General features: G+C 49.9%; 96 protein-coding genes, 2 rRNA genes, 1 pseudogene and 1 other annotated feature. Of the genes and pseudogenes, 94 read left to right on the top strand and 5 right to left on the bottom strand.

The features are described 5' to 3' along the window. The first annotated feature begins 3 nt into the window (after window positions 1-3). From rrf to LQ229_RS16245, 3 genes and pseudogenes are all read left to right on the top strand, one after another. A 5S ribosomal RNA gene (rrf, locus tag LQ229_RS16260) occupies window positions 4-120 on the top strand. A gap of 1,387 nt (window positions 121-1,507) precedes the next feature. Continuing rightward, window positions 1,508-1,723, top strand: a complete 216-nt coding sequence (locus tag LQ229_RS16255) for a hypothetical protein (RefSeq protein ID WP_230192278.1) — start codon at window positions 1,508-1,510, stop codon at window positions 1,721-1,723. Further along, window positions 1,681-2,366, top strand: a pseudogene (locus tag LQ229_RS16245) (TraX family protein). The gene LQ229_RS16255 and the pseudogene LQ229_RS16245 overlap by 43 nt, the downstream one beginning before the upstream one ends. Window positions 2,367-2,437: 71 nt before the next feature. Here the strand turns inward: LQ229_RS16245 and LQ229_RS16240 are convergent. Further along, entirely contained in the window at window positions 2,438-3,001 is a 564-nt protein-coding gene (locus LQ229_RS16240; RefSeq protein ID WP_216539488.1) for a sugar O-acetyltransferase, read from the bottom strand. A 223-nt stretch (window positions 3,002-3,224) separates the two neighbouring features. Between LQ229_RS16240 and LQ229_RS16235 the strand changes: the two genes are divergently transcribed. The 10 genes from LQ229_RS16235 to pssA all read left to right on the top strand — a co-directional run bounded on the left by LQ229_RS16235 (window position 3,225) and on the right by pssA (window position 13,605). Then, window positions 3,225-3,749, top strand: coding sequence for a PadR family transcriptional regulator (locus tag LQ229_RS16235; RefSeq protein WP_230192275.1), 525 nt, complete (start codon window positions 3,225-3,227; stop codon window positions 3,747-3,749). Between the two features lie 21 nt (window positions 3,750-3,770). Then, the gene (locus LQ229_RS16230; RefSeq protein ID WP_230192274.1) at window positions 3,771-4,490 is read left to right on the top strand and encodes an ABC transporter ATP-binding protein; all 720 of its coding nucleotides are present in this window, start codon (window positions 3,771-3,773) and stop codon (window positions 4,488-4,490) included. Next, a complete protein-coding gene (locus LQ229_RS16225; protein ID WP_230192273.1) occupies window positions 4,487-5,233 on the top strand; it encodes an ABC transporter permease in 747 nt (248 codons plus the stop codon). The genes LQ229_RS16230 and LQ229_RS16225 overlap by 4 nt, the downstream gene beginning before the upstream one ends. Window positions 5,234-5,456: 223 nt before the next feature. Then, window positions 5,457-5,918 carry a CtsR family transcriptional regulator gene (locus LQ229_RS16220; RefSeq protein ID WP_216539493.1) on the top strand — a complete coding sequence of 154 codons (462 nt, stop codon included), beginning with the start codon at window positions 5,457-5,459 and terminating at the stop codon, window positions 5,916-5,918. Window positions 5,919-5,985: 67 nt separating this feature from the next. Beyond that, window positions 5,986-6,510 (top strand): UvrB/UvrC motif-containing protein, encoded by a 525-nt coding sequence (locus LQ229_RS16215; protein ID WP_216539494.1) that lies wholly within the window; start codon window positions 5,986-5,988, stop codon window positions 6,508-6,510. Between the two features lie 30 nt (window positions 6,511-6,540). Then, window positions 6,541-7,602 (top strand): protein arginine kinase, encoded by a 1,062-nt coding sequence (locus tag LQ229_RS16210; RefSeq protein ID WP_216539495.1) that lies wholly within the window; start codon window positions 6,541-6,543, stop codon window positions 7,600-7,602. A 40-nt stretch (window positions 7,603-7,642) separates the two neighbouring features. After that, a complete protein-coding gene (gene clpC / locus LQ229_RS16205) occupies window positions 7,643-10,102 on the top strand; it encodes an ATP-dependent protease ATP-binding subunit ClpC (RefSeq protein WP_216539496.1) in 2,460 nt (819 codons plus the stop codon). Between the two features lie 247 nt (window positions 10,103-10,349). After that, complete coding sequence (gene radA / locus LQ229_RS16200; protein WP_216539497.1) at window positions 10,350-11,717, top strand: DNA repair protein RadA; 1,368 nt, start codon at window positions 10,350-10,352, stop codon at window positions 11,715-11,717. Between the two features lie 16 nt (window positions 11,718-11,733). Next, window positions 11,734-12,810 carry a DNA integrity scanning diadenylate cyclase DisA gene (disA, locus tag LQ229_RS16195; RefSeq protein ID WP_216539498.1) on the top strand — a complete coding sequence of 359 codons (1,077 nt, stop codon included), beginning with the start codon at window positions 11,734-11,736 and terminating at the stop codon, window positions 12,808-12,810. Between the two features lie 54 nt (window positions 12,811-12,864). Continuing rightward, entirely contained in the window at window positions 12,865-13,605 is a 741-nt protein-coding gene (gene pssA / locus LQ229_RS16190) for a CDP-diacylglycerol--serine O-phosphatidyltransferase (protein ID WP_216539499.1), read from the top strand. Between the two features lie 101 nt (window positions 13,606-13,706). Here pssA and LQ229_RS16185 read toward each other — a convergent pair whose 3' ends face one another. After that, window positions 13,707-14,102 carry a DUF1573 domain-containing protein gene (locus LQ229_RS16185; protein WP_216539500.1) on the bottom strand — a complete coding sequence of 132 codons (396 nt, stop codon included), beginning with the start codon at window positions 14,100-14,102 and terminating at the stop codon, window positions 13,707-13,709. Between the two features lie 159 nt (window positions 14,103-14,261). Between LQ229_RS16185 and LQ229_RS16180 the strand changes: the two genes are divergently transcribed. The 69 genes from LQ229_RS16180 to LQ229_RS15840 all read left to right on the top strand — a co-directional run bounded on the left by LQ229_RS16180 (window position 14,262) and on the right by LQ229_RS15840 (window position 69,595). After that, window positions 14,262-15,350 (top strand): PIN/TRAM domain-containing protein, encoded by a 1,089-nt coding sequence (locus LQ229_RS16180; RefSeq protein ID WP_216539502.1) that lies wholly within the window; start codon window positions 14,262-14,264, stop codon window positions 15,348-15,350. A 70-nt stretch (window positions 15,351-15,420) separates the two neighbouring features. Beyond that, window positions 15,421-16,116, top strand: coding sequence for a 2-C-methyl-D-erythritol 4-phosphate cytidylyltransferase (gene ispD / locus LQ229_RS16175; RefSeq protein WP_230192272.1), 696 nt, complete (start codon window positions 15,421-15,423; stop codon window positions 16,114-16,116). After that, on the top strand, window positions 16,113-16,595 hold the full coding sequence (gene ispF / locus LQ229_RS16170; RefSeq protein ID WP_230192271.1) for a 2-C-methyl-D-erythritol 2,4-cyclodiphosphate synthase: 483 nt from the start codon (window positions 16,113-16,115) through the stop codon (window positions 16,593-16,595). The genes ispD and ispF overlap by 4 nt, the downstream gene beginning before the upstream one ends. Window positions 16,596-16,629: 34 nt before the next feature. Next, window positions 16,630-18,090 carry a glutamate--tRNA ligase gene (gene gltX, locus LQ229_RS16165; RefSeq protein WP_216539505.1) on the top strand — a complete coding sequence of 487 codons (1,461 nt, stop codon included), beginning with the start codon at window positions 16,630-16,632 and terminating at the stop codon, window positions 18,088-18,090. Between the two features lie 423 nt (window positions 18,091-18,513). Continuing rightward, a complete protein-coding gene (gene cysE / locus LQ229_RS16160; RefSeq protein WP_230192270.1) occupies window positions 18,514-19,170 on the top strand; it encodes a serine O-acetyltransferase in 657 nt (218 codons plus the stop codon). Window positions 19,171-19,245: 75 nt separating this feature from the next. After that, on the top strand, window positions 19,246-20,652 hold the full coding sequence (gene cysS / locus LQ229_RS16155; protein ID WP_230192269.1) for a cysteine--tRNA ligase: 1,407 nt from the start codon (window positions 19,246-19,248) through the stop codon (window positions 20,650-20,652). 27 nt (window positions 20,653-20,679) lie between these two features. Continuing rightward, window positions 20,680-21,165 (top strand): ribonuclease III domain-containing protein, encoded by a 486-nt coding sequence (locus LQ229_RS16150; RefSeq protein ID WP_216539508.1) that lies wholly within the window; start codon window positions 20,680-20,682, stop codon window positions 21,163-21,165. After that, a complete protein-coding gene (gene rlmB / locus LQ229_RS16145; RefSeq protein ID WP_216539509.1) occupies window positions 21,165-21,911 on the top strand; it encodes a 23S rRNA (guanosine(2251)-2'-O)-methyltransferase RlmB in 747 nt (248 codons plus the stop codon). Before LQ229_RS16150 ends, rlmB begins: the two co-directional genes overlap by 1 nt. Before the next feature lie 4 nt (window positions 21,912-21,915). Beyond that, window positions 21,916-22,440 carry an NYN domain-containing protein gene (locus LQ229_RS16140; RefSeq protein WP_216539510.1) on the top strand — a complete coding sequence of 175 codons (525 nt, stop codon included), beginning with the start codon at window positions 21,916-21,918 and terminating at the stop codon, window positions 22,438-22,440. A 173-nt stretch (window positions 22,441-22,613) separates the two neighbouring features. Beyond that, on the top strand, window positions 22,614-23,264 hold the full coding sequence (gene sigH / locus LQ229_RS16135; protein ID WP_216539511.1) for an RNA polymerase sporulation sigma factor SigH: 651 nt from the start codon (window positions 22,614-22,616) through the stop codon (window positions 23,262-23,264). Window positions 23,265-23,706: 442 nt separating this feature from the next. Next, window positions 23,707-23,856 (top strand): 50S ribosomal protein L33, encoded by a 150-nt coding sequence (gene rpmG / locus LQ229_RS16130; protein WP_216539512.1) that lies wholly within the window; start codon window positions 23,707-23,709, stop codon window positions 23,854-23,856. Window positions 23,857-23,873: 17 nt separating this feature from the next. Then, the gene (gene secE, locus LQ229_RS16125) at window positions 23,874-24,083 is read left to right on the top strand and encodes a preprotein translocase subunit SecE (RefSeq protein ID WP_216539513.1); all 210 of its coding nucleotides are present in this window, start codon (window positions 23,874-23,876) and stop codon (window positions 24,081-24,083) included. A gap of 39 nt (window positions 24,084-24,122) precedes the next feature. Further along, on the top strand, window positions 24,123-24,656 hold the full coding sequence (nusG, locus tag LQ229_RS16120; protein ID WP_216539514.1) for a transcription termination/antitermination protein NusG: 534 nt from the start codon (window positions 24,123-24,125) through the stop codon (window positions 24,654-24,656). Between the two features lie 75 nt (window positions 24,657-24,731). Next, window positions 24,732-25,157, top strand: a complete 426-nt coding sequence (gene rplK, locus LQ229_RS16115; protein ID WP_216539515.1) for a 50S ribosomal protein L11 — start codon at window positions 24,732-24,734, stop codon at window positions 25,155-25,157. 164 nt (window positions 25,158-25,321) lie between these two features. Continuing rightward, a complete protein-coding gene (gene rplA / locus LQ229_RS16110) occupies window positions 25,322-26,014 on the top strand; it encodes a 50S ribosomal protein L1 (protein WP_216539516.1) in 693 nt (230 codons plus the stop codon). Between the two features lie 118 nt (window positions 26,015-26,132). After that, window positions 26,133-26,293 (top strand) — a sequence feature (ribosomal protein L10 leader region). A gap of 97 nt (window positions 26,294-26,390) precedes the next feature. Further along, a complete protein-coding gene (gene rplJ / locus LQ229_RS16105; protein ID WP_216539517.1) occupies window positions 26,391-26,894 on the top strand; it encodes a 50S ribosomal protein L10 in 504 nt (167 codons plus the stop codon). 72 nt (window positions 26,895-26,966) lie between these two features. Next, entirely contained in the window at window positions 26,967-27,332 is a 366-nt protein-coding gene (rplL, locus tag LQ229_RS16100) for a 50S ribosomal protein L7/L12 (RefSeq protein ID WP_216539518.1), read from the top strand. A gap of 817 nt (window positions 27,333-28,149) precedes the next feature. Beyond that, complete coding sequence (locus LQ229_RS16095; protein ID WP_230192279.1) at window positions 28,150-28,749, top strand: class I SAM-dependent methyltransferase; 600 nt, start codon at window positions 28,150-28,152, stop codon at window positions 28,747-28,749. Between the two features lie 38 nt (window positions 28,750-28,787). Next, entirely contained in the window at window positions 28,788-29,246 is a 459-nt protein-coding gene (locus LQ229_RS16090) for a GNAT family N-acetyltransferase (RefSeq protein WP_230192268.1), read from the top strand. A gap of 362 nt (window positions 29,247-29,608) precedes the next feature. Next, entirely contained in the window at window positions 29,609-30,769 is a 1,161-nt protein-coding gene (locus LQ229_RS16085) for a betaine/proline/choline family ABC transporter ATP-binding protein (RefSeq protein ID WP_216539522.1), read from the top strand. Further along, window positions 30,756-31,436, top strand: coding sequence for an ABC transporter permease (locus LQ229_RS16080; protein WP_230192267.1), 681 nt, complete (start codon window positions 30,756-30,758; stop codon window positions 31,434-31,436). Before LQ229_RS16085 ends, LQ229_RS16080 begins: the two co-directional genes overlap by 14 nt. Window positions 31,437-31,484: 48 nt before the next feature. Beyond that, on the top strand, window positions 31,485-32,387 hold the full coding sequence (locus LQ229_RS16075; protein ID WP_230192266.1) for a glycine betaine ABC transporter substrate-binding protein: 903 nt from the start codon (window positions 31,485-31,487) through the stop codon (window positions 32,385-32,387). Window positions 32,388-32,427: 40 nt separating this feature from the next. Next, entirely contained in the window at window positions 32,428-33,102 is a 675-nt protein-coding gene (locus LQ229_RS16070; protein ID WP_230192265.1) for an ABC transporter permease, read from the top strand. 477 nt (window positions 33,103-33,579) lie between these two features. Continuing rightward, complete coding sequence (gene rpoB, locus LQ229_RS16065) at window positions 33,580-37,125, top strand: DNA-directed RNA polymerase subunit beta (RefSeq protein ID WP_216539525.1); 3,546 nt, start codon at window positions 33,580-33,582, stop codon at window positions 37,123-37,125. Window positions 37,126-37,203: 78 nt separating this feature from the next. Continuing rightward, window positions 37,204-40,839: a DNA-directed RNA polymerase subunit beta' gene (rpoC, locus tag LQ229_RS16060; protein WP_230192264.1), complete on the top strand. Its 3,636-nt coding sequence runs from the start codon at window positions 37,204-37,206 to the stop codon at window positions 40,837-40,839. Between the two features lie 150 nt (window positions 40,840-40,989). After that, window positions 40,990-41,241: a ribosomal L7Ae/L30e/S12e/Gadd45 family protein gene (locus LQ229_RS16055; RefSeq protein ID WP_216539527.1), complete on the top strand. Its 252-nt coding sequence runs from the start codon at window positions 40,990-40,992 to the stop codon at window positions 41,239-41,241. 132 nt (window positions 41,242-41,373) lie between these two features. Beyond that, window positions 41,374-41,793, top strand: a complete 420-nt coding sequence (rpsL, locus tag LQ229_RS16050; RefSeq protein ID WP_216539528.1) for a 30S ribosomal protein S12 — start codon at window positions 41,374-41,376, stop codon at window positions 41,791-41,793. A gap of 56 nt (window positions 41,794-41,849) precedes the next feature. Then, complete coding sequence (rpsG, locus tag LQ229_RS16045) at window positions 41,850-42,320, top strand: 30S ribosomal protein S7 (RefSeq protein ID WP_216539529.1); 471 nt, start codon at window positions 41,850-41,852, stop codon at window positions 42,318-42,320. A gap of 70 nt (window positions 42,321-42,390) precedes the next feature. Next, window positions 42,391-44,463, top strand: a complete 2,073-nt coding sequence (gene fusA / locus LQ229_RS16040) for an elongation factor G (RefSeq protein ID WP_216539530.1) — start codon at window positions 42,391-42,393, stop codon at window positions 44,461-44,463. A 91-nt stretch (window positions 44,464-44,554) separates the two neighbouring features. Then, window positions 44,555-45,748: an elongation factor Tu gene (gene tuf, locus LQ229_RS16035; RefSeq protein ID WP_216539531.1), complete on the top strand. Its 1,194-nt coding sequence runs from the start codon at window positions 44,555-44,557 to the stop codon at window positions 45,746-45,748. 1,695 nt (window positions 45,749-47,443) lie between these two features. Then, the gene (locus LQ229_RS16030; RefSeq protein ID WP_230192263.1) at window positions 47,444-48,859 is read left to right on the top strand and encodes a PQQ-dependent sugar dehydrogenase; all 1,416 of its coding nucleotides are present in this window, start codon (window positions 47,444-47,446) and stop codon (window positions 48,857-48,859) included. Between the two features lie 190 nt (window positions 48,860-49,049). After that, entirely contained in the window at window positions 49,050-50,387 is a 1,338-nt protein-coding gene (locus LQ229_RS16025; RefSeq protein ID WP_216539532.1) for a globin-coupled sensor protein, read from the top strand. Window positions 50,388-50,665: 278 nt separating this feature from the next. Continuing rightward, a complete protein-coding gene (gene rpsJ / locus LQ229_RS16020; RefSeq protein ID WP_005544556.1) occupies window positions 50,666-50,974 on the top strand; it encodes a 30S ribosomal protein S10 in 309 nt (102 codons plus the stop codon). Between the two features lie 41 nt (window positions 50,975-51,015). Further along, on the top strand, window positions 51,016-51,639 hold the full coding sequence (gene rplC, locus LQ229_RS16015) for a 50S ribosomal protein L3 (protein WP_216539533.1): 624 nt from the start codon (window positions 51,016-51,018) through the stop codon (window positions 51,637-51,639). A 26-nt stretch (window positions 51,640-51,665) separates the two neighbouring features. Further along, a complete protein-coding gene (gene rplD / locus LQ229_RS16010; protein ID WP_216539534.1) occupies window positions 51,666-52,289 on the top strand; it encodes a 50S ribosomal protein L4 in 624 nt (207 codons plus the stop codon). Continuing rightward, the gene (gene rplW, locus LQ229_RS16005) at window positions 52,289-52,579 is read left to right on the top strand and encodes a 50S ribosomal protein L23 (RefSeq protein ID WP_216539535.1); all 291 of its coding nucleotides are present in this window, start codon (window positions 52,289-52,291) and stop codon (window positions 52,577-52,579) included. Before rplD ends, rplW begins: the two co-directional genes overlap by 1 nt. A gap of 32 nt (window positions 52,580-52,611) precedes the next feature. Then, a complete protein-coding gene (gene rplB, locus LQ229_RS16000; RefSeq protein ID WP_216539536.1) occupies window positions 52,612-53,442 on the top strand; it encodes a 50S ribosomal protein L2 in 831 nt (276 codons plus the stop codon). A gap of 99 nt (window positions 53,443-53,541) precedes the next feature. Next, window positions 53,542-53,823: a 30S ribosomal protein S19 gene (gene rpsS, locus LQ229_RS15995; RefSeq protein WP_216539537.1), complete on the top strand. Its 282-nt coding sequence runs from the start codon at window positions 53,542-53,544 to the stop codon at window positions 53,821-53,823. 32 nt (window positions 53,824-53,855) lie between these two features. After that, window positions 53,856-54,188, top strand: coding sequence for a 50S ribosomal protein L22 (gene rplV / locus LQ229_RS15990; protein WP_216539538.1), 333 nt, complete (start codon window positions 53,856-53,858; stop codon window positions 54,186-54,188). A 13-nt stretch (window positions 54,189-54,201) separates the two neighbouring features. Further along, entirely contained in the window at window positions 54,202-54,867 is a 666-nt protein-coding gene (rpsC, locus tag LQ229_RS15985) for a 30S ribosomal protein S3 (protein ID WP_230192262.1), read from the top strand. A 2-nt stretch (window positions 54,868-54,869) separates the two neighbouring features. Continuing rightward, on the top strand, window positions 54,870-55,304 hold the full coding sequence (gene rplP, locus LQ229_RS15980; RefSeq protein ID WP_230192261.1) for a 50S ribosomal protein L16: 435 nt from the start codon (window positions 54,870-54,872) through the stop codon (window positions 55,302-55,304). After that, a complete protein-coding gene (gene rpmC, locus LQ229_RS15975; RefSeq protein ID WP_018759704.1) occupies window positions 55,294-55,494 on the top strand; it encodes a 50S ribosomal protein L29 in 201 nt (66 codons plus the stop codon). The genes rplP and rpmC overlap by 11 nt, the downstream gene beginning before the upstream one ends. Window positions 55,495-55,594: 100 nt before the next feature. Continuing rightward, window positions 55,595-55,858, top strand: coding sequence for a 30S ribosomal protein S17 (gene rpsQ / locus LQ229_RS15970; RefSeq protein ID WP_216539541.1), 264 nt, complete (start codon window positions 55,595-55,597; stop codon window positions 55,856-55,858). 35 nt (window positions 55,859-55,893) lie between these two features. Continuing rightward, the gene (rplN, locus tag LQ229_RS15965; RefSeq protein ID WP_216539542.1) at window positions 55,894-56,262 is read left to right on the top strand and encodes a 50S ribosomal protein L14; all 369 of its coding nucleotides are present in this window, start codon (window positions 55,894-55,896) and stop codon (window positions 56,260-56,262) included. A 50-nt stretch (window positions 56,263-56,312) separates the two neighbouring features. Further along, window positions 56,313-56,666 carry a 50S ribosomal protein L24 gene (gene rplX, locus LQ229_RS15960; RefSeq protein ID WP_216539543.1) on the top strand — a complete coding sequence of 118 codons (354 nt, stop codon included), beginning with the start codon at window positions 56,313-56,315 and terminating at the stop codon, window positions 56,664-56,666. 31 nt (window positions 56,667-56,697) lie between these two features. Next, a complete protein-coding gene (gene rplE / locus LQ229_RS15955) occupies window positions 56,698-57,240 on the top strand; it encodes a 50S ribosomal protein L5 (protein WP_216539544.1) in 543 nt (180 codons plus the stop codon). 50 nt (window positions 57,241-57,290) lie between these two features. Beyond that, the gene (locus LQ229_RS15950; protein WP_010348808.1) at window positions 57,291-57,476 is read left to right on the top strand and encodes a type Z 30S ribosomal protein S14; all 186 of its coding nucleotides are present in this window, start codon (window positions 57,291-57,293) and stop codon (window positions 57,474-57,476) included. 32 nt (window positions 57,477-57,508) lie between these two features. Next, window positions 57,509-57,907: a 30S ribosomal protein S8 gene (gene rpsH / locus LQ229_RS15945; protein WP_216539545.1), complete on the top strand. Its 399-nt coding sequence runs from the start codon at window positions 57,509-57,511 to the stop codon at window positions 57,905-57,907. Window positions 57,908-57,937: 30 nt separating this feature from the next. Then, a complete protein-coding gene (gene rplF, locus LQ229_RS15940) occupies window positions 57,938-58,480 on the top strand; it encodes a 50S ribosomal protein L6 (RefSeq protein WP_216539546.1) in 543 nt (180 codons plus the stop codon). 40 nt (window positions 58,481-58,520) lie between these two features. Next, window positions 58,521-58,889 (top strand): 50S ribosomal protein L18, encoded by a 369-nt coding sequence (gene rplR, locus LQ229_RS15935; protein WP_216539547.1) that lies wholly within the window; start codon window positions 58,521-58,523, stop codon window positions 58,887-58,889. Window positions 58,890-58,915: 26 nt separating this feature from the next. After that, complete coding sequence (gene rpsE / locus LQ229_RS15930) at window positions 58,916-59,413, top strand: 30S ribosomal protein S5 (RefSeq protein ID WP_216539548.1); 498 nt, start codon at window positions 58,916-58,918, stop codon at window positions 59,411-59,413. A 13-nt stretch (window positions 59,414-59,426) separates the two neighbouring features. Continuing rightward, window positions 59,427-59,612 (top strand): 50S ribosomal protein L30, encoded by a 186-nt coding sequence (gene rpmD / locus LQ229_RS15925; protein WP_216539549.1) that lies wholly within the window; start codon window positions 59,427-59,429, stop codon window positions 59,610-59,612. 58 nt (window positions 59,613-59,670) lie between these two features. Continuing rightward, entirely contained in the window at window positions 59,671-60,111 is a 441-nt protein-coding gene (gene rplO, locus LQ229_RS15920) for a 50S ribosomal protein L15 (protein WP_216539550.1), read from the top strand. Beyond that, window positions 60,111-61,412: a preprotein translocase subunit SecY gene (gene secY / locus LQ229_RS15915; protein ID WP_216539551.1), complete on the top strand. Its 1,302-nt coding sequence runs from the start codon at window positions 60,111-60,113 to the stop codon at window positions 61,410-61,412. Before rplO ends, secY begins: the two co-directional genes overlap by 1 nt. Before the next feature lie 86 nt (window positions 61,413-61,498). Then, window positions 61,499-62,143, top strand: a complete 645-nt coding sequence (locus LQ229_RS15910) for an adenylate kinase (protein WP_216539552.1) — start codon at window positions 61,499-61,501, stop codon at window positions 62,141-62,143. 3 nt (window positions 62,144-62,146) lie between these two features. Further along, on the top strand, window positions 62,147-62,899 hold the full coding sequence (gene map / locus LQ229_RS15905; protein WP_216539553.1) for a type I methionyl aminopeptidase: 753 nt from the start codon (window positions 62,147-62,149) through the stop codon (window positions 62,897-62,899). Window positions 62,900-62,902: 3 nt separating this feature from the next. Continuing rightward, complete coding sequence (locus LQ229_RS15900) at window positions 62,903-63,217, top strand: KOW domain-containing RNA-binding protein (RefSeq protein WP_216539554.1); 315 nt, start codon at window positions 62,903-62,905, stop codon at window positions 63,215-63,217. Window positions 63,218-63,219: 2 nt separating this feature from the next. Then, entirely contained in the window at window positions 63,220-63,435 is a 216-nt protein-coding gene (infA, locus tag LQ229_RS15895; RefSeq protein ID WP_216539555.1) for a translation initiation factor IF-1, read from the top strand. 95 nt (window positions 63,436-63,530) lie between these two features. Beyond that, window positions 63,531-63,644 carry a 50S ribosomal protein L36 gene (gene rpmJ, locus LQ229_RS15890; protein ID WP_003333770.1) on the top strand — a complete coding sequence of 38 codons (114 nt, stop codon included), beginning with the start codon at window positions 63,531-63,533 and terminating at the stop codon, window positions 63,642-63,644. 20 nt (window positions 63,645-63,664) lie between these two features. Continuing rightward, entirely contained in the window at window positions 63,665-64,033 is a 369-nt protein-coding gene (rpsM, locus tag LQ229_RS15885; protein WP_216539556.1) for a 30S ribosomal protein S13, read from the top strand. Window positions 64,034-64,051: 18 nt separating this feature from the next. Next, on the top strand, window positions 64,052-64,447 hold the full coding sequence (gene rpsK, locus LQ229_RS15880; protein WP_216539557.1) for a 30S ribosomal protein S11: 396 nt from the start codon (window positions 64,052-64,054) through the stop codon (window positions 64,445-64,447). Window positions 64,448-64,571: 124 nt separating this feature from the next. Then, window positions 64,572-65,516, top strand: coding sequence for a DNA-directed RNA polymerase subunit alpha (locus tag LQ229_RS15875; protein WP_216539558.1), 945 nt, complete (start codon window positions 64,572-64,574; stop codon window positions 65,514-65,516). Between the two features lie 30 nt (window positions 65,517-65,546). Further along, window positions 65,547-65,912 (top strand): 50S ribosomal protein L17, encoded by a 366-nt coding sequence (gene rplQ, locus LQ229_RS15870; RefSeq protein ID WP_216539559.1) that lies wholly within the window; start codon window positions 65,547-65,549, stop codon window positions 65,910-65,912. A gap of 113 nt (window positions 65,913-66,025) precedes the next feature. Next, window positions 66,026-66,811: a tRNA pseudouridine(38-40) synthase TruA gene (gene truA / locus LQ229_RS15865; protein WP_216539560.1), complete on the top strand. Its 786-nt coding sequence runs from the start codon at window positions 66,026-66,028 to the stop codon at window positions 66,809-66,811. Between the two features lie 195 nt (window positions 66,812-67,006). Further along, complete coding sequence (rplM, locus tag LQ229_RS15860) at window positions 67,007-67,444, top strand: 50S ribosomal protein L13 (RefSeq protein WP_216539561.1); 438 nt, start codon at window positions 67,007-67,009, stop codon at window positions 67,442-67,444. A gap of 20 nt (window positions 67,445-67,464) precedes the next feature. Then, window positions 67,465-67,857 (top strand): 30S ribosomal protein S9, encoded by a 393-nt coding sequence (gene rpsI / locus LQ229_RS15855; protein WP_216539562.1) that lies wholly within the window; start codon window positions 67,465-67,467, stop codon window positions 67,855-67,857. Window positions 67,858-68,011: 154 nt separating this feature from the next. After that, entirely contained in the window at window positions 68,012-68,542 is a 531-nt protein-coding gene (locus tag LQ229_RS15850; protein WP_230192260.1) for an RNA polymerase sigma factor, read from the top strand. Beyond that, window positions 68,532-68,870 (top strand): hypothetical protein, encoded by a 339-nt coding sequence (locus tag LQ229_RS15845; protein ID WP_216539564.1) that lies wholly within the window; start codon window positions 68,532-68,534, stop codon window positions 68,868-68,870. The genes LQ229_RS15850 and LQ229_RS15845 overlap by 11 nt, the downstream gene beginning before the upstream one ends. Then, window positions 68,858-69,595, top strand: coding sequence for a hypothetical protein (locus LQ229_RS15840; protein ID WP_230192259.1), 738 nt, complete (start codon window positions 68,858-68,860; stop codon window positions 69,593-69,595). The genes LQ229_RS15845 and LQ229_RS15840 overlap by 13 nt, the downstream gene beginning before the upstream one ends. A 113-nt stretch (window positions 69,596-69,708) precedes the next feature. Here LQ229_RS15840 and LQ229_RS27145 read toward each other — a convergent pair whose 3' ends face one another. Beyond that, a complete protein-coding gene (locus LQ229_RS27145) occupies window positions 69,709-69,840 on the bottom strand; it encodes a hypothetical protein (RefSeq protein ID WP_290370041.1) in 132 nt (43 codons plus the stop codon). Window positions 69,841-70,412: 572 nt separating this feature from the next. Between LQ229_RS27145 and LQ229_RS15835 the strand changes: the two genes are divergently transcribed. The 4 genes from LQ229_RS15835 to LQ229_RS15820 all read left to right on the top strand — a co-directional run bounded on the left by LQ229_RS15835 (window position 70,413) and on the right by LQ229_RS15820 (window position 74,321). Next, window positions 70,413-71,105: a phosphoadenylyl-sulfate reductase gene (locus LQ229_RS15835; RefSeq protein WP_230192258.1), complete on the top strand. Its 693-nt coding sequence runs from the start codon at window positions 70,413-70,415 to the stop codon at window positions 71,103-71,105. Window positions 71,106-71,128: 23 nt separating this feature from the next. Continuing rightward, window positions 71,129-72,298 (top strand): sulfate adenylyltransferase, encoded by a 1,170-nt coding sequence (gene sat, locus LQ229_RS15830; RefSeq protein WP_216539567.1) that lies wholly within the window; start codon window positions 71,129-71,131, stop codon window positions 72,296-72,298. 66 nt (window positions 72,299-72,364) lie between these two features. Next, window positions 72,365-73,126, top strand: coding sequence for an N-acetylmuramoyl-L-alanine amidase CwlD (gene cwlD / locus LQ229_RS15825; protein ID WP_216539568.1), 762 nt, complete (start codon window positions 72,365-72,367; stop codon window positions 73,124-73,126). A gap of 58 nt (window positions 73,127-73,184) precedes the next feature. Further along, window positions 73,185-74,321: an Mrp/NBP35 family ATP-binding protein gene (locus LQ229_RS15820; RefSeq protein ID WP_216539569.1), complete on the top strand. Its 1,137-nt coding sequence runs from the start codon at window positions 73,185-73,187 to the stop codon at window positions 74,319-74,321. Between the two features lie 32 nt (window positions 74,322-74,353). Here LQ229_RS15820 and gerD read toward each other — a convergent pair whose 3' ends face one another. Together gerD and pdaB are read right to left on the bottom strand one after the other, a co-directional pair. Further along, entirely contained in the window at window positions 74,354-75,103 is a 750-nt protein-coding gene (gerD, locus tag LQ229_RS15815; protein ID WP_230192257.1) for a spore germination lipoprotein GerD, read from the bottom strand. 244 nt (window positions 75,104-75,347) lie between these two features. Beyond that, window positions 75,348-76,151 (bottom strand): polysaccharide deacetylase family sporulation protein PdaB, encoded by an 804-nt coding sequence (gene pdaB, locus LQ229_RS15810; protein ID WP_230192256.1) that lies wholly within the window; start codon window positions 76,149-76,151, stop codon window positions 75,348-75,350. 263 nt (window positions 76,152-76,414) lie between these two features. On the opposite strand from pdaB, the gene LQ229_RS15805 reads away from it, so the two are divergent. The 8 genes from LQ229_RS15805 to LQ229_RS15770 form a co-directional block, all read left to right on the top strand. Next, window positions 76,415-77,011 carry a stage II sporulation protein M gene (locus LQ229_RS15805; RefSeq protein WP_230192255.1) on the top strand — a complete coding sequence of 199 codons (597 nt, stop codon included), beginning with the start codon at window positions 76,415-76,417 and terminating at the stop codon, window positions 77,009-77,011. A 102-nt stretch (window positions 77,012-77,113) separates the two neighbouring features. Beyond that, window positions 77,114-77,803 carry a FadR/GntR family transcriptional regulator gene (locus tag LQ229_RS15800; RefSeq protein ID WP_216539573.1) on the top strand — a complete coding sequence of 230 codons (690 nt, stop codon included), beginning with the start codon at window positions 77,114-77,116 and terminating at the stop codon, window positions 77,801-77,803. A gap of 246 nt (window positions 77,804-78,049) precedes the next feature. Continuing rightward, complete coding sequence (locus tag LQ229_RS15795) at window positions 78,050-79,366, top strand: sugar ABC transporter substrate-binding protein (RefSeq protein ID WP_230192254.1); 1,317 nt, start codon at window positions 78,050-78,052, stop codon at window positions 79,364-79,366. A gap of 95 nt (window positions 79,367-79,461) precedes the next feature. Then, window positions 79,462-80,382 carry a sugar ABC transporter permease gene (locus tag LQ229_RS15790; RefSeq protein WP_230192253.1) on the top strand — a complete coding sequence of 307 codons (921 nt, stop codon included), beginning with the start codon at window positions 79,462-79,464 and terminating at the stop codon, window positions 80,380-80,382. Continuing rightward, window positions 80,382-81,218, top strand: a complete 837-nt coding sequence (locus LQ229_RS15785; protein ID WP_230192252.1) for a carbohydrate ABC transporter permease — start codon at window positions 80,382-80,384, stop codon at window positions 81,216-81,218. The genes LQ229_RS15790 and LQ229_RS15785 overlap by 1 nt, the downstream gene beginning before the upstream one ends. A 40-nt stretch (window positions 81,219-81,258) precedes the next feature. Beyond that, on the top strand, window positions 81,259-82,446 hold the full coding sequence (locus LQ229_RS15780) for an aminotransferase class I/II-fold pyridoxal phosphate-dependent enzyme (RefSeq protein WP_230192251.1): 1,188 nt from the start codon (window positions 81,259-81,261) through the stop codon (window positions 82,444-82,446). Between the two features lie 196 nt (window positions 82,447-82,642). Further along, on the top strand, window positions 82,643-82,894 hold the full coding sequence (locus LQ229_RS15775; RefSeq protein ID WP_216539578.1) for a hypothetical protein: 252 nt from the start codon (window positions 82,643-82,645) through the stop codon (window positions 82,892-82,894). A 315-nt stretch (window positions 82,895-83,209) separates the two neighbouring features. After that, window positions 83,210-83,335, top strand: a 16S ribosomal RNA gene (locus LQ229_RS15770); the annotation flags it as partial.

The following is an 83,335-nucleotide window of genomic DNA, read 5'->3' as shown; positions in this document are numbered from 1 at the left end:
CCGTTTGGTGGCGATGGCGGAGGGGTTCCACGCGTACCCATCCCGAACACGACCGTTAAGCCCTCCAGCGCCGATGGTACTTGGACCGAAGGGTCCTGGGAGAGTAGGACGTTGCCAAGCGATCAAATACCGTTATCGAGTCAGCTCGATGGCGGTATTTTTTATGAGCATGGGACCGTGTAGTCGAGTCCCGAGGGAGTCGAACGCTAATACCGTTATCGAGTCAACTCGATGACGGTATTTTTTATATGTGTGGGACACGCAGGTCAAGTCTTGCGAGAGTCGAACGAACAATGCAACTGGCGAGAACAACTCTCTGGTGGCATTTTTCATGGGTTCCCCTCATACTTCTTCATTCCCTTCCACCGACCTATTGCTTTCCACGCCCTTCTGTCAAAATCCCCTTGGTTCAGATGTCGCTTTTTCAGTTCGCTTCCGGTCTGGGCTCGCAATCTCCGCTCCAGAATGAATATTCCTACTTTTACTATTACAGAGTAATTTCCCCTAGCCCTGAGTGAAGGGAATTTCGACAAAAGGTGCAAAAAAAGAAACAAGGAAGGAACTGCCTCAGACCGCATTTCATCTATACTGAGTAAACGGGATTTCGACAAAGGGCGCAAAAAGGAGAAACGGGGAAAGGAGTCACTACGGCAGGCCGCCATGTTCCAAATCTGAGCGAAAGGGACTTCGACAGAAGGCGGATAACAGGGGAATGCCAGCGCCAGAGACACTGTAAAAAGTCGGCGGGTAAGGTGCAGTAACCGTAACTCAACCTGACACTCTACCCTGATACTCCACCTGGAATCTCATGCCCGAACGATCTCACCACGAACTGCTTCTCCCGGACTACCTCGCCGCTTATGGCCCCCCCATTTGTCCGCCAGTGTAACTGCGAAAATCCAGTTAATTTCAGCAGAAACGCGACAAGTTAGTCCAGCAACTGCAAAAATCCAGTTAAATTGGCCAACAAGCGTGAAAAGGGGCGATTTGCGGTCTGAGCAACTGGATAATTGCTGTTGCTAATGCAAAATCGGGCTCATTCAGCAATATTAACTGGATAATTGCAGTTGCTACAAGCACGATCGAGGGCACGCGAACGCCTAGCGAGCGAACGACCATGTTGTGCGCAACCTGCAAACCGTTAATGGTGATGCCCGACTGAAGCGCAATAAAATATGTGCATCATATTCAGACGGCAAAAACAGGGAATAGTATCGTTCACCAAGAATAGAGCGCTTACTGTCGTAAATTGTAGCAACGTGTTCTTTTTTAGTACTACTCTTGAAAGTCAAAAACTACGACCCATGCATACATATCCCACACGTGCAACTTTATCCTAAATCCCCATCTTCAATTTATCGTAACAACTTCTTTTTTCGGGCAAGTATTGATAAGATAAAAACGACAACGTTTTTGCATATTCGCCGGCCGGCAGATCAAGTCCAAGATTAACAAAAGCATAACTCGGCCTATAAACATGAATGCATTGGCGATGGGAGGAACAGGGATGATATTTCGTTCACGTTCGAAGGAGCAAGGAAAGGTTACGAAAATAACCGATTTCAAGAAGCAAAAAGAAACTGCTTCCCGCCAGCAGAAATGCAGCTATTGCAAAACGATGGCTAAACGTCTGACCTTTTATGCCGATCACGACGGCAAGGTTGTCGGTTTGTGCCGGGAATGCAGACCGCGAGCGAAACGGCAAGATCTGATGCCTCTTTAAGGAAGGGGATAACAACGACGATGCAGCTTCTAGCTATGGTAACGATGTTAATCGATCATTTGGGAATTGTATTGGCTCCCGATGAAGAGATGTGGAGAGTGATCGGACGGCTTGCGTTTCCGTTATATGCTTATGCCATCGTGCAAGGCTATGCCCGAACCAGCGTTTTTCGCGGTATTTGAAGCGTCTCATCCTCATCGGCTTATTGTCGCAAATTCCGTTTATGCTGGCATTGGGAGGTCATTCGATCAATGTCATCGGAACGTTTATCGTATGTTTGCTCGTATTGAAAGGTCTGGACCGTTTTCCGCAACCTGCGGCTCCCATGCTGCTAATTGCCGCGGCGATCTTGTTGTTGGAGGTCGTGCCGTTCGATTACGGAAGTTATGCGCTGCTCCTTGTTCTTCTCTTTAGATATGCCTCGGCTCAGTGGGCCATAGGGCTGCACGTACTATTGAACTTCGTGTTTTTATTCTATAAAGGTTGGTTCATTCAGTTTTATAGCGTCGTATCGACGATTTTGATCTATTATTTGCCGAAGATGCTCAAGGCGTTGGAACGGGCGAAGATCCCCCGCTGGTTATGGCGCAGCTTCTATCCGGCCCATCTGGCGATTCTGGCTATTGTTCAAGCCTTGACGTAGCGAGGCGCAAGAGAATCGCCCGCCATATAAAAACTGCGACTCGTCTGTGGGTCGCAGTTTTTGCAATAGCATTATGAGTCGAGCTTCTTGATGACCCGGCACGGGTTGCCCGCAGCTACGACGTTGGAAGGGATATCCTTCGTTACGACGCTTCCCGATCCGATCACGACATTGTCGCCGATCGTTACGCCGGGATTAATGATCGAGCCCCCGCCGATCCATACATTATCGCCGATCGTAACCGGCTTGCCGTATTCGAGTCCGGTATTCCGCGTTTCCGCGTCAAGCGGATGGCCCGCGGTGTAAATATGGATGCCCGGCGCCAGAAAAGCGTTCTTTCCGATTCGCACTTCGTTTACATCCAAAATAACGCAATCGAAATTGGCGTAAAAATTGTCCCCGACATGGATATTGTATCCGTAATCGCATCGGAAGTTCGGTTCGATATAAATGGAGTCGCCGGTCGAGCCGAACAGTTCTTTTAAGATCCGGGTACGCTCCTCCGTCTCCGTTTCCACTGTCGAATTAAACAATCTTGTCAATCTTCTGGCTCGCTGTCTTTCTTCGGTCAATTCGGGATCGAAACCGTAATACAGCTCGCCCGCCAGCATTTTCTCCTTTTCCGTTCTCTCCATGGTTTCCTATAGCTCCTTTCTTGTATCGTCGCTTCATAGAACTAACACTTATCTTACTTGAAACTCGCGCTACAATTCAATTCGGATCCGTTCTCCGCTCCGGATGATTCACCCAACATGAAATTGACGATTTACAACGAGAAATAAATGTGCTACATTTAACTCAATGTTATATATTCAACGTTGACTATAAAAGACGAGAGGTGATACTGTGACGCGTCTCATGGTTTTGGGACTCCTCATGAAAGGTCCGATGTCAGGTTACGATATGCAGCAACTATTGCAACTGTCCAAAACCGATGCCTGGGCGGGCGTACTGCCTGGTTCGATTTATCATGCGTTGAAAAAGATGGATAAAGAAGGATTGGTTACAGTCGATTCGGTTGAACAAACCGGGCATCGCACGAAGGCGATCTACCGGATTACGGAGGAGGGGGAGGAGCAGTTTTATCAATTGCTTCAACAATCTTTGGCTTTGCCTTCCGTTATATTTCCTACGACATTCTATACCGCGGTTTCATTCATCGATGCGTTGCCTAAAGACCGAATTATCGCTGCGATCGAGTCGCAGCGGACGGCTCTGCGCAAACAGTACGATGAAATGAAGGCAGGCGAAGAAGAGAAGTCGCAATTCGTGAACTTGACCGAACCGGCGAAAATCATTTTCCGGAACATGTACGATCAATTCGAGATTCAACTGTCCATGCTGGATCAGTTGGAGGCCGCGATTCGCAGCCAACCGGATTAAACAATGAAAGGTGATGATTCAATGAAAGAAAACGATTTGCTCGAAGCGGAACATGTCAGCAAAACATACGGCGGCCGTCCCGTCGTGGACGATGTAGGGCTGCATATCGCAACAGGAGAGATCCTTGGCATCATTGGACCGAACGGCGCCGGCAAATCGACCACAATCGATTTGCTGCTCGGATTGCGCCGGGCGGACAGCGGACGCATCTCGTATTGGCGTAAAGATTATTTGGCGCATGTCGGCGTGCAATTGCAGTCGACCTCATTTTTCCCCGGGCTGAGCTGTTACGACAATTTGCGCTTATTCGCCGCGCTGTACAAAAAACGGCTTAGCCGGCCTGAAACGATGCAACTGTTGCGATTATGCGGACTGGAAGAAGCGGCCCGGACGGAAGCTTCCCGTCTATCGGGCGGGCAGCAGAAACGGCTGGCGATCGCGATAGCCACCGTACACGATCCCCGTCTCGTATTTCTCGACGAGCCGACCTCCGCGCTGGATCCGCGCGCGCGAATCGAAATCCACTCGGTGATCCGCCAGTTGGCCGCCAAAGGAACGTCGATTATATTGACTTCGCACGATATGGAAGAGGTGCACCAGTTGGCGGACCGGGTCATGATGATCGACCGCGGACGCGTTATCGCGGAAGGTACGCCGCATGAACTTTGCGAACGCTTTAACGCGGCACGTTTGGAAGAAGTGTATTTGCAACTCACGGCGAAGGAGGCCGATGTCTCATGATTTCAACCGTTATACGGGCAATGTTCGTCTCATCGCTGAAAGATAAAATATCTCTCTTCTATGCCGTACTTTTTCCTTTGGCGCTGCTGATCGGGCTTGGACTTTATTTCGATACGCCGGAATACCGGTTCCGGCTGTTGACCGGCGTCGTCGTCTTGAGCTCCTTATTCTGGAGCGTCCAAGGCATCGCCTTTCAAGTTCATTGGCAGCGAAACCGGGGCGTTTATAAGCTTTTGAAGCTGACTCCTTTTCCGACCGTTTCCTTTATATTGACGATGGTTTTGGTTCGAACCGCTTTGGGGGTAGCGATCAACGGAATCGTCATGTTGGCCGGCATGATCGGTTTCGGCATTGCGATGCCGTTGGGCGGAATCGTTCCTTTTCTGCTTATCTTAACGCTCGGCATGTTATGTTTTACTGCGATGGGATTTCTGTTATCCAATCTCGCCCGGAACGAAGCGCAAATTAACATGATTTCCAACCTCATTTATATCCCGATGCTGTTCGGTACCGAAACCTTCTACAGCTTGCAGCATGCGCCGCAATGGATTGCGACGGCGGGCAATCTTTTTCCGTTGACCTATATGGTTCAAGGATTAAGGTCGTCGTTTGCGGGATGGAACGGGACCGCGTTCTACATGCTCATTGTCGCTGCCTTTACCGTCGGCTTGCTGGCGCTCGCCGCGCTCACGTTCCGCTGGGACGCGGAACAGTCGATCGCGCAGCGGAAACTTCCGGCATAATCCGGGCTGCTAAATCAAACAGCGAATGAATAAGCCGATTTCTTGACGGAATCGGCTTTTGTATATTTTTCGGCAAAACCGTAAAACTAATAGTAAAAGACTTCTTCCGCCATCGACAATTCAAACCTCTTGGCAAATTGAAAATTTGTGCTATAATATTGTTAAAGTCAAAGAAAGTCAAAGTCAACGATCGATGCAATGAATTATAGTGGGGGATGAATGAATGCGTAATGTCTCTGATATTATAGAACAATATCTGAAGCATATTTTGCATGAAAGTCCTGAAGGCGCGGTGGAAATTCAGCGCAATGAACTGGCCGATAAATTTTCGTGCGTCCCGTCGCAAATCAATTACGTAATTAGCACCCGCTTTACGTTCGAGAAAGGTTATATTGTCGAAAGCAAACGGGGCGGCGGAGGCTATATCCGGATTCAACGAATCGAATTGCCGTCGCATCAGGCGATTCATGGGCATCTCAGCCGCACCATCGGCGACAGCATGGAACAGACGGCGGCCGAAGGGCTCATTTATCAATTGGAAGAAGCCCGCGTCATTACCCGCAGAGAAGCCAACATGCTGCGAGCCGCCGTTTCCAGGGACGTTCTCAAACTTAAATTGCCTTATCGCGATGAAGTTCGCGCCAAATTGCTAAAGGCGATGCTTATCTCTTTGCTGGGCAAATAAGAATAACGCACCCATTTTCCTCACGGCATCGGGGCTGGAAAAACGCGAGTCAAAGGAGGTCCGAAGGATGATCTGTCAAGAATGCGGAAAGAAAAACGCCACATTGCATTTTACGAAAATCGTCAACGGAGAGAAAACGGAATTCCATATTTGCGAATCGTGCGCACGCGAGAAAGGGGAGATGATCCCCGGCACGGCAAACGGTTTTTCCATTCACAGCTTATTGTCCGGGCTGCTCGATTTCGATCCGGCAGGCAAAGGCGCGTCGTTAGCCCAAAAGCCGCAAACGATCCGTTGCGACGAATGCGGCCTAACCTATACGCAATTCAGCAAAATCGGCCGCTTCGGCTGCAGTTCGTGCTACAAGCACTTTGGCGAGCGACTCGAACCGTTGTTCAAGCGGGTGCACGGCAATACGAAGCATATCGGCAAAATTCCGAAACGCCGCGGCGGTACCATTCATTACAAACGCGAGCTGGATGAGCTGAAAAAAGAACTGCAGTATCGCATCATTCATGAGGAATTCGAGCAGGCGGCGCAAATTCGCGACCAAATCCGGGAGATCGAAAGGAAAATGTCCGGGGACGGTTAAAGGGATTCAACGCTTAAGGAGGGATATGCGATGTCAAAACGTCAATTCACCGAGCATGCGCTAAGCGACTGGATGAAAGGAAACGGTCCCGATTCCGAGATTGTCATCAGCAGCAGGATTCGGATCGCCCGCAACCTGGAATCCTTCCCCTTCCCGATGCTCGCGACGAACCAGCAGTCGAAGGAAATTCTAGATACGTTGTCTAATGTATTAAATACGGATGAATTGAAATCGATAGGACATTTTGAGAAAATATTGTTGAACGACTTGGACGAATTGGAAAAAAGCGTGCTGGTGGAAAAGCATTTGATCAGCCCAAGCTTGGCGAATGAATCGCGCAACGGCGCGGTTATCCTAAGCGAAAACGAATCGATCAGCATTATGATTAACGAAGAGGACCATTTGCGCATTCAATGTTTGTATCCGGGATTTCAGATTCGCGAAGCTTGGGAGCTGGCCGGCAAAATCGACGATATATTCGAAGCGCATGTCGATTTTGCGTTTGACGAAGACAGAGGATTTCTTACCAGCTGTCCGACGAATGTGGGCACAGGCATCCGCGCTTCCGTCATGATGCACTTGCCGGCGCTTGTCCTGACGCAGCAAATGAACCGGATCTTGCCGGCCATTACGCAAGTCGGCCTGGCAGTTCGAGGCTTGTATGGCGAAGGCAGCGAAGCTGTCGGCAATTTGTTTCAAATCTCCAATCAAATTACGCTTGGCCAATCGGAATCCGAAATTATCGATAACTTGTACAGCGTAGCGCGGCAAATTATCGAGCACGAGAAAGCGGCACGGCAGAAGCTGATGGCCGAATCCCGCACCCGCCTGACCGACCGGATCCGCAGATCGTACGGGATTCTGTCTTACGCGGAAGTGATGGATTCCAAAGAAGCGATGCAGCGCTTGTCGGACGTAAGGCTCGGGATCGATCTCGGGTTGGTCGACAACGTGTCCGAGCATGTAATGAATGAATTGATTGTCATGACGCAACCGGGATTTTTACAGCAGTTTTTCGATGTGAAATTAAGCGCCGAGGATCGGGACGCGCATCGCGCCAAACTGATCCGAGACAAACTCAATCAACATTAATCCCATCCAAAGCTGGGGGAATTTACGGAGGTGTATCGATATGATGTTTGGCAGATTTACGGAACGGGCGCAAAAAGTGTTGGCATTGGCTCAGGAAGAAGCCGTTCGATTGGGACATAACAATATCGGAACGGAGCATATATTGCTAGGGCTTATTCGCGAAGGCGAAGGAATCGCCGCGAAAGCGCTGATCGCATTGGGGCTTGGGCTCGAAAAAATTCAAGACGAGGTCGAATCGCTGATCGGCCGCGGACAGGAGCAGCCAAGCAACATCGCTTATACGCCGCGCGCGAAGAAAGTCATCGAGCTATCCATGGATGAGGCGCGTAAGCTGGGACATACTTACGTCGGGACCGAACATATATTGCTCGGCTTGATTCGCGAAGGCGAAGGCGTTGCCGCCCGCGTGCTGAACAATTTGGGCGTCAGCTTGAACAAGGCGCGCCAGCAAGTGCTGCAGCTGCTCGGCAGCAGCGAAGCGGTATCGAGCCATCACGGCACGCAAGCGAACGTAAGCACGCCGACGCTCGACAGCTTGGCCCGCGACTTGACGGCGATTGCCAAGGAAGGCAATCTGGACCCGGTCATCGGGCGCAGCAAAGAAATCGAGCGCGTGATTCAAGTGTTGAGCCGCAGAACGAAGAACAATCCTGTTCTGATCGGCGAGCCGGGGGTCGGGAAAACGGCGATCGCCGAAGGGCTCGCCCAGAAAATTATCAATAACGAAATTCCGGAAACGCTGCGCGACAAGCGGGTGATGACGCTCGATATGGGCTCCGTCGTCGCCGGCACGAAATACCGGGGCGAATTCGAAGACCGCTTGAAAAAAATAATGGATGAAATTCGCCAAGCGGGCAACATCGTTCTGTTCATCGACGAGTTGCACACGCTGATCGGCGCGGGAGGCGCGGAAGGCGCCATCGATGCGTCCAACATCTTGAAGCCTGCTCTCGCTCGCGGAGAACTGCAATGCATCGGGGCGACGACGCTGGACGAATACCGCAAATATATCGAGAAAGACGCCGCTCTGGAGCGCCGTTTCCAACCGATTACGGTAGATCAGCCGTCTCCGGAAGAAGCGATTCAAATTTTGCATGGCTTGCGGGACCGTTACGAAGCGCATCACCGCGTCAAAATTACGGACGAAGCGATCGAACAGGCGGTCAAACTGTCAGACCGTTACATTACCGACCGGTTCCTGCCCGATAAAGCGATCGATTTGATCGACGAGGCGAGCTCCAAAGTCCGGTTGAATACGTACACGGTACCGCCGAATTTGAAGCAACTGGAAAGCCGTCTGGAAGATATCCGCAAGGAGAAAGACGCTGCGGTGCAAAGCCAGGAATTCGAAAAAGCGGCCGCCTTGCGCGACACCGAACAGAAAATGCGCGAGGAACTCGATACGACCAAAAATCAATGGAAAGAAAAACAAGGCCGTACGGATTCCGAAGTGACGCCGGAAGATATCGCGCAAATCGTCGCCAGCTGGACGGGGATTCCGGTCAGCAAGCTGGCGGAGGAAGAGACGGAACGATTGCTTAAGATGGAATCGATCCTGCATGAGCGCGTCATCGGCCAGGATGAAGCCGTGAAGGCCGTCAGCCGAGCCATCCGCCGCGCGCGCGCCGGATTGAAAGATCCGAAGCGCCCGATGGGTTCCTTCATCTTCCTCGGACCGACGGGCGTCGGCAAAACCGAGCTTGCCCGCGCGCTGGCCGAGTCGTTGTTCGGCGACGAGAATGCGGTTATCCGGATCGACATGTCCGAATATATGGAGAAGCATTCGACCGCGCGTCTGGTCGGGGCGCCTCCGGGATATGTCGGATATGAGGAAGGCGGCCAATTGACCGAGAAGGTGCGCCGCAAACCGTACTCCGTCGTGCTGCTCGACGAAATCGAGAAGGCGCATCCGGAAGTGTTCAACATTTTGCTGCAAGTGTTGGAAGACGGGCGATTGACCGATTCGAAGGGCCGTGTCGTCGATTTCCGCAACACGTTGATCATCTTGACGTCGAACGTCGGCGCCGAAGCGATCAAGCGGAACACGACGCTCGGATTTACGGCCGTGAACGATGCCGGACGCGATTACAACAATATGAAAGACAAAGTGATGTCCGAACTGAAGAAAACGTTCCGTCCGGAATTCCTGAACCGGATTGACGAAATTATCGTGTTCCATTCGCTTGAGGAAGAGCATATCGCTCAAATCGTTTCGCTCATGTCCGATGAATTGCGCAAACGTCTGAAAGAGCAGGAAGTGGACTTTGAATTGACCGACAAGGCGAAGGCGTTCCTGGCTAAAGAAGGCTACGATCCGGCTTACGGCGCGCGTCCGCTCCGCCGGGCCATTCAGAAGCATATCGAGGACCGCTTGTCCGAAGAACTGCTGCAGGGCACGATCTCGAAAGGAGATTCCTTGACGATCGACGAGCAAGACGGCGAACTGGTTGTGCTTCGGGGCAAAGAAGCCGCGGCCAAAGAAGTTACGGCAAATTCGTAATATAGAACGCAATTGGGCCAACCCGAACATTTCGGGTTGGCTTGTTCGCATCATACGACAAAATCCTTAACATTTTTGTAAAATATTCCGATATACATGTCATTGATACCAATTTGACCGCAGAAAGGCGTATAAAGCTTTCCCCCCATGCCCAGAAATGTTACAATTTTGTTATAGAGGTAGTTCAAAAAGTCCCCTTGGACTTTTGAACATGGATTTAAGCGGCATAGTGATAGGAGAAACGGGTATGGCGAAAGCGAAAACGAAGTTTTACTGTACGGAATGCGGCTATGAAAGCGCGAAATGGCTCGGCAAGTGTCCGGGCTGCATGAGTTGGAATACGATGGTGGAAGAGACCGTTTCCGTCGTCAAAACGAAAGGAATGAACTCGCCGGTTTTTCATACGAAAGAAAAGCCGCTTCCCATCATACATATAGAGAGTGGTCAGGAACCGCGCGTTCAAACGGACATATCGGAACTCAATCGCGTGCTCGGGGGCGGCATCGTCCCGGGTTCGCTTATTTTAGTCGGAGGAGATCCGGGAATCGGCAAATCGACGCTGCTGCTGCAAACGTCGCACTCGCTGGCTCATCGCGGGCTGAAAGTGCTGTACGTTTCGGGCGAGGAATCGGTCCGCCAAACGAAGCTGCGTGCCGACAGGCTGAACGCGTTGTCCGAACATCTATATGTGCTTTGCGAGACGAATATGGAGCAGATTGAGGAAGCGATCGAACAGATCGAGCCGGATTTTCTCGTGATCGACTCGATTCAGACGGTCTACCGGCCGAACGTGGAATCGGCGCCGGGCAGCGTTGCGCAAGTTCGAGAATGTACAGCGCTGTTTATGCGCATAGCTAAGGTAAAGGGAATCGCAACCGTGCTGGTCGGACATGTGACCAAGGAAGGCGCGATCGCGGGCCCCCGCCTTCTGGAGCATATGGTGGATTGCGTCCTTTATTTCGAAGGGGAGCGCCATCATACGTACCGTCTGCTGCGGGCGGTCAAGAACCGCTTCGGATCCACGAACGAAATCGGCATCTTTGAAATGAGCGAAGACGGCTTGATCGAAGTGGCGAATCCGTCGGAATTGTTTCTGTCCGAAAGGCCGCTCGGCGTCGCGGGCTCGACCGTGGTTGCGAGCATGGAGGGGACGCGCCCCGTTCTGGTTGAGCTGCAGGCGCTCGTCGCCGCCACGAACTTCCCTTCCCCGCGCCGCATGTCGACCGGTGTGGACCACCACCGGATGGCGCTCATTATCGCGGTTCTTGAGAAACGGATGGGGATGTTCCTGCAAAATCAAGACGCCTATTTAAATGTGGCGGGAGGGGTTAAATTAGACGAACCGGCAGTCGATTTGGCCATTGCCGTCAGCATCGCGTCCAGCTTTCGCGACGCTCCGACCCAGCCCTTCGACGTCTTCGTCGGCGAGATCGGCTTGACCGGGGAAGTTCGCGCCGTGTCGCGCGTTGAACAGCGGGTGAAAGAGGCGGAAAAGCTCGGATTTAAACGAATCATTTTGCCGGAAAAAAGCTTGCGCGGATGGAAGCCTCCGGCAGGCATAGAAGTTATCGGGGTAAACACTGTTGCGGATGCACTAGCGGCTGCGTTAGGTTAGGGGGCAAATTAGAAAGATGAAGGAAGGAAACCAACAGGAAAATATAAACGATCTGCTTCGTTTGGTGGCGCCTGGCACGCCGTTTCGCGAAGGGCTCGAAAACGTGCTGCGCGCCAAAACCGGCGGTTTGATCGTCGTAGGATATAGTCCGGAGGTGATGGAGGTCGTCGACGGCGGATTTTCCATCAATGCGGATTTTTCGCCGAACTACTTGTATGAGCTGGCTAAGATGGACGGAGCCATCATATTAAGCGAAGATATTAAACGCATTCTTTATGCGAACACGCAGTTGATTCCCGATTCGACGATTACTTCCACGGAAACGGGAATTCGGCATCGTACGGCGGAGCGGGTGGCAAAACAAACGGGCAAGCTGGTTGTCTCGATTTCGCAGCGCCGCAATGTCATTACATTGTATCAAGGACAGCTGCGGTATGCGCTGAAGGAAATCGGCGTGATTTTGACGAAAGCCAATCAAGCCATTCAAACATTGGAACGGTACAAGGCGGTTCTGACGCAATCGCTTACGAATTTGACCGCGATGGAATTCGAAGAACTTGTGACGCTCTACGAAGTCGTTCAAGTTGTGCAACGTTTCGAGATGGTATTACGTATTAAGAAGGAGATCAAACGTTACATCCACGAACTGGGGAACGAGGGGCGTTTGATCAGTATGCAGATGGAAGAGCTGGTGAGCAACACCGAGGAAGACGCCTGGCTCTTGCTCAAGGATTATGCCCGTGAAGAACATGACGACAAAATAAAAGAAATATTCGCAGGATTGAAGCGATGCAGCGATGACGAATTGCTCGATTTGCATCATCTGATTCGGCTGCTCGGCTTTCCGGCGACGAATACGGCTTCGGAGGAACTGGTCGCTCCGCGGGGATACCGCGTGCTGAACAAAATTCCGCGCCTGCCGAACGTCATTATTCAAAACTTGGTCCATCAATTCCGGTATTTGCCGCATATTATGATGGCGACGATCGAGGAGCTGGACGAAGTGGACGGCATCGGCGAAGTGCGCGCGCGCACGATCAAAGAAGGAATGAAGCGAATCCAGGAGCAGGTATTCATTGACAGACAAATTTAAATTGCATACAATCAAATAATGACACTTGGGCATAGTAAATTTAGAGGTGAACATATGATTACGAAAGCTATTCCGAACTTGTTTACCATCGGTAACCTCTGTCTCGGAATCATATCGATCATGCTTGTATTTCACGACAAGTACGATTATGCAGCCATTATGGTCATTATTGCTATGCTTTTAGACGGTTTGGACGGAAGAGTCGCCCGCGCCCTCAATGCGCAGAGCGAATTCGGCAAAGAATTGGATTCCTTATCGGATGTGATTTCATTCGGAGTAGCTCCTGCTTTTATCATGTACGTTGTCGCATTGACCGACTTGAACCCGGTGCTCGCTTGGACGGTTACGGCCATTTTCCCGATTTGCGGCGCTCTCAGACTGGCGCGGTTTAATGTCGCATCCGGCGTGCCGGGCTATTTTATCGGCCTTCCGATACCGGCGGCTGGCGGCGTCTTGTCTACGCTGGCCTTGTTCCGCGAAGATTTGGCCGTGCCTTATTTGGTAATCAGCATGCTTCTGCTGTCGTACTTAATGATAAGCAGAGTGAAATATCCGAATTTCAAAAAAATCGGCATTCCCAAGAAGACGATCTGGATTGCGCCGATTGTTGTCGCGGGTGCGGTGGTGCTCGCGGTACTGTTCCCGGACCAAACTCCAAAGTTAATTCTTGTGCCGCTCGCTCTTTACGCGCTTTACGGGCTAAAAAAAAACGTTGAACAAATTTTGCTCAAGCGGAGAAGAAAGAGGCATCCGGCCCGGGACGAAATGTACCAATCGGACCATTTGGGGAACTAGCGTCTCGTCCAATTTCATATGACGGCAAAATAAAAAGCATTTATTTTCCTACCCTGTGCGGGAGAAATAAATGCTTTTTTTGTTGGTCTCATATTAGCATGTTAAGAAAGATTGAAGTAACCGAGGGTCGAGCATTTGCTCGATTCGTTGGCGACGACATCGTCCATGCTGATCTCAAGCAAATTGCACAAAGCGGACATATAGAACAAATTTTTGCCCAGTTCCGCCGTAACGATTTCCTTGCAATGTTCGCAAAGCTCGCCGCTCAAATGGCTTTTCAAGTCCTGCTTCGCTTGCTCCATATCGACATCTTCGGCGTAGAATTGTTTCTTGGCGTTCAATTCGATACAGCCGCATTCGGTAACCGCCTTAACGACGGACCGGTTGACGGAAGCGTTGGTCTGGCCGTATTTGGATAATACGTCGAGGAGACTGCGGTGACGTAGCAACAATTCTGAGACTTGGTCTTGAAACGACTGGAGAGTCGGAGCGCTCATATTATACACCTCGATTTTCTCGAATTCATGGATTTCGTAAGCACGATTCACGATAGTTTCATTATACTTGCAACGATTACCAGTTTTCAACCAAAAATGTTATCGGCTGATTAGGTTGCGTCAATTTGGTCCATAATTGTAAAGGAGGTGAAATGCGTCATGTTAAAAAAAGGATTTCAAATCCTCGGCATGCTGTTCGGAGCGTGGTTCGGCCATCAAGTATATACCGCGGCGGAGGAGCCGTCATCGCTGCTGTCGCCATGGCTTGGCAAATTAAGTTCTTCGGCGGGCGTATTTGGTTTTATGGGGATGGGCGCTGTTCTGTTTTTGGTCTTATTTGCGCTAAGTGCCGGAGCTATCGTTTCAAGCGTTCAAAAAGGAATCAGCCGCATTTCCGAAGTTCCCTTCGAGGAACTGACGGCTGGAATGGCCGGCTTATTATGCGGTTTGACCGTGGCGGCGTTCATCGATGCGGTTCTTGTGCGGCTCGGCGATGTCGGGGTCGTGATGTCTATGTTTTTGACCTTGTTCTGCGGTTATATGGGATTATGGGTTGGAGTGCATAAAAGAGAGGAATTCGCCTCTTTTCTGGCGCGAAGCAGACGCGCGGCCGAACCTGCACCCGATAAAGCGTGGCTTGAGGAACATAAAATATTGGATACGAGCGTCATCATCGACGGCAGAATCGCCGATATATGCAAAACCGGATTTATTGAAGGAACCATCGTCATACCCGAATTCGTACTGGAGGAATTGCAGCATATCGCCGATTCGTCGGATTTGTTGAAGCGCAACCGCGGCCGGCGCGGGCTGGATATTTTAAACAAAATCCAAAAAGAGCTCGAAGTAAAGGTGCTGATCTACGAAGGGGATTTCGAGGAAATTTCCGAGGTGGACAGCAAACTGGTCAAGCTGGCGAAAGTACTGCAAGGCAAAGTCGTGACGAACGATTACAATTTGAACAAAGTATGCGAACTGCAAGGCGTATCGGTGCTCAACATTAACGATTTGGCCAATGCGGTGAAGCCGGTCGTGCTGCCGGGCGAGGAAATTATCGTACAGGTGATCAAAGACGGCAAGGAGCATGGCCAAGGGGTCGCGTATTTGGATGACGGCACGATGATCGTCGTCGAGGGCGGCCGCGATTATATCGGCACGACGATGGAAGTGCTGGTCACTAGCGTTCTGCAAACTTCCGCCGGCCGGATGATATTCGCCAAACCGAAATTGTTGGAAAAAGCGCAGTAAAAAAGGTATGATGGTGGTTAGTGCGATAAGGCACTCGCACCTATACCATTTTTACTAGGCAGGGATGAGGATGAAGCGCAAGCTGGGGGCTGTTGTCGTAGCGGCGGGAAAAGGCTCGCGAATGGGAACGGAAGAGAGCAAGCAATACTTGCGGCTCGGAAACAAGCCGATTATTATACATACATTGGAAACGTTCGAACGGATGGCGGAAATCGACGAAATCGCGCTAGTCGTCGGCGCGGACGATGTCGAACGCTGCAGGCAATGGATATCCGAGTACGGAATTCGCAAGGTAACAAGCGTCGTCGCCGGCGGGAACGAGCGCCAGCATTCGGTTTATAAAGGGCTGGCGCAGCTCGACGTCGAATACGTGCTGATCCATGACGGGGTGCGTCCGTTCGTTCGCATGGATCATGCGCGCGCTTGCTTCGACGAGGCGGTGCGCAGCGGCGCAGCCGTTCTTGCCGTTCCGGTGAAAGATACGATCAAACAAGTGAACGAATCCGGCGTCATCCAAACGACGCCGGATCGCCGAAGCTTGTGGGCGATTCAAACCCCACAGGCTTTTCGTCATTCCGTTGTGCTTGCGGCGCATGAACAAGCGCGCAAGGACGGTTTTATAGGGACCGACGATTCGATGCTGGTCGAACGGCTTGGCATTCCGGTGACGGTCGTTGAAGGGGATTATACGAACATTAAAATTACGACGCCGGAGGATTTGGATTTTGCGGCATTACTATTGAAGAAAAGGGGAGAGGAACGATGATTCGGGTAGGACAAGGTTATGACGTGCATCAGTTGACGGAAGGAAGGCCATGCATTATCGGAGGGGTGACGATTCCGTTCGAGAAAGGATTGCTCGGCCATTCCGACGCCGACGTGCTGCTGCATGCGATTAGCGACGCGATTCTTGGCGCGCTGGCGTTTGGCGATATCGGACGCCATTTCCCCGATACGGACGAACGGTACAAGGATGCCGACAGCTTGAAGCTGCTGCAGCTTGTTTGGGCGATGGCGAAGGAAGCGGGATACCGCTTGGGCAATCTGGATGCGACGATCATCGCGCAATTGCCGAAGATGGCGCCGTACATACCGCAAATGCGCGAAATCATCGCAGATGCGCTGGAGGCGGACGTATCGCAGATTAATGTCAAGGCGACGACGACCGAATGGCTCGGCTTCACCGGACGCGGCGAAGGAATTGCGGCTCAATCGGTTGTCTGCTTGCTTCAAGATATGGTATGATTTTGTGATGAATCGTTAAGAAGGGAGCACCATCATGACGAAAGAAATCCGCGTACGCTATGCGCCGAGTCCGACCGGCCATTTACATATCGGCAATGCCAGAACCGCGCTGTTCAATTATTTGTTTGCGCGGCGCCATAACGGCAAATTCATTATCCGTATCGAAGATACGGATGTGAAGCGCAATGTGGAGGGCGGCGAAGAGAATCAGCTTACCTATTTGAAATGGCTTGGCATGGATTGGGACGAAAGCGTCGATGTCGGCGGAGAATACGGTCCGTACCGGCAAACGGAACGGCTTGATATATACCGCACCTATTGGCAGGATTTGCTGGACCGCGGTCTGGCGTACCGCTGTTACTGTACGGAAGAGGAACTGGAGCGGGAACGCGAAGAGCAAATCGCCCGCGGCGAAACGCCGCGCTATTCCGGCAAGCACCGCAACTTGTCCGAAGCGGAGCGGGCGCAGTTCGAGGCGGAAGGACGGGTGCCGAGCATTCGTTTCCGCGTGCCGGAAGGCAGAACCTATACGTTCGACGATATGGTCAAAGGGACGATTTCCTTTGCTTCGGAAGATACGGGCGATTTCGTCATCGTGAAGAAGGACGGGATCCCGACGTACAATTTCGCCGTCGTCGTCGACGATTATTTGATGAAGATCAGCCATGTGCTGCGCGGCGAAGATCATATCTCCAATACGCCGCGGCAATTGATGATCTATGAAGCGCTCGGCTGGGAGCCGCCGCAATTCGGGCATATGACGCTCATCGTCAACGAGCATCGCAAAAAGCTGAGCAAACGCGACGAATCGATCATTCAATTTATCGAGCAGTACGACAGTCTCGGCTATTTGCCGGAAGCGATGTTCAACTTCATCGCCTTGCTCGGATGGTCGCCGGAAGGAGAGGAAGAAATTTTCTCGCGCGAGCAATTGATCGGCATATTCGACGCAAACCGGCTGTCGAAAAGCCCCGCGGTTTTCGACACCAACAAGCTGAGTTGGTTGAACAATCATTATATTAAACAAACGGATACGGCGAGAATTGTCGAAATGGCCATTCCGCATTTGCAGCAAGCCGGGCGTTTGCCGGAAACGCTCAGCGCCGACCGGAAGGCGTGGGCCGCATCGCTCGTTGCGTTGTACCAGGAGCAAATGCGCTGCGCGTCCGACATTGTCGATTTGTCCGATTTATTTTTTCAGGAAGAGGTTTCGTTTGACGACGAAGCGAACGCGGTGCTTGCGGAAGAGCAAGTGCCGGCGGTGTTAAACAGCTTCCTGCGCAAGATCGAAGCGGAAGAAGCGCTGACGGCGGATCGGGCCAAAGCGCTCATTAAGGAAGTGCAGACCGAAACGGGCGCCAAAGGCAAGCAATTGTTCATGCCGATTCGCGTGGCGATTACCGGACAAACGCATGGCCGCGATCTAAACGAAACGATCTATTTGCTCGGCCGCGACAAAGTGGCGAAGCGGCTGCGCCGTTTCGCGAAGGCGTAAGCTCGCGGGCGGCGGGAGCGGCAAGGCGGGCGAGCCGCGGCAAACGATTCTTGTCAGAATCGCCGCATTTGGCTATAATAACAAACAAAGCAAGAGGCGTAGAGCAGGAGAAGTACGCCCGGTTGCCGGGTTTCCCAGAGAGGGCGACCGGCTCGCATTGAAGCACTCGCGATCCGGCTGCAAGTCGCTCATTCCCGCACGGCGGAATTGCACCTGTGAGCCCTGTTTCCGAACTGGAGCTTTCGCGCATAAGCGCTGCCGCACAGCTAGGAAACAGCGTATTGTTCGCGTTAAGAACACGAGAGACGAACGTCGCCCGGTATGGCCGGCAATAACGTTCAAGCAGAGTGGGACCGCGTATCACGCCTCTGCAGCATCATGCTGTAGAGGCGTTTTATTTTGGACGGGAAAAGAAGGGATCGTATGTTTCGTAGAATGAAATCGGACATCGAAACGATATTCGAGAATGACCCCGCGGCGCGAAGCGTATTTGAAGTCGTGCTGACGTATTCCGGCTTGCACGCCATTTGGGCGCATCGGATCGCGCATTGGCTTTTCGTGCGGCGCTGGTATACGGTGGCAAGGATGATCTCGCAGCTGAGCCGCTTCTTTACAGGAATTGAAATCCATCCCGGCGCGACGATCGGGAACCGGTTGTTTATCGATCACGGCATGGGCGTGGTCATCGGGGAAACATGCGAAATCGGGGACGATGTCGTCATTTACCAAGGCGTTACGTTGGGGGGAACGGGCAAGGAAAAAGGCAAGCGGCATCCGACGATCGGCAACAATGTCGTCGTCTCGTCGGGAGCGAAAGTGCTCGGCTCGTTCAAGGTGGGCGACAATGCGATTATCGGCGCCAACTCAGTCGTGCTGCGCGAGGTGCCGCCGAACAGTACGGTCGTCGGCATTCCGGGGCGGGTCGTGAAGCAGGACGGCAAACGGATAGACCGGTTGAATCATACGCAGCTGCCCGATCCGGTGATCGATTTATGTTCCAATATGCAGCGGCGGATCGACCAGCTTGAAGAGGAACTGGCGCGCTTGAAGCAAGAGGGAGTCGGGATCGGCAACGATTGAACGCGGACCGTAGCGGGAGACGAGCGGCCCCGGGCAAGATCTAATCGGAAGAACCTCGCAGAAGGGATGAAGGATATGTCTTTAAAAATTTATAACACCGTTACGCGGACGAAAGAGGAGTTCGTTCCGCTTGAACCCGGCAAGGTGAAAATGTACGTATGCGGACCGACCGTATACGACTATATTCATATCGGGAACGCGCGTCCCGTCATCTTTTTTGATGTCGTGCGTCGTTATTTGCAGGCGATCGGATACGACGTCACTTATGTTTCGAATTTTACCGACGTCGACGATAAACTGATTCGGAAAGCGGAACAGACCGGATCGACCGTCCCCGAAGTGGCGGACAAATTCATCGCTGCCTTTTACGAAGACGTGGAAGCGCTGGGTGTGCGCCGGGCGGATCTGAATCCGCGCGTAACCGACAATATCGAGGAAATTATCGCCTTTATTCAAGATTTGGTCGACAAAGGCTACGCCTATGCGAAAGAAGGCGACGTTTTTTTTCGCACCTTGAAATTTGCAGAGTACGGGAAGCTGTCCCATCAAAATTTGGAGGAATTGCAATTCGGCGTACGGATCGAGGTAGACGAGCGCAAAGAAAATCCGGAAGACTTCGTCTTGTGGAAAGCTGCGAAACCGGGAGAAATTTATTGGCCCAGCCCGTGGGGGGACGGCCGTCCCGGATGGCATATCGAATGCTCGGCGATGGCGCGCAAATATTTGGGGGATACTTTGGATATCCATGGCGGCGGCCAGGATCTGCAGTTTCCGCATCACGAATGCGAGGTGGCCCAGTCCGAGGCGCTCACGGGCAAGACGTTTGCAAATTATTGGATGCACAACGGCTACATTAACATTAACAACGAAAAAATGTCGAAATCGCTCGGAAACGGCGTCATCGTGCACGATATGCGGGAACGAATCAAACCGGAAGTCCTCCGCTACTTCATGTTGTCGACGCATTACCGCAATCCGTTGAATTACAGCGACGAGACGATCGGGCAGGCGCGCAACAGTTTGGAGCGCATCGAGAATTGCATCGCCAATGTGCGGCATCGCCTGAAAGCGGCGGTCGAACTGCCTGCGGGAGACGAATCCGAAGCGCTCGGCGCAAAGCTGGAATCGATCCGCAGGGAGTTCCATGCGAAGATGCAGGACGATTTCAACACGGCGGATGCGATTACCGCCTGGTTCGACCTCGTAAGCGAAGCGAATGTCTACATGCAGCATCCGGCCGTGCGCCTGTCGGATTTGGAGGCGATATTGGCATTGTTCGCGGAAATGAACGATGTGCTCGGCCTGGTGAAGGAAGAGGAGCCGGAACTGCTTGACGAACAAATCGAACGGCTGATCGCGGAGCGGGCCGAAGCGCGCAAAGCGAAAAACTGGGCGCGCGCCGACGAAATTCGCGATTTGCTGGCAGCGGAAGGCATCGCGCTGGAGGATACGCCGCAAGGAATGCGTTGGCGCCGGAAATGAAGAGCGGAATGAAAGAAGGATACGGATATGGAGACAGATAAAACGGAGAATGCGGGAATAGATGAGAAGGCGGAAGCGGGTCCGGAATTCGACGATTTCCTGTTTCCGTATCCGCCCGCCAAAGAAGCGAAGCATATGAATCCGATTGTGCTGGCTTATATCGGTGATGCCATTTACGAAGTGGCGATCCGCCAGTACTTAATTTCCCGGCCGAATCATCGGCCGAACCATCTGCACCGCGGCGCGACGCAATTCGTTTCCGCGAAAGCGCAAAGCCGGTTGCTCCTGGTATGGCAGCCTTTGTTGACCGAGGAGGAGAAGGATGTCGTAAGGCAAGGACGCAACGCCAAATCCGGCAGCATCCCGAAGAACGCCAACGTGTCCGAATATCGGCTGGCTACGGCGTTTGAATGTCTGATCGGCTACTTGTACTACACGAAACGCTATGCGAGATTGCGCGAATTGCTCGGCGTCGCCATTGAAGCATGCGTAACCGAAAGAGGGGTTAATTGATGGAACAGGAATATATTGCCGGCAAGCACTCGGTAACGGAGGCGCTTCGTTCCGGCCGCCCGATTCATAAACTGTGGATTGCGGATACCGCGCAGAAGCATTTGGCGCAGCCGATCGCGGCGGAAGCGAAACGTCAGGGCATCGTCGTACAGAACGCCGACAAACGCAAGCTTGACCAGATGGTGCCGGGGGTCCAGCATCAAGGCGTTGTGGCGCAAGTAGCGGCGTACGGTTACGCCGAGGTCGACGACTTGCTCGCGGCGGCCGCGGAACGGGGGGAACCGCCTTTTCTATTGCTGTTGGACGAAATCGAAGATCCTCATAATCTCGGGTCGATTCTGCGAACGGCGGATTGCACCGGCGTGCACGGCGTCATTATTCCGAAGCGCCGCTCCGTCGGCTTAACGGCGACCGTCTCCAAAACGTCGGCCGGCGCCGTCGAATATGTGCCGGTAGCGCGCGTAACGAATTTGGCGCAGACGATCGACCAACTGAAAAAGCAAGGATTGTGGATCGTCGGCACCGACGTTTCCGGAGATCAGGAGTTGTACGGATCGGCGCAGTTCAATATGCCGATCGCTTTGGTGATCGGGAATGAGAACAAAGGCATGGGACGGCTCATTAAGGAAAAATGCGATTTTCTCGTCAAGCTGCCGATGGTCGGACGAATCAACTCGCTTAACGCTTCCGTAGCGGCCGGGATTTTTATGTACGAGGTATTGCGCCAACGCCGCGGCTTACAATAACCGAATGTCCGATGTAAGAGACGTTCTTCTGGTGGACGGATACAACATGATCGGCTCTTGGCCGGAGCTGGTCGAATTGGCGCGGATCAGCTTGCAGGACGCGAGAGACCGTTTGCTGGAACGGTTGGCTGAGTATCAAGCCTTTTCAGGCAGAAGGGTGATCGTTGTGTTCGACGCTTATAAAGTGCCCGGGCTTGGCGCGTCTTACGTACAAAGCAAGGTGGAAATCCATTTCACAAAAGAGAAGGAAACGGCGGACGAATGCATTGAACGCTTCGTTCGCGAACTGTCCCGCCGCCGGAGGCAAATCTATGTGGCTACCTCCGATTCGGTCGAGCAGCATGTCGCTTTCGGCCAAGGGGCGCTTCGCGTATCGGCGCGGGAATTGTCGATTGAAATCGAACAAAGCCGCAAAGAAGTCAAAGGCATGATCGAACGGGACGGCGCCGTTTCGCACAAAAATCCGCTTGCCGGCAAATTAAGCCCCGACATTCGCAATTTGTTCGAAAAATGGCGGCGCGGACAATAAACCAGCCCACTTCGAAACATTGGCAAACGGCGAGCACTTGTATTTTTTTGCAATTATGTTATTCGCAAACGATTTTGGATGCGCCGCGGTTGACGATGCAGGTGACATAATATATACTGAGTCTATATTTGATAGAGTAACGGGAGTACGTGTTGCTGGCCGGAGGGATTGTGGTGAGTGTCGACCTCAAAGATTTGAGAATGTTCGAGTATGACATCAAAACAGACGAAGACATCGTTGAAGCCGTCCGCGAAGGCGACAGTGAAGCATTGGAGTACTTGATCAACAAGTACCGTAATTTTGTGCGCGCAAAAGCTCGTTCCTATTTTTTGATAGGCGCAGACCGGGAAGATATTATTCAAGAAGGTATGATAGGTTTATATAAATCGATTCGCGATTTCAAAGGGGACAAGCTCGCTTCGTTCAAGGCGTTTGCCGAACTGTGCATTACGCGCCAAATTATTACGGCGATCAAGACGGCGACGCGCCAGAAGCATATTCCTCTGAACTCCTACGTTTCGCTGGACAAGCCGATTTATGACGAAGATTCCGACCGTACCTTGCTCGATATCATTTGCGGTTCCCGCGTTTCCGATCCGGAAGAGCTCATCATCAATCAAGAAGAATTCGTCGGGCTTGAAGACAAGATGTCGGAAATATTGAGCGATCTCGAACGCAAAGTATTGATGCTGTATCTAGACGGTCGTTCGTATCAGGAAATTGCGGTCGATTTGAACCGCCATGTGAAATCGATAGACAATGCGCTGCAGCGGGTGAAGCGTAAGCTGGAGCGATATTTGGAAGTGCGAGATTTAGGCATTTAATGCCTTTTTGATATGTATAACGTTGAAAATAATCAGGCTCTTATGCTGCGATAAAGCAATGTAAGGGCCTTTATTAATTAATATAGATAGAACTGACGTTCCCGGAACGTATATTCCTATCATACCGAAAACAGGGCGTTTTGACAAGAGCTTTTTCCCGCTCAGGCGCGGCAAATGTTTATCTTTGGGGATGTTTACCTATAATGGAAATAGAAGAGCGGACCGGTAAAGGCAAAAACAGCGCAGGAAGCGACGCGAAGCATCTTCCCGATGCGGTTTTCATTGACATCAACTGACCCTTATGATAAAGTGTTTTAGGTAGCCCTAAATATGCGTACGATTTTTAGGATCATTATAGACGATTCTTAATGATTTTTTTTCAATTCCATCCAAAGGATTGAAACAAGGTCTACTTAGAGGATGTCTTCGGGAGGTGCACATCATGCGGGTAATTATTACGTTGGCTTGTACGAACTGTAAGCAAAGAAACTATACGACAAGCAAAAACAAGCGAAATCACCCCGACCGCATGGAGATGAAGAAATATTGCAAGTTTTGTAACGAGCAGACTTCTCATCGCGAAACAAGATAGTTTTTGGAGGTGTAGTCGTGTCTTTCATCGGAAATGTAAAGCGTAGCTTTGGATCCTTTTTTTCCTTTATCGCCGAAAGCTGGGCCGAGCTTAAAAAGGTTCGCTGGCCAAATCGTAAAGAGTTGACAAGCTATACAATCGTCGTTGTTTGCACGGTTCTGTTTGTCACGATTTATTTTTGGATTCTCGATATCGGCATTTCTTCTATTGTCGAAGCGATCATTTAAGAAGGGCCCTAGCCAAGATGGGTACCAAGGTGGATTAAGATGGAAAAAAGATGGTATGTCGTTCATACCTATTCCGGGTATGAAAACAAAGTAAAAGCCAATTTGGAAAAACGCGTCGAATCGATGGATATGAAGGATAAGATATTTCGGGTTCTTGTTCCGATGGAAGAAGAAGTGGTGAACAAAGACGGGAAGAAGAAAACCGTCATGCGCAAGGTTTACCCCGGCTATGTCTTGGTCGAAATGATCCAAACCGATGATTCTTGGTATGTTGTACGCAATACGCCGGGTGTTACGGGATTCGTCGGTTCCACAGGATCCGGTTCCAAGCCGACGCCTTTGCTGCCTGAAGAAGTGGATCAAATTCTGAAGCACATGGGTATGGAGGAGCCGAAGCCGAAAATCGAATTCGATTTGAAGGAATCGGTGCGTATCAAAGTGGGTCCATTTGCGAACTTTGTCGGATCGGTCGAGGAAATTTTGATCGATAAGAGCAAACTGAAGGTTCACGTCAACATGTTTGGGCGAGAAACCCCGCTCGAGTTGGATTATACTCAAGTGGAGAAGATTTAATAGATATCTTTGATGGTTTCTTGTGGGAGGGAATCATTCCCGTCTACCACATTATCGGGCAAGGAGGTGTTTTACGTGGCGAAAAAAGTGATTAAAATGGTAAAACTGCAAATTCCTGCAGGGAAAGCGAATCCGGCACCACCGGTAGGTCCGGCTTTGGGTCAAGCGGGTGTCAACATCATGGCATTCTGTAAAGAATTCAACGCCAGAACGGCCGATCAAGCGGGATTGATCATTCCGGTTGAAATTACGGTGTTCGAGGATCGTTCTTTCACGTTTATTACCAAAACTCCTCCGGCTGCAGTATTGCTTCGCGTTGCTGCAAAAATCGAAAAAGGTTCCGGAGAGCCGAATAAGAAAAAAGTTGCAACTGTAAAACGCGCGAAAGTTCGCGAAATTGCAGAGCAAAAAATGGCCGATTTGAACGCTGCATCCGTTGAGGCTGCTATGCGTATGGTCGAAGGCACTGCCCGCAGCATGGGCGTAACGATCGAAGACTAATTGCGTCTTCGTAGCAATGCGACGGCTTAGGCGTCGCATGTTCGCGACTTGCTTCGCAAGCGCGTAAGTCACAGCACTCTCGTGTGCTGCGAATGTTTGCGATTTGCTTCGCAAACGCACCAGTGGGAGGAATTTCCGCTAATACCACGAAGGAGGAATCGTACATGGCGAAACACGGTAAAAAATATGTAGAAGCCGCGAAGCTGATCGACAGCGAAGCGACATATGAGCCATTGGAAGCCATTGAATTGGTGAAAAAGGCATCGACTGCAAAGTTCGACGAAACCGTTGAAGTTGCTGTTCGTTTGGGCGTAGACCCTCGTAAACAAGACCAAGCGGTTCGCGGTGTTGTTGTCCTTCCGCACGGAACGGGCAAAACAAAACGCGTGCTTGTATTTGCAAAAGGTGACAAAGCGAAAGAAGCGGAAGCGGCTGGCGCGGATTTTGTCGGCGATCAAGATATGATCAACAAAATTCAACAAGGCTGGTTCGATTTCGATGTCTGCGTAGCGACACCGGATATGATGAGCGAAGTAGGTAAATTGGGCCGTCTGCTCGGCGGTAAAGGCCTGATGCCGAATCCGAAAGCCGGAACGGTTACTTTCGACGTTGCCAAAGCGGTTCAAGAGATCAAAGCGGGTAAAATCGAATACCGTCTGGACAAAGCGGGTCAAATTCACGCGCCGATCGGCAAAGTGTCTTTTGACGCAGAGAAATTGAACGAGAACTTGAAATCGTTGATCGATGCGTTGAACAGAGCGAAACCGGCGGCAGCCAAAGGCGTATACTTGAAGAACATTTCCGTTTCTTCGACGATGGGCCCTGGCGCACGCGTGAACGCAGCCGTTTACAGATAAGACGCCTGACGCCGCTACTGACGCGAATATGCGGAAGTTGCATGCATGTCGTTGACATGATCGTCAAAGCGTGGTATTCTGTGAAAGTTGCGATATGCGTTGCATTGCAACCGACCTATAAAGTTGAATATGCTTACCGTAGACAGTAGGTGCCTTAGCAGGCTTAATTTCCTACCGAGGTGTTGTGATATAGAATGTATCGGTTATTTACACATCGTTGTAATCCAATACAGTACGTCATGCCTTCGTAGATGCTACGGAGGCTTTTTTGATGCCATAGCATGCGGGCGGGAATTCAACATAGGACAAGGTCGCTCATAAGGGATGTACGTCGTCAGACGTTAGTGTAGACGAATTTTTATAGGAGGTGTACAGTGTGGCAAACGCAAAAGTGATTGAGGCGAAACAACAAGCTGTCCAAGAGATTACGACAAAATTGCAAGAGAGCGCAACGACGGTTGTAGCCGACTACCGCGGATTGAACGTAGCGCAAGTTACGGAACTCCGCAAACAGCTTCGCGAAGCGGGCATCGAGTTTGAAGTATTGAAGAACTCGCTCGTTCGCCGCGCAACGGCGCAAGCGGAATTGACGGAACTTGACGAAGTATTGACTGGACCGACTGCGGTCGCGTTCAGCCGTGAGGATGCGGTAGCTCCTGCGAAAATTTTAAACGAATTTGCGAAGAAAAATGACGCATTGAAAATTAAGGGTGGCGTCGTTGAAGGCCGCGTTGTCGACGTAGCGCAAATTAAAGCGCTGGCTGATCTTCCTTCCAGAGAAGGTCTCCTGTCCATGTTGCTCAGCGTGCTTCAAGCTCCTGTTCGCAACTTCGCGCTTGCGGTTAAAGCCGTCGGCGAAAAGCAAGAAGAAACGGCTTAAGACGAGAGAACGGGTGATCCCGCTCGTATCGTAAAGACGAATCAATACTATTAAAAATATGGAGGTTCAATCATGAGTAAAGAACAAATCTTAGAAGCAATTAAAGGCATGACTGTATTGGAATTGAACGATCTCGTTAAAGCGATCGAAGAAGAATTCGGCGTAACGGCTGCTGCTCCTGTAGCGGTTGTAGCCGGTGGCGGCGGCGGCGCTGAAGCTGCTGAGCAATCGGAATTCGACGTTATCCTGGCAAGCGCAGGCGCGTCCAAAATCAACGTTATCAAAGTCGTTCGCGAAATTACGGGCCTCGGCTTGAAAGAAGCGAAAGACCTCGTAGACAACGCACCGAAGCCGCTTAAAGAAAAAGTAAGCAAAGAAGAAGCGGAAGCAGTGAAAGCGAAACTTGAAGAAGCAGGCGCAACTGTCGAAGTGAAATAATATTGCTTCAACTGCCGAAACCCCTTGAAGATCTTTCAAGGGGTTTCTTTATTCCCGGGAAGGGCCCGGTCACTCAACAATTAACGGTTTTTCAAGGTCTTATTTTTGGAATTACAGTCGATATTTCGAAATTAACGGATTTTCGAACCGTTAACATGTCGCGATCAGCCTGAGAAATTCTTGTTATTGTGAATTTGCGGCAAAATAGAGCCCTCAAAATCCGCTAACTCAGCCAAAACAGCGTTTTTGGACAAAATAAGGCCTCCAAAGTCTGTTAACCTATGCATCATCCCTTTTGGAATGATCGGATTGTAACGCAGTACAATATTCAATGCAAAGCTAATGGCCTAGGGAGAAATAACTGCGATTAGAGTCAATTTCACGATTGGCCACCGTTGATGCAACAGGCTTTATTGCGCATACAGAAGGGCTTGCCTCCCCTATATTTCGAAGGTAATCCATGCGGACCTAGCTCCTTATTGACGCTAACGAAACTGGCATTCCTTATAGGGTACAAAATGAAGACGTTCCCAATTTAACGAAAGTACATATCGTTATTCATAGGAAATCTGCGGTTTTTTCGCCTTTTTTCCCTCATTAACGTGCTTCAGTTTCGTTACAACAAACAACAAGGTGATTTACAGGCTATTAACGTGTATACGTTTCGTTAGCGCTGCGATGGGGCGTCGGCCGCAAGCGGTATTGCGAAATTGACTTCCATTGCATGTTTGAATGATAGGCCCTTCAACGCAAGCTTTGGGAAAGGCCTGGCGGGGGTAAAATAGAATGAACGCAATAGGAAAGCGAGGTGGCATCACTGTCGGAACATTATTATTCCAATCGGCCTGCGGTCGGTCATGACAGAAATACGATCGAAGCGACGCTGCGCGGACATCGGCTCAAGTTCGTAACGGATGCCGGCGTGTTCTCGAAAGCCGGCGTGGATTACGGCAGCAAAGTGCTGATTGAACATATGGACATCAAGCCGGACGCGAACATATTGGATGTCGGATGCGGCTACGGCCCGATCGGTTTAACGGCGGCCAAATTGGCGCCGAACGGACAAGTGACGATGATCGACGTGAACGAACGGGCTGTGCGGCTGGCGCAAGAAAACGCGGCGCTCAACGGCGTCTCCAATGCCGAGGCGTTGCAAAGCGACTTGTTCGCCGGGGTGGCCGGCCGGCGGTTCAACACGATTTTGACGAATCCGCCGATACGCGCGGGAAAAGAGACGGTGCACCGCATCTTCACGGAAAGCTTCGCCCACCTTCAAGACGGGGGCAGCTTATGGGTCGTCATTCAGAAGAAACAGGGAGCCCCCTCGGCAAAGGCGAAGCTGGAATCCGTCTTCGGAAGAGTGGAGGAAGTCGGGAAAGATAAAGGCTACCGCATTTTCAAAGCGGTAAAAGCGTAGATCGGCAATAAGAGAGGCGAACGAAAGGGGAAATTGCGATGGAACTTGCGATTAGGCTGATGAATCAAGAGGAGCAATGGCCGTACGATCTTCTGCTGCTTGCGGATCCTTCCAAACCGCTAGTGGATGAATACGTTCGTCGGGGCCATTGTTTTCTGGCTTATCTTAACGATGAATTGGTCGGGGAATTTGTGCTCATCCGCACCCGTCCCGAAACCGTCGAAATTGTTAACATTGCCGTGAAAGAACGATGGCAAGGGCGCGGAATCGGAACGCGATTGGTGCGGGCGGCCATTGAAGAAGCGCGAAAGCTGCAGGCGAAGACGGTCGAGATCGGGACGGGCAATTCCGGATTTAAACAGCTCAAGTTGTACCAAAAATGCGGCTTTCGGATTTGCGGCGTCGACATTGATTTTTTTATCAGAAATTACGATGAAGAACTTTATGAAGAAGGGATTCAAATTAAAGACATGGTCAGGCTAAGACTGGAGTTATAAGATTGCCGTGTCTTGACGGGAAAGCTCGAGCCGAAGCTTTCCTTCTTCGTTTGCGCTCATTTGGAAGCGCTTCCAAGTTACAAACCCAATTTCCGGAAATATTGCGGTTCCGTTTCCTTGTATTTGGCAGGATCCGGCAGGATACGGGAGGATTTATATAGAACCGACCGCTCAGCCCGGATAATCGCGGATTATCCACAGATATCTCATGTAGCGGGGGGATACCCCTTTTGGTCGGCAATCCAGTTTCCGGTAAAATAATAGTGATAAGGGCATTTCATTTGTAAAAGTTTCCTTATCGCATGGCCGGCCTTGCCGGAAGCCATGCCGAAGCACGCAAATTACGAAAAGGTGGTGAATGCATGATTCAATTGCAGGGGGTAAATAAAGTATATGACGATGGCTTTCAAGCCCTCAAAAACTTGAATCTGGAATTCAAGCGGGGTGAAATCAGTGTATTGATCGGGCCGAGCGGCTGCGGGAAGACGACGACGATGAGGCTTATCAATCGTTTGATACAGCCATCGAATGGCGCCGTAATCGTCGACGGCCAAGATATCTCCGCCGTCGATCCGGTGAAGCTGCGAAGGAACATCGGTTATGTGATCCAAAATATCGGGCTGTTCCCGCATATGACGATCGCGAGGAACGTCTCCGTCGTACCGCGATTGCTCCGCTGGGATAAGCGTAAAATCGACGAACGGGTCGACGAATTGCTGCGGCTTGTCGGGATGGACCCGGATACGTACCGCAACCGGTATCCTTCCGAACTGAGCGGCGGACAGCAGCAGCGCATCGGCGTCATCCGGGCGTTGGCCGCCGATCCGGACATCATCCTCATGGACGAACCGTTCAGCGCTTTGGATCCGATCAGCCGCGAACAATTGCAGGACGAACTGCTTCGGCTGCAGCAGGAATTGAAGAAGACGATCGTATTCGTCACGCATGATATGGACGAAGCGATCAAAATCGCCGACTCGATGATTTTAATGAAAGACGGCGAAGTGATTCAGAAGGGAAGCCCGGAGAGCATATTGCGGCATCCCGCGAACGATTTCGTCAAGAGCTTTATCGGAACGAAACGAATGCGCACAGACAACGATCTGGAAGCTCTCCCTTCGGTCGATGAAGTGATGCTCGACAACCCGGCAACGGCTTATCCGACCCGCGGTTTGGCCGAAGCCGTCAAAATTATGGAACGCAGGCGCGTCGATTCGCTGCTGATCGTCGACCGCAGCAACAGGCTGCTCGGCATCGTGTCGATCTATCAGGTGCTCGATCAGTACGGCGAAGAAGGCAAGACGGTCGCCGACGTGATGCAGCGGGTGAAGCACGTAGTCTCGCCCGGAACTCCGTTGCCGAACGCCTTGAACATGATGAGCGAACACGGCCTGTCGAACTTGGCCGTCGTCGGCGAGGACGACCGTTTCGTCGGGCTCATTACGAGAGGCAGCGTAGTTCGCCACATGGCCGATGTTTATCCTCCGGTAAGGAAGGAGGAGGCTGTTTATGAAGGGGCATAGTTTGGCAACGAACTATATCGGCTTCATTCAAGAAAGATTCCCCGATATTATGGCAAGCGCGGGAGAACATCTCGTCATCTCCGCCGCGGCCGTCATCTGCGGCAGCATTGTCGCGATTCCGCTCGGTATTTATTTGGCGCAAAATGAGCGCAAATGGCTTCATACCGTCACATTCTCGATCGCAAATCTATTTCAAACGATACCGAGTCTAGCGCTTCTGGCGTTATTGCTCCCTCTGCTCGGCATCGGTACGGCGCCGGCGATATTCGCCCTCTTCCTCTATTCGATCATGCCTTTGATGCGCAATACGTATGCGGGATTTCAAGCCGTCGATTCTTCTGTTCTGGAATCCGCCAGAGGAATGGGCTACAGCCGGACGCAGCGGCTGATCCAAATTCAGCTTCCGCTCGCGTTCCCGTATATTATGTCGGGGCTAAGGATTACAACCGTCTATATTATTAGTTGGACCACGATCGCGACGTTAATCGGAGCCGGCGGATTGGGAGATTTGATCTACTCCGGCATCGGCGTCAACAAGAAAGAATTGATCTTCTCGGGAGCGGCTGCCGCGATTTTGATGGCGTTTATCGCCGATTGGATTTTGGGAGCCGTCGAAAAATGGGTGACGCGCAAAGCGAGAACGGGACTGAGCGAGTCGATGCAATAGACGGCAAACGTTTTTGCAGTAAAAAAATCGGTTTCATTAGGAGGAATTATGAATAGAAAAGGAATCATAGGATTGGTTTTCATTATTGTGATGTCGTTGGCTTTGTCTGCTTGCGGCGGCAGCGGCAAGAAAGACAATACGTTGGTGATCGGGGCGCAAAATTATACGGACCCCCTTATTATTGCGAATATGTACAAAGCGTTAATTGAAGATCGGACCGACCTGAAGGTGAAAATCAAGCAGGACTTGGCCTCGAGCCCGATCGTGATCGATGCGTTGAAAATGGACGAAATCCAAATGGCCACCCTGTATACGGGAGAAGTATTCAATAACTATTTTGAAGTGGAGCAAACCAAGGATCGTCAGCAAGTGTTGAAGCTGGCGCAAGAAGGATTCGACGAGCATTACGGCTTTAAGTGGTTCGATCCTTACGGATATGAAAATACGTATGTGTTCGCCGTTCGCGAGGATTTGGCGGCGGAGCATCATCTAAATAAAATTTCCGATGTGGAAGACATGGCCGGCGATATGACGGTCGGAGTGGATACGACTTGGCTCGAACGGGACGATATCGGGTACCGCGCATTCCAGAAAGAATACGGGTTCTCTTTCAAAGAAGCGCTCCCGATGCAAATCGGGCTCGTTTATGAGGCGGCAGCCAACAAAAAAGTGGATATCGTGCTCGCCTATTCCGTCGATCCCGGACTGATCGAGTACAATTTGCAAACGCTCCAAGACGACAAGCAGTTTTTCTACCCGTACGACGCTTCGCCGGTTGTGCGCAAAGATATGCTTGAGCAGCATCCGGATTTGGAAGAAGCGGTCAATTTGCTGGTCGGCAAAATCGACGCCAAAACGATGACGCAATTATGCTACGAAGTAGAAGTGGAAAAACAAAGCGCCCAAAAGGTAGCCGTCGCATTTTTGCAGGAAATCGGGTTGTTGCAATAAAGCGGAGCTGACCCAAATAATGAAATGAGGTGGGGGAAGCATGGAACGTAACTTTATGACGCGAATGGCTGAATATTTGCAGGATCATGCGGGCGATTTGCTGATGTTGACGCTGAATCACATCGTTATGGTCGTCGCCGGCCTGCTGCTGGCGCTCGTTGTCGGCATCCCGCTCGGCATCTTGTGCGCCCGCAATGAGCGAACGGCCAAAATCATTCTCGCGGCGGCGAACACCATTCAAGTGTTCCCCAGTCTGGCGCTGCTGGCGATATTGATGCTCGTGCTCGGACTCGGGTTTAAAACGATCGTCGTCGGCTTGTTCCTATACTCGCTGCTGCCGATCATCCGCAACACTTATGTCGGATTGCAGCAAGTGGACCGGGGCGTTTCCGAAGCGGGCAAAGGTGTCGGCATGAGTCCGCTGCAACTGCTGTTGAAAGTGCAGATGCCGTTGTCGCTGCCGTTCCTTATGGCCGGTCTGCGCGTTGCGGCTGTCATTGCGATCGGTGTCGCAACGCTCGCTCCGTTAATCGGGGGAGACGGCCTGGGGAAGGAAATTTACTACGGCCTCAACCATCGCAATGATATCCAGATTTATGCCGGCGCCATTCCGGCGGCGCTGCTCGCGATCGCAGCCGATATCGTGCTGGGGAAATGGCAGAAGCGAATGGAAGTGGATACGCGCAAAGGCAAAAAACAGCCAATCCGTTCGTAAGAGGTGAACTTTTATTTAAAGAAACATATTTTAAAAACCGATGACTCAATCGGTTTTTTTTGTTGACTTCAAAATTTAGATATGGTATTATTTTAAAATGTCAGTATTAGGATGGTCTTCATGTCTTTAGTTTGCTAAAATGTCAAGACTTTTTTCGATATTGGATGTATAGAAAATTGTCGTTTAACGTATAATGTTATCATTTTGGGCAAATCTACTTGATATGAAGAAACTATTTCCAAAGGACGAAAGGAACAATGAGGATCGCGCTCTTTTTTCGAACACATTCGATAAGGGCTTTTCTTTATTTGTCTTCTGATTCCTGCTGCCGCTTTTCGTTTATGCTCCGACAACGGAAGTTTAACTTTTTTACGGGATTTTCGTCAAGTTAAAATTTTACTTTGTACGGATTATACGGCGGAAGCGGACGAATGTGCAATGAATTTTTAGTGAGTAGACATGAGGGGTGAGTATAAGTTGGCAGGACAACTTGTTCAGTATGGTCGACGCACTCGGAGGAGTTACGCACGCATCAAAGAGGTACTCGATGTTCCGAATCTGATTGAAATCCAACAAAAGTCATATGAATGGTTTTTGGACGAAGGATTGCGTGAAATGTTCCAAGACATTTCGCCGATTCAGGATTTTACAGGAAACTTGGTCTTGGAATTTATCGATTACAGCCTGGGCGAACCGAAATATTCCATCGATGAAACGAAAGAGCGCGATGTCACCTATGCGGCTCCTTTACGAGTCAAAGTACGGCTTATTAACAAAGAAACCGGTGAAGTGAAGGAACAAGAAGTGTTCATGGGAGATTTCCCGCTTATGACGGAAACCGGTACGTTTATTATTAACGGTGCGGAACGGGTTATTGTCAGCCAGTTGGTTCGCTCTCCCAGCGTCTATTTTAGCACTAAAGTTGATAAAAACGGGAAGAAAACATATACCGCGACGGTGATCCCGAACCGCGGCGCTTGGCTGGAACTGGAGACGGACGCGAAAGACATCATCTATGTACGGATCGATCGCACGCGCAAAATTCCGGTTACGGTGCTGCTGCGCGCCTTAGGCTTCGGAACGGACGCGGAAATTTTGGAATTGCTCGGCAATGACGAGTACATTCGCAATACATTGGATAAAGACAACACCGACACGACGGAAAAAGCGCTGATCGAAATTTACGAGCGCCTTCGTCCCGGCGAGCCGCCGACGCTTGAGAATGCGAAGAGCTTGCTTGTGGCGCGTTTCTTCGATCCGAAGCGTTACGATCTGGCGAATGTCGGACGCTACAAAATTAACAAGAAGCTCCACATCAAGAACCGTTTGTTCAACCAACGGCTCGCGGAAACGCTGGTCGATCCGTCCACGGGCGAAATTATCGCCGAGGCGGGACAAATGATCGATCGCCGTTTGTTGGACGAAATTTTGCCTTACTTGGAAAAGAACGTCGGCTTCAAAACGTATCATGTAGCAGGCGGCGTCATGGATGCGAACGATATCCCGCTGCAAAGCGTCAGCGTATTCTCGCCGCATGACGAAACGAAAGTCATCAAAGTCATTTCCAACGGGGTTATCGATAAGACGGTCAAACATATTACGCCTGCAGATATTATTTCTTCAATTAATTATTTTATTAATTTATTGCATGGCGTAGGAAGCACCGACGACATCGACCATTTGGGGAACCGCCGTCTGCGTTCGGTCGGCGAACTGCTGCAAAACCAGTTCCGCATCGGCTTGTCCCGGATGGAGCGCGTCGTGCGCGAGAGAATGTCCATTCAGGATGCGAACGTGATTACGCCGCAGGCGCTGATCAACATCCGTCCGGTAATTGCGTCGATTAAAGAGTTCTTCGGAAGCTCCCAGTTGTCGCAGTTCATGGACCAGACGAACCCGCTGGCGGAATTGACCCATAAGCGCCGCTTGTCCGCGCTCGGTCCCGGCGGTTTGACGCGCGAACGGGCCGGTTTCGAAGTCCGCGACGTGCATCACTCGCACTACGGCCGGATGTGTCCGATCGAGACGCCGGAAGGTCCGAACATCGGATTGATTAACTCGCTGTCTTCGTACGCGCGCATTAACGAGTACGGATTTATCGAGGCGCCGTACCGTTGGGTCGATCCGAAGACGGGCGTCGTTACCGATCAGATCGCATACTTGACGGCGGATGAGGAAGACAACTACGTTATCGCGCAGGCGAACGCGGAGTTGAATCCGGACGGCACGTTTAAAGACGATATGGTTATCGTTCGTTATAACAAGCAATCCGACAACATCCTCGTGATGCCGAGCGATCGCGTCGATTATATGGACGTTTCGCCGAAACAGGTTGTCTCGGTGGCGACGGCGTTAATTCCGTTCCTGGAGAACGACGACTCCAACCGCGCCCTGATGGGATCGAACATGCAGCGGCAAGCCGTTCCGCTCCTCGTCCCGAAAGCTCCGCTCGTCGGAACGGGAATGGAGCATAAGGCGGCGAAAGATTCCGGCGTATGTATCGTAGCGAAGCACGACGGCATTATCGAGCGCGCTTCGGCGAACGAAATATGGCTGCGCCGCGTCGAGACGATCGACGGCAAAGAAGTGAAAGGCGACGTCATTAAATATAAGTTGCACAAATTTATGCGTTCCAATCACGGAACTTGCAACAATCAGCGTCCTCTGGCCCGGAAAGGCGATATCGTCAAAAAAGGGGACATCCTGGCGGACGGACCTTCCACGGAACAAGGCGAATTGGCGCTCGGACGCAACGTCGTCGTCGCCTTTATGACATGGGAAGGCTACAACTACGAGGATGCGATTTTGTTAAGCGAGAAACTGGTGAAAGAAGACGTTTATACGTCGATTCACATTGAAGAATACGAGTCCGAAGCCCGCGACACGAAGCTCGGGCCGGAAGAGATTACCCGCGATATTCCGAACGTCGGGGAAGAAGCGCTCAAGAACTTGGATGAGCGCGGCATTATCCGCGTCGGGGCGGAAATCGGCGCAGGCGATATTCTCGTCGGCAAAGTTACGCCGAAGGGCGTCACCGAGTTGACGGCGGAAGAGCGTTTGCTCCACGCGATCTTCGGGGAGAAGGCGCGCGAAGTTCGCGATACGTCATTGCGCGTGCCGCACGGAACCGACGGAATCGTCGTCGACGTCAAAGTGTTTACGCGCGAGAACGGCGATGAATTGCCTCCGGGCGTGAATCAGCTTGTCCGTGTCTATATTGCGCAGAAGCGTAAAATCTCCGAAGGGGACAAAATGGCGGGACGCCACGGGAACAAAGGGGTTATCGCCCGGATTTTGCCTGAGGAAGATATGCCGTTCTTGCCGGACGGCACGCCGGTCGAAGTCGTATTGAACCCGCTCGGCGTTCCTTCGCGGATGAACATCGGGCAGGTGCTCGAAGTCCACTTGGGCATGGCGGCGAAACATCTCGGCCTTCATATGTCGACGCCGGTATTCGACGGCGCGACCGAATACGACGTATTCGACACGATGGAAGAAGCCGGCATGAACCGCAACGGCAAGACGATTCTATATGACGGTAGAACCGGCGAGCGCTTCGAGCGCGAAGTTACGGTCGGCGTCATGTACATGATCAAATTGGCTCACATGGTTGACGATAAAATCCATGCCCGTTCCACCGGACCGTACTCGCTCGTTACGCAGCAGCCGCTCGGCGGTAAAGCGCAGTTCGGCGGACAGCGTTTCGGGGAGATGGAGGTTTGGGCGCTGGAAGCTTACGGCGCGGCCTACACGCTGCAAGAGATTCTTACGGTCAAATCCGACGACATCGTCGGCCGGGTGAAGACGTACGAATCGATCGTGAAAGGCGAGAACGTGCCGGAGCCTGGCGTTCCGGAGTCGTTCAAAGTATTGATTAAAGAGCTGCAAAGCTTGGGTATGGATGTGAAGATCTTGACCGAAAACGAGGAAGAGATCGAAATGAAAGAAATCGACGATGACGACGATGCGAGCGGCGATAAGCTTAGCTTGAATCTGGAAGGAGCCGAGGTCGGCGTCGAATAGGCGCCGGCTTTCTGCCCGGATATATTTTGCCAATGAGTACATGATTCCAATAAGTACATGATTAAGGAGGGTTGCTCCTTGATGGACGTAAACAATTTCGAATTTATGAAGATCGGATTAGCTTCACCGGACAAAATTCGTTCTTGGTCCCGCGGAGAAGTAAAAAAGCCGGAGACAATCAACTATCGTACCTTAAAACCGGAAAAAGAAGGGCTCTTTTGTGAAAAAATATTCGGCCCGACGAAAGACTGGGAATGTCATTGCGGCAAATATAAACGCGTCCGTTATAAAGGCGTCGTCTGCGACCGCTGCGGCGTTGAAGTAACCCGCGCGAAAGTGCGCCGCGAGCGGATGGGCCATATCGAATTGGCCGCCCCGGTTTCGCATATTTGGTATTTCAAAGGAATTCCAAGCCGCATGGGTTTGGCGCTGGATATGTCGCCGCGCTCGCTCGAAGAGATTATTTACTTCGCTTCCTATGTGGTCACCGATCCGGGCGATACGCCGCTCGAGAAGAAGCAACTGCTGTCCGAGAAGGAATACCGCAGCTACCGCGAGAAATACGGCTACGGATTCCAGGCTGGCATGGGAGCCGAAGCGGTCAAAAAGCTGCTTCAAGATCTCGATATCGATAAAGAACTCGAATTTTTGAAAGAAGAGCTGCGCACGGCGCAAGGACAACGCCGCAACCGTGCGATCAAGCGTCTCGAAGTTATCGAAGCGTTCCGCAATTCGGGCAACGAACCGGAATGGATGATTCTCGACGTGCTGCCGGTCATTCCGCCGGAGCTGCGTCCGATGGTTCAATTGGACGGCGGACGTTTCGCCACGTCCGACTTGAACGATCTGTACCGCCGCGTTATTAACCGCAACAACCGCTTGAAACGTCTCCTCGACCTCGGCGCGCCGGATATTATCGTGCAGAACGAGAAGCGGATGCTGCAAGAAGCGGTGGACGCGCTGATCGACAACGGCCGCCGCGGCCGCCCGGTAACGGGTCCCGGCAACCGGCCTTTGAAATCGCTCAGCCATATGCTCAAAGGGAAGCAAGGCCGTTTCCGTCAAAACTTGCTCGGAAAGCGCGTTGACTACTCGGGTCGTTCCGTTATCGTTGTCGGACCGAGCCTGAAAATGTACCAATGCGGCTTGCCGAAAGAGATGGCATTGGAATTGTTTAAGCCTTTCGTCATGAAAGAGCTTGTCAATAAAGGATTGGCGCATAATATCAAGAGCGCGAAACGCAAAGTGGAACGGGTCAGCCCGGAAGTATGGGACGTGCTCGAAGAAGTCATTAAAGAGCATCCGGTTCTGCTGAACCGCGCTCCTACGCTGCACAGACTCGGGATCCAAGCGTTCGAACCGATTCTTGTGGAAGGACGCGCTATTAAGCTTCATCCGCTCGTATGTACGGCGTACAACGCCGACTTCGACGGCGACCAGATGGCGGTGCACGTGCCGTTGTCCGCCGAAGCGCAAGCGGAAGCGCGCATTCTGATGCTGGCTTCGGGGAACATTCTGAACCCGAAAGACGGCAAACCGGTCGTCACGCCTTCTCAGGATATGGTTCTGGGCAGCTATTACTTGACGATGGACAACAAGGAAGCGGAAGGAACGGGCCTCATCTTCGCCCATCCGAACGAAGCGATCTCCGCTTATCAACGCGGAACCGCCTCGCTGCATGCGCGCGTCGCGATTCCGGTCAAGGCGCTGGGCAAAACGTCCTTCACCGACAAGCAGCAGGGCGCGATGCTGGTTACGACGGTCGGCCGGATTATTTTCAACGAAATATTCCCGGCGTCGTTCCCGTACATCAACGAGCCTACGAAAACGAACTTGCTGCAAGGAACGCCGGAACAATACTTTGTATACGACAAAGGCGTCGATATCCGCGAGTACATGCTGTCGCTTCCGCAAACGGGCGCGGTCGGCAAAGAATATTTGGGACAAATTATCGCCAAATGTTTCGAGACGTACCATACGACGGAAACGTCGGTCATTCTGGACAAAATCAAACAGCTCGGCTTTACGTACTCGACGAAAGCGGGCATTACGATTGCCGTCTCCGATGTTATCGTACCGCAGGAAAAAGCGGATATTTTGCGCGAATCCGAAGAGAAGGTCAAAGTGGTTACCAATCAATACCGCCGCGGTCTGATTACGGACGAAGAGCGGTACGACCGGGTTATCGAAATTTGGGGCCAAACGAAAGACCGGATTACCGACGTATTGATGAAATCGATGGACCGTTACAATTCGATCATGCTCATGGTCGACTCCAAAGCGCGCGGTAACAAATCGCAGATTACGCAGCTTGGAGGCATGCGGGGGCTGATGGCTACGCCGTCGGGCCGAATTTTCGAATTGCCGATCAAATCGAACTTCCGCGAAGGCTTGACCGTCTTGGAGTACTTTATTTCCACGCACGGCGCGCGGAAAGGTTTGGCCGACACCGCGCTTCGTACGGCGGACTCCGGTTACCTGACGCGCCGTCTCGTCGACGTGGCGCAAGACGTCATCATCCGCGAGGAAGATTGCGGTACGGATAAAGGATTTACCGTCAGCAAAATTCAAGACGGCAAAGAGGTTATCGAAGACTTGTTCGACCGGATCGAAGGACGCTATTCGTTCGAAACGGTACGCCATCCGCAAACCGGCGAAATTATCGTGAACCGCAACGAATTGATCGATTCCGACAAAGCCGATCTGCTGCTCAAATCGGGAGCGCTCATGAAGCCCGACGGCGTCGAGCGTCTGCAAATCCGTTCGGTTCTTAGCTGCCGCGCCCGTCACGGCGTCTGCAAAATGTGCTACGGCCGCAATCTGGCGACCGGCAAGCACGTCGAGATCGGGGAAGCGGTCGGCATTATCGCCGCGCAATCGATCGGGGAGCCGGGAACGCAGCTCACGATGCGTACGTTCCATACCGGGGGCGTCGCGGGAGACGATATTACGCAAGGTTTGCCGCGGATTCAGGAGCTGTTCGAAGCGCGGAATCCGAAAGGGCAAGCGGTCATTACCGAAATCGACGGCGTCGTGAAAGAAATTCGCGAGGCGAAAGACCGCCGCGAAATCGAAATTCAGGGCGAAGCCGAAACGAAAGTGTACGCCGTTACGTACGGATCGCGCATTCGCGTATACGAAGGGAAAGAGGTCGAAGCCGGCGACGAGTTGACGGACGGTTCGATCGACCCGAAAGATATGCTGCGCATTAAAGGAATTCGCGGCGTGCAAAACTACATTCTCCAAGAGGTGCAGCGCGTATATCGAAACCAAGGGGTTGAGATTAACGACAAGCACGTCGAGGTTATGATCAAGCAAATGCTGCGCAAAATCCGAATCGTCGATTCGGGAGATACGCCTCTGTTGCCGGGCTCGTTCGTGGATATTCACGAATACGAAGCGGCCAACAAGGATGCGATTCTCTCCGGCAAAGAACCGGCTGTCGCGAAACCGGTATTGCTCGGGATTACGAAAGCGTCGCTTGAAACCGACTCCTTCCTGTCGGCGGCATCGTTCCAGGAAACGACTCGCGTCTTGACCGATGCGGCCATCAAAGGAAAAGTCGACCAATTGCTCGGCTTGAAGGAGAACGTCATTATCGGTAAGCTGATTCCTGCGGGAACGGGCATGAGCCGATATCGCAACGTCAAATTCGTCGAGCCTGAGCCGGAAGAACCGACACAGGAAGAATTGGAAGCCGTATCGATAGAATAGCGGTTATGGCGGAGCGGAATGAGCGGATAAGCCGGCGTGGCTTTCCCTCATTCCGTTTCAGTTTTTTCTTGACATCCGATTTTTGAAATGATAATATATCGTAGTGTGCCTAAGCTAACGTATCACCTGTTCTTTTGGAGGATATGATCGATGTCTTATGATAAAGGATTACAGGACGCGAACATTAAGATCGGCACCAAACAGACGATGCGAATGGTCGAACTGGGGCAAGCCGTCGAAGTGTATGTGGCGGAAGATGCCGATTCGCGGATTACATCGAAAGTGATCGCGCTGTGCAAGAAAGCCGGCGTGAAGGTAACTTACGTCGACACGATGCGGAATCTCGGCAAAGCTTGCGGGATCGAAGTCGGAGCCGCGATGGTTGCCGTTGTGAATGAATAATGAAACTAATGTTTTTGTAGGGGCGGGAGTCCCGGGCAAAGACATTTCGTTTGTTCTTTTATGAACCGCCTGGGTCTGTGGGCTTAAAAGCGGCTCATAATCGAATGTTTATTATGGGAAGGGGGTGGCAACATGCCAACAATTAATCAATTAGTGCGCAAAGGCCGCGAAGAGAAAAAATCGAAGTCTAAATCCCCTGCATTGCAAAAAGGATTCAACGCTTTGAAGCGTGAAGAGACTGATTTGAGCGCCCCGCAAAAACGCGGCGTATGTACTCGCGTAGGTACTTTGACTCCGAAAAAACCGAACTCCGCGCTTCGTAAATACGCTCGTGTTCGTTTGACGAACCGCGTGGAAGTGAACGCGTATATCGGCGGAATCGGACACAACTTGCAAGAGCACAGTGTCGTATTGGTTCGCGGCGGACGGGTAAAAGACCTTCCGGGGGTACGTTACCATATCGTGCGCGGTGCATTGGATACTGCAGGCGTGAACAACCGTATGCAAGCTCGTTCGAAATACGGTACGAAACGTCCGAAAGAGAAAAAATAATCGAATGACGATGTAAGCAGAAGATTGATAGAATGACGAAAGAAAGGGGGATACCCATGCCACGCAAAGGTCCAGTTTCGAAGAGAGACGTGTTGCCGGATCCGGTGTATAACAGCAAATTGGTTACTCGCCTGATCAACCGCATCATGATCGACGGTAAACGGGGCGTTGCTCAAACAATCCTTTACGATGCGTTCAAGTTGATTCAAGAACGTACAGGCAAAGAGCCGATGGAAGTGTTTGAAGCAGCGATCAAAAATATTATGCCGGTATTGGAAGTTAAAGCTCGTCGTGTCGGCGGCGCCAACTACCAAGTGCCGATCGAAGTAAAACCTGAAAGACGCACCTCCTTAGGGTTGCGTTGGCTCGTAAACTATTCCCGCACTCGCGGGGAGAAAACGATGGAAGAGCGTTTGGCGGCTGAGATTATCGACGCTTCCAACAACACAGGCGCTTCCGTCAAGAAACGTGAAGACACGCACAAAATGGCTGACGCCAACAAAGCGTTCGCGCACTATCGTTGGTAGGATCAAGCTTTACGTTTCGTCAATTTATAGAATTCAGTTAAGATAGTCTAATTTGAAGGGAGACTGTTTCATGGCAAGAGAGTTCTCCTTGAAAAATACACGCAACATCGGGATCATGGCACATATTGATGCCGGTAAGACTACGACTACGGAGCGGATCTTGTTCTTTACGGGCCGTACGCACAAAATCGGGGAAGTTCACGAAGGTGCGGCTACGATGGACTGGATGGAGCAAGAGCAAGAGCGCGGTATTACGATTACGTCTGCCGCGACGACCGCTCAATGGAAGGGTCACCGCATCAATATCATCGATACCCCCGGACACGTTGACTTCACCGTTGAAGTTGAGCGTTCCTTGCGTGTATTGGATGGGGCAGTTGGTGTTTTTAGCGCGAAGGAAGGCGTAGAGCCGCAATCCGAGACGGTTTGGAGACAAGCCGATAAATACGGTGTTCCGCGTATTGCATATGTCAATAAAATGGATACCGTCGGAGCGGACTTTTTGCACGTTATTCAAACGATGCGCGACAGATTGCAAGCAAATGCCGTTGCGATTCAACTTCCAATCGGAGCGGAGAATGATTTCAAAGGTATCATCGACTTGGTCGAACAAGTAGCTTATATCTACAAAGACGACCTTGGCAAAGATATCGAACAAATCGAAATTCCGGCGGAGTACAAAGACAAAGTCGAAGAACTTCGCATGGAATTGGTCGAGAAGGTAGCGGAGCTTGACGAAGACTTGACCATGAAGTATCTTGAAGGTGAGGAAATTACAGTACCCGAACTGAAAGCGGCATTGCGCAAAGGGGTATGTAGCGTACAAATCTTCCCGGTCGTTTGCGGGTCTTCCTATCGCAACAAAGGGGTTCAATTGATGTTGGACGCCGTTGTCGATTACTTGCCTGCGCCGATCGACGTACCTGACATTAAAGGTCATCTTGAAGACGGTACGGAAGCGGTTCGCCATTCTTCCGACGAAGAGCCGTTCGCGGCGCTTGCTTTCAAGATCATGACAGATCCTTATGTCGGTAAACTGACGTTCTTCCGCGTATATTCCGGCGTGCTACAATCCGGATCGTACGTATTGAACGCGACGAAAGGCAAACGCGAACGGATCGGCCGTATCCTGCAAATGCATGCGAACAGCCGCCAGGAGATCTCCATCGTGTACTCCGGCGATATCGCGGCTGCCGTAGGTTTGAAAGATACAGGCACGGGCGACACGCTTTGCGACGAGAAAAATCCGGTTATTCTGGAATCCATGAACTTCCCGGATCCGGTTATCGAGATCGCCGTCGAGCCGAAGACGAAAGCCGACCAAGACAAGCTTGGCGCGGCGCTCGCGAAATTGACGGAAGAGGATCCGACGCTGCGCGCTTCGACGAACGAAGAAACGGGCCAAACGATCCTTGCCGGTATGGGCGAGCTTCATCTCGATATTATTATCGACCGTATGCGCCGCGAGTTCAAAGTGGATACGAACGTAGGTAAACCGCAAGTTGCTTACCGCGAAACGTTCCGCACTCCTGCACGCGTGGAAGGCAAGTTCGTACGCCAATCCGGCGGTCGCGGACAATACGGACACGTTTGGGTCGAATTCGAACCGCTTGAAGCGGGCACCGGCCTGCAGTTCGACAGCAAAATCGTCGGCGGTGCGGTTCCGAGAGAATATATCGCTCCTGCGCAAGCGGGTATCGAAGAAGCGATGAAGAACGGTGTTCTTGCCGGCTTCCCGCTCGTCGATGTGAAAGCCACGATCGTTGACGGATCTTACCATGACGTCGACTCCAGTGAGATGGCGTTTAAGATTGCCGGTTCGATGGCTTTGAAAGCGGCGAAAGACAAATGTAATCCGGTTCTGCTCGAGCCGATCATGAAAGTGGAAGTTACCGTTCCGGAAGAATACATGGGCGACGTGATGGGTATGCTTAACTCCCGTCGCGGCCGGATCGAAGGTATGGATTCCCGCGGGGGCGCGCAAGTGATTCGTGCGAAAGTGCCGTTGTCCGAAATGTTCGGATATACGACGGTATTGCGTTCCGGTACACAAGGCCGCGGTGTCTTCTCGATGGAAATTTCCCACTACGAAGAAGTGCCTCGCAACATTGCCGAGGAAATCATTTCGAAGAGCGGCTCTTAAGATTGTTTTCCAGCCGGCTGTGCGCTTGACTCATTCAGGCGCACAGCCAGGCAACATATAATTTCCAAATATTAAGGAGGCTTCGTTTCAAATGGCAAAGGCTAAATTTGAACGTACTAAACCGCATGTTAACATCGGTACAATTGGTCACGTTGACCATGGTAAAACTACTTTGACAGCTGCGATTACAACAGTATTGACAAAAAAATACGGCGGCGGTTCCGCGATCGCTTACGACCAAATCGATAAAGCTCCGGAAGAGCGCGAGCGCGGTATCACAATCTCGACTTCCCACGTGGAATACGAGTCCGCTACTCGTCACTATGCACACGTTGACTGCCCAGGTCACGCCGACTACGTTAAAAACATGATCACCGGTGCTGCGCAAATGGACGGCGCGATTCTCGTCGTTTCCGCTGCTGACGGCCCGATGCCGCAAACTCGCGAGCACATCTTGTTGTCCCGCCAAGTAGGCGTGCCTTACATCGTCGTATTCATGAACAAATGCGACATGGTTGAAGACGAAGAGTTGCTTGAACTTGTTGAAATGGAAATTCGCGATCTTCTTAGCGAATACGAATTCCCGGGCGACGACACTCCGGTCATTCGCGGTTCCGCTCGTGAAGCTCTTCAAAATCCGGACGGAGAATGGGCAGAAAAAATTCTTGAGTTGTTCGAACAAATCGACAACTACATCCCAACTCCGGAGCGCGATACTGACAAGCCTTTCTTGATGCCGGTTGAGGACGTATTCTCGATCACTGGCCGCGGTACGGTTGCTACAGGTCGCGTAGAGCGCGGTGTCGTTAAAGTCGGCGACGAAATCGAAATCGTTGGTATCGCTGAAGAAACTCGCAAATCCGTTGTTACAGGCGTTGAGATGTTCCGTAAACTTCTTGACTCCGCACAAGCTGGTGACAACATCGGTGCGCTTCTTCGCGGTGTTGACCGTAAAGAAATCGAGCGCGGCCAAGTTTTGGCTAAGCCGGGTTCCGTTAAACCTCATACGAACTTTACAGCTCAAGTATACGTATTGACGAAAGAAGAAGGCGGACGCCACAAACCTTTCTTCACAGGTTACCGTCCTCAATTCTACTTCCGTACAACGGACGTAACTGGCATCATCAACTTGCCGGAAGGCTCTGAGATGGTTATGCCTGGCGACAACATCACCGTTACGGTTGAACTGATCGCTCCAATCGCGATCGAAGAAGGTACTCGCTTCGCGATTCGCGAAGGCGGACGTACGGTTGGTGCCGGTGCGGTTGCATCCATCATTAAATAATAACAGGCGTTCGCTAGAACGCCCTATCGGAAATCCATTATCGCATCGTTGCGGTAATGGATTTTCTTCGTTATAGGGATCGGTGTAGGAGGAACTCGGCGACCAACCACCCAACCCGTGACAATGCAGATTTGCGGGAGCTTGCGATCCGACTGCCGGCATGCAGCAATACACCGTCTGCCGGGAATTGCGCTCGGTGCTCCGGCTCGGCGATTAACTCCAAATTGCGGAGTTATATTGGGGCTATGTTGGCTTTCTCGCTGCCTGAACGGTAAAACCTGGCGCCAATTTCAAGCAACTCGCCACTTTCCCTATACGTACCCCAGGACCAGGGCTTACATCGCGATTTGTATATGAAAATTCGAATAATATCGTCGGATTCGATGCGTGCGCCGCACATTTTGTATGATTTTTCGTATACAATTACTGGATCAGGGCCTGAAATCGCGTTTTGTGTATGAAATTTCGAACAATATCGACCGATTCGATGCGTGCACGGCACATTGTGTATGATTTTTCGTATTCGTTATGCCGCCTCTCGCAGATTTTCAAAGTTATATACAGTCAATCGGCGGCCTATTTCAATTTCATAAATCCCTGCCGTTGAAGTAACTGGCTTTATTGCGCATATAGAAGGGGATACCTCCCTCAATTTCGAAGGCGGTCCGCGCGGACCTACGCTCTTCGTTTAGCGCTAACGAAACTAACGAGGCTGTCTATAATTGAGGACACTTTTTTAATTTGCTTCTCAGATGCCATCAGATCGATTTTCTTTTAGACAAGGGACCATCTTTCATCTGAAATTCCATCTGAGCGGCGATTTTGAAGCAAAATAATTGTTGTCCACTTTAAATCGACAGTCTCCTAACAATCCTTATTCGGCTCAAAAGGAAGACGTTCCCCATTATAAACCACGTATCGCTATGCATCGGAAATCGTCGGTCTTACCACCTTTTTCAGTTAGCCCCCTAAATTCGCAACCTTTTTCGAGGCAACGCCAATGCTTGTTATCTGAAGATTCAGCAAAATAGCGCCCCAGTGCAGAGCCCTTCTAGCTCAATCGTCGTAAGTCACAACAAAACGCTCAATGCAACGCTTGTGATACATACCCCAAATTAACTACCGCTAAATCCGCCCTCACCGCCCAAATGAAGCAAATTGCCTTCATAAAATACTGTTAACCATTAAATTGCTAGCTTGTCAGTGATAGCCGATTGGAAATTGTCCAATGAAAACAGCCGATTTCACGGGCAAAACGGGTCCCTGTTGGAAATTGTCCAATGGAATGCCCCCATCTTCGTCTGTTCGCTGCATTTTCTGCTGATTCTATTGGATGAAATCCAACGGAGGGCTGCATGTTCGGTTTCAAGCGGATAAAACATTGGATAAAATCCAATGAACGACCTTATCCTGGGGTTTACAAGTAGTAAAATATTTGATAAATCCAATGAACGACTGTATCTTGAGGTTTGCAAGGAGCAAAATATTTGATAAATCCAATGAACGACTGTATCTTGAGGTTTGAAAGGAGCAACATTGGATAAAATCCAATGAAGGAGCGCATGCCCGGGTTCGGTCGGATCAAACGGATCCCATTCGCGAACCTCCTGCCGGCTTATGGTATGATAAGACGTAATAAAGTCATCTTCGAACGGCGAAAACGAAAGGGAAGATTCGTATAAGGGGGAGAATGCGATGAAACACAGTGCGGGCGAATGGTTGGAGCGAACACTTGGGCAATTTTCGGGCAAAGGAAACATTAGCAAAATGATAGACAAGCAAAGCATTGGAAAAAGAGTCGCAAATAAAAGCGGCATAGGCAAACGGATCGAAGCCAAACGGATCGAAGAAAAAAAACGAATCGCAGGCAAAAGAGGTGCAAGCAAACTCGCAAGCAAACCAGTCGCGGGCAAACGATCCACAGGCAAACCAGTCACCGGCAACAGTGTCACAACCCCAGGCAGACGCATCGCGCTGGCGGGCATGATGCTGTTGTTGCTGTCCGGGGCAGGCTGCGATGACGAGACGTTGCGCGGCGGAACGGCGAAAGAAGGCGAGGGGCCAAGCGCGGTTGAAACGGCGAGAGAGTCCGCCATCCCGTATACGGCCGAAACGTTGGCAGAAGGGCTGAATGTGCCGTGGGAAATGGCGATCGCTCCGGACGGGCGAATCTTCTTCACCGAGAGGCCGGGGGCGATTCGAGTGATCGAGCAGGATCGTCTGGCGAAGGAGCCGCTCATCGAAATGGAGGCGCCTTTCATCAGCAGAAGCGAAGGGGGGCTGCTGGGGCTTGCGATCGATCCGAACTTCGAAGACAACCGCTTCCTGTATGCGTACCATACATACGAGACGGAAGAAGGAATCCGGAATCGGGTCATTCGATTGAAGGAGAACGGCAACAAGGCCGAGATCGATCAAGTGCTGATCGACGGGCTGCCCGGCGCTGCCAACCATAACGGAGGAAGGATCAAAATCGGTCCGGACGGCTATCTCTACATTACGACCGGCGACCGGTACGAGCCGGGACTCGCCCAGGAACGCGAAAGCTTAGGCGGTAAAATATTGCGGTTCGCACCGGACGGCTCCATCCCGCAGGACAATCCGTTTCCCGGCTCGCCGGTATACAGCTTGGGACACCGCAATCCGCAAGGCCTCGCGTGGCATCCCGTCACGGGGCAGTTGTACGCTTCGGAACACGGCCAATCGGCGCATGACGAAGTGAATCGGATCGAAGCCGGCGCGAATTACGGCTGGCCGATCGTTCAAGGCGACGAACAATCCGGACAATATCCGGATTTGATAAAGCCGCTGCTCCATAGCGGGGAAGAAACATGGGCTCCGTCGGGCATGGCCTTTATTACGCAAGGTCCGTGGAAGAACAGGCTGCTTGTCGCGAATTTGGCGGGGAAGCAAGCGCTGCTGATCGAGCTAAGCGAACCCCATTATAATGAAGCAAAAAATGTAGAGGCGTTGTTTCGCGATTTGGGGAGAATTCGCAACATCTACGAAGGGCCGGACGGCTCCGTATATGTCATGACCAATAACCGCGACGGACGAGGAAATCCGCAGCAGGGCGACGACAAGATGATACGGCTTCGTCCCCGGACGTAACCGGTACGACAAACCGCAGGTTAAGGGCGCACAGGTTAAGGCGTACGGGCCGGCGGTAGTTTACAGCCTTTTATCCACGGTGTGACATAACTCACATCTAATTTAAAACGTTTCCTTCAAAATATTGGCATGTCGATGGAGAAGCGCGCTTGAACGCATTCTGCACTGTCTTATTGAGGAGGAGATTGAAATGAGCGAAAAACGGTTTTTAGCATTTGCACAACGTTTCGGAAGCCAACGCAACGGAAAGCGAAGGAGCCAAGATCTATTGGATACGGAGAAAAAGCATGAAGTCGTCATCGATTGCGGCGGCAACGAAGACGTTCGCAAACAGTTCGAGATGATTCGGCTGAACGCGGACGATTTGCAGCGGATCCGGCAAATGCAGCCGCTGATCGAACGGCATATCGGCGAAATAACCGCCGCATTCTACGATTCGATTCTGGGCGTGAAAGAATTGGAAGCCATCATAACAAGCCATAGTACGATCGAGCGGCTGAAAAAAACATTGACCGCGCATATTATGGAAATGTTCTCCGGCCGAATCGACGAGGCGTACGTCGGCAAACGGTTCCGAATCGCCCAGGTTCATCTGCGAATCGGCCTGCGCCCGAAATGGTATATGGGCTCATTTCAAAACTTGCAAAACTCATTGATCGATATTTTACATACCTATATAAGCAACCCGGAAGAGCGCGTCGCTTATGTGAAATCGGTGCTGAAGCTGTTGAACTTGGAGCAGCAGCTCGTTCTGGAAATCTATGAGGCGGAACATTTGCACGAGCGGGAAGAGCAGTATGAAAAAGTGAAAGACGAACTGAAACAGAACTTGTTCGGCTTGAGCGAAGGGCTGGCGCGGCTAACGAAAGAAACGAGCGGATCGGTGCAGCAGTTGGTCGCGAAAAGCAACGAAGTAAAGCAGGCGATCTATCGCAGTACGGAAGTGTCCGAACGATCAAGCAAGCTCGCCCTGGAAGGGAAGATGAAACTGGACGAAATGACCGCCAAGATCGAGATTATCGACAAGAGCTCGTCTCATATGGAGCAAGCGGTCATGCAACTGTCGGAGTTGTCGCGGCAAATTCGGGGCATCGTCGGCGCCGTTCAGCAGATCGCCAATCAAACGAAACTGCTCGCGCTCAACGCGTCGATCGAAGCGGCAAGAGCCGGGGAGCACGGCAAAGGATTCGGCGTCGTATCCAATGAAGTGAAATCGTTATCCGAGGATACGAGACGGACGGTCGCGCTGATTGCCGATTTGGTAGAACAGTCCGAGCGGCATACTGAAGAAGTGGTCGCAGCGATCGGCAACGTCCAGCGGCTGGTCAAGGACGGGCATGAGCATTCGAAAGGGACGAGCCATGCATTCGGCATGATTGTAGACTCCATGAAGCATATCGGCGACGAAATCGTGATGATCGAAAAAGAAATGACCGCGCTGAACGAGACGCTGGAAAGCATCGGACAATCCACCTATGAGGTGGCCGCGTCGGCGAGTGCGCTGAACGAAACGACGATCAATTTGTAGGAGACGGGCTGCCGGAAGGGACGGTTTCAGGCCCGTTTCCGTTATCCTTCCCGTCTTCGAAAACGCCCATTCGGAAATATCGAATAAAATCATGCCCCATATGAACTTTTTGTTGCATTTGTCATTCGTTTTATATATAATAGTGAATGTTGTTCTGTGACGTTGCGATGATGTGAGAGGTTACCGACACACCCGGCCCCTTTGCCATGGGACGGTGTTCGGAAAATTTTCACGGAGTATGTCCGATACCAAATTGGGCGATAGAAGGAGGGACTAGCATGGCAAAGCAAAAAATTCGTATTCGTTTGAAAGCTTATGATCACAGAATTCTTGATCAGTCCGCAGAGAAAATCGTGGAAACGGCAAAACGTTCCGGCGCAGGTGTATCCGGTCCGATTCCGCTTCCTACCGAGAAGCAAATCATTACTATTCTTCGTGCGGTACACAAGTATAAGGATTCTCGGGAGCAATTCGAAATGCGTACGCACAAGCGCTTGATCGATATTGTCAACCCAACGCCACAAACTGTGGATGCCTTAATGCGCTTGGATCTGCCGTCCGGTGTAGATATCGAAATCAAACTGTAATACAAGATTAACGAGAGTAGGAAAGGAAAAGAGGTGTCAACATGAAAGGTATCTTAGGGAGAAAATTGGGAATGACGCAAGTATTTACTCCGGAAGGCAACGTGATTCCGGTCACGGTTATTGAAGCCGGCCCTTGCGTAGTTCTGCAAAAGAAAGACCAAGAGAACGACGGATACGAGGCGGTTCAGCTCGGTTTTGTCGATAAGAAAGAAAAAAACGCCAACAAACCTGAAACGGCTCATGCGAAAAAAGCAGGAACCGCACCTAAGCGCTACATTCGTGAAATTCGCGGCGTAGACATGGCGAATTACGAAGTCGGACAGGAATTGAAAGCCGATATTTTCGAAGTTGGCGAATTCGTTGACGTAACGGGTACTTCGAAAGGGAAAGGGTTCCAAGGCGTTATTAAAAGATGGGGACAAAGCCGCGGACCGATGTCGCACGGTTCCCGCTATCATCGCGGACCGGGTTCGATGGGTTCCATCCAGGCGAACCGCGTACCGAAAGGCAAACGTCTTCCAGGGCATATGGGCAACGAGACGGTAACGCTTCAAAAGCTGGAAGTGATTCGCGTGGATGCGGAACGCAACGTGTTGCTCGTTAAAGGATCCGTTCCTGGAGCGAAGAACAGTTTCGTGAAAATCAAATCTACGGTGAAGAATTAATTGCGTAAAGAAAGGAGGAACAAGAAATGCCTAAAGTAACAGTATACAATGTAAGCGGAGCATCGGTAGGCGAGATCGAATTGGCGGATAGCGTATTCGGCATCGAGCCGCATGTTCATGTATTGCATCAAGCTGTTGTTATGCAGCAAGCAGCAGAACGTCAAGGCACTCACAAAACGAAAGGGCGTTCCGAAGTTCGCGGCGGCGGCCGTAAACCATGGAAACAAAAAGGAACGGGCCGCGCTCGTCAAGGCTCCATTCGCGCACCGCAATGGAAAGGCGGCGGTACCGTGTTCGGACCGACTCCTCGCAGCTACGGCTTCAAACTCCCGAAGAAAGTTCGTCGCTTGGCAATCAAATCCGCATTGTCTTCGAAAGTTGTAGGTAATGAAATTATCGTATTGGATCAATTAACGATGAATGCACCGAAAACGAAAGAATTCGCGGCGATTTTAAATAACTTGAAAGTGGATCGTAAAGCTTTGGTCGTGACTCCAAGCTACGACGACAATGTCGCTCTTTCCGCGCGCAACATTCCGGGCGTGAAATTTGTAGCGGCTGACGGCATTAACGTTTTGGACGTAATGGTATACGACAAGCTGATCATTACGAAAGAAGCAGTTCAGAAAGTAGAGGAGGTGTTCGCGTAATGAAGGATCCTCGCGATATTATCAAGCGTCCTGTGATTACGGAACGCACGAGCGACTACATGGCGGAAATGAAGTACGCTTTTGAAGTGGATATGCGTGCGAATAAGGTCGAAATCAAACAGGCGATTGAACAAATTTTCAAAGTAAAAGTAGCGAAAGTGAACGTTATGCGCGTTCCGGCGAAGCCTAAGCGTTACGGCCGCCATTTCGGATATACGTCCGAATGGAAAAAAGCGATCGTGACTTTAAGCGCGGACAGCAAGCCGCTTGAAATTTTCGAATCGGCTTAAAGAATTATTTCTGAAGTAAGGAGGGACAAGAAGTGCCTATTAAAAAATATAAACCGACATCCCCGGCACGTCGCGCGATGAGCGTGTCGACGTTTGAAGAAATTACGACAAGCACGCCGGAGAAATCGTTGCTTGCGCCGCTAAGCAAAACGGCAGGACGCAACAACCAAGGTAAAATTACGGTTCGTCACCACGGTGGCGGTCATAAACGCAAATACCGCATGATCGATTTCAAACGGAACAAAGATGGAATACCAGGACGCGTTGCTACAATCGAGTACGACCCGAACCGGACTTCCAACATCGCTTTGATCCATTATGCGGACGGCGAGAAACGTTATATCATCGCGCCGCAAGGTTTGAAAGTCGGCGATCAAATCATGTCCGGAGCAGGTGCCGATATTAAAGTCGGTAACGCGCTCCCGCTTGAAAACATCCCGGTGGGTACGCTTATCCACAATATCGAACTGAAGCCAGGCAAAGGCGGACAATTGGTTCGCGCTGCAGGTACGGAAGCGCAGCTGCTCGGTAAAGAAGAGAAATACGTATCGGTACGTTTATCTTCCGGCGAAGTTCGCAAAATTTTGAAAGTTTGCCGCGCGACGATCGGATCTGTAGGCAACCAAGATCACGAGCTTGTGAAAATCGGTAAAGCAGGCCGCTCCCGCTGGTTAGGCAAACGCCCTGAAGTACGCGGTGTCGTCATGAACCCGAACGATCACCCGCACGGTGGTGGTGAAGGCCGCGCTCCGATCGGACGCAAATCGCCGATGTCTCCATGGGGCAAACCGACTCTTGGCTACAAAACGCGTAAGAAAAACAAAGCTTCTGACCAATACATTATTCGTCGCCGTACGAAATAATAATGCCGCAAGAAGAATTGTCGCCACGCATCGTGGCGTAACGTTAGCCCGCCGTGCGCAAACGCAGGCGGTATGGCTTGGTGAAGGGAGGATTCACACATGGGTCGCAGTCTAAAAAAAGGACCGTTCGTCGACGGTTATCTGTTGAAAAAAGTCGAGGAAATGAATGAGAGCAACAAAAAGGCGGTTGTGAAAACATGGTCCCGCCGCTCTACCATTTTCCCGCAATTTATCGGACACACTTTCGCGGTGTATGATGGCCGCAAGCATGTGCCGGTATACGTAACGGAAGATATGGTCGGTCACAAATTGGGCGAATTCGCTCCAACCCGTACGTATAAAGGACATACGGACGACGACAAGAAAACAGGCAGACGTTAATCGTCTTTAATTGTTTGAGAGGAGGTAATACAATGCAAGCGAAAGCAAGTGCGAATTATGTTCGGATTGCTCCTCGTAAAGCTCAACTCGTAGTTGACTTGATTCGCGGGAAACAAGTGGGCGACGCGATCGCAATTTTGCGCCATACGCCTAAATCGGCTTCCCCGGTCGTTGAGAAGCTGCTCAATTCCGCAATCGCAAACGCTGAACATAACTATAACTTGGATGTTAACAAACTGGTTATTACGGAAGCGTACGTGAACCAGGGTCCGACTTTGAAACGTTTCCGCCCGCGCGCGATGGGACGTGCTAGCAGGATCAACAAAAGAACGAGCCACATCACCTTGGTGGTATCTGAAAAATAAGGAGGGAAAACGTGTGGGGCAAAAGGTAAATCCGGTTGGATTACGTGTAGGGATTATTCGTGACTGGGAGTCCAAATGGTATGCCGGCAAAGATTTCGGTGATCTGTTGCTGGAAGATGTCAAAATTCGTGAATACCTGAAAAATAAATTGAAAGACGCTGCCGTTTCCCGTGTGGAAATCGAAAGAGCGGCGAATCGTGTAAATGTAACAATCCACACTGCGAAACCAGGGATGGTTATCGGTAAAGGTGGCTCGGAAGTTGAAGTGCTGCGTACGGAAATTGCGAAAATTTCCAAAGGCAAAAAAGTGCACATCAACATTTCGGAAATTAAAACTCCGGATCTTGACGCAATCTTGGTTGCGGAAAGCATCGCACAACAATTGGAACGCCGCGTTTCTTTCCGTCGTGCATTGAAACAAGCGATCCAAAGAACGATGCGCGCTGGCGCAAAAGGAGTCAAAACAGCGGTTAGCGGACGCTTAGGCGGTGCCGAGATCGCTCGTACGGAAGGCTATAGCGAAGGAACCGTTCCACTTCATACGCTTCGCGCCGACATCGACTATGGCACGGCAGAAGCGCATACGACATACGGCCGCATCGGCGTAAAAGTATGGATTTATCGTGGAGAGGTACTTCCTACGGCTAAGAAGCAAGCTGCTAAGGAAGGAGGCAACTAATCATGTTGGTACCAAAACGTGTAAAGCACCGCAAGCAACAACGCGGTAGCATGAGAGGCCGCGCGAAAGGCGGCACGGAAGTGAATTTCGGCGAATACGGTTTGCAAGCCATGGAACCTGCATGGATTACGAACCGCCAAATCGAAGCAGCGCGTATCGCGATGACTCGTTACATTCGCCGCGGCGGTAAAGTATGGATCAAAATTTTCCCGGACAAACCGATTACGCAAAAGCCGCTTGAGGTTCGGATGGGTAGCGGTAAAGGTAACGTCGAGAAATGGGTGGCAGTAGTTAAGCCGGGCAAAATTATGTTCGAGCTTGCCGGCGTTTCGGAGGAAATTGCTCGTGAGGCGATGCGTCTTGCCGCTCACAAACTGCCGGTGAAAACGAAGTTTGTGAAACGAGAAGAATTGGGTGGTGAAGCAAATGAAAGCTAATGAATTGCGCAACTTAACCACTGCTGAGATTGAACAAAAAATTGCCGGATTTAAAGAAGAACTCTTTAACCTCCGTTTTCAATTGGCTACAGGCCAGCTTGATAACCCGACTCGGATTCGTGATGTGCGTAAAGAAATAGCTCGTGCTAAAACCGTATTACGTGAAAGAGAACTTGGGATCATCAGTTAATTGATTTTTTTCGAGCCTCGAAACAGGGTTGAAAAAGAATCTATATGAAGCATATGTCCGGTGAACGCCAGACGTATTGATTTCAGGAAGGAGGCAAAGTATGAGCGAACGCAATGCTCGTAAAGTGCAGATCGGTAAAGTAGTGAGCGACAAAATGGATAAAACCATCGTTGTTGCCGTTGAAACTTATAAAAAGCATGATCTCTACCACAAGCGCATTAAATACACGAAAAAATTTAAAGCGCATGATGAGAACAATCAAGCGAAGATCGGCGATACAGTCAAAATTATGGAAACTCGTCCGCTCTCCAAAGATAAGCGTTGGAGACTCGTAGAGATCGTTGAAGAAGCGGTAATCGTTTAAGGACGTGCTATTTTTCCGAAAGGAGGAAATCGAAAATGATTCAACCATTCACACGTTTAGCTGTCGCTGACAACTCCGGCGCGAAAGAATTAATGTGTATTCGTGTACTGGGCGGCACAGGACGTCGTGCTGCGCATATCGGCGATTTGATCGTTTGTTCCGTAAAACAAGCAACACCAGGCGGCGTTGTCAAAAAAGGTGATGTCGTTAGAGCGGTTATCGTTCGCACGAAACGTTCGGTTCGCCGGAAAGACGGTTCTTACATCGCATTCGACGAGAACGCGGCGGTTATTGTAAAAGAAGATAAGAGCCCGCGCGGAACGCGTATTTTCGGACCTGTCGCTCGCGAGCTTCGTGATAAAGACTTCATGAAAATCGTTTCCTTGGCTCCTGAAGTTATCTAACAGAACCTGATAAGCGGTTGTGACGCTTCGATAGTAGGAGGTGTAAGAAAGTGCCAAGATTGCAAAAGATCAAAGAATCCTATAACAATAAATTGCACGTGAAAAAGGACGACACGGTAATCGTCATTACCGGGAAGGACAAAGGGAAGAAAGGCCGCGTCATCGCAGCTTATCCTCGTGAAAACCGCGTTCTTGTCGAAGGCGTGAACATGGTGAAAAAACACCAAAAGCCGAACCAAGCGAATCCGCAAGGCGGTATCATCGAGCAAGAAGCTCCGATCCACGTTTCGAACGTGATGCATGTGGATCCAAAGAGCGGCAAAGTGACTCGAATCGGATACAAAGTGCTGGATAACGGCAAGAAAGTTCGCGTTGCGAAAAAATCCGGAGAAGTTATCGATTAATCAGTTTTGACGGAAAGGAGGACCATAAACCATGGCAGCAAGATTAAAAGATCGTTTTTTAAATGAAATTACGCCTGCGTTGATGCAAAAGTTCAATTATTCTTCCGTAATGCAGGTTCCGAAAATCGAAAAAGTCGTCATCAACATGGGTGTCGGCGATGCGGTTCAAAACTCCAAAGTGCTTGATTCGGCCGTGAACGATTTGCAGCTTATCGCAGGTCAAAAGCCGGTCATCACTCGTGCGAAGAAATCGATCGCCGGTTTTAAATTGCGCGAGAACATGCCGATCGGCGCGAAAGTAACATTGCGCGGAGACCGGATGTATCATTTCTTGGACAAATTGTTCAACGTGACGCTTCCGCGCGTACGCGACTTCCGCGGCGTATCGAACAAAGCGTTCGACGGACGCGGCAACTATACGCTCGGTTTGAAAGAACAATTGATCTTCCCGGAGATCGAATACGATAAAGTCGATAAAGTTCGCGGTATGGATATCGTTATCGTAACGACTGCGAAAACGGACGAAGAATCTCGTGAATTGTTAACTCAACTCGGCATGCCTTTTACGAAATAAACCTAATGAGAAAAACTTGGTTCCAAGTTTTTGGGAGGTGTCAATAAAACGTGGCAAAAACTTCGATGAAAGTTAAACAACAACGCGCACCGAAATTCAAAGTGCGAGCCTATACTCGCTGTGAGCGTTGCGGTCGTCCACACTCGGTTTTACAGAAATTCAAAATTTGCAGAATATGTTTCCGTGAATTAGCCTATAAAGGCCAGATCCCTGGCGTGAAAAAAGCAAGCTGGTAATCACCCTACAGCGGGAAGGAGGTAATACACTAATGGTAATGTCAGATCCGATTGCAGATATGCTAACACGCATTCGCAATGCGAACGTTGTGCGTCATGAAACAGTGGAGATGCCTGCTTCGACCATGAAGAAGCAAATCGCTGAAATTTTGAAGCGCGAAGGTTTCATCCGCGATGCAGAATATATTGAAGACAATAAACAAGGGATTATTCGTATTTTCTTGAAATACGGCCCGAACAGCGAGCGCGTTATTACCGGTTTGAAAAGAATCAGCAAGCCAGGTCTTCGCGTTTATACGAAATCGAACGAGATTCCTCGCGTACTTGGAGGTTTAGGGATCGCGATTATCTCTACTTCCAAAGGCGTGATGACGGACAAGGAAGCTCGTCAAGCAAAATCAGGCGGAGAAGTCGTCTGCTACGTATGGTAATACAACCGCAAAAGATCGGAGGTGCAAACTATGTCTCGTATTGGTCGTAAACCAATTCAAGTGCCTGGTGGTGTCGACATCACCTTAGACAACGGCACGATCACAGTAAAAGGTCCCAAAGGAACGCTGTCCCGTGAAATCCACAAAGACATGAAAGTGTCGATTGCGGAGAACGTGATCACGATCGAGCGTCCTTCTGATAATAAAGCTCACCGTTCCCTTCACGGAACGACTCGCAGCGTCATTTCCAACATGGTGAACGGCGTAACGGAAGGCTTCTCGAAATCTCTCGAGCTCGTAGGCGTCGGTTATCGTGCGAGCAAAACCGGAGATAAAGTCGTATTGAACGTCGGTTACTCTCACCCTGTTGAAATTACGCCGGAACAAGGCATCGAATTCGAAGTTCCGTCGAATACCAAAATTATCGTTAAAGGTATCGATAAAGAACGCGTCGGCGCTTATGCCGCGAAAATCCGCTCCGTTCGCGAACCTGAGCCGTACAAAGGCAAAGGGATTAAGTACGAAGGCGAGCGCATTATTCGCAAAGAAGGTAAAGCCGGTAAGAAGAAGTAAGTTAGCTTAATGGCAAACTGAAGGGAGTGAAACTTGAAGCATGATTTCAAAAGCTGATAAAAATAAAGCTCGTTTGAAAAGACACCTTCGTGTTCGTAAAAAAATTCAAGGTACTGCTGAGCGCCCTCGTTTGAACGTATTCCGTTCTTCGAAACATATGTACGCCCAACTGATCGATGACGTAAAGGGCGTAACGTTGGCGGCTGCATCGACGCTTGACAAAGATCTGAAAGATCAAATCGAAAACGGCGGCAATGTGGAAGCAGCTCGCAAAGTCGGCGAATTAATCGCTAAACGTGCGAAAGCACAAGGCTTTGAACAAGTTGTTTTCGACCGCGGCGGTTATCTATATCACGGAAGAATCCAAGCATTGGCGGACGCTGCGCGCGAAGCCGGACTGGAATTCTAGGACAATAATCAAAGGAGGTTAACGACTTGCGTGTAGATCCGAACACTTTAGAACTGACTGAAAAAGTTGTAAATATTAATCGCGTTGCTAAAGTCGTAAAAGGCGGACGCCGTTTCAGCTTTAGCGCGCTCGTCGTTGTCGGCGACGGCAAAGGTTGGGTTGGCGCCGGTATCGGTAAAGCTTCCGAAGTACCGGACGCGATTCGCAAAGGTATCGAAGATGCGAAGAAAAACCTGATCCAAGTTCCTTTCGTTGGAACGACTATTCCTCACCAAGTTATCGGCCATTTCGGCGCAGGCCGCGTTCTGCTCAAGCCTGCATCCGAAGGTACGGGAGTGATCGCGGGCGGACCGGTTCGTGCGGTGCTCGAGCTCGCCGGCGTGGGCGATATTTTGACAAAATCATTAGGTTCTTCGAACTCCATCAACATGGTCAACGCGACATTGGAAGGCTTGTCCCGTTTGAAACGTGCCGAAGATGTGGCGAAACTGCGCGGTAAAACCGTAGAAGAACTGTTAGGTTAAGGAGGGACTCGCATTGGCTAAATTAGAAATTACCCTCGTTCGCAGTCTGATCGGTCGTTCGGGAACGCAGCGCACTACAGTGAACACGTTAGGTTTGCGCAAAATCAACCAAACCGTCGTTCATAACGACAGCCCGGCGATTCGCGGAATGGTTAACAAAGTTAGCCATTTGGTGAAAGTGAAAGAAATCGAAGCTTAATAACAAGACTTTAACAGAATGATTTGCTTTAGAAATAATCAAGGAGGTGCAACGAACGATGAAGTTACATGAACTTTCTCCTGCGGCAGGTTCCCGCCATCCTCGCAAACGCGTAGGCCGCGGAACGTCGAGCGGTACGGGAAAAACTTCAGGTCGCGGACATAAAGGTCAAAATGCTCGTTCCGGCGGTGGTGTGCGTCCAGGTTTCGAAGGCGGACAAAATCCACTTTATCGCCGTTTGCCGAAGCGAGGATTTACGAATCCGACTCGCAAGGAGTATGCGGTTGTAAACATCGAGGAACTTAACAGCTTTGCGGCAGGTACTGAAATCACTCCGGAAGTTCTGATGGAGAGCGGTATTGTAAAAAATCCTAAAAGCGGCATCAAGATTTTAGGAAATGGCGAAGTGAAAGTACAACTTACTGTGAAAGCAAATAAGTTCTCTCAATCTGCGGTAGAGAAAATCGAGGCTGCCGGCGGTAAAACCGAGGTGATCTAATGTTTAAAACGCTGTCCAACATTTGGCGGGTCGTAGACCTTAGAAAAAAAATCTTGTTTACCTTGCTCATCCTGATCGTTTACCGGATCGGCGCCTTCGTTCCGGTACCAGGCGTAAATACGGATGTATTTAAAGAGGTAAATCAAGCGGGAAGCGATTTGTTCGGCTTGCTGAACACCTTCTCCGGAGGCGCGTTGTTTCAGTTTTCTATTTTTGCGTTGGGCATTATGCCTTATATCACCGCGTCAATTATCGTGCAATTGTTGACGATGGATGTCATTCCGAAATTTGCGGAATGGGCAAAGGAAGGCGAAATCGGTAAACGGAAATTAGCGCAAATAACCCGGTACGGTACGGTTGTCCTTGGTTTAATCCAAGCGTACGGTACTGCGATCGGCTTTAACCGTTTATATGCCGCGAAGATGGTACCAAATGCGACATATGCGGATTACCTCGTGATTGCCATCATTCTGACCGCCGGTGTCGCATTCTTGATGTGGCTCGGGGAGCAGATTACAGAACGCGGAATCGGAAACGGGATTTCGATTCTCATCTTTGCCGGGATTATCTCGCGGATTCCTGAATTGAGTCAGCAATTGTACCAATCGGAGTTTGTCGACACCAATGCGAATCTGTTCCTGGGAATTGCGAAAATCATCATTGTTTTGATTGTAATTTTGGCGATTGTCGTCGGTGTTATATACATCCAGCAAGGCATACGCAAAATTCCGGTGCAATACGCAAAGCGCGTAGTCGGCAACAAAATGTACGGCGGGCAAAATACGCATATTCCGCTGAAAGTGAACGGGGCGGGCGTCATCCCGGTCATCTTCGCTTCATCGCTGCTTATGTTCCCGTACACGATCGCACAGTTTTGGGCGGATAAACAATGGGCACAATGGATAATGCACAACCTGTCCCATGACAAACCGCTCGGTATGGTGCTGTATGTATTGCTGATTATCGGATTTACCTTTTTCTACACATTTGTACAGATTAACCCGGTGCAAATGGCGGATCAGATGAAGAAGAACGGCGGATACATTCCTGGCATTCGCCCGGGGAAACCGACTTCCGGTTATTTGACGAAAGTCATGACCAGAATCACCTTGTCCGGCGCCATTTTCTTGGCGGCTATTTCCGTGCTCCCGGTATTCTTCGGAGCTCTTGCCGGACTGCCGCGTTCGATTCAGATCGGCGGTACGAGTATTCTGATCGTTGTCGGGGTCGCCCTGGATACGATGAAGCAAATCGAAAGCCAGTTAATGAAACGCCATTACAAAGGGTTTATCAATAAATAGGCAATAGGTTCTGATCGAGATCGCAATCATGCAAGCTCGGCGGCACCTATTGTGCTGTTTCAGTTAAGCGGATAGGAGGAACGACAATGAACATTTTATTCATGGGGCCTCCTGGAGCAGGGAAAGGGACGCAAGCGGTACGAATTGCAGACGAATTCGAAGTTCCGCATATTTCGACAGGCGACGCGTTTCGCCTGGCAATGAAACAAGGAACGGCGCTCGGATTAAAAGCGAAGCAGTTTGTTGATCAAGGCTTACTTGTTCCAGACGACGTGACGATCGGCATCGTGCGCGAAAGACTCCAGCAATCCGATTGCGAGAAGGGCTTTCTCTTGGACGGTTTTCCAAGAACGATCTCGCAAGCGGAAGCGTTGGACGATATTCTCGCTTCGATGAACCGGAAACTCGATCACGTCATTGACCTTAAGGTGGATCGCGACCAGTTGCTGGCGCGTCTGACCGGACGCCGCATTTGCAAATCTTGCGGTTCGACCTACCATGTCATTTTCAATCCGCCGCGCCAAGAAGGCGTATGCGATAAATGCTCGGGCGAGCTCTACCAACGATCGGACGATACGGAAGAAAAGGTAGGCACTCGGCTCGACGAGTACATCAACAAGACAGCTCCTTTGCTGGATTACTATCGCACCAAAGGGTTGTTGCGCCAGGTGGACGGAATGAAAGAAATCGATACGGTGACGTCTGATATCGTATCGTTGTTGAGAGGTTGAATAATGATCATTTGCAAGTCTGAAGTGGAACTAGGCTTTATGAGGGAAGCTGGGAGGATTGTAGCCGAGACGCATCGGCTCATGGCTCAATCCGTTCAACCGGGAATAACGACGCGCGAATTGGATTCGATCGCGGAGAAGTATATTCGCAGTCAGGGAGCTTCACCTTCTTTTAAAGGCTATAACAATTTTCCTGCCAGCATATGCGCTTCAGTAAATGAAGAGTTGGTTCACGGAATTCCCGGCGATCGGAAATTAAACGAAGGTGACATCATTAGTATTGACATCGGCGCCGAGTACCGCGGCTATCACGGTGATTCCGCCTGGACCTATCCTGTCGGAAGCATCTCGGAGATTGCCCGGAAGTTATTGGACGTAACGGAACAATCGTTGTATGCGGGATTGGCCCTTGTCAAACCGGATGTTCGTTTATTTACAATTTCACATGCGATTCAACGTTGTATCGAAGATGCGGGTTTTTCGGTTGTAAGGGAATATGTCGGCCACGGCATCGGCGCAAGCCTGCATGAAGAGCCGCAAATTCCGAACTACGGCATACCGGACCGCGGGCCGAGACTGAAACCGGGCATGGTGCTTGCGATCGAGCCGATGGTTATTGCCGGATCGCGGCATGTCAAGACATTGCCGGATCGGTGGACGGTCGTTACGGTCAACGGCGATCTATGCGCCCACTTCGAGCATACGGTGGCGGTAACGGAAGACGGCTTGGAAATTTTTACGAAAATCGATTCGTAGGTGATGAATGTGGACAACGATCAGAGCCCCAAAATCGGTCAAATCGTTAAAATATTGCGAGGCCGGGACGCCGGACAGTACGCCGTCATCGTCGGTATCGCGGATTCGCGGTTCGTCTATGTGGCGGACGGCGACAAGCGGAAGTTTGACGGGCCGAAGAAGAAAAACTTAATTCATCTGGAATTGCAGCAAACGATCAGCAGTGAAGTTGTAAACAGTTTAAACGAGAGCGGTCGGGTCACGAACGGGAAATTGCGGTTCGCGTTATCCAAATTTGCCGAAACCGCCGCATTGCATGCTGAGAAGAAAGGAGAATGACTGTGGCTAAAGAAGATGTCATTGAAGTGGAAGGTACGGTTATCGAACCACTGCCCAATGCGATGTTCAAGGTTGAACTTGAGAATGGTCATCAAATTCTTGCCCATGTTTCCGGAAAGCTGCGAATGCACTTCATTCGTATTCTAACGGGTGACAAAGTGGTCGTTCAGTTATCACCTTATGATTTAACCAGAGGGCGCATAACGTACAGAAAATAGATGCTAGACGTTTAACACTTGAGGTGACGAGCCTTATCGGACGGCGAATGCCGGATCGGACCGCATCTCGCCTCGTATACAGGAGGTAATCTATCATGAAGGTAAGACCTTCGGTAAAGCCCATTTGCGAAAAATGCAAAGTCATTCGCCGCAAAGGGAATGTAATGGTTATTTGTGAAAATCCTAAGCACAAACAAAAACAAGGTTAAGAAGGGGGTGTAGCGTAATTATGGCTCGTATAGCTGGTGTGGATTTGCCACGTGACAAACGCGTTGAGATCGCCTTAACTTATATTTTCGGAATCGGGAGAACGACTTCCCAGAAAATTTTGAGCACAACAGGCATCAATCCTGATACTCGCGTTCGCGATTTAACGGAAGACGAAGTGAGCAAGCTTCGTGAAACGATCGATAAAACGGTTAAGGTTGAAGGTGACCTTCGCCGTGAAATTTCCTTGAATATTAAACGCTTGATTGAAATTGGATGTTATCGCGGTATCCGCCATCGTCGCGGTTTACCCGTTCGTGGACAACGTACAAAAACAAATGCTCGTACACGTAAAGGCCCTCGTCGTACTGTAGCGAATAAGAAAAAATAATAAGGGGGGATAACTAGCATGGCTAAAGCGAAAAAAGTCGTTCGTACAAAACGTCGTGACCGTAAAAATATCGAATCCGGTGTTGCGCATATTCGTTCAACATTCAACAATACGATCGTAACGATCACGGATCCGCACGGGAATGCGATTTCCTGGGCAAGCTCCGGCGGTCTTGGATTTAAAGGCTCCCGCAAAAGCACGCCATATGCAGCGCAAATGGCGGCTGAGACGGCTGCGAAAGCCGCTATGGAACATGGGATGAAGGCTGTTGAGGTTATGGTTAAAGGTCCGGGCGCAGGCCGCGAAGCAGCAATTCGCTCTTTGCAAGCAGCCGGCTTGGAAGTTAACTTGATCAAAGACGTTACTCCTATCCCGCATAACGGATGCCGTCCGCCAAAACGTCGTCGCGTCTAATGAGACATCTCATTGTGGTATAATTTACCTGCAACTTGTGAATAATGGTTGTTTAGGCATACTGCATGAATCGACTGAATAAAAGGTTTCAAACGGAGCGACGTTTTGAAGGAGGGTTATTTCAGTGATTGAAATCGAAAAGCCGAAAATAGAAACCGTAGACGTTAACGAGTTAGGCACCTACGGGAAATTCGTTGTTGAACCGCTCGAACGCGGTTATGGGACGACGCTGGGCAACTCGTTGCGCCGTATATTGCTCTCTTCATTGCCGGGCGCGGCAGTTACTTCCGTCCAAATTGACGGCGTTCTGCACGAGTTCTCCACGATTCCCGGCGTAATCGAAGACGTAACGGAAATTATTCTAAACCTGAAAGGCCTATCGCTTAAAATTCATTCCGACGAAGAGAAAGTGTTGGAAATCGATGCAGAAGGCGAAGGCGTTGTTACGGCAGGCGATATTCGGGCGGATAGCGATGTCGAGATCTTGAACCCGGATCTTCATATTGCGACGCTTTCCCAAGGTTCGAGATTGCATATGCGCATTTTTGCGAACCGGGGTCGCGGTTTCGTGCTGGCGGACCGCAACAAGTCGGAGGATCAACCGATCGGCGTCATTCCCGTCGATTCGATCTATACGCCAATTGCACGCGTGAACTACGGTGTAGAAAATACTCGTGTCGGTCAAGTGACGAACTATGATAAACTAACCCTCGAAGTATGGACCGACGGAAGCATTCGGCCGGAAGAAGCGGTGAGCCTCGGCGCCAAAATCTTGACAGAGCATTTGATGCTGTTCGTAGGTTTGACCGATGAGGCGAAAGACGCGGAAATCATGGTCGAAAAAGAAGAAGACAAAAAAGAAAAAGTGCTCGAGATGACGATCGAAGAACTTGATCTTTCCGTTCGTTCCTACAACTGTCTCAAACGTGCGGGCATTAATACGGTACAAGAATTGATTACGAAAACCGAAGAAGATATGATGAAAGTTCGCAACCTTGGACGCAAATCTTTGGAGGAAGTTCAGGAGAAACTGGAAGAGCTCGGCTTGGGCTTGCGAATGGAAGACTAGTTATATCTGCTAGCGAAGGAGGGGAAAGACATGGCATATCAAAAATTGGGTCGTGACTCAAGCGCACGCAAAGCTTTGTTCCGTGACTTGGTAACCGACTTGTTCTTATATGAGCGCATTCAGACGACGGAAGCGAAAGCGAAAGAAGTTCGTTCTATCGCTGAAAAGCTGATCACGCTTGCGAAACGCGGAGATCTTCACGCGCGTCGTCAAGTGGCGGCATTCGTGCGCCGCGAAACGGTTAACGGTGAGCAAGATGCAATCCAAAAATTGTTTTCTGAATTGGCCACTCGTTACTCGGAGCGTCCAGGTGGATACACTCGTATTCTAAAACTGGGGCCTCGTCGCGGTGACTCAGCTCCTATGGTTTATTTAGAATTAGTGGATCGCGCTTAATTGACCTTATGAGAAAGGGTGGACAGAATCTTCGGATTCTGAACAAGCCCTTTTTTCTTTTGAGCGCATGATTTGAAAAGCAAGTTTTGTAGAAGGATTTCGGGAGGGGACGAATGCGGAACATCTGTATGGTTGTAAGTTATGACGGCACGGGATATTACGGCTTTCAGACGCAGCCGGGACACAATACGATACAGGACAAAATCGAAGCGGCCATCTTGTCGTTGACGGGGGAAACGGTCAAAATTATCTCCTCGGGACGCACGGATGCCGGCGTACACGCTTACGGACAAGTGTTCAATTTCGCTACGCATTCCTCCATCCCCCTGGAACGCTGGAGTTTGGCGCTCAACACGCGCCTGCCGAAAGACATCGTCATTCGTTCCGCGAGGGAAGTGCCGCCGGACTTTCATGCGCGCAGATCCGCCAAACGGAAAACGTACCGGTACACGATCAACGCCAACCAATTTCCGGACGTCTTTCACCGGCATTTTCAATTTCATCATCCGACCAAGCTGGACGTCGAAGAAATGCGCAAGGCGCTCGCGCATGTCGTCGGCACGTATGACTATACTTCGTTCGCTTCCCGCAAATCGACGAAAGCAAGCCATGTGCGAACGATATACGAAGCCTGGATCGAACAGGATCTGAGCGGCGCCGTTCCGGGGACGAGGGATCAAGGCGTTCTTCATACGTATATGACGGGGAACGGATTTTTGCATAACATGGTACGCATCATTATGGGGACGCTGCTGCGCGTCGGACAAGGCAAGCTTGGGAGCGAAGAGATTCCCCGGATATTGGCGGCCAAGGACCGGTCGGCCGCAGGGCCGACGGCCGTGGCGCACGGGCTCGCGCTGTGGGATGTGGCATACGATTTCGACTCCGTCGAACGGTGAAAAAAATGTGATGGAATCTTTGAAAAACCTTGCGGTTTAGGGCGTAATATTGTAAAATATAACTTGTGCTTTCTTAATGGCTTTCCCACAGCCCCCAATCAAGAAACACAATTGACGTATTTTTTAAACGAACAGAATTTGAATGAACGAAGATAAATCGGAAAATGCTTTCGACGAATTAAGGAGGATCTTTTCATGCGTACCACATATATGGCGAAGCCAAACGAAGTTGAGCGCAAATGGTACATCATCGATGCGGAAGGCAAAACGCTCGGTCGCTTGGCGACGGAAGCTGCAAGCCTGATCCGCGGCAAACATAAGCCTCAATTTACTCCACATGTTGATACTGGAGATTTCGTAGTTATTATTAATGCAGACAAAATTGTCTTAACAGGCAAAAAGCTGCAAAACAAAATGTACTATCGTCACTCCCATTATCCTGGCGGTTTGAAAGTGACGTCTGCTCAAGAAATGTTGAACAAAAAACCGGAAAGAATGGTGGAATTGGCTGTACACGGCATGCTTCCTAAAAATCGTTTAGGCGAGAAAATGAAGCTGAAATTGAAAGTTTATGCCGGTTCGGAGCATCCACACCAAGCACAACAACCTGAAGTTTACGAACTTCGCGGATAATTATAAGGGAGGACAGTTTCATGGCTCAAGTACAATACTATGGGACAGGTCGTCGTAAACATTCGGTAGCTCGTGTTCGCCTTGTACCGGGTGAAGGACGCATCTTGATCAATAAACGCGATATTAACGAATATTTCGGTTTGGAAACTCTCAAACTGATCGTCAAACAACCTTTGACTTTGACGGAAACATTGGCAAAATACGATGTTCTTGTCAATACGCATGGCGGAGGCTTCTCCGGCCAAGCGGGCGCAATTCGCCACGGCATTTCCCGCGCTTTGCTCAAAGCGGATCCGGAATTCCGTCCATCTTTGAAAAAAGCCGGCTTCTTGACGCGCGATCCTCGTATGAAAGAACGTAAAAAATACGGTCTTAAAGCGGCTCGCCGCGCGCCACAATTCTCGAAACGTTAATATTCCTTGTGCATCAAGGATGCAAAGCCTCTGGCCTCATTGGTCAGGGGCTTTTGTTTTGCCTCTAGGAGGGGTAACACCAATTTGGAGTTTTTTTCTTTTTTTCGAACCGTTCCTTTAGTTGTGCAGATATATCAGTGAAGGGGGAGGGAATATGGCAGTTGATCCGCAGGAGGTAGAGCGATTGGTATATGCGTACGGTAGCCGTGTTTACACTTTCTGCCGAAAGTTGACATGGAGCCAAGCTGACGCAGACGATTTGTATCAGCAGACCTTTCTCCGTGTACTCAATATGTCTCAACAAATTGATCAAGCGAATAATCCGGCCGGATTATTAATGGCAGTGGCAGCGAGGATCTGGCATGACGAACGTAAAAAATATGCCCGAAGACAAAGAATTGCTCCCATCCAAGATGATGGTTCCGGTGAGTTAAACAATGTATCCAGTGCAATATTGACGGATCACGAATTCGAAGAAAAGCAGCGCAATACGGAAGTGAGAAAGGCTGTTCAGGATTTGCCGGAAAAACTGCGTGTACCCATTTTATTGTATTACATGAGTGACTTGCCAGTACATGAGATTGCAAAAACTCTTCGAATTCCGGAAGGTACGGTAAAGAGCCGATTACATCAAGCGCGTGAGAAACTAAAAAAAGAATTGGGGGGGTCACAGTATGACGGATGAACTTTTTTTGGAAGATGATGTGGACGATCTGATACGGAGTTCGTTATTAACGGAAGAAACACCTCATCCGGCTATACAGGCTGCGCTTATTCATAAGATACACAGTCAGGAATCAAGTATGAACATACCATGGTGGTTGCTTGCTGTGATTGGTGGAATGCAAACAGTGGCTATTGTTGCAGTGATTTGTTTTCTTCTGCCCGGCTCATTGATTTCGTATTTGGCTATCATTTTTGGAAGTAGTTTGATCCTTTGCGCTAGCGTGCTGTCAGGTTTCGTTGGAAAGGCATGGACGAGAAAGGATGTTGATTATTCATGTGGATCGTAATGGGATTGGCCGGAGTAGTTTTGCTGCTCGTTGTAATGGCAATGGTCGGTTTAGGAATCTGGACATATCGCGATGCAAAATCACGCGGGCTTGAAGCAAGGATGTGGACTTTAATTGTGGTGCTGGTTCCCAACTTTATAGGACTGTTGCTGTATTTACTTATTGGACGCAAACAGCAACAAACATTATGTCCTTCGTGTGGATTTAAGACGCAGCAAGGAAAACCCTATTGCTCAAGTTGTGGCGCTGCCATGACACAAGGAGGGGGATCATGGACTGCATCAAAAAACAATAGCAAAAAGCCGCTGATTTTTGCGTGTACATGTGTCGCATTGACATTTATTTTAATGCTTTTCACTTCTGTTGCTAGTGTTTACGTACAGCCAGAAATGTTTTCATCCCCAAATATTTCTGTTGGCCAGAATGAAACGAGGGTGCCAGGTGTTTGGAAGTTGTCCTTCTGGTACTTTGACGGGGAGAAAAGTCGGGCCATAGTCATGAAAAATCGAGCTCCAAGCGCTCTGAACGTCAGTGCCAAAGTTGAAAAGGGAACATTGGAAATGGGCATTAGCGTGGATGGCAAAGAAGAAAAACGTATTTCGCTCAATAATATAGATTCAAACTATGTTTGGGATTTGAGCCATTATCCAGAAAACAGCAGAGTTGTACTGCGTCTATATGGGGATGCAGCTAAAGGAAAAGTGAACATAAATTGGAATGATTAGGGGTATCGATAAGTTAATGCATAAACTATGGAACCGCCGCATACCGAACGGTACGTCCGGTGGCGTGGAGAGTCCGGCTACTCAATGAATGGGTAGCCTCCTACCCGATTGCGCTATAGCTTGGTTTGCTTCGCCCGCCCTTTGTCGATATCCCTCTCATTCAGAAAGCCGGTTTCGAGACGGGGCGGCCATCCCTCTGTTTGTACGGTTCGCTGCGCCCGCTGGCCGATTTCGGGCTCTGGCATGACGTGATTGTAACGATCTTCTCAGCCGCCGCACTCAACTCCATTGGATTTCGTCCAATAGAATGTCCCTTCCGACTCTGTAGAACGGTATTTCATTGGAAAACATCCAATGAAATCTTCGCAAATATACCCAAATGGCGCGAAATGAGGAAATCCGTTGTACATTTTCCAATCCAGGCGCATCCCCATCCATAAAACAACAAATTTCATTGGACATTTTCCAACGGGCAACTATTCATAAACTCGAACACCGCCCTTCCCGTTCCTTCGTTACCACCCCGCCTGTGACCTTCATTCGTTCTGAACGAAAGGTTATCGGTCGAAACATATTTTTTGCCTTATCCTTTTTCACATTTTGGGCGAATGCCGAATACGTATGAAGAGGAGGTAGCGAAATTTGCGGCAAGCATTGACATCTTTTTGGAAAGATTTATAATAAAGGTAATAATTCGCATTAGAATACTAGGATATAAACGAGACATCGCGAAAACGGTGAAACATGCTTCAAAGCAAATTTTGCGAGAGGCCGTTCGGGGAAGCATCGCTCATCAACTTTAAGGAGGAGAGTTCACATGAATTTGATGGAAAAAGAACGCTTGGTCCGGGATAAGGCGGAGGAACTGGAACACGCCTCGGCGGAAGCCGTCATCGAATGGGCCGTATCGGCCTTTTCGAACATTACGTTTGCATGCAGCTTCGGGGCGGAGGATGTCGTTATTGTCGATATGCTGCAAAAAATTAGCCCGAAGACGGATATTTTTTATCTGGATACCGACTTTCACTTTGAAGAGACGTATGCCACTCGCGACCGATTGGCGAAGCGATATAATCTCGAATTCGTACGCGGCGTGCCGAAATTGACGCCGGAGCAGCAGGCGGAGCAATACGGGGACGAGCTGTGGAAGAGCGATCCCAATTTATGCTGCAACATACGTAAAGTTGTGCCATTGACCGAGATTTTGTCCAAGTACGACGCCTGGATTACGGGAATTCGCCGCGACCAAGCGCCGACGCGTGCGAATGCGAAGAAGGTCGAGTACGATTACAAGTTCGGACTGATCAAGTTCAATCCGATTGCCGACTGGACGTCGGACGATGTGTGGAATTATATCCGCAAGCATGATGTGATTTATAATCCGCTTCACGACAATAACTACCCCAGCATCGGCTGCAGCCATTGCACGCGGCAAGTGATGCCCGGCGAAGATCCGCGGGCGGGGCGCTGGTCCGGCAAGGAGAAGACGGAGTGCGGGTTGCATAAGTAAACGAATAATAGGGGGAAACCGATATGACTGCGATACAACCTCACGGCGGAACGCTAATCCGGCGGGTCGCAACCGGAGAGGAGCGCGAACGCTTGCTTCGTGCCGCGGAATCGTTGCGCCGGGTACCGATCGACAGATGGACGATATCCGACTTGGATTTGATCGGAGTCGGCGCGTTCTCGCCGTTAACGGGATTTATGAATGAGGCGGATTACCGTTCCGTTGTCGATCGAATGCGACTGGCCGACGGCACGGTATGGAGCATTCCGATCACATTGGCCGTGGATGAGCAATTGGCCGGTGCGCTGAGCGCGGGCGAGCAGGTTGCGCTTGTTGGCGAGCAAGACGGCGTCGTATACGGCATCATTCAAGTCGAGAGCATATACGAAGCCGACCAAGTGGAAGAAGCGGTGAAAGTGTTCAAAACGGCGGATACGAATCATCCGGGCGTTCAGAAACTGTTCGCCAGGCCTGCGCACTATATCGGGGGAGCCGTTCAAGTGTTGAATCGGCCCGTGCCCGATCAATTCAACGAATATTACTTCGATCCGGCGGAAACGCGCCGCATCTTCGCCGAGAAAGGATGGCGCACGGTCGTAGGCTTTCAAACGCGCAATCCGGTTCACCGCGCGCACGAATATATTCAAAAGAGCGCAATGGAGATCGTTGACGCATTATTTCTGAATCCGCTTGTCGGCGAGACGAAGTCCGACGACGTACCGGCCGACGTGCGCATGAGAAGCTATGTCGCTTTGCTTGAGCATTATTATCCGAAGGATCGGGTATTTTTGGGCGTGTTTCCGGCGGCGATGCGGTATGCCGGGCCGAGAGAGGCGATTTTCCATGCGATGGTGAGGAAAAACTTCGGCTGTACCCATTTCATCGTAGGACGCGACCATGCCGGTGTCGGCGATTATTACGGCACGTACGAAGCGCAAGAAATATTCAGCCGCTTCACGGCGGAGGAACTGGGCATCACGCTGCTGTTCTTCGAGCATAGCTTCTATTGTACGAAATGCGGGAATATGGCATCGAGCAAGACATGTCCCCATCCGAAGGAAGATCATTTGACGCTATCGGGCACGAAAGTGCGCGAGTTGTTGAGAAACGGCGTTTGCCCGCCTCCGGAATTTTCCAGGCCGGCCGTGGCGCAAATCTTAATCGAAGGCATGGCCGAACAAGTCATAACCTAACGTATATTTGTCCACCTTATAACATATAGATGATTAGACTCTGTATGGGATAAGGTGGGTTTTTTTATGGGCAAACAACGCAAACGAACGATTTTGTGGATTCGGCTCAGTGATTTGAAACGATGGATGATCGCCGCCTGTCTGCTCGTTTTAATAGTTGCGGTCATGACGTATGAGATCCCCTCGACGAAAACGTGGACGTATTGGACGTTGCCTCTATCGGGCAAAGTGATCGTGCTGGATGCCGGGCACGGCGGACCGGACGGAGGCGCGGTTAGCAAGCAAGGCATTATCGAAAAAGACATCAATTTGGCCATTACCTTATATTTGCGCGATTATTTGCAGCAGTCCGGCGCCATCGTTCGAATGACGAGGGAAGGCGATTACGATTTGGCAGGCAAGGATACGAAAATTCTTCGCAGGCGCAAAACGGAAGATTTGATGAAACGAATGGAGATTATCGAGAAGCAGAAGCCGGATCTGATGGTGAGCATTCATTTGAACAGTTTTACGTCCGCCCGTTGGAGGGGGGCGCAAACCTTCTATTATCCAAGCCATCCCGATAACGGAAATTTGGCGGCCTTAATCCAGGAGGAAATCAAGCGCAATCTGGAAAATACCGAACGGGTAGCGAAAGCGGTCGATAGAGACGTATATCTGTTGAAAATGACCAAAGCGCCTTCCGCGCTTGTGGAGGTAGGGTTTCTGTCGCACCCGCAGGAGTCGCGCCTGCTCGCGGACGAGGAATACCAACGGAAAGTGGCCGCGTCGATCTACAAAGGGATATTGCGTTACAGCGCCGGGGAGAAAATGCCAACGAGCAAATAACTATGCTATAATGAAATCGCAAGCTGTAAATTTTGATAAAAGTTGAGGTGCTGGCATCATGGTCTCCAGGGAACAAGTGATAGAGTCGTTGCAGACGGTAACCGATCCGATTTTACATAAAAGCCTGACCGAGCTGCAATTGATTCGCGACATTATGGCGAAAGAAGATAAAATCGCTTTAACCGTAATCGGTTCGACCGAAGACGAAGGGTTGCGGTCGGCGTTGCGTGAGCAAATTGTCGGCAAATTGCGCGAGATTGGCGCCGTGGACGTACATGTGCGCTTCCGTTCCATGTCGGATCGCGAGCGGGCCGAAGCGGAGGCGATCGCGTCAGGGAAAGGCCAGGCTGCGGAGGAACAGAGCGCAAACGGCGGACCGGCAGCCGCTCCGGTGAAAGGGCATGGTGCGGGGTTGGAGAAGCATCCGCTGCTTAATCCGAACAATAAGGTAACGTTTATCGCTGTCGCCAGCGGCAAGGGCGGAGTCGGCAAATCGACCGTTACGGCGAACTTGGCCGTCGCATTGGCGCGCCAAGGGAAAAAGGTCGGATTGATCGATGCCGACATTTACGGGTTTAGCATACCGGATATGATGGGGATCGAAGAGAGACCGGCCGTATCCGACGATTTGATTGCACCGATCGAACGATTCGGCGTGAAAGTGATGTCCACCGGTTTCTTCGTCGAGGAGAACAGTCCAGTCGTCTGGAGAGGGCCGAAACTTGGCAAAATGCTGCGCAGCTTCTTAAGCGAAGTGAACTGGGGCGAGCTGGATTTTATGCTGCTGGACTTGCCGCCGGGAACAGGGGATATCGCGCTTGACGTTCACCAAATGATCCCGCAAAGCAAAGAAATTATCGTGACGACTCCGCATGCGACGGCTGCGTTCGTTGCCGCGCGCGCGGGAACGATGGCAATCCAAACCAATCATGAAATTATCGGCGTTATCGAAAATATGGCCTATTACGAATGCGGGTCTTGCGGCAATAAAGATTATATATTCGGCCGCGGCGGCGGAGCCAAATTGGCGGAATCGCTTCACTGCGATCTGCTCGCGCAAATACCGCTGGGCATTCCCGATAATCATCCGTCGGAACCCGATTTCTCTCCTTCCGTATATAAAGCCGAATCGGATACCGGACGGATTTATTTGGACGTTGCGGCGAAAATCATCGATAAATGCCAGCAGGACTGACGGGAAACCGTCAGTCCTTTCTTCTTGAACCTTTATCTGCTGCCTTCTCCTTCTCCTTCGCCGCCTTCTCCTTCGCCGCCTTCGCCTTGTTCATCCTGCCGCTGGTCGCCGCCTTCCTTGCCCTGGCCCTTTTCTTTTTTGCCGCGTTCTTGTCCTTTTTTCTCTTTTTCCACTTTCGGCCGCAATTCATCTTGTACGACGGTGCGCAACAGTTCCATGACTTGCATTTTGAACATCGGGTTTTGCATCGTTTCCTGCATAACGGTCATCGTTTGCTTGCGGAATTCAGGTCCTTTGGTCAAGTCGAGGAACATTTTCATGATTTCCGGCGACTTCATAATATCGGCAACGGATTGTTGATACGTCGGATCCTTGATTAGCTCTTTATGCAGCTGTTTATTTTGCGATTGAATCGCTTTGGAGAAATCGCCGGCGAATTTCGGGTCGGTCATTACTTTTTCGATTTCTTTTTTATATTCCGGAGACGTCAGAACATCCTTAACAGTCAACCTCATTTGCTCGACTCCTTGCGCCCCCAGCATCTTCATTTGCATGCCTGCGGAGCCTCCGGATCCGCCGCCTTCGCTTCCTCCGCCGGACCCGCCCGACGAAGCTTCCTCAATCGCCTTTTTTCCCTCGTCGGTTTTCAAAATGTCAACGACCATCGATTTTAACTCTTTGTAGTTGGGCTGACCGCTGGAAGCCGCCTGACCTGAACCGCATGCAGTTACCACCATTAACATCAGTAATATCGATAAGATACGGGTCACGGATGCGTTCATCGCTTGCTGATCTCCCTTCGTTTCGCAATGTATGTTTTATTTTCCATGTTTATCAGTCCCCGTGTCGTGGCTTTTATTATCATTTAATAACTGTAGTATGTGAGGCTTGCATCTGTTTTATGTTGCAGGAGAAACGGCCTTTTATTGATTCTGCTGGAGATTATCGCCAAACAAAGAATTTCTGAAACAAAAAAAATCGCCCTCCAACGAAACCGAGTCGGATAAGGGCGATCGTTCCGATATGTTACATTCCGGCTGCATCGTTCAACATGTCCATAATGGCCGGCTGATCCTGAATTTGTTTGTTTTGCAATTCGGTTTGGTTAATCAATTCGGTAACGGTCACGAATTCGTATCCTTGCTCGCGCAATTGATCGATTATGGCAGGCAACGCTTCATGCGTTTGATTGCAGGAGTCGCTCGCATGCATAAGAACGATGTCGCCCGGATGGGCTTTCGTAACGACGCGTTCGATAATTTTTTCCGTACCGATATTTTGCCAATCCATCGAATCCGTATCCCATTGAATGACTTTATACTTCATTTCGTCCGCGATGCGCAGCACCTTTTTGTCAAAATCGCCGTTGGGCAGGCGGATCAAGTTCGGTTGTTTTCCGGTTATTTCGGTTAAAATATGATGGGCGGTTTGGATTTGATTGCGGATCTCTTCTTCGTCCAACATACTGTAATTGACATGTTTATGCCCATGACTGCCAATTTCGAATCCCGAATCGGCGATTTTCTTCACCACTTCGGGATGGGTTTTGCTCCAAGGGGAAGAGAGGAAAAATGTCGCTTTCTGCACGCCTTTTTCTTGCAAAATGTTGATGATCGGTTCGGCGCGCTTATCGCCCCAACTGATGTCGAAGGTAAGCGCAATTACCTTTTTTTCGGTTGGAACGCTGTAAATCGCGGAAGGGGCTCCTTGGGAGAAAACCGTAATATTGTCGCTTTCGATGTATACGACACCAATGGCGAATACGAGAGCAACGACCAGAAAAAAATATCGTTTTATTTTTTTTCCGCTTAATACATAAAAAAAGTTCATACATCCAATGCTCCTTTCGTACTTACATGGAATTAAGACGGCTTACGGCCAAGCAATTGGCTTGTTTCTATCAATTGTATGCTCGTACGACCCAGATATGATTCGGAAAGGAATGCAATTATTCCGATTTTTGTTTACAATATTCAACGAAACGCCGTTTGCCGCCGTTGCCCGCAATCGTCGGTTTATGGCCAGACGGCAGACAGGTGAAGGGAGAGGATGTTTTGTTCGGTTTAGGTGCAGTTTGGAAGCATTTTAGAGTAATGAGAGGATATATTCTCGTCTCCGCGCTGCTGTTTGCGGCAGGCATCGCGTTCGGAGCGACCCCTGCGGTATCGGCCGCGCTGGAATCTTTTTTGGCGCAACAAGTGCAAGGTTTGAGCGAAATTCAGAAGATGCTTGCCGAGCAGGAAAATACGCAGTTGGCGACTTTTATTTTTATTTTTCTCAACAATTCCATTAAAGCGGTACTCGTTATTTACCTTGGCGCCGTTCTTGGCATTGCTCCGGTTCTATTCCTCGTTGTGAACGGATTGCTGGTCGGTTTCGTCGTCCAAATAAGCGCGGCGCAATACAGCAGCGTGTGGGAATTGATTGTGAAAGGCTTGCTGCCGCATGGCATTCTGGAAATTCCCGCGATTATTATCGCCTGCGCTTACGGTATGCGCTTCGGCATTTTATTGATTCAAAGCATCGGTTGGTCGTTGACTCCCAAACGAGCGGAGATCGGCGACAGCCTCGGAGAGTTCATGATGCGCAGTCTCGCCGTTTCCGTCTGGATTGTCGTCGCTTTATTCGTGGCCGCTGTCATCGAGAGCACGTTCACGATGTGGCTCATGCAGACGGTGAAGGCAAGCTGACGGAGAGGGGCAATTTGCCCACAAAAATAAACATTCGATTTGACAGTACGCAGCCATTTCCTCTATCATTTAATCAATATTCTTCAAGAGGAGGGGATGGGAATGAAACCGGTTAAAAGAGAACTAGTTCATGAATTAGCTGCCAAGGAGCTTCAAAACTATATCCATGAGCAGCGATTCAAGGAAGGAGACAAGCTGCCGTCTCTGGAAGAGCTATGCAATATGCTGCAGGTTGGCAGATCCTCCATGCGTGAAGCCCTTCGATACCTTGAGGCGATGGAAGTCATCGAGATGATTAATGGAAAGGGCATCTACGTAAAGGATGTTGATACATACCGTTTTTCTGCCAAGGTGAAGGGCGAAAACTTCAAACAGATACTGCTGCATGTGCTGGAGGTTCGGCGAGGCCTGGAAGGGCAATGCGTGGAGTTGGCAGCTTCGCGGGCGACTCCGGAGGATATCGCTCAGATGGAGTACTTTTTGAAGGAAATGAAGCGATTGGATGAGATTCAAGGAGATAAATCGCAATTTGATATGCATTTTCATCGGACGATCTTTAAAGCTTCCGGAAATCCGGTAATGGAGAGCGTAATCAATTCCGTATGGGATATGATGGAGCATTTCTGGAAATATCCGTTCGGCAAGAAGGACATTTTCGATGATACGCTGGAATATCACTTTACAATCGCAGAGGCGATTAAAAACAAGGATGCGGTTAAAGCGCGGCAAGAATTTAATTTAATGATGGATTTAATTGAAACCGACATTCACAAGGCATCTCAGAATAGTTAGTCATTCTTCCCTCTGCCGTATTCCTCAACACATCCGAAATGAACTTTTAGTCTTGCACATGTAGCAGATATCAGTGTAGCGAATATGTATCTTTACCCAAACTAGGCACTATGCTATAATTTACCTATCAGATAGGATGACAGACAGAAAGGTTTTTTCTTCAACCTATCTGATAGGATGACAGATGGATTGATTGTTTATCGTTTTACTAGCTACATCACTTCTTACTAAGGGGGCAGTTGTTTCATGATGAGAATGAAAAAGGTAGTGAGTTTGGTTCTAATCACTGCATTGTTGCTTGTATTGGCAGCATGCGGCAGTAAGGAAAACAGCAATTCTGGATCGGACAATACTAAAGGCGAGCAAGTGAAGCTTACAATGGTTGAAAGCCTATCAAGTCCAAAACGTACTGAATTTTTAAAGCAATCGATTGCTGAGTTTGAAAAACAAAATCCGAATATTAAAGTTGAGTTGATCTCCCCTCCGCTAGAGAGTGCGGATAACAAAATCAATCAAATGCTGGCGGCTAAACAAGACGTTGACGTTCTCGAGGTTCGCGACATTACAGTCGCACAATTCGTAAACAATAGTTACCTTGAGAGCCTTGAGCCTTATGTGAGCAATTGGGCGGATTATAGCACGCTTTCTGTAAGCGCTCTCACAATGGCTAAGGACATTAATAATACAGCGTACTACATCCCTTACGGTATTTACCAAAGAGAGCTGTTTTACCGTACGGATTTGTTCGCTGAGAAAAATCTAAAGGTTCCTACAACTTGGGAGGAGCTTTATGAGGTAGGCAAAGCACTTACAGATCCTTCTCAAAATAAATATGGCTATTCCTTCCGCGGCGGCGCCGGCGCTGAGCAATATATGACGCAAATCGTTCAGGACTATAACGGAAGCAATGTTAACCCTGGAGATTCCGTATTCAATAATGACGGCTCTACGATTTTCTCAACACCAGGCGCAATTGAAGCGCTTGAGCTATACAAAAAGATTTATAAAGAAATCTCTCCTCCAGACTCTGCAAACTGGGCATTCTCTGAGCAGGTTCAAGGCTTTACGAGCGGAACAACAGCTATGCTGATCCAAGACCCGGATACGATTGAGTCTATAGCAACTGCGCTTAATGAAGATCAATGGGCTTCTGCACCGCTTCCAACTGGTCCAGACGGCGTATCTCACTTTGTGCTTGGTTCCGCCGGCTGGGGGATGACTTCGCACTCCAAGCATAAAGATGAAGCATGGAAGCTGATTGAATTCCTGTCTTCTCCGGAGCAAAACCTTGCTTTCTCCAAGACAGCAGGCATCATTCCTATTCATACAACAGCTTCTGATGACGAATTCTTCAAAGTTGGCGCGTATGCACCATACATCGAAATGGCTAATAAACCGGAGCAATTCGTTGGCGTTAAGCCATTCACTAACTACAAGGGCTACCAATTGTATAAACAAGCAGGAACAGAAAAGGGACAAGCCTTCCTATTCGATCGTGTCTCCGCAGAGGATCTGGCTAAGGAATTCGATGAATTCTGGATTAACGAGAAAGCTAACCAATAGTCTCGAAGCTAAACAATATTCTCACAATGCAAACTCGTTCGTGGGCAGTCATGATACTGCCCGCGAACCATCTACATGTCGGAGGTAAGCAGCCCATGTCCACTTCAGCAACACGAAGAAAAATGGTTAAGGCAGAAAAGTCCAAAATGCGGTTTGTCATCGCGTGTCTCGCACCGGCATTGCTTCTTGTTCTCGGCTTTACCTACTACCCAATGCTTAGAGGGGTAGTTATGGCATTTCAAAGCTACAGTCTATTCAATCTCTCGGATGTAAAGTTCATCGGGCTTGATAATTTTAGAGATGTTATGAGCAATGATAGCTTTTGGCTGGCGCTGAAAAATAGCGTAAGCTGGGTATTTATTTCGCTTTTCTTCCAGTTTACAATGGGCTTCTCTATCGCGTTATTACTGAAAAAGCAATTTTTCGGCAGAGGCGTATATCAGGGCTTCGCATTTTTCCCTTGGGCGATGTCCGGCTTTCTGATCGGTCTGATCTGGCGCTGGCTGTTCAACGGGCAAATTGGCGTAATTAATGACTTGTTAATAAAGATTGGGATGATTGATACGCCTATTCCGTTCTTGTCCAGTCCCTCATGGGGAATGTTTGCGGTAATCGTTGCGAATATTTGGTACGGAGTGGCTTTCTTTGCCATTATGCTGCTGGCGGCACTTCAGTCAGTACCTGAGGAAATCTATGAGGCAGCGGAAATGGATGGAACCAATCGCATTCAAAAGCTTTACCATATTACGATTCCTTACATTTTGCCTACGATTCTAACCACTGTAATTTTGCGTATTATTTGGATTATGAATTTCCCTGATTTGATTTACTCTATGACAAATGGCGGCCCTGCAGGCAGCACGCATATTCTATCTACTTTTATGATGGATAAAATTTTGTTCGGTGGAGATTACGGCAAGGCGGCAGCAGTCGGGCTCATCATGATGGTCATTCTGTTCCTGTTCATGTTCTTTTATTTCGCCGCTACTAAGCATGAAAAGGCAGGGGATTTCTAATGTACGGAAAAAGCTCACTACCTGTAGAAATATTGCGGTATCTCGCTCTGGGCATTTATCTTGTCATCGTTGTTTTCCCGCTTTACTGGATGATGATTACTTCATTGAAACCTAAGAAGGATATTTTCGGCCTGCCGATTCAATATTGGCCCAAACAATTTTCATTTGAAAATTATGAGAACATCTTTCAGATTACGAAGTTCCATATATATATCGGCAATAGCTTGATTGTCTCCCTTGCGGCGGCATTTGTTGTGCTGGTTATTGCGACCCTGAGTGCATACGTACTGGCCAGATACAAATTCAAAGGAAGCAGACAAATTATGTTCATGTTCTTCCTTACGCAGGTTATTCCGGCTTTTATCGGCTTCGCGCCGCTGTACTTGATGCTAACCAAGATGAACCTAACCAATACATTGCCAGGTCTGGTGATTGTATATACCGTTATGTGCATTCCGTTCAGCACGATTATGCTTCAGGGCTTCTTCCAGCGTGTTCCGTCCAGTCTTGAAGAGGCCGCGCAAATTGACGGCTGCTCTCGATTAGGCGCACTAGTGCGTGTCATTTTGCCAGTAATGCTTCCGGGCCTGTCTGCAACATTTATCTTCTCCTTTGTACAAAACTGGAACGAGCTGTTCGTCTCAGTTATGCTGATTGATAGCGAGCACTTGAAGACAATACCTGTTGCTATGAATAGCTTTATTACTAAATTTGATGTAGATTGGGGTTCGATGTCTGCAGCTACTGTTTTATCGGTTCTGCCAACAATGGTTTTGTTTGCACTTTGCCAAAGGCTTATCGTTGAAGGACTAACACAAGGAGCAGAGAAGGGCTGAAGCCGTTTACTGCATAGCATAAAGAAAGAAGGAATCAGGTATGTCACAAAATACATTAGTGCAGCAACAGACAATAGTTGCGCATGATGAGCACGATGAACGGCATCAAGGGGCTGTAACGAAGCCGATCTATCAGAACAGTCTATTTACATTTAACTCCTATACAACCTTTCTTGCTTCTATGAAAGAGGAGATTAACGCAAGCGTATACAGCCGCGGAACAAACCCGACAGTATCGGAACTTGAGATGCGCCTGGCTAAGCTTGAAGGCGGAGATCGCGCTCGCTGTTTTGCCTCTGGAATGGCAGCTATCTCATCAGCGGTTCTGTCAGCTGTCAATACAGGCGGTCATATTGTTTGTGTGGATGAGGCATATGGCCCGGCCGTTCAATTCATGGGTACTTATCTGCAGAAGTTTGACATTGAAACAACATTCGTAAATGGAACTAGCTTGAAAGAAATTGAGGGCGCGATTCGCGACAATACGAAACTCATCTACTTGGAGAGCCCAAGCAGCATGTTCTTCTCCCTGCAGGATATATCGGCCATTGCAGCTTTAGCGAAGTCTCGCGGAATTACTACGATTGTTGACAACACTTGGGCAACGCCTTGCTATCAGAGCCCGTTGGCGCTGGGCATTGATTTAGTTGTTCATTCCCTTACTAAGTATGTATCCGGTCATAGCGATTCAATTGGCGGTGTCATTGTCGGTCGTGCTGAGCTTATGAATCCTTTGATCAAAAATGAATATTTGCTGCTTGGCGGAATTATGACGCCGGCTACCGCGAACCTGATCATGAGAGGTCTTCGGACTCTTCCGCTCCGAATGGAGAAGTTCCAATCGCAGGGCCTAACGGTAGCGGGCTGGCTGGAGAAGCACCCATTAGTGAAAAAGGTGAATCATCCATTATTGCCATCCCATCCGCAGCATGAGTTAGCTGCGACACAAATGCGCGGAGGAGGAAGTCTATTCTCCTTTGAAACGGAAGTTACAGTAGAAACGATGAGGAAATGGGCTGAACGCCTGAACTATTTCCGCATTGGCGTAAGTTGGGGCGGCTATGAAAGCCTGGTTGTTGTTAATCCAATATCTGACTATAAGCCTGAACGAGAAGGAACTCTGGTTCGTCTTTTTATTGGTTTGGAAGACACAAATGAGCTCATTGCTGATTTGCAAAGTTCCTTTGAAGCGATAATAGAACAAAGTATGTATCCAATGATTGATTAGCGGGATGATATCTTGCGCATTATTAACCATGCTGTCCTCTTTCGAGGGCGGCATGGCTTTTTTAACCGCAATAGAATTTATATGAACAAAAAATCGTTTGCGGCGCTATCATAAAATCTCCATTATCTGAGCATAACAGTAAAGCAGTAATCTTTTTGCATAGAAAGAAAATGAATGAAGGAGGCTTTTCGGCCAGATGCTCGGAATGCTGTTAAACGATAAGGAACGTAAAGAATTGGATTACATGCTGCGCAAGGAATTGGATGAGATGTTGCTTGATTTGAACGATACCCGGTTGGAAAGCGAGATCCGGCAGGCGATTGCTGTGCGGTACAAAACGGTGTTCCGTATGTATGCGCGGTTCGCATCGCCGAAGGAATTGTCCAGATACGTTCGAAACGGAAAGATTCCTGCACTGAAGAATGGCGAAACAAAGCGCTTGACTTAACGTGCGAAGCTATGTTAAATTATTTTTCGTTCCGATTCGCAAGATGCGATGAAGCGAGTGCTGGAATGAAGTGACAATGAAAAGTTTAAAAAAAGTGCTTGCGCGAACATGGATTGATATGATATATTATAAAAGTCGCCGCTGAAACGGCGGCACGATATGAGGATCACTTTTTGAAGCACTAGATTTGTTCTTTGAAAACTGAACAACGAGCGAATTAAGCAACAATAAATGAGAACAATAAGTTCTCGTCAGCAACGAAATTTTGAGCTATTCGGCTCTTTCATATTGATTTTCTTATTCTTAAGAAAATCTTTCATGGAGAGTTTGATCCTGGCTCAGGACGAACGCTGGCGGCGTGCCTAATACATGCAAGTCGAGCGGAGTTCGTTTTGTAGCTTGCTACGAAGCGAACTTAGCGGCGGACGGGTGAGTAACACG

Source organism: Paenibacillus sp. CECT 9249, assembly GCF_918697855.1.
Taxonomy (GTDB): domain Bacteria; phylum Bacillota; class Bacilli; order Paenibacillales; family Paenibacillaceae; genus MSJ-34.
Note: the sequence above shows the minus strand (reverse complement) of the source record. Positions and strands in the feature narration are given on the sequence as shown.

What these genes read in the sequence shown, in the direction of transcription:
- LQ229_RS16255 (WP_230192278.1), top strand. Translation starts at nt 1,508, where the DNA reads ATGATATTTCGTTCACGTTCGAAGGAGCAAGGAAAGGTTACGAAAATA.
- LQ229_RS16240 (WP_216539488.1), bottom strand. Translation starts at nt 3,001, where the DNA reads ATGGAGAGAACGGAAAAGGAGAAAATGCTGGCGGGCGAGCTGTATTAC.
- LQ229_RS16235 (WP_230192275.1), top strand. Translation starts at nt 3,225, where the DNA reads ATGGTTTTGGGACTCCTCATGAAAGGTCCGATGTCAGGTTACGATATG.
- LQ229_RS16230 (WP_230192274.1), top strand. Translation starts at nt 3,771, where the DNA reads ATGAAAGAAAACGATTTGCTCGAAGCGGAACATGTCAGCAAAACATAC.
- LQ229_RS16225 (WP_230192273.1), top strand. Translation starts at nt 4,487, where the DNA reads ATGATTTCAACCGTTATACGGGCAATGTTCGTCTCATCGCTGAAAGAT.
- LQ229_RS16220 (WP_216539493.1), top strand. Translation starts at nt 5,457, where the DNA reads ATGCGTAATGTCTCTGATATTATAGAACAATATCTGAAGCATATTTTG.
- LQ229_RS16215 (WP_216539494.1), top strand. Translation starts at nt 5,986, where the DNA reads ATGATCTGTCAAGAATGCGGAAAGAAAAACGCCACATTGCATTTTACG.
- LQ229_RS16210 (WP_216539495.1), top strand. Translation starts at nt 6,541, where the DNA reads ATGTCAAAACGTCAATTCACCGAGCATGCGCTAAGCGACTGGATGAAA.
- clpC (WP_216539496.1), top strand. Translation starts at nt 7,643, where the DNA reads ATGATGTTTGGCAGATTTACGGAACGGGCGCAAAAAGTGTTGGCATTG.
- radA (WP_216539497.1), top strand. Translation starts at nt 10,350, where the DNA reads ATGGCGAAAGCGAAAACGAAGTTTTACTGTACGGAATGCGGCTATGAA.
- disA (WP_216539498.1), top strand. Translation starts at nt 11,734, where the DNA reads ATGAAGGAAGGAAACCAACAGGAAAATATAAACGATCTGCTTCGTTTG.
- pssA (WP_216539499.1), top strand. Translation starts at nt 12,865, where the DNA reads ATGATTACGAAAGCTATTCCGAACTTGTTTACCATCGGTAACCTCTGT.
- LQ229_RS16185 (WP_216539500.1), bottom strand. Translation starts at nt 14,102, where the DNA reads ATGAGCGCTCCGACTCTCCAGTCGTTTCAAGACCAAGTCTCAGAATTG.
- LQ229_RS16180 (WP_216539502.1), top strand. Translation starts at nt 14,262, where the DNA reads ATGTTAAAAAAAGGATTTCAAATCCTCGGCATGCTGTTCGGAGCGTGG.
- ispD (WP_230192272.1), top strand. Translation starts at nt 15,421, where the DNA reads ATGAAGCGCAAGCTGGGGGCTGTTGTCGTAGCGGCGGGAAAAGGCTCG.
- ispF (WP_230192271.1), top strand. Translation starts at nt 16,113, where the DNA reads ATGATTCGGGTAGGACAAGGTTATGACGTGCATCAGTTGACGGAAGGA.
- gltX (WP_216539505.1), top strand. Translation starts at nt 16,630, where the DNA reads ATGACGAAAGAAATCCGCGTACGCTATGCGCCGAGTCCGACCGGCCAT.
- cysE (WP_230192270.1), top strand. Translation starts at nt 18,514, where the DNA reads ATGTTTCGTAGAATGAAATCGGACATCGAAACGATATTCGAGAATGAC.
- cysS (WP_230192269.1), top strand. Translation starts at nt 19,246, where the DNA reads ATGTCTTTAAAAATTTATAACACCGTTACGCGGACGAAAGAGGAGTTC.
- LQ229_RS16150 (WP_216539508.1), top strand. Translation starts at nt 20,680, where the DNA reads ATGGAGACAGATAAAACGGAGAATGCGGGAATAGATGAGAAGGCGGAA.
- rlmB (WP_216539509.1), top strand. Translation starts at nt 21,165, where the DNA reads ATGGAACAGGAATATATTGCCGGCAAGCACTCGGTAACGGAGGCGCTT.
- LQ229_RS16140 (WP_216539510.1), top strand. Translation starts at nt 21,916, where the DNA reads ATGTCCGATGTAAGAGACGTTCTTCTGGTGGACGGATACAACATGATC.
- rpmG (WP_216539512.1), top strand. Translation starts at nt 23,707, where the DNA reads ATGCGGGTAATTATTACGTTGGCTTGTACGAACTGTAAGCAAAGAAAC.
- nusG (WP_216539514.1), top strand. Translation starts at nt 24,123, where the DNA reads ATGGAAAAAAGATGGTATGTCGTTCATACCTATTCCGGGTATGAAAAC.
- rplA (WP_216539516.1), top strand. Translation starts at nt 25,322, where the DNA reads ATGGCGAAACACGGTAAAAAATATGTAGAAGCCGCGAAGCTGATCGAC.
- rplL (WP_216539518.1), top strand. Translation starts at nt 26,967, where the DNA reads ATGAGTAAAGAACAAATCTTAGAAGCAATTAAAGGCATGACTGTATTG.
- LQ229_RS16090 (WP_230192268.1), top strand. Translation starts at nt 28,788, where the DNA reads ATGGAACTTGCGATTAGGCTGATGAATCAAGAGGAGCAATGGCCGTAC.
- LQ229_RS16085 (WP_216539522.1), top strand. Translation starts at nt 29,609, where the DNA reads ATGATTCAATTGCAGGGGGTAAATAAAGTATATGACGATGGCTTTCAA.
- LQ229_RS16080 (WP_230192267.1), top strand. Translation starts at nt 30,756, where the DNA reads ATGAAGGGGCATAGTTTGGCAACGAACTATATCGGCTTCATTCAAGAA.
- LQ229_RS16075 (WP_230192266.1), top strand. Translation starts at nt 31,485, where the DNA reads ATGAATAGAAAAGGAATCATAGGATTGGTTTTCATTATTGTGATGTCG.
- LQ229_RS16070 (WP_230192265.1), top strand. Translation starts at nt 32,428, where the DNA reads ATGGAACGTAACTTTATGACGCGAATGGCTGAATATTTGCAGGATCAT.
- LQ229_RS16055 (WP_216539527.1), top strand. Translation starts at nt 40,990, where the DNA reads ATGTCTTATGATAAAGGATTACAGGACGCGAACATTAAGATCGGCACC.
- rpsL (WP_216539528.1), top strand. Translation starts at nt 41,374, where the DNA reads ATGCCAACAATTAATCAATTAGTGCGCAAAGGCCGCGAAGAGAAAAAA.
- rpsG (WP_216539529.1), top strand. Translation starts at nt 41,850, where the DNA reads ATGCCACGCAAAGGTCCAGTTTCGAAGAGAGACGTGTTGCCGGATCCG.
- fusA (WP_216539530.1), top strand. Translation starts at nt 42,391, where the DNA reads ATGGCAAGAGAGTTCTCCTTGAAAAATACACGCAACATCGGGATCATG.
- tuf (WP_216539531.1), top strand. Translation starts at nt 44,555, where the DNA reads ATGGCAAAGGCTAAATTTGAACGTACTAAACCGCATGTTAACATCGGT.
- LQ229_RS16030 (WP_230192263.1), top strand. Translation starts at nt 47,444, where the DNA reads ATGAAACACAGTGCGGGCGAATGGTTGGAGCGAACACTTGGGCAATTT.
- LQ229_RS16025 (WP_216539532.1), top strand. Translation starts at nt 49,050, where the DNA reads ATGAGCGAAAAACGGTTTTTAGCATTTGCACAACGTTTCGGAAGCCAA.
- rpsJ (WP_005544556.1), top strand. Translation starts at nt 50,666, where the DNA reads ATGGCAAAGCAAAAAATTCGTATTCGTTTGAAAGCTTATGATCACAGA.
- rplC (WP_216539533.1), top strand. Translation starts at nt 51,016, where the DNA reads ATGAAAGGTATCTTAGGGAGAAAATTGGGAATGACGCAAGTATTTACT.
- rplD (WP_216539534.1), top strand. Translation starts at nt 51,666, where the DNA reads ATGCCTAAAGTAACAGTATACAATGTAAGCGGAGCATCGGTAGGCGAG.
- rplW (WP_216539535.1), top strand. Translation starts at nt 52,289, where the DNA reads ATGAAGGATCCTCGCGATATTATCAAGCGTCCTGTGATTACGGAACGC.
- rpsS (WP_216539537.1), top strand. Translation starts at nt 53,542, where the DNA reads ATGGGTCGCAGTCTAAAAAAAGGACCGTTCGTCGACGGTTATCTGTTG.
- rplV (WP_216539538.1), top strand. Translation starts at nt 53,856, where the DNA reads ATGCAAGCGAAAGCAAGTGCGAATTATGTTCGGATTGCTCCTCGTAAA.
- rplP (WP_230192261.1), top strand. Translation starts at nt 54,870, where the DNA reads ATGTTGGTACCAAAACGTGTAAAGCACCGCAAGCAACAACGCGGTAGC.
- rpmC (WP_018759704.1), top strand. Translation starts at nt 55,294, where the DNA reads ATGAAAGCTAATGAATTGCGCAACTTAACCACTGCTGAGATTGAACAA.
- rpsQ (WP_216539541.1), top strand. Translation starts at nt 55,595, where the DNA reads ATGAGCGAACGCAATGCTCGTAAAGTGCAGATCGGTAAAGTAGTGAGC.
- rplN (WP_216539542.1), top strand. Translation starts at nt 55,894, where the DNA reads ATGATTCAACCATTCACACGTTTAGCTGTCGCTGACAACTCCGGCGCG.
- rplE (WP_216539544.1), top strand. Translation starts at nt 56,698, where the DNA reads ATGGCAGCAAGATTAAAAGATCGTTTTTTAAATGAAATTACGCCTGCG.
- rpsH (WP_216539545.1), top strand. Translation starts at nt 57,509, where the DNA reads ATGGTAATGTCAGATCCGATTGCAGATATGCTAACACGCATTCGCAAT.
- rplF (WP_216539546.1), top strand. Translation starts at nt 57,938, where the DNA reads ATGTCTCGTATTGGTCGTAAACCAATTCAAGTGCCTGGTGGTGTCGAC.
- rplR (WP_216539547.1), top strand. Translation starts at nt 58,521, where the DNA reads ATGATTTCAAAAGCTGATAAAAATAAAGCTCGTTTGAAAAGACACCTT.
- rplO (WP_216539550.1), top strand. Translation starts at nt 59,671, where the DNA reads ATGAAGTTACATGAACTTTCTCCTGCGGCAGGTTCCCGCCATCCTCGC.
- secY (WP_216539551.1), top strand. Translation starts at nt 60,111, where the DNA reads ATGTTTAAAACGCTGTCCAACATTTGGCGGGTCGTAGACCTTAGAAAA.
- LQ229_RS15910 (WP_216539552.1), top strand. Translation starts at nt 61,499, where the DNA reads ATGAACATTTTATTCATGGGGCCTCCTGGAGCAGGGAAAGGGACGCAA.
- map (WP_216539553.1), top strand. Translation starts at nt 62,147, where the DNA reads ATGATCATTTGCAAGTCTGAAGTGGAACTAGGCTTTATGAGGGAAGCT.
- LQ229_RS15900 (WP_216539554.1), top strand. Translation starts at nt 62,903, where the DNA reads ATGAATGTGGACAACGATCAGAGCCCCAAAATCGGTCAAATCGTTAAA.
- rpmJ (WP_003333770.1), top strand. Translation starts at nt 63,531, where the DNA reads ATGAAGGTAAGACCTTCGGTAAAGCCCATTTGCGAAAAATGCAAAGTC.
- rpsM (WP_216539556.1), top strand. Translation starts at nt 63,665, where the DNA reads ATGGCTCGTATAGCTGGTGTGGATTTGCCACGTGACAAACGCGTTGAG.
- rpsK (WP_216539557.1), top strand. Translation starts at nt 64,052, where the DNA reads ATGGCTAAAGCGAAAAAAGTCGTTCGTACAAAACGTCGTGACCGTAAA.
- rplQ (WP_216539559.1), top strand. Translation starts at nt 65,547, where the DNA reads ATGGCATATCAAAAATTGGGTCGTGACTCAAGCGCACGCAAAGCTTTG.
- truA (WP_216539560.1), top strand. Translation starts at nt 66,026, where the DNA reads ATGCGGAACATCTGTATGGTTGTAAGTTATGACGGCACGGGATATTAC.
- rplM (WP_216539561.1), top strand. Translation starts at nt 67,007, where the DNA reads ATGCGTACCACATATATGGCGAAGCCAAACGAAGTTGAGCGCAAATGG.
- rpsI (WP_216539562.1), top strand. Translation starts at nt 67,465, where the DNA reads ATGGCTCAAGTACAATACTATGGGACAGGTCGTCGTAAACATTCGGTA.
- LQ229_RS15850 (WP_230192260.1), top strand. Translation starts at nt 68,012, where the DNA reads ATGGCAGTTGATCCGCAGGAGGTAGAGCGATTGGTATATGCGTACGGT.
- LQ229_RS15845 (WP_216539564.1), top strand. Translation starts at nt 68,532, where the DNA reads ATGACGGATGAACTTTTTTTGGAAGATGATGTGGACGATCTGATACGG.
- LQ229_RS15840 (WP_230192259.1), top strand. Translation starts at nt 68,858, where the DNA reads ATGTGGATCGTAATGGGATTGGCCGGAGTAGTTTTGCTGCTCGTTGTA.
- LQ229_RS27145 (WP_290370041.1), bottom strand. Translation starts at nt 69,840, where the DNA reads ATGCCAGAGCCCGAAATCGGCCAGCGGGCGCAGCGAACCGTACAAACA.
- LQ229_RS15835 (WP_230192258.1), top strand. Translation starts at nt 70,413, where the DNA reads ATGAATTTGATGGAAAAAGAACGCTTGGTCCGGGATAAGGCGGAGGAA.
- sat (WP_216539567.1), top strand. Translation starts at nt 71,129, where the DNA reads ATGACTGCGATACAACCTCACGGCGGAACGCTAATCCGGCGGGTCGCA.
- cwlD (WP_216539568.1), top strand. Translation starts at nt 72,365, where the DNA reads ATGGGCAAACAACGCAAACGAACGATTTTGTGGATTCGGCTCAGTGAT.
- LQ229_RS15820 (WP_216539569.1), top strand. Translation starts at nt 73,185, where the DNA reads ATGGTCTCCAGGGAACAAGTGATAGAGTCGTTGCAGACGGTAACCGAT.
- gerD (WP_230192257.1), bottom strand. Translation starts at nt 75,103, where the DNA reads ATGAACGCATCCGTGACCCGTATCTTATCGATATTACTGATGTTAATG.
- pdaB (WP_230192256.1), bottom strand. Translation starts at nt 76,151, where the DNA reads ATGAACTTTTTTTATGTATTAAGCGGAAAAAAAATAAAACGATATTTT.
- LQ229_RS15805 (WP_230192255.1), top strand. Translation starts at nt 76,415, where the DNA reads ATGAGAGGATATATTCTCGTCTCCGCGCTGCTGTTTGCGGCAGGCATC.
- LQ229_RS15800 (WP_216539573.1), top strand. Translation starts at nt 77,114, where the DNA reads ATGAAACCGGTTAAAAGAGAACTAGTTCATGAATTAGCTGCCAAGGAG.
- LQ229_RS15795 (WP_230192254.1), top strand. Translation starts at nt 78,050, where the DNA reads ATGATGAGAATGAAAAAGGTAGTGAGTTTGGTTCTAATCACTGCATTG.
- LQ229_RS15790 (WP_230192253.1), top strand. Translation starts at nt 79,462, where the DNA reads ATGTCCACTTCAGCAACACGAAGAAAAATGGTTAAGGCAGAAAAGTCC.
- LQ229_RS15785 (WP_230192252.1), top strand. Translation starts at nt 80,382, where the DNA reads ATGTACGGAAAAAGCTCACTACCTGTAGAAATATTGCGGTATCTCGCT.
- LQ229_RS15780 (WP_230192251.1), top strand. Translation starts at nt 81,259, where the DNA reads ATGTCACAAAATACATTAGTGCAGCAACAGACAATAGTTGCGCATGAT.
- LQ229_RS15775 (WP_216539578.1), top strand. Translation starts at nt 82,643, where the DNA reads ATGCTCGGAATGCTGTTAAACGATAAGGAACGTAAAGAATTGGATTAC.